At 59.2% G+C, this 93,236-nt stretch carries 83 protein-coding genes and 2 pseudogenes; 47 read left to right on the top strand and 38 right to left on the bottom strand.

All coding sequences use genetic code 11. The annotated features are described in order from the left end of the window. Positions 1-7,284, bottom strand: a 7,284-nt coding sequence (locus AC1DIS_RS15725) for a two-partner secretion domain-containing protein (protein ID WP_477780962.1), incomplete at its 3' end; no start/stop codon positions are given. Positions 7,285-7,308: 24 nt separating this feature from the next. After that, a complete protein-coding gene (locus AC1DIS_RS15730) occupies positions 7,309-9,015 on the bottom strand; it encodes a ShlB/FhaC/HecB family hemolysin secretion/activation protein (protein WP_477780963.1) in 1,707 nt (568 codons plus the stop codon). A 387-nt stretch (positions 9,016-9,402) separates the two neighbouring features. Between AC1DIS_RS15730 and AC1DIS_RS15735 the strand changes: the two genes are divergently transcribed. Beyond that, positions 9,403-11,223 (top strand): di-heme-cytochrome C peroxidase, encoded by a 1,821-nt coding sequence (locus AC1DIS_RS15735; protein WP_477744455.1) that lies wholly within the window; start codon positions 9,403-9,405, stop codon positions 11,221-11,223. Positions 11,224-11,338: 115 nt separating this feature from the next. Here the strand turns inward: AC1DIS_RS15735 and AC1DIS_RS15740 are convergent, their stop codons facing one another. The 4 genes from AC1DIS_RS15740 to AC1DIS_RS15755 form a co-directional block, all read right to left on the bottom strand. Continuing rightward, positions 11,339-11,887, bottom strand: coding sequence for a cupin domain-containing protein (locus AC1DIS_RS15740; RefSeq protein WP_008011722.1), 549 nt, complete (start codon positions 11,885-11,887; stop codon positions 11,339-11,341). A gap of 381 nt (positions 11,888-12,268) precedes the next feature. After that, a complete protein-coding gene (locus AC1DIS_RS15745) occupies positions 12,269-13,552 on the bottom strand; it encodes an NAD(P)/FAD-dependent oxidoreductase (RefSeq protein WP_477744456.1) in 1,284 nt (427 codons plus the stop codon). A 52-nt stretch (positions 13,553-13,604) separates the two neighbouring features. Beyond that, a complete protein-coding gene (locus tag AC1DIS_RS15750) occupies positions 13,605-15,095 on the bottom strand; it encodes an aldehyde dehydrogenase (RefSeq protein ID WP_477744457.1) in 1,491 nt (496 codons plus the stop codon). Between the two features lie 187 nt (positions 15,096-15,282). Then, positions 15,283-16,659, bottom strand: a complete 1,377-nt coding sequence (locus tag AC1DIS_RS15755; protein WP_018930106.1) for a glutamine synthetase family protein — start codon at positions 16,657-16,659, stop codon at positions 15,283-15,285. Positions 16,660-16,938: 279 nt separating this feature from the next. Here AC1DIS_RS15755 and AC1DIS_RS15760 point away from each other — a divergent pair, with 279 nt between their 5' ends. The 5 genes from AC1DIS_RS15760 (at position 16,939) to AC1DIS_RS15780 (ending at position 22,195) form a co-directional block, all read left to right on the top strand. Further along, complete coding sequence (locus AC1DIS_RS15760; protein WP_477744458.1) at positions 16,939-17,700, top strand: gamma-glutamyl-gamma-aminobutyrate hydrolase family protein; 762 nt, start codon at positions 16,939-16,941, stop codon at positions 17,698-17,700. A 244-nt stretch (positions 17,701-17,944) separates the two neighbouring features. After that, positions 17,945-19,087: a polyamine ABC transporter ATP-binding protein gene (gene potA / locus AC1DIS_RS15765; RefSeq protein ID WP_477744459.1), complete on the top strand. Its 1,143-nt coding sequence runs from the start codon at positions 17,945-17,947 to the stop codon at positions 19,085-19,087. 29 nt (positions 19,088-19,116) lie between these two features. Next, positions 19,117-19,998 carry an ABC transporter permease subunit gene (locus tag AC1DIS_RS15770; protein ID WP_167331203.1) on the top strand — a complete coding sequence of 294 codons (882 nt, stop codon included), beginning with the start codon at positions 19,117-19,119 and terminating at the stop codon, positions 19,996-19,998. Beyond that, the gene (locus AC1DIS_RS15775) at positions 19,995-20,879 is read left to right on the top strand and encodes an ABC transporter permease subunit (protein WP_477744460.1); all 885 of its coding nucleotides are present in this window, start codon (positions 19,995-19,997) and stop codon (positions 20,877-20,879) included. Before AC1DIS_RS15770 ends, AC1DIS_RS15775 begins: the two co-directional genes overlap by 4 nt. A 218-nt stretch (positions 20,880-21,097) precedes the next feature. Further along, on the top strand, positions 21,098-22,195 hold the full coding sequence (locus tag AC1DIS_RS15780) for a polyamine ABC transporter substrate-binding protein (protein ID WP_018930101.1): 1,098 nt from the start codon (positions 21,098-21,100) through the stop codon (positions 22,193-22,195). Positions 22,196-22,370: 175 nt separating this feature from the next. Here AC1DIS_RS15780 and thpR read toward each other — a convergent pair whose 3' ends face one another. After that, positions 22,371-22,910: an RNA 2',3'-cyclic phosphodiesterase gene (gene thpR / locus AC1DIS_RS15785; RefSeq protein WP_477744461.1), complete on the bottom strand. Its 540-nt coding sequence runs from the start codon at positions 22,908-22,910 to the stop codon at positions 22,371-22,373. 125 nt (positions 22,911-23,035) lie between these two features. Here thpR and AC1DIS_RS15790 point away from each other — a divergent pair, with 125 nt between their 5' ends. Next, complete coding sequence (locus AC1DIS_RS15790; RefSeq protein ID WP_018930099.1) at positions 23,036-23,230, top strand: hypothetical protein; 195 nt, start codon at positions 23,036-23,038, stop codon at positions 23,228-23,230. A 13-nt stretch (positions 23,231-23,243) separates the two neighbouring features. On the opposite strand, the gene AC1DIS_RS15795 is transcribed toward AC1DIS_RS15790, so the two are convergent. Together AC1DIS_RS15795 and AC1DIS_RS15800 are read right to left on the bottom strand one after the other, a co-directional pair. Next, positions 23,244-23,597, bottom strand: a complete 354-nt coding sequence (locus AC1DIS_RS15795; protein ID WP_018930098.1) for a DUF1428 domain-containing protein — start codon at positions 23,595-23,597, stop codon at positions 23,244-23,246. 16 nt (positions 23,598-23,613) lie between these two features. Beyond that, complete coding sequence (locus tag AC1DIS_RS15800; RefSeq protein ID WP_018930097.1) at positions 23,614-24,714, bottom strand: hypothetical protein; 1,101 nt, start codon at positions 24,712-24,714, stop codon at positions 23,614-23,616. Positions 24,715-25,084: 370 nt separating this feature from the next. Between AC1DIS_RS15800 and AC1DIS_RS15805 the strand changes: the two genes are divergently transcribed. Then, positions 25,085-25,354, top strand: coding sequence for a hypothetical protein (locus AC1DIS_RS15805; protein ID WP_064618498.1), 270 nt, complete (start codon positions 25,085-25,087; stop codon positions 25,352-25,354). A gap of 18 nt (positions 25,355-25,372) precedes the next feature. On the opposite strand, the gene AC1DIS_RS15810 is transcribed toward AC1DIS_RS15805, so the two are convergent. The 4 genes from AC1DIS_RS15810 to AC1DIS_RS15825 form a co-directional block, all read right to left on the bottom strand. Next, positions 25,373-26,005 (bottom strand): Vgb family protein, encoded by a 633-nt coding sequence (locus tag AC1DIS_RS15810; protein ID WP_477780964.1) that lies wholly within the window; start codon positions 26,003-26,005, stop codon positions 25,373-25,375. Positions 26,006-26,055: 50 nt separating this feature from the next. Next, positions 26,056-27,276: a helix-turn-helix domain-containing protein gene (locus tag AC1DIS_RS15815; protein ID WP_477744462.1), complete on the bottom strand. Its 1,221-nt coding sequence runs from the start codon at positions 27,274-27,276 to the stop codon at positions 26,056-26,058. Between the two features lie 100 nt (positions 27,277-27,376). Further along, the gene (locus AC1DIS_RS15820; protein WP_138867827.1) at positions 27,377-28,546 is read right to left on the bottom strand and encodes a Gfo/Idh/MocA family protein; all 1,170 of its coding nucleotides are present in this window, start codon (positions 28,544-28,546) and stop codon (positions 27,377-27,379) included. A 25-nt stretch (positions 28,547-28,571) separates the two neighbouring features. Further along, positions 28,572-29,495 (bottom strand): TIM barrel protein, encoded by a 924-nt coding sequence (locus AC1DIS_RS15825; protein ID WP_477780965.1) that lies wholly within the window; start codon positions 29,493-29,495, stop codon positions 28,572-28,574. Positions 29,496-29,633: 138 nt separating this feature from the next. Here AC1DIS_RS15825 and AC1DIS_RS15830 point away from each other — a divergent pair, with 138 nt between their 5' ends. From AC1DIS_RS15830 to AC1DIS_RS15885, 12 genes are all read left to right on the top strand, one after another. Then, the gene (locus AC1DIS_RS15830) at positions 29,634-30,707 is read left to right on the top strand and encodes a LacI family DNA-binding transcriptional regulator (RefSeq protein ID WP_477744463.1); all 1,074 of its coding nucleotides are present in this window, start codon (positions 29,634-29,636) and stop codon (positions 30,705-30,707) included. A 56-nt stretch (positions 30,708-30,763) separates the two neighbouring features. Next, positions 30,764-31,063: a hypothetical protein gene (locus AC1DIS_RS15835; RefSeq protein ID WP_064618510.1), complete on the top strand. Its 300-nt coding sequence runs from the start codon at positions 30,764-30,766 to the stop codon at positions 31,061-31,063. Positions 31,064-31,127: 64 nt separating this feature from the next. Continuing rightward, positions 31,128-31,454, top strand: coding sequence for a hypothetical protein (locus AC1DIS_RS15840; RefSeq protein ID WP_477744464.1), 327 nt, complete (start codon positions 31,128-31,130; stop codon positions 31,452-31,454). Between the two features lie 171 nt (positions 31,455-31,625). Next, on the top strand, positions 31,626-32,006 hold the full coding sequence (locus AC1DIS_RS15845) for a RidA family protein (RefSeq protein ID WP_019580252.1): 381 nt from the start codon (positions 31,626-31,628) through the stop codon (positions 32,004-32,006). Positions 32,007-32,234: 228 nt separating this feature from the next. Further along, positions 32,235-33,911, top strand: coding sequence for an MFS transporter (locus AC1DIS_RS15850; protein ID WP_064618514.1), 1,677 nt, complete (start codon positions 32,235-32,237; stop codon positions 33,909-33,911). Positions 33,912-34,365: 454 nt separating this feature from the next. Then, entirely contained in the window at positions 34,366-34,728 is a 363-nt protein-coding gene (locus AC1DIS_RS15855) for a DUF6124 family protein (RefSeq protein ID WP_477744465.1), read from the top strand. A 448-nt stretch (positions 34,729-35,176) separates the two neighbouring features. Beyond that, positions 35,177-36,550, top strand: a complete 1,374-nt coding sequence (locus AC1DIS_RS15860) for a glutamine synthetase family protein (RefSeq protein WP_018930083.1) — start codon at positions 35,177-35,179, stop codon at positions 36,548-36,550. 7 nt (positions 36,551-36,557) lie between these two features. Then, on the top strand, positions 36,558-37,949 hold the full coding sequence (locus AC1DIS_RS15865) for an aldehyde dehydrogenase family protein (protein ID WP_477744466.1): 1,392 nt from the start codon (positions 36,558-36,560) through the stop codon (positions 37,947-37,949). 3 nt (positions 37,950-37,952) lie between these two features. Then, positions 37,953-39,113, top strand: coding sequence for an iron-containing alcohol dehydrogenase (locus AC1DIS_RS15870; RefSeq protein ID WP_111455096.1), 1,161 nt, complete (start codon positions 37,953-37,955; stop codon positions 39,111-39,113). A 158-nt stretch (positions 39,114-39,271) separates the two neighbouring features. Continuing rightward, the gene (locus tag AC1DIS_RS15875; RefSeq protein ID WP_018930080.1) at positions 39,272-39,487 is read left to right on the top strand and encodes a hypothetical protein; all 216 of its coding nucleotides are present in this window, start codon (positions 39,272-39,274) and stop codon (positions 39,485-39,487) included. A gap of 198 nt (positions 39,488-39,685) precedes the next feature. Next, positions 39,686-41,401, top strand: coding sequence for an amidase (locus AC1DIS_RS15880; protein WP_258612293.1), 1,716 nt, complete (start codon positions 39,686-39,688; stop codon positions 41,399-41,401). A gap of 270 nt (positions 41,402-41,671) precedes the next feature. Next, positions 41,672-41,944: a DUF2790 domain-containing protein gene (locus AC1DIS_RS15885; RefSeq protein ID WP_258612294.1), complete on the top strand. Its 273-nt coding sequence runs from the start codon at positions 41,672-41,674 to the stop codon at positions 41,942-41,944. Positions 41,945-41,992: 48 nt separating this feature from the next. Here AC1DIS_RS15885 and AC1DIS_RS15890 read toward each other — a convergent pair whose 3' ends face one another. From AC1DIS_RS15890 to AC1DIS_RS15910, 5 genes are all read right to left on the bottom strand, one after another. After that, positions 41,993-42,940, bottom strand: a complete 948-nt coding sequence (locus AC1DIS_RS15890) for a LysR family transcriptional regulator (protein ID WP_019020948.1) — start codon at positions 42,938-42,940, stop codon at positions 41,993-41,995. Positions 42,941-43,006: 66 nt separating this feature from the next. Further along, complete coding sequence (locus AC1DIS_RS15895) at positions 43,007-43,957, bottom strand: aldo/keto reductase (RefSeq protein ID WP_138867833.1); 951 nt, start codon at positions 43,955-43,957, stop codon at positions 43,007-43,009. A gap of 31 nt (positions 43,958-43,988) precedes the next feature. Then, positions 43,989-45,479 (bottom strand): efflux transporter outer membrane subunit, encoded by a 1,491-nt coding sequence (locus AC1DIS_RS15900; protein WP_477744467.1) that lies wholly within the window; start codon positions 45,477-45,479, stop codon positions 43,989-43,991. Between the two features lie 19 nt (positions 45,480-45,498). Next, positions 45,499-46,983, bottom strand: a complete 1,485-nt coding sequence (locus AC1DIS_RS15905; RefSeq protein ID WP_477744468.1) for a DHA2 family efflux MFS transporter permease subunit — start codon at positions 46,981-46,983, stop codon at positions 45,499-45,501. Continuing rightward, on the bottom strand, positions 46,983-48,110 hold the full coding sequence (locus AC1DIS_RS15910) for an HlyD family secretion protein (protein ID WP_018930073.1): 1,128 nt from the start codon (positions 48,108-48,110) through the stop codon (positions 46,983-46,985). Before AC1DIS_RS15910 ends, AC1DIS_RS15905 begins: the two co-directional genes overlap by 1 nt. A 260-nt stretch (positions 48,111-48,370) precedes the next feature. Between AC1DIS_RS15910 and AC1DIS_RS15915 the strand changes: the two genes are divergently transcribed. Further along, positions 48,371-48,997 (top strand): TetR/AcrR family transcriptional regulator, encoded by a 627-nt coding sequence (locus AC1DIS_RS15915; protein ID WP_018930072.1) that lies wholly within the window; start codon positions 48,371-48,373, stop codon positions 48,995-48,997. Between the two features lie 8 nt (positions 48,998-49,005). Next, the gene (gene mug / locus AC1DIS_RS15920) at positions 49,006-49,545 is read left to right on the top strand and encodes a G/U mismatch-specific DNA glycosylase (RefSeq protein WP_477744469.1); all 540 of its coding nucleotides are present in this window, start codon (positions 49,006-49,008) and stop codon (positions 49,543-49,545) included. Here the strand turns inward: mug and AC1DIS_RS15925 are convergent. Together AC1DIS_RS15925 and AC1DIS_RS15930 are read right to left on the bottom strand one after the other, a co-directional pair. Then, positions 49,457-50,488: a bifunctional helix-turn-helix transcriptional regulator/GNAT family N-acetyltransferase gene (locus AC1DIS_RS15925; RefSeq protein ID WP_086944893.1), complete on the bottom strand. Its 1,032-nt coding sequence runs from the start codon at positions 50,486-50,488 to the stop codon at positions 49,457-49,459. The genes mug and AC1DIS_RS15925 overlap by 89 nt on opposite strands. Positions 50,489-50,535: 47 nt before the next feature. Continuing rightward, entirely contained in the window at positions 50,536-51,441 is a 906-nt protein-coding gene (locus AC1DIS_RS15930) for a LysR family transcriptional regulator (protein WP_064618530.1), read from the bottom strand. A gap of 111 nt (positions 51,442-51,552) precedes the next feature. Here AC1DIS_RS15930 and AC1DIS_RS15935 point away from each other — a divergent pair, with 111 nt between their 5' ends. Both AC1DIS_RS15935 and AC1DIS_RS15940 read left to right on the top strand, forming a co-directional pair. Further along, the gene (locus AC1DIS_RS15935; RefSeq protein ID WP_477744470.1) at positions 51,553-52,791 is read left to right on the top strand and encodes an SGNH/GDSL hydrolase family protein; all 1,239 of its coding nucleotides are present in this window, start codon (positions 51,553-51,555) and stop codon (positions 52,789-52,791) included. Between the two features lie 125 nt (positions 52,792-52,916). Then, entirely contained in the window at positions 52,917-54,458 is a 1,542-nt protein-coding gene (locus AC1DIS_RS15940; protein ID WP_477780966.1) for a sensor domain-containing diguanylate cyclase, read from the top strand. Positions 54,459-54,500: 42 nt separating this feature from the next. Here AC1DIS_RS15940 and AC1DIS_RS15945 read toward each other — a convergent pair whose 3' ends face one another. From AC1DIS_RS15945 to AC1DIS_RS15960, 4 genes are read right to left on the bottom strand one after another with little or no spacing between them, the layout of a single operon-like run. Further along, the gene (locus AC1DIS_RS15945) at positions 54,501-55,340 is read right to left on the bottom strand and encodes a sugar phosphate isomerase/epimerase family protein (RefSeq protein ID WP_477780967.1); all 840 of its coding nucleotides are present in this window, start codon (positions 55,338-55,340) and stop codon (positions 54,501-54,503) included. A gap of 1 nt (position 55,341) precedes the next feature. After that, a complete protein-coding gene (locus AC1DIS_RS15950; RefSeq protein ID WP_477780968.1) occupies positions 55,342-56,583 on the bottom strand; it encodes an NAD(P)/FAD-dependent oxidoreductase in 1,242 nt (413 codons plus the stop codon). An 18-nt stretch (positions 56,584-56,601) separates the two neighbouring features. Continuing rightward, complete coding sequence (locus AC1DIS_RS15955) at positions 56,602-56,922, bottom strand: MocE family 2Fe-2S type ferredoxin (protein WP_477748907.1); 321 nt, start codon at positions 56,920-56,922, stop codon at positions 56,602-56,604. Positions 56,923-56,958: 36 nt separating this feature from the next. Next, positions 56,959-58,071 carry a fatty acid desaturase family protein gene (locus AC1DIS_RS15960; protein ID WP_477744472.1) on the bottom strand — a complete coding sequence of 371 codons (1,113 nt, stop codon included), beginning with the start codon at positions 58,069-58,071 and terminating at the stop codon, positions 56,959-56,961. A gap of 182 nt (positions 58,072-58,253) precedes the next feature. Here AC1DIS_RS15960 and AC1DIS_RS15965 point away from each other — a divergent pair, with 182 nt between their 5' ends. Further along, positions 58,254-59,303, top strand: coding sequence for a substrate-binding domain-containing protein (locus AC1DIS_RS15965; RefSeq protein ID WP_430953719.1), 1,050 nt, complete (start codon positions 58,254-58,256; stop codon positions 59,301-59,303). Between the two features lie 28 nt (positions 59,304-59,331). Here AC1DIS_RS15965 and AC1DIS_RS15970 read toward each other — a convergent pair whose 3' ends face one another. After that, the gene (locus AC1DIS_RS15970; protein ID WP_477780969.1) at positions 59,332-61,347 is read right to left on the bottom strand and encodes a sigma-54 interaction domain-containing protein; all 2,016 of its coding nucleotides are present in this window, start codon (positions 61,345-61,347) and stop codon (positions 59,332-59,334) included. 193 nt (positions 61,348-61,540) lie between these two features. On the opposite strand from AC1DIS_RS15970, the gene AC1DIS_RS15975 reads away from it, so the two are divergent. The 3 genes from AC1DIS_RS15975 to AC1DIS_RS15985 all read left to right on the top strand — a co-directional run bounded on the left by AC1DIS_RS15975 (position 61,541) and on the right by AC1DIS_RS15985 (position 64,374). After that, the gene (locus AC1DIS_RS15975; RefSeq protein WP_477780970.1) at positions 61,541-62,563 is read left to right on the top strand and encodes a Gfo/Idh/MocA family oxidoreductase; all 1,023 of its coding nucleotides are present in this window, start codon (positions 61,541-61,543) and stop codon (positions 62,561-62,563) included. Then, a complete protein-coding gene (locus AC1DIS_RS15980; RefSeq protein ID WP_477744473.1) occupies positions 62,560-63,348 on the top strand; it encodes a TIM barrel protein in 789 nt (262 codons plus the stop codon). Before AC1DIS_RS15975 ends, AC1DIS_RS15980 begins: the two co-directional genes overlap by 4 nt. Positions 63,349-63,447: 99 nt before the next feature. Then, entirely contained in the window at positions 63,448-64,374 is a 927-nt protein-coding gene (locus AC1DIS_RS15985) for a sugar ABC transporter substrate-binding protein (protein WP_477744474.1), read from the top strand. An 84-nt stretch (positions 64,375-64,458) separates the two neighbouring features. Here AC1DIS_RS15985 and AC1DIS_RS15990 read toward each other — a convergent pair whose 3' ends face one another. The 4 genes and pseudogenes from AC1DIS_RS15990 to AC1DIS_RS16005 form a co-directional block, all read right to left on the bottom strand. Further along, entirely contained in the window at positions 64,459-65,442 is a 984-nt protein-coding gene (locus AC1DIS_RS15990; protein WP_026331794.1) for a GlxA family transcriptional regulator, read from the bottom strand. Between the two features lie 165 nt (positions 65,443-65,607). Beyond that, positions 65,608-65,769, bottom strand: a pseudogene (locus AC1DIS_RS15995) (Lrp/AsnC ligand binding domain-containing protein); the annotation flags it as partial. Positions 65,770-65,875: 106 nt separating this feature from the next. Then, complete coding sequence (locus AC1DIS_RS16000) at positions 65,876-66,544, bottom strand: hypothetical protein (RefSeq protein WP_086944902.1); 669 nt, start codon at positions 66,542-66,544, stop codon at positions 65,876-65,878. A 116-nt stretch (positions 66,545-66,660) separates the two neighbouring features. Further along, positions 66,661-67,836 (bottom strand): XylR family transcriptional regulator, encoded by a 1,176-nt coding sequence (locus tag AC1DIS_RS16005; RefSeq protein WP_477744475.1) that lies wholly within the window; start codon positions 67,834-67,836, stop codon positions 66,661-66,663. 175 nt (positions 67,837-68,011) lie between these two features. Between AC1DIS_RS16005 and xylA the strand changes: the two genes are divergently transcribed. The 4 genes from xylA (at position 68,012) to AC1DIS_RS16025 (ending at position 73,250) form a co-directional block, all read left to right on the top strand. Next, positions 68,012-69,328, top strand: coding sequence for a xylose isomerase (gene xylA, locus AC1DIS_RS16010; RefSeq protein WP_477744476.1), 1,317 nt, complete (start codon positions 68,012-68,014; stop codon positions 69,326-69,328). A gap of 148 nt (positions 69,329-69,476) precedes the next feature. Beyond that, the gene (gene xylF / locus AC1DIS_RS16015) at positions 69,477-70,478 is read left to right on the top strand and encodes a D-xylose ABC transporter substrate-binding protein (protein ID WP_018930054.1); all 1,002 of its coding nucleotides are present in this window, start codon (positions 69,477-69,479) and stop codon (positions 70,476-70,478) included. Between the two features lie 78 nt (positions 70,479-70,556). After that, positions 70,557-72,113 carry a D-xylose ABC transporter ATP-binding protein gene (xylG, locus tag AC1DIS_RS16020; protein ID WP_477744477.1) on the top strand — a complete coding sequence of 519 codons (1,557 nt, stop codon included), beginning with the start codon at positions 70,557-70,559 and terminating at the stop codon, positions 72,111-72,113. After that, positions 72,114-73,250 (top strand): sugar ABC transporter permease, encoded by a 1,137-nt coding sequence (locus tag AC1DIS_RS16025; RefSeq protein ID WP_018930052.1) that lies wholly within the window; start codon positions 72,114-72,116, stop codon positions 73,248-73,250. A gap of 87 nt (positions 73,251-73,337) precedes the next feature. Here AC1DIS_RS16025 and AC1DIS_RS16030 read toward each other — a convergent pair whose 3' ends face one another. Together AC1DIS_RS16030 and AC1DIS_RS16035 are read right to left on the bottom strand one after the other, a co-directional pair. Next, a complete protein-coding gene (locus AC1DIS_RS16030; protein ID WP_477744478.1) occupies positions 73,338-74,237 on the bottom strand; it encodes a DMT family transporter in 900 nt (299 codons plus the stop codon). Between the two features lie 147 nt (positions 74,238-74,384). After that, a complete protein-coding gene (locus AC1DIS_RS16035) occupies positions 74,385-75,464 on the bottom strand; it encodes an SDR family oxidoreductase (RefSeq protein WP_436275557.1) in 1,080 nt (359 codons plus the stop codon). Between the two features lie 74 nt (positions 75,465-75,538). Between AC1DIS_RS16035 and AC1DIS_RS16040 the strand changes: the two genes are divergently transcribed. Beyond that, the gene (locus AC1DIS_RS16040; protein WP_018930049.1) at positions 75,539-75,928 is read left to right on the top strand and encodes a MerR family transcriptional regulator; all 390 of its coding nucleotides are present in this window, start codon (positions 75,539-75,541) and stop codon (positions 75,926-75,928) included. Positions 75,929-76,211: 283 nt separating this feature from the next. On the opposite strand, the gene AC1DIS_RS16045 is transcribed toward AC1DIS_RS16040, so the two are convergent. Continuing rightward, on the bottom strand, positions 76,212-76,823 hold the full coding sequence (locus tag AC1DIS_RS16045) for a TetR/AcrR family transcriptional regulator (protein WP_477780971.1): 612 nt from the start codon (positions 76,821-76,823) through the stop codon (positions 76,212-76,214). A gap of 85 nt (positions 76,824-76,908) precedes the next feature. Here AC1DIS_RS16045 and AC1DIS_RS16050 point away from each other — a divergent pair, with 85 nt between their 5' ends. The 3 genes and pseudogenes from AC1DIS_RS16050 to AC1DIS_RS16060 form a co-directional block, all read left to right on the top strand. Beyond that, positions 76,909-77,256, top strand: coding sequence for a darcynin family protein (locus tag AC1DIS_RS16050; RefSeq protein WP_026286721.1), 348 nt, complete (start codon positions 76,909-76,911; stop codon positions 77,254-77,256). Continuing rightward, positions 77,256-77,399, top strand: a complete 144-nt coding sequence (locus AC1DIS_RS16055; protein WP_156523295.1) for a hypothetical protein — start codon at positions 77,256-77,258, stop codon at positions 77,397-77,399. Before AC1DIS_RS16050 ends, AC1DIS_RS16055 begins: the two co-directional genes overlap by 1 nt. After that, positions 77,360-77,452 (top strand): annotated as a pseudogene (locus AC1DIS_RS16060) (VOC family protein); the annotation flags it as partial. The gene AC1DIS_RS16055 and the pseudogene AC1DIS_RS16060, both read left to right, overlap by 40 nt. A gap of 87 nt (positions 77,453-77,539) precedes the next feature. On the opposite strand, the gene AC1DIS_RS16065 reads toward AC1DIS_RS16060, so the two are convergent. Then, a complete protein-coding gene (locus AC1DIS_RS16065; RefSeq protein ID WP_477744479.1) occupies positions 77,540-79,114 on the bottom strand; it encodes a winged helix-turn-helix domain-containing tetratricopeptide repeat protein in 1,575 nt (524 codons plus the stop codon). Positions 79,115-79,340: 226 nt separating this feature from the next. On the opposite strand from AC1DIS_RS16065, the gene AC1DIS_RS16070 reads away from it, so the two are divergent. From AC1DIS_RS16070 to AC1DIS_RS16100, 7 genes are all read left to right on the top strand, one after another. After that, positions 79,341-80,090 carry an SDR family oxidoreductase gene (locus tag AC1DIS_RS16070; RefSeq protein WP_026286720.1) on the top strand — a complete coding sequence of 250 codons (750 nt, stop codon included), beginning with the start codon at positions 79,341-79,343 and terminating at the stop codon, positions 80,088-80,090. 72 nt (positions 80,091-80,162) lie between these two features. Continuing rightward, positions 80,163-80,642 carry a carboxymuconolactone decarboxylase family protein gene (locus AC1DIS_RS16075; protein WP_018930043.1) on the top strand — a complete coding sequence of 160 codons (480 nt, stop codon included), beginning with the start codon at positions 80,163-80,165 and terminating at the stop codon, positions 80,640-80,642. 73 nt (positions 80,643-80,715) lie between these two features. Then, positions 80,716-81,117 carry a cupin domain-containing protein gene (locus AC1DIS_RS16080; RefSeq protein ID WP_018930042.1) on the top strand — a complete coding sequence of 134 codons (402 nt, stop codon included), beginning with the start codon at positions 80,716-80,718 and terminating at the stop codon, positions 81,115-81,117. Between the two features lie 113 nt (positions 81,118-81,230). Continuing rightward, on the top strand, positions 81,231-82,757 hold the full coding sequence (locus AC1DIS_RS16085; RefSeq protein WP_477744480.1) for an efflux transporter outer membrane subunit: 1,527 nt from the start codon (positions 81,231-81,233) through the stop codon (positions 82,755-82,757). A 71-nt stretch (positions 82,758-82,828) separates the two neighbouring features. Next, the gene (locus AC1DIS_RS16090) at positions 82,829-84,325 is read left to right on the top strand and encodes an MFS transporter (RefSeq protein ID WP_477744481.1); all 1,497 of its coding nucleotides are present in this window, start codon (positions 82,829-82,831) and stop codon (positions 84,323-84,325) included. Positions 84,326-84,331: 6 nt separating this feature from the next. Then, on the top strand, positions 84,332-85,363 hold the full coding sequence (locus tag AC1DIS_RS16095) for an HlyD family secretion protein (RefSeq protein ID WP_111455118.1): 1,032 nt from the start codon (positions 84,332-84,334) through the stop codon (positions 85,361-85,363). A 55-nt stretch (positions 85,364-85,418) separates the two neighbouring features. Next, entirely contained in the window at positions 85,419-85,730 is a 312-nt protein-coding gene (locus AC1DIS_RS16100; RefSeq protein WP_081626570.1) for a DUF7693 family protein, read from the top strand. A gap of 5 nt (positions 85,731-85,735) precedes the next feature. Here the strand turns inward: AC1DIS_RS16100 and AC1DIS_RS16105 are convergent, their stop codons facing one another. Further along, a complete protein-coding gene (locus AC1DIS_RS16105; protein WP_477744482.1) occupies positions 85,736-86,269 on the bottom strand; it encodes a hypothetical protein in 534 nt (177 codons plus the stop codon). A 144-nt stretch (positions 86,270-86,413) separates the two neighbouring features. On the opposite strand from AC1DIS_RS16105, the gene AC1DIS_RS16110 reads away from it, so the two are divergent. Together AC1DIS_RS16110 and AC1DIS_RS16115 are read left to right on the top strand one after the other, a co-directional pair. After that, positions 86,414-86,854, top strand: a complete 441-nt coding sequence (locus AC1DIS_RS16110; protein ID WP_086944913.1) for a hypothetical protein — start codon at positions 86,414-86,416, stop codon at positions 86,852-86,854. A gap of 37 nt (positions 86,855-86,891) precedes the next feature. Next, on the top strand, positions 86,892-87,155 hold the full coding sequence (locus AC1DIS_RS16115; protein ID WP_156523297.1) for a hypothetical protein: 264 nt from the start codon (positions 86,892-86,894) through the stop codon (positions 87,153-87,155). Positions 87,156-87,241: 86 nt separating this feature from the next. Here the strand turns inward: AC1DIS_RS16115 and AC1DIS_RS16120 are convergent, their stop codons facing one another. Then, positions 87,242-87,871, bottom strand: coding sequence for a hypothetical protein (locus AC1DIS_RS16120; protein WP_477744483.1), 630 nt, complete (start codon positions 87,869-87,871; stop codon positions 87,242-87,244). Between the two features lie 470 nt (positions 87,872-88,341). Continuing rightward, positions 88,342-88,470, bottom strand: coding sequence for a hypothetical protein (locus tag AC1DIS_RS16125; RefSeq protein WP_256663592.1), 129 nt, complete (start codon positions 88,468-88,470; stop codon positions 88,342-88,344). Positions 88,471-88,743: 273 nt separating this feature from the next. Between AC1DIS_RS16125 and AC1DIS_RS16130 the strand changes: the two genes are divergently transcribed. After that, a complete protein-coding gene (locus tag AC1DIS_RS16130) occupies positions 88,744-89,163 on the top strand; it encodes a hypothetical protein (protein WP_138867853.1) in 420 nt (139 codons plus the stop codon). A gap of 338 nt (positions 89,164-89,501) precedes the next feature. On the opposite strand, the gene AC1DIS_RS16135 is transcribed toward AC1DIS_RS16130, so the two are convergent. Continuing rightward, positions 89,502-90,782 (bottom strand): haloacid dehalogenase-like hydrolase, encoded by a 1,281-nt coding sequence (locus AC1DIS_RS16135; RefSeq protein ID WP_018925648.1) that lies wholly within the window; start codon positions 90,780-90,782, stop codon positions 89,502-89,504. Positions 90,783-91,046: 264 nt separating this feature from the next. Here AC1DIS_RS16135 and AC1DIS_RS16140 point away from each other — a divergent pair, with 264 nt between their 5' ends. Beyond that, a complete protein-coding gene (locus tag AC1DIS_RS16140) occupies positions 91,047-91,817 on the top strand; it encodes a DeoR/GlpR family DNA-binding transcription regulator (protein WP_477744484.1) in 771 nt (256 codons plus the stop codon). Positions 91,818-92,286: 469 nt separating this feature from the next. Here AC1DIS_RS16140 and AC1DIS_RS16145 read toward each other — a convergent pair whose 3' ends face one another. Continuing rightward, on the bottom strand, positions 92,287-92,622 hold the full coding sequence (locus tag AC1DIS_RS16145; RefSeq protein WP_477744485.1) for a c-type cytochrome: 336 nt from the start codon (positions 92,620-92,622) through the stop codon (positions 92,287-92,289). Positions 92,623-93,236 lie beyond the last annotated feature (614 nt).

Raw genomic sequence — 93,236 nt, forward strand, 5'->3', positions numbered from 1 at the left:
GGCGGCAAGGCCTGCGGCTCCGATAGTCCCCATGCTGGCAAAAGCGCTCAGCGCGGCGGGGCCGACAATAGCGGCCATGACAATCGCAATGATGAGCTGAGAAGCCGGCCCAAGCCCTGAGGTTTCATACTTGAACGACTCATGAATCTCCTTGACCTGCCTCCAGTCCACATCGCCCCGTGCTTCGGCTTGCTTCAGCCAGGCCAGTTGCGGGTCTGCTTTGACCATCGCATCAATGGTCTGGCTAACGCTTTGCTGATTCACCTCTTTGAGGTCGATTCGCAGACCTTCGACGGCCTTGATCGTGATGTTGCCTTTGGCAATCATCTGGGTCTGGCGCAATGTCTCGTCRGTGTTGCCCTTGCCTTTCGATGAGGTCCAGAAGGCGTCGCCATCACTCTTGGTATGGCTCTCGTCATGCAGGTCCTTCACACCTTCAAACGTGATGTTTCCACCACTGTCGAGAATGATGTCCTGATCACTATTGAGCTTCGCCACCTGATACCGCTGATCCCCACCACTGGACAACGTCAGGTCACCACCGGACTTGATCTGCGTACCAATGTGGGTGATCTGCGTCACTTCATCGTGCTGGGTCTTTTTACTGCCCCAGCTGCCGCTTTTTTTCATGTCGTACAGCGTGTAGTCGCGATCCTGCGCGGCCAGCAGTTGCAGGTCGCCGTCGGCGTGCAGGTAGGCTTCTTTGCCGGCGCTGATGTCGCTGGCGATCAGGGTCATGTCCTTGCCGGACTTGAGGGTGAGTTTGCCGCCGGCCTCCAGCGTGGTGCCGATCTGGCTGACGTGGTCTTCCTGCCGGGTTTCTTTTTTGTCCTTGAAGTAGCTGTGTTGTTCGTCGGCGGCGGTGGCGAACAGCAGGTCGCCCTTGGCGTCTATCGTCACGTCGCCCTTGGCGTCGAGCTTGCTCGCCACCACGGTCACGTCGCCGCCGGAATTGACCGTCAGGCCACCGCCCGCGCTGACGCTGGCGCCGTGCTGGGTGAGGGTTGAGTCGAGGAAGTCGGTACGGCTGTCGGAGTGGCGCTCTTCCACAGCAGTGATGCTGACGTCGCGCGTGGCATCGATGGTCATGTCGCCACCGCTTTTCAATACACCACCGGTATTCAGGACGTCGCGCCCGGCGTTGATCACCAGTTTGTTGGCGGCCTCGATGCGGGCGGCGCTGTCCACGAAGTCGCGCGCATGGCTGTAGTCGCCGACGCTGCTGTCGTGGGAGGTCACCGTGCGTTCGTTGACGACGTCGCCGTTCGTGGCCTTGAGCGTCACGTCCCGCCCGGCAATGATCCCCCCCGCCTTGTTGGTCAAATTATTGGTGGCGAGCAAGTCCAACCGCTCTCCCGCCTCCACCAACCCGCTGCTGACCAGGTCTTTTTTGGCCGTCGCCTCCAGGTTCTGGCTGGCGCGCAGGGTGCCGGCGTTGTTCAGGTCTTTGCCCGCGATCAGGGTCACGTCGCTGCCCTGGATCAACGCGCCGTTGGCGGCGAGGCGGTTGTTGGCGTTGGCCAGGTACAGCACCGGCACCAGGACTTTTTCGCCGTTCACTTCGTGTTCTTCGAGCCAGACGATGTCGTGGGTCAGGGCCGCGACTTGCTGTGCGGTGAGGGTGACGCCGAGGCTGAGGTTCAACGCATCCTTGCTGGCGATGGCGTTGTTCATCAGGTACTTGAAAACCGCCTCGTCCGAGGTCTGGCCGTCGATGAAGCGCTGGCCGGTGCGGGCGACCACGGCTTGCTGGATCAGTTTCTGCTCGTAGAGGCCGTCGCCCAGGCGCTTGGCGCTCTGGTCGGGGTTGTAGCCCAGGCCGGACAGCAGGTAGTCCGAACTCATGAATTGCTTGAGGTCGGTGAGTACCGGGTTGGTTTCGATCAGGTATTTGTGCGGTTGGGATTTGCCGGCGTTGCTTGGCAGACCTTGGACACGGTTGAGGGTGACCGGCGTAGACGATGCACCGGCGGTGACTTTGCCGCCGCTAAGCGTCCAGCTCTGCGGGCCGGTCGAGGTCGGGGCGCTGCTGCCTTCCTGGCTCAGACGGAACAGACCGTTCTGGCTGGTGGGCAGGTTGAAGCCGGGAAGCGTGAGCGGGTTGACTTGTTGCTGGGCCAGATCCGGCGACAGTTGCGCGTTGATAGTTACCGGCGTGGAGTAGCCGTTGCCGGCCCCCGTGTCAGTGTTGGTCTTTCCACCAGCGACGTAGCTGTAATAAGGACGCACCACACTGTTGTCGATGGTTTGCGTCGCGTTGAGTGAAATGTTGCCGCCGGCCTGGATCACCGCATCATAGGAACTGCCGGAGCCCGCTACCGTGGTGGTGCTTTCGGTCAGCATGCCGCCGCCCAGCAGGCTGATGAAATAGCTCAGATCCGACTCGACAGTGGCCGAGGGTGTCGGACTGTTTTTATCGTTGAAAGCCGCCGCCGCGGGCACCGTGGCGAAGATTTGGTCGACGTAGTTCCAGAATGTGCGCTTGGTGATGATGTCCTGCTCTTGCAGGCCGGTGTTATTGATCGTGTCGGCAGTGACGGTGATGTTGCCTGTGGACGCGATGGTGCTGCTGGTGTTGTTCAACGCCTGAGCGTTGATCGTCATGTCGCCGCCGCTGGTCAGACTCGCAGCCTCGCTGCTGTCAGAGACCTTTAGGCGGTCGGTCTCGGCAATCTCCCAATGGCCGTTACGACGCGAACCGCTGCGGAAGTCGCACCCCGCAATCGGGATCAGATTGCAATCCAGCTCGGTGATAACCACCGAGCTTTTCTCATGCGCGGTGTATTCCAGAATGTCCCGTACGTTGTTCACGGTCAGGGCATTGATGGTCAGGTCCTGCGCGCTGTAGATATCGCCGGAACGGTTGTCCAGCAAGTCGGCCTTGCCGCTGTCGCGGTCCCGGCCGATATGCACGTTGCTCAGGCCATAGACCTGGCCATAGGCGTTGGTGAAGCTGGACAGCAGCAGCCGCATATCGCCGCCGCTGGAAATCAGGCCGCGGCTGTTGAGCAGTGCGCCGGTGGTGAGGGTCAGGTCTTTACCGGAACCGATCGTGCCGTAGTTGTTAAGGTTGGCGGCGCTGATGATCAGGTCGCCGCTGGAGGTCAAACGGCCCTGGTTGTTCAACTCGCCATTGATGTTAACCGTGGTGTTGCCACCACCGGCGATGCTGGTCGCCGCGTTGAGGGTCAGTTGATTGGCTTTGAGTGTCAGATCACCGAGGCTGCTGGTGCGACCATTGCCGCTGTAGTTGCCCCAGAGGGTCAGATTGAGTTTGCCATCGCTGGCGATCAAGCCATCGTTATTCCAATTGCCGCCGTTGCCGGTCAATTGGCTGACCGCCAACAATTGGCCGCCGGATGTCTGATTGAGGCTGTTGACGTTGACGGTCAGGCGATCGGCCTGGATCACGCTGCTGTTGGTCCAGCTGTCGGCGTTGAGCGTCAGGCTGCCACGGGTGACGAAGGTGCCGCCGGCGCTGCCGAGTTGACCGGTGGCGATGTCGAAAATACCGGTACCGACGTGCAGCACGTTGCCGCTGACGTTCAGCAAACTACCGGCAGTGAGGGTCAGGTTGGTGTTGGCGGATTCCACGGTGCCATTGCGGTTGTCGAACAGGCCCCCGATGGAGAACGCGGTTTTACCATTGTCGCCCAGTGCGCGAAGTTGACCGGTCTGGTTGTCGAGGCTGGCGRCGGTGATGGTCAGCGTGCTTTCACTTTCGATGATGCCCAGGCGGTTGTTCAATGCACCGCGCAGGCTCAGGTCGATCTGTTGCCCGCCGATCTGCCCGTCGTTGTCGCCGCTGTTGTCGAAGTTATTGCCGGTGACGCTGACCCGACCCTTGGCGTAGAGGCCGCCATTGCGGTTGTCGAAGTTGCCGTTGGTGCCGGTGTCGACGATGGCGTCACCGGTTTGCGCGGTGATACGCCCGCCATAGTTGTCGAGGCCGGCCAGTGCCTTGAGGTTCATGCTCTGGGCCTGAATGACCCCGCCCTGACGGTTATTGTTCAGGTCATAGCCGTTGCGCAGTACGCCAGTGATATGGCTGCTGAAGGCGCCTTGCAGGCTGGAGAGCACACCGCCACGGCTGTCGAGGCTGGCGGCGGTGATGTCGAGGTTGCCGCCCTTGGCAACGATGCGCCCGCTCTGGTTATCGATGGCGCCGCCGGTTTTCACCGTCAGGTCGCCCTGGCTTTGCAGGGTGCCCTTGGCGTTGTCGATGCTGGCGGCGTTGAGTGTCAGGCCGGCGTTGCTGCTGAAGATCTGACCGTTGGCGCTGTTCTGTACGACGCCACTGGCCGTGATCGTCAACAATTCACTGGCCGCGACAGTGCCGCCATTGCGGTTATCGAGGCCACCGGTCAACAGGCTCAGCAAAGCCTGGCTTGCAAGCTGGCCGCCCTGGTTGTCGACCTGCTGCGTGCGCTGAATCACCAGCGGGCCGTTGCTCGCCAGTTTGCCGCTGGTATTGGTCAGGGTGCCGAGCAGATCGAGGGTGATCGCGCCCTTGCCCGCGAAGGTACCGGCGCTGTTGTTCAGATCGGTACCGGTGAAGCTGATGTCCTGCTGGGCATTGATGGTTGCATTGGCGTTGCTGAGGGTTTGGGCCTGGATATCCAGAGCGGCGCCGCTGTCGATCAAACCACCCTGGGCGTTATTCAGTGTTCCGGCAATGACGAAAGTTTGCGCACCGGCACTGGAAAGAATGCCGTTGTCGCTGTTGTCGAGGCTGGCCGCCGTGACCTTCAACGTGCCGTTACTGACCAGAGCGCCTGCGTTGCTGTTACGCACAGCGCCGGTGAGGTCCACCAGCACGTCACCGTCGCGGCTCGACAAGGTGCCCTCATTACGGTTGTCGAGGCTGCCGCCTAGAAGTCTCAGGCTTTGCCAACCGGAAATCAGTCCATGGAGGTTAGTGGTGGTATCGGCGGTGAGGTCCAGTTGCTGACGGCTGATGAGTTTGCCGTCGCTGTTGTCCAGGTTGCGACCCTTCAGCGTGTAGCTTTGGCTGCTGGAGAGTTCACCGCTGCGGTTGTTCAAGTCCCGCAGGTTGCGGATGCTCAGTTGACCGGTGGTGGTGATCAGGCCGTTGGCGTTGTTCAGGTCGCCCATGGCGCCGCTGAAGTCGATGGTAATGGCGCTGCCGAGCAACGAGCCGCCGTTCTGATTGTTCAAACTCGCCGCGTTGATGTTCAGGTTTTGGGTGGCGTTGATCAGCCCCTTGTCCTGGTTATCGAGCTGGCCGGTAACCCGAAGATCGAGATTGGTGCGGCTGGTAAGGGTGCCCTCGTTGTTGTTCAGGCTTCCGGCCTGTACATCGACGCTTTGCGCCGCGACCACGCCTTTGACGTTGGTCAGGGACTGCTGCACGCGCAGGGTCACGGCCTGGTTGCCGAGCAGTTTGCCGTTGCTGTTGTCGAGGCTGTCGGCCGCCAGCGTGAACGCTTGGGCACTGGAAATTTCGCCGTTGCGGTTGTCCACTTGCGCGAGGTTTTTTAGCACCAGCAACGGGGCGTTAATCAAACCGTTCTGGTTGTTCAGCTCGCCGTGATTCAGATCCAGCGCCAACGACGTAGCGCTGGTGAGCTGCCCACCATCATGCTGATCGAGACTGGCGACACTGGCGGTCAGCGCTTTGTTGCTGGCAATCCGGCCCCCGCTGCTGTTATCGACCTTGCCGGCATTGAGGCTCAGGGCGTCGAGGCTGGTGAGTTTGCCGCCCTGATTATTCACCGTCGCCGTGGCGGTGATGCTCAAGGCCTGACCGGCGTTCACCAGCCCTGCCACGTTATCCAGAGTCGCCATGCGCAACGTCGCGGCGGCCAGGCTCGAGAGTTCGCCAGCGCGATTGTTCAGATAACCAAGGGTGGCGTTGAGATTACCGGTACTGGTAATCAGACCATTGCCATTGAGGACCTGATTGGCCGCGAGATTGAGACTGCCGTTACTCAACACCCGACCTTTGTTCTGGTTATCCAGGGTCCCGGCGGTGATGTTGGCGGTTTGCCCGGCGCTCAGCGTACCGCCCTGGTTAGTCAGGGTCTGCGCGGTATTCGCGGTGAGATTGCGACTGGCAACCACGCTTTTGCCGCTGTTGTTGAGATTCTGCGCGCTCAGGCTCACATCACCCGTGGCGTTACGGCTGGTGTCAGCATTGACCCCGGCTTCGATGATGCTGTTGTTGGTCAGCACACCACCGGCACTCAGAACGATGCTGTCTCGCGCCGCAAGGGTTTGCTGGTTTGTCAGGTTGCCTTGGGTTTGTACGTTGACGGAGGTGCCGGCATAAACCGGGCCTTGGGCATCAAGGCTGGCGGCTTTGACATTCACCGCACCGGCAGCAGAAGTCTGCGCCAGGCTCAGATGGCCATTGGCATCGATCTGAATATCGCCACCACTGGCCGCGAGGTTGCCATCGAGTTTCACCCCGACCCCGGCCTCGGTGCCGACCAGTTTGATCGCCCCGGCGTACATCCCGCCCAAGGCCGATGAGTCGATGGCCAGTTGCGGCTTGGCGCTGCCGTCATCGGCGCGGGCGGTGGCGTTGAGGTTGTCGGCATTGACGTCGTTGCGACCGGCGACGATGGTCAGGTTTTTCGCCTGAATCTCGGCGTTGATCTTCGCGCTGCGGGTGATGATTTCGAAGCTGTCGACGTTGTTGGCATTGAGCCCGGCGCCATCAATCGTGACGCTGCCCTGATCGACCTGAAAGCGATCCAGTCGACCGTTGTCGAGCACCGGTTTGCCGGTGGTCAACGTCACGCGTGGCGTGTTGATGAAACCGCAACCGTTGCAGCTGATGCCGTAGGGGTTGGCGACGATGACCCGCGCCGATTGCCCCGCCACTTCGGTGTAACCGCGCAACTGGCTCGGGCTGCCACCGACGACTTCGTTGAGGATGGTTTGCGCCGCGGCCCGGTTGGTCAGGTTGGGGTTGCCGACGATGATGCCGCCCAGTTGCGTCGCGCCGGTCTGCGCGGCGACGTTGTTGAGGATGACGCCTTGGGTGCCGACGTTGTAATCCTGAAACTGGTTATGCGACAGACCGGTGCCGTTGGGGGTGGCGATCTGGATGATCGGCACGCCATTGCCCGCCTGACCGAGGCTGGTGCCCGGTGTAGCCACGACGATGCCATCGGCCTGCGCCCACATCGGTTGCCAGAACATCACGTTGGCCAACAGGAACGCCAGTCCGCGCTTGGGCATGCCCAGGAAGTGCTCGCGGGTTTTCACGGCGGCAGAAGGTTGGCGAGCGAGAAAAGCGTAGTGGCGAACGTCCATGTGAAAGGTCCCGATGCAGCGAAATTAGAGGAAGATATCCAGGCGGAAATAGATCGGCGCTTCGCGCTCGGTCAGGGTGTCCGGACGTTCCAGGGAATGGGCAAAGGTCACGCTGGCGGCCAGGTGCTGACCTCGGGCGAACAACTCGACCGAGTTGCTGGACATGCGCCCGTGCTGATCGCCGTTATAGCGGTCGCCACGGATCACGCCCTGGTCGTAACCGAGGCTGGTGCCGTACTCGGCGAACACCGGGCGCAGCCATTCCAAAGTGATCGGATGGCTCCAGCGCAGTTCGTTGCGCCAGTAGCCGCCGCTGTCACCGGACAACGACTGGTCCTTATAGCCACGGATCGACGACTGCCCGCCGAGGCTGGTGCGTTGCGGGCTGAACAGCACGTCTTCACTGCGCTGGCCGGTCATCAGGCTGCTGAAACTGAAGGACTCGCCCCACAGCTTGAACGGCTGCAGATAACTCGCGGTGGCGGTGTATTTGCGGTAACGCGCGTTCGGCTCGCCGGGGCCCGGATCGCCGTTACCCTGGGCGTCGAACGCGCCGATGCCTTGTTGCATGCCCAGGTCGAGGTTGACGAAGGCACTGCCGACCCGCCGACCGTGGTTGATGCCGAACTGCGCTTCGCTGATGCGGTTGCTGCTCAGCTTGAGCTTGCTGTCTTCGATGAAGTTGTTGGTGCGCAGGTACGACAGGCCGGTGCTGAGGGAGGTCTTGCTCAGGGCGTCGCGATGGATCACCCGCTCGGCGCGCAACTGATGGTTTTCGCTGTCGCCGGTCTGCTTGAAATTGAAACCGTTGGCCTGGGCTTGCGAGCGGTACTCGCTCTGGCTGTAGGTGTAACTGAAGTTCCACCAGCCCCACGGCACGCTGTAATTGAGCAGCGCGTTGTTGGAGGTGTGCAGGTGATCGCTCACCGCATCATGACCGCCGCGCAGCATCAACTGATCGGCCAGGCCCAGCGGGCTGTCCCAGTCAAACGTCGTGCCCCACTGCTGTTCGCCGGTGCTGCGCTGGCCGTCGTTACTGCGCGACAACCCGACACGCCACGGCTTCTGCGGGGTGTTCTTGACCAGCACCTCGCTGCCACCGACGTTCTTGCCCGGGGACAACTCCATCTGCGCCTGATTCGACGGCAAGCGGTTGAGCTGATCCACCATCTGCTCGATTTCCCGCAGATTGACCAGCTCCCCGCTCTGGCCGGGGAAAGCCATCCCCAGTTCGCGCTCCGACAGCTGGCTGCCCTCCGCGCCCTTCAACCCTTCGAGCCGGCCCTCGACCACCAGCACCTTCAAATGCCCGCCGGACAAGTCCTGCTGCGGCAAGTAGGCACGGCTGGTGACCAGGCCTTTTTCGATGTAGTGATCGGTGATGACTTTCAGCAACTCGTTGAGCTGTGTAACGCCCAGGCACTGACCGATGTAAGGCTTGAGCAGGCGATTTTTCTCGCCGTCCGAAAGACTGTCGGCGCCTTTGAGCTCGATGTCCTTGATGGGGAAACAACGGGCGTCGGCCGGGGCCGTCGCAGGCGCGGGTTTGGCTGCCTTGCCGGGTAATTCCTTGAGCTCCTCGAGACGCCGACGCTGCTCGTCGAGCAAGCGATCCTGACGTTCGCGGATCAGATCGGTTTCACCGGGGGTGGGGGCAGYGTGAGCAAGATTCAGCGGAGAAAGGCACAGCAAAGCCAGGCACAACCTCGCCACGAGGGCGGGTGGATACATGTTCGATCCCTCGAATGGAGACTGATAGCACAATAGTGGCGCGATATTAGATGGCCACTATTTTGACGTCAATGAATGGATTCATTCGAGGAGGTTAAGGGATGACTTGTAATGGCTAAATCGGGCGCTTCCGATGAGAGCGCAGGACGTTTCCTGATGTGGTGTAGAAAAATGCTCACAACACCAAGGCGCTGTAGTCCGCAGAGAAAAAGCCGAGTGCCAAACGGCAAGGTCTTTTTTACGTAATGAACAACCCGGGCTCTGTCCGGGTACGGGACATGGAACAAAATTAAAGAGCCGTATTTTTTGTGGCTACACTCATGGCTGGTAGCTATTGGCTACCAACGTGATGGGTCTCAACAGGAATTACAAATAGAAGGGAATCTGATGAACACGTTAAAAGCCCCCCCGTTTGCCTGCGCTGCATTGTTGTTTTTCGGCGCTCATTCCATGGCTCAGGCTGCCGACATTCTGGATCAGGGATGGAGTGACACCACCCAGTCCAATTGGCTTGAACTTTCACAAGGATCGAGAATTCTCCCTCTCTCCTGGGCGCTTGCATTGGAAGAGCCTGGTTCAGAGGAGAAGTTCATGAGTGACAAAACGATCTCCGCCTACGGTTACACGCCTTATCGTCCGTCTTATAACGGTAAGCGCTTTACGTTGCCGATGGGTTTCGTTTTGGATGACAGTCACGACAGCAAGTTGTCTTTCACGAAACTCCGCTGGTTTTTTGGACAAGGGTCGAGAGAACCGTGGGTGGGGATGAACTGTTCTGCTTGTCACACGGCTCAGATCAAATTTGAAGAGCAGAATCTTGTGATCAATGGCGGGCCAACGAACGCCGACTTTCAAAATTTCTTTAAATATTTTAGAGAGGCCTTGAGCAAAACGGCTTCCGACCCTGAAAAATTTGAACGCTTTGCAAAGAGCGTCCTGGGTGATGATCTGTCGAAAGGGAATCGCCAACGGTTGAAAAAATCCCTGGATAGCTTGAATGCGTTTTATGCCCAAAACGAGACACTGAATGCCACAGATCTGCAATATGGCCCAGGTCGCCTTGATGCCGTGGGCCACATTCTCAACAAAATCAGTCAAGTCACCCAAGCGAAACCGCCTACCCCTAACCCCTCTGATGCGCCGGTGAGTTATCCATTTCTCTGGAATACGCATCAACACAACGTCCTCCAATGGAACGGAATGGTCAGTAAAGACCAACTCCCTTCGATTAAAAATGACGGCGGCCTGGATGCTGGAGGTCTGGGGCGTAATGCTGGAGAGGCCATCGGTGTGTTCGCCGACGTTCGACCGGTTAAAGAATCTGCGGCCAAGGCAGGGTTTGTCTCCAGTGTGAATGTGAAAAATCTGGATGTTCTAGAGCGTTCTCTTTATAGCCTGAAGCCTCCGCGGTGGCCTGGGCAGTTGCCAAACGACCTTGCGCTTGGCGCCAAATTGTTTAAGGACAATTGTTCCGGCTGCCATACCCATATTGTTAGAGACGATCTCACCACGGCCATCACAGCGGTCATGATTCCAATCTCTGCGAATGACAATTTCAATGCCCAGAGCCCACAAGACTCGACCATTGGCACGGATCCCTGGATGGCGTGCAATGCCTATCAATTTAAAGCGGATGCGGGAGTGTTGACGGGTTATTCCAAAGTCGATAAATCAGGAACCATCAAGTCAAATGACCTGCTCTACAACATGCTGGGTGTGACCGTCCTGGAGACATTACTGGGTAAAGGACGCGATGTCGCCGAACTGGCTTTCGATGGATTGCTTGGTATAGATACCAAACCTCAAAAAGTCCCTGGCTTCAAGGACCGTGCCCTGTTCAGTCGTTTGGATGAGAAAGCGCTACGGCTATACAACTGCTACCGTGCCAGCTCTACCGTTCCTCTTCTCGCCTATAAAGCAAGACCCCTGACCGGCATCTGGGCCACCGCTCCCTATTTGCATAACGGCTCTGTACCGACCCTCAACGACCTTCTCCTGCCACCCCACCAGCGCCCCTCGACTTTTTATACAGGGACCAATGAGTTCGATGACAAAAAAGTTGGATTCAAGACCGAGAAATCGGACAAGAACTGGTTTCTTTTCGACACCAAGCTTGAGGGCAATAGCAACGCAGGCCATGACTATGGCGTGGGCAAGCTCAATGACATCCAACGGTCACAGCTTCTCGACTACTTGAAGTCACTTTGAACGGCGTCGCGGACGCCCTCACCTGAGGCATGGAGTGGTAATCGCTGGTAGGGGCGACCGAAAGTAGTGGTCGCCCCGCCGGAGGTAGTTACAGGTTTAATGTCTGCTTCAGGTATCAGAAGTTAGCCGGGGTGTTGGCGCTGATGATTTCAGCCTCATCCGCCCCAATATTGCGAAACCGATGCGGCAACGTCGTCGGGAAGTAATACCCATCCCCGGCATTCAACACACTAATCTGCCCATCCACCGTCAACTCAACCGTGCCACGGGTAACCAGCCCACACTCCTCCCCTTCAGCGTGCACAATCGGCTCTTCCCCCGAACTCGCCCCAGGCGCGTACTGCTCGCGCAACAGCCGCATCTGCCGACTCGGCACCGAAGCGCCAATCAGCAACAACCGCAGCCCATGACGCCCGAGATCTGGCTGTTCATTGGCGCGAAACACGTACTGATGCTCGCGTGGCGGCTGATCAAAGGTAAAGAAGTCCGCCAAGGACATGGGGATGCCTTCGAGCAGTTTTTTGAGGGAGCTGACGGAGGGACTGACGCGATTCTGTTCGATCAGGGAGATGGTGGCATTGGTGACGCCGCTACGCCGGGCCAGCTCGCGCTGGGACAGTTTGTAGCTTTCGCGTACTAATTTGAGTCGTGAGCCCGTGTCCATGACAGCCTTATGTGAGAACTACTTAAGGGGTAATGGGGGTGGGTGGCGGGCGACTGGTGGCCGCGGATTACGCCGTTTCCCGTCCCGGAACCGTGGAAGGCGGGTATTAAATCACGTTTGTGGGTGTTGCTCAGCAGGTTCGATAAACGGCTGGCAAAAAAGCTGTCGGCTTCTGATGTCAGTCAGTTCTGGTTTAGAAACTGTGGCGAGGGGGCTTGCCCCTGTTGGGTCGCGAAGCGGCCYCAAAACCTGCCCACGCGGCGTATCAGATACACCGAATGGGCTGATTTTACGACTGCTTCGCAGCCGAACGGGGGCAAGCCCCCTCGCCACAGGAGTGATGCGTAGCCTTGGCCGGCGGAGACCRCCGGCAGGTTCAACCTAGATGCCGAAGCGGTCTCGCAAGGCGTAATACGCCGCGCCCATGGCGGTGAGTGGGGCCTGGAAAGTGCGGCCGCCGAGCATCGGCATGTGTGGCAGGGAGGCGAAGGCGTCGAAGCGTTCGGCGTCGCCGCGAATCATTTCCGAGATCAGTTTGCCGGCCAGGTGCGAGCAGGTGACGCCGTGGCCGCTGTAGCCTTGCATGTAGTAGGCGTTTTTCTCGATGCGGCCGAATTGCGGCATGCGCGACATGGTCAGCAGGAAGTTGCCGGTCCAGCGGTAGTCGATTTTCACGTCCTTCAATTGCGGGAAGGTCTTGAGGATCTTCGGGCGGATCAGTTGTTCGATGTCGTCCGGCTCGCGGGCGCCGTAGACCACGCCGCCGCCGTACAGCAGGCGGTTGTCGGCGGTGAGGCGGTAGTAGTCGAGCAGGTAATTGCAGTCTTCGACGCAGTAGTTATTGGTGATCAGGCTGCGGGCGACCTTCTCCGACAACGGCTCGGTGACGACGATTTGCGAACCGCAGGGCATGCTTTTGCGGGTCACGCGGTTGTCGAGGTCTTGCGGCAGGTAGGCGTTGCCGGCGATCAGCAGGTACTTGGCCCGCACCACGCCTTTGGCGGTGCGCACGGTGATTGGCTCGCCGTAGGAGATGTCCACGGCGGCGGATTGTTCGTAGATTTTGCCGCCCAGGCGAATGATCGCAGCGGCTTCGCCRAGGGCCAGGTTCAGCGGGTGGATGTGGCCGCCCTGCATGTCCAGCAAGCCGCCGACGTAGTTGTCGCAACCGACTTCGCGCTGGATGTCCGAGGCGTCGAGCATTTTCAGGTTGTTGTTGCCGTAGCGTTCCCAGTTACGCTTCTGCTCGGCCAGGCCGTTGAGTTGCTTCTTGTTCAGCGCTGCGAAGATGCCGCCGGGGCGGTAATCGCATTTGATGTCGTACTCCTTGATGCGCGAACGGATGATGTCGGCGCCTTCGAAGATCATGCTACCAAGGACTTCGGCGGTCTTGTCGCCGTAGCGCTCTTCGATCACATCGACGTCGCGGCTGTAGGAGTTGACCAGTTGGCCGCCGTTGCGACCGCTGGCGCCGAAGCCGACTTTGGCGGCTTCCAGTACCGTTACGCTATAGCCCGCTTCGCTGAGGAACAGCGCCGAGGACAGGCCGGTGTAGCCAGCGCCGATCACGCAGACGTCGCATTCCACCAATTCTTCAAGAATCGGGTAATCGCCGGTCTGGTTGCGGGTTGCGGCGTAGTAGCTGTTTACATGGGTGTGCTTCATACATTTCTCCGAGGGCCGCCGGCATGTGCCGGCGACCGCCGCTGTAAAGGTGTCAGAGCTTGATCCAGGTCGCTTTGAGTTCGGTGTACTTGTCGAACGCGTGCAGCGATTTGTCCCGACCGTTACCCGACTGCTTGAACCCGCCGAACGGCGCGGTCATGTCGCCGCCGTCGTACTGGTTGACCCAGACACTGCCGGCGCGCAAGCCGCGAGCGAAGGTGTGCGCCTTGCTGAGGTTGCTGGTCCAGACGCCGGCGGCGAGGCCGAAGATGCTGTCGTTGGCGATCTGCAGCGCTTCTTCAGCGGTGTCAAAGGTGATCAGCGACAGCACCGGGCCGAAGATTTCTTCCCGGGCGATGGTCATGGCGTTGGTCACGCCGTCGAATATCGCTGGCTCCACATACAGGCCACCGGTGCCTTCGAGGGTGCGACTGCCGCCAGCAATCAGTTGCGCGCCCTGGTCTTTGCCGACCTGGATGTAGCGCAGCACATTGTCCAATTGGCGCTGATCGACGACGGCGCCGACGGTGGTTTCAGGGTCGAGCGCATGCCCCGGTTTCCAGGCTTGCAGCGCTTCCACCAGCAACGGAATGAACTGCTCGCGGATCGAGCGCTCCACCAGCAGGCGCGAGCCGGCGGTGCAGACTTCGCCCTGGTTGAAGGCAATCGCACTGGCCGCTGCCCGAGCCGCTGCGCGCAAGTCCGGCGCGTCGGCGAACACCACGTTCGGGCTCTTGCCGCCCGCCTCCAGCCACACGCGCTTCATGTTGCTTTGCCCGGCGTAGATCATCAGTTGCATGGCAATCGCGGTGGAGCCAGTGAAGGCCAGCACGTCGACGTCCATGTGCAACGCCAGCGCCTTGCCGACGGTGTGACCGAAGCCCGGCAACACGTTGAACACGCCTTTGGGGATGCCGGCGTCGAGGGCCAGTTGCGCGATGCGGATCGCCGTCAGTGGTGATTTTTCCGAGGGCTTGAGGATGAACGAGTTGCCTGCCGCCAAGGCTGGGGCGAACTTCCAGCTGGCCATGATCAGCGGGAAGTTCCACGGCACGATCGCGGCGACCACACCTGCGGGTTCACGGGTGATGAGGCCCAATTGGTCGTGCGGCGTGGCGGCGACTTCGTCGTAGATCTTGTCGATGGCTTCGGCGCTCCAGCGGATCGCGTTGGCGGCCGCTGGAATGTCGATGGCCATGGAATCGCTGATCGGTTTACCCATGTCGAGGGTTTCCAGCAGCGCCAGTTCTTCCTGGTTGGCCAGGATCAAGTCCGCGAAGCGAATCAAGATGCGCTTGCGTTCTGCGGGTGCCAACCGCGCCCAGATGCCGGATTCAAATGCACGACGCGCGACGGTGACTGCCGCATTGGCGTCGGCTTCGTCGGTGCTGGCGATGTTCGCCAGAAAGCGGCCGTCGACCGGGCTGATGCATTCGAAGGTATCGCCACTGACTGCCGGGCAGTATTGGCCGTCGATGAATGCGCGGCCTTCTAGTGTCAAGGACTGGAAGCGTTGCTCCCAGTCGCTGCGAGTGTTTGTCATGGTTGTGACTCTACGCAGAGGAATAAGTGATCGTGTTAACCGATGGGCAAGCGATGAGAACTTGTGGCGAGGGAGCTTGCTCCCGCTGGACTGCGCAGCAGKCCCCTTCTTTTCAGGTAGAAGGAGGGGTCGCTTCGCGACCTAGCGGGAGCAAGCTCCCTCGCCACAGGTTTAGTGTCAGCCCCCGTTAAACCGTGTGCAGGTACCAGTTGTACTCAAGGTCTGAAATGGAGTTCTCGAACTCGGCCAGCTCGCTTTCCTTGCACGCCACGAACACGTCGATGTACAGCGGGTCGATGTAGCGCGCCATGACTTCGCTGTCGTCCAGTTCACGCAATGCGTCGCGCAGGTTGTTCGGCAGGCTTTGCTCGTTCTGCTCGTAGCTATTGCCTTCAACCGGGGCGCCCGGCTCGATTTCGTTGGTCAAGCCGTGGTGAATGCCGGCCAGTACCGAGGCCATCAGCAGGTACGGGTTGGCATCGGCACCGGCGACACGATGCTCGATGCGCACGGCATCCGCCGAACCGGTGGGTACGCGCACCGCCACGGTACGGTTGTCGATGCCCCAGCTTGGCGAGTTCGGTACGTAGAACTGCGCGCCGAAACGTCGGTAGGAGTTGACGTTCGGGCAGAGGAACGCCATCTGCGCCGGCAGGGTCTCGAGCACACCGCCGATCGCATGTCGCAGCGCGGCGTTCTGCTCGGGATCCTCGCTGGCGAAGATGTTGTTGCCTTGCTTGTCGAGAATCGAAATGTGCACGTGCAACCCGTTGCCCGCCTGACCCGGATATGGCTTGGCCATAAACGTGGTGTCCATCTCGTGGTCGTAGGCGATGTTCTTCACCAGACGCTTGAGCAGCACCGCGTAGTCGCAAGCCTTTATAGGGTCGGAGACGTGATGCAGGTTGACTTCGAATTGCGCCGGGGCGCTTTCCTTGACGATCGCGTCAGCCGGGATGCCCTGCTCTTTCGCGCCCTCGAGGATGTCTTGCAGGCAGTCGACGTATTCGTCCAGATCGTCGATCAGGTACACCTGCGTCGAGTGCGGACGCTTGCCCGACACCGGCGAGCGTGGCGACTGCGGACGACCGTTCACGTTGTCCTGGTCGATCAGGTAGAACTCCAGTTCGAACGCCGCGCAAATGGTCAGGCCCATGTCATCGAACTTGCTCACCACCTGACGCAGCACTTCGCGCGGGTCAGCAAAGAACGGCTGGCCTTCGAGCTCGTGCATGGTCATCAGCAACTGCGCGGTCGGGCGCTTCTGCCAGGGTTCGATGCTGAGGGTATCGGGGATGGGATAGCAGATGCGATCCGAGTCGCCGATGTCCAGACCCAGGCCGGTGCTTTCCACCGTGGAACCGTTGATGTCCAGGGCAAACAGCGACGCCGGCAGGTTGATGCCTTTTTCGTAGACCTTGTGGAGACTGGTGCGCTCGATGCGCTTGCCGCGCACCACGCCGTTCATATCCGCAATCAGAAGGTCGACGTACAAAACCTCAGGATGTTGCTTAAGGAATGCGTTTGCTTCGTTGAGTTGAACGGCACGCAGAGGGACCGACATGATGCACCTATTAGCTGTTAATTATTATGTTCACTTCACTTGCGAGAGCCAGTCAACCCGAACGGCAAAGTGAAGTCAATAGCGAACACATGGCCTTTCAGCCTTTATTTTCTGGCCTTTTTTGGGCGCCAGAGTGCCATATCAGGCTTGCACACCGCGCAGACCCTCAGCATCGGACGTTCGGCGTTTAGAATTTTTTACATGAGAGTTGTTAATTAAAATCAACAAGGCTAAGCTCCGGAAAAGCTCGTTCAAGTGTGAAACTTCGAGGTGATAAAAATGGCATTCAAGCCATTGATCGGCGTTACTGCGTGCGTCAAACAGATTGGCCTGCACCCCTACCACGTCAGCGGCGACAAGTACTTGCGTGCTGTCAGCGTCGCGGCATTGGGGCTGCCAGTGGTCATTCCTTCCTTAGGCGACCTGACCGAAACCGATGCGCTGCTCGCGCAGCTCGACGGTCTGTTGCTGACCGGCTCGCCGTCGAATGTGGAGCCTTTCCACTATCAAGGCCCGGCCAGTGCTCCCGGTACGGATCACGATCCGCAACGGGACGCCACCACCCTGCCCTTATTGCGCGCAGCCATCGCCGCCGGTGTTCCGGTGCTCGGCCTCTGCCGGGGCTTTCAGGAAATGAACGTGGCGTTCGGCGGCAGCCTGCATCAGAAGGTGCACGAACTGCCCGGCATGCTCGATCACCGGGAAGCGGACAGTCCCGATCTGGCCGTGCAGTACGCAGCGGCCCATGCAGTGAATGTGCAACCGGGCGGTGTGTTCGAAGCACTGGACCTGCCACAGGTATTCCAGGTCAATTCGATTCACAGCCAGGGCATCGACCGACTCGCACCGGGCCTGCGCGCTGAGGCGATCGCGCCGGATGGTTTGATCGAGGCGATCTCCGTCGAGCACAGCAAGACCTTCGCCGTCGGCGTGCAATGGCACCCGGAATGGCAGGTGCTTTCGAATCCCCCTTACTTGAGTATTTTCCAGGCGTTTGGCGAGGCGTGCCGACAACGGGCGGCGCTGCGCAATACGCGCTGACTTCAGACATTACCAATCGATTGACTGCCCCCGTGAGTCTGGCGGGCGTGCCTTTGCGCGCCGGTGGCTCACGTAATAGATGAACCGCAATAACAACAAGTACGACCAGGCAGCCAGGACGGCGGTGCCGAATAAGCCCGAGCGGTAAGCGTTGAATTCAATGGCATCGCCCGGCCCGGGTTTGCAATCCACTCTTAAGTCAGGCCGTGTTGGCCCGACGACTGAAACCTGTTGGGAGTTTCATATGGCAAACGCCTCCAGCATCTACAGGAAGGCTCTTGATAGTCACCAGGCACCGAAAAAGGTGCTGGTGAAAGTCGACCGCGTCACCAAGAAATTCGACGAAACCACCGCCGTGGACGATGTGTCCCTGGAAATCCATCAAGGCGAAATCTTCGCCTTGCTCGGTGGTTCCGGCTCGGGCAAATCGACGCTGCTGCGCATGCTCGCCGGCTTCGAGCGCCCGACCGAAGGGCGGATTCTGCTCGACGGTGTCGACATCACTGACATGCCGCCCTACGAACGGCCGATCAACATGATGTTCCAGTCCTATGCGCTGTTCCCGCACATGACGGTGGCGCAGAACATCGCCTTCGGCCTCAAGCAGGACCGTTTGCCCGCCAGCGAAATCGACGCCCGTGTCGAAGAAATGCTGCGCCTGGTGCACATGACCCAATACGCCAAACGCAAGCCGCATCAGTTGTCCGGCGGTCAGCGTCAGCGTGTGGCACTGGCGCGTTCGTTGGCCAAGCGACCGAAGCTGTTGCTGCTCGATGAACCGATGGGCGCACTGGATAAAAAGCTGCGTTCGCAGATGCAACTGGAGCTGGTGGAAATCATCGAGCGGGTCGGCGTGACCTGCGTGATGGTGACCCACGACCAGGAAGAAGCCATGACCATGGCCGAGCGCATCGCGATCATGCACCTGGGCTGGATCGCCCAGATCGGCAGCCCGGTCGACATCTATGAAGCACCGGTCAGCCGCATGGTCTGCGAGTTCATCGGCAACGTGAACGCCTTCGACGGCACCGTTGTGGAAGACCTGGAAGGTCACGCGATCATCCACAGCCCGGACCTTGCGCAGAAGATTTACGTCGGCCACGGCGTGAGTACCTCGGTGCAGGACAAGTCGATCACCTACGCTATCCGCCCGGAAAAAATGCTGGTCAGCACCCTCAAGCCCGAGACCCGCTACAACTGGTCCGAAGGCAAGGTGCATGACATCGCCTACCTCGGTGGCCACTCGGTGTTTTATGTGGAGCTGCCTGGCGGCAAGATCGTCCAGTCGTTCATGGCCAACGCCGAACGCCGTGGCGCACGCCCGACATGGGACGATCAGGTCTACGTGTGGTGGGAAGACGACAGCGGCGTGGTACTGCGCTCATGAGAACCTTCAATCAGCAGTTCCTGCGCCTGGTGCCCAGTGGCCGCAAAATGGTCATCGGCATTCCATTCCTGTGGCTGTGCCTGTTTTTCCTGTTGCCGTTCTTCCTGGTGATGAAGATCAGCTTCTCGGAAGCAGCCCTGGCCATTCCGCCCTACTCCGAGATTTACACCTTCGCCGAACAGAAATTCCAGCTGCTGCTGAACCTCGGCAACTACTCGCTGCTGACCGAGGATGAGCTGTACATCTCGGCTTACTTCGGCTCGTTGAAGGTCGCATTCTTAAGCACGCTGATGTGCCTGGTGATCGGTTTCCCGATGGCTTATGCGATCACCAAGGCCAGCAAGGAAGCGCAAAACGTCTTGCTGCTGTTGATCATGATGCCGACCTGGACCGCGATCCTGATCCGCGTGTATGCGTGGATGGGCATCCTCAGCAACAACGGATTGCTCAATGCCTTCCTGATGTGGACCGGGCTCACATCGCAGCCTATCGAGATCCTCAACACCAACACCGCCGTGTACATCGGGGTGGTCTACGCGTACCTGCCGTTCATGGTGCTGCCGCTGTACGCCAACCTGGTGAAGCACGATGGCAGCCTGCTGGAAGCCGCGTCGGACCTGGGCTCAAGCAACTTCAACAACTTCTGGAAAATCACGGTTCCGCTGGCCAAGAACGGGATCATCGCAGGCTGCATGCTGGTGTTCATTCCGGTGGTCGGTGAGTTCGTGATTCCGGAACTGTTGGGTGGCCCGGAAACCCTGATGATCGGCCGCGTGCTGTGGCAGGAGTTCTTCAACAACCGCGACTGGCCGGTGGCGTCCGCCCTGGCGGTGGTGATGCTGGCGATCCTGATTGTGCCGATTCTGCTGTTCAACCGTAGCCAGGCCAAAGAGATGGAGGGACGGGGATGAACCGTTTCGGATTTTCACGATTGATGCTGGTGCTCGGCCTGTCGTTTATCTACCTGCCGATGCTGATTCTGGTGATCTACTCGTTCAACGCCTCGAAGCTGGTGACGGTGTGGGGCGGCTGGTCGGTGAAGTGGTATGTCGGCCTGCTCGACAACACGCAACTGATGGGCTCGGTGGTGCGCTCGCTGGAAATCGCCTGCTACACGGCGATTGCCGCGGTGGCGCTCGGTACATTGGCGGCGTTCGTGCTGACACGTGTGACGCGCTTCAAGGGCCGTACGCTGTTCGGTGGCTTGGTGACGGCGCCGCTGGTGATGCCGGAAGTGATCACCGGTCTATCGCTGTTGCTGCTGTTCGTGGCCATGGCGCAGTTGATCGGCTGGCCGCAGGAACGCGGCATCGTCACCATCTGGATCGCTCACACCACATTCTGTGCAGCCTATGTGGCGGTGGTGGTGTCGGCGCGCTTGCGTGAGCTGGATTTGTCGATCGAAGAAGCGGCCATGGACCTCGGTGCACGGCCGCTCAAGGTGTTCTTCCTGATCACCATTCCGATGATCGCGCCATCACTGGCGGCCGGCGGCATGATGTCGTTTGCCTTGTCGCTGGATGATTTGGTGTTGGCGAGCTTTGTGTCGGGGCCAGGGTCGACGACCCTGCCGATGGAAGTGTTCTCGGCGGTGCGCCTGGGCGTGAAGCCTGAGATCAATGCCGTGGCCAGCCTGATTCTGCTGGCGGTGTCGATTGTCACGTTCATGGTCTGGTATTTCAGCCGCAGGGCCGAAGCCACCCGCAAACGAGCGATTCAGGAAGCGATGGACCAGACTGCCAGCGAGTCCTGGCAACAACCGAAAAAGCAAATGCTAGAAGCGACGGTCTAGTGCCACTGTCAAGTGAGCACTGACCTGTGGCGAGCGAGCTTGCTCGCGCTTGAGTGCGCAGCACTCACAAATAGGTATGGGTTGCCAGAATTTTGGGGCCGCTACGCAGCCCAGCGGGAGCAAGCTCCCTCGCCACAGGTAAGTCCGCTAGCCACAGGTTTCGTGTTCACCGCATTTTTGTTTTATGCGATTTGAATAAAAAGAATGGAGTTGTACCGATGAAAATGTTTGGCAGGACTCTGCTGACACTGTCCTTATTGGGCGCAATCACCGCTGGCGCCCAGGCCAATGACAAGGTACTGCGCGTCTACAACTGGTCGGATTACATCGCCCCGGACACCGTCAAGAAGTTCGAAGACGAGACCGGTATCCGCGTGACCTACGATGTGTTCGACAGTAACGAAACCCTTGAGGCACGGCTGCTGGCGGGAAAATCGGGCTATGACATCGTGGTGCCGTCCAACAGTTTCCTGGCCAAGCAGATCAAGGCCGGGGTCTATCAGGAACTGGACAAATCGAAGCTGCCGAACTGGAAGAATCTCAACCCGGTGCTGCTGAAAAATGCCTCGGCCAGCGACCCGGATAACGGCCACGCCTTCCCGTACATGTGGGGTTCGATCGGCATCGGTTACAACCCGGCCAAGGTCAAGGAAGTGCTCGGCACTGATGCCCCGGTGAACTCCTGGGACTTGCTGTTCAAACCGGAAAACGCCGCCAAGCTCAAAGCCTGTGGCATCAGCTTTCTTGATTCACCGACGGAAATGCTTCCGGCTGCCCTGCACTATCTGGGCTATCCGGTGAACTCCCGGGACAAGGCGCAAATCACCGAAGCCGAGGCGCTGTTCATGAAGATCCGGCCATCGGTGGCCTACTTTCATTCGTCGAAATACATCTCCGACCTGGCCAACGGCAACATCTGCGTCGCCGTCGGTTACTCCGGCGACGTACTGCAAGCCAAGGCCCGCGCCCAGGAAGCCGGCGACAAGGTCAAGATCGAGTACAGCATCCCGAAAGAAGGCGCCGGCAGCTTTTACGACATGGTCGCCATCCCTCGGGACGCCGCCAACGTCGACAACGCCTACCTGTTCATGAACTTCCTGATGCGCCCGGACATCATCGCCGAAGTCACCAACAGCATCGGCTACAGCAATGCCAACGCGGCGGCCACGCCGTTGGTGGATGAAGCGATTCGCGACGACCCAGGGTCGTATCCGCCGCAAGCGGTGATGGCGACGTTGTATGCCATTCCTGACATGCCAATCGCCACCCAGCGGATCATGACCCGGGGCTGGACGCGGGTGAAGCTGGGCAAGTAATCCCGCCTCACTGATCGTCCCCATGCTCCGCGTGGGAACGATCATCCATTACAGCTTTCTCTTTTCCGTTCACGCAGCGCCTTACCACCGCTGCACTCCTCTCTGCAGAACGGCTTCACCTGGCTTCCTCGGTTTAGGTGAATTCAGGCGCCCTCGGGCGCCTTTTTTTGTGGGCTTATGAAGCGACCAGCGGCCACTCGGCCAACGCTATGTATCGGCCTTTATGGGACTCGAACAGGCTGAATCGATCGGCGCGCAGGTAAAACTCGGGCGGCGTCGCGGATTCGGGGACCGGCGCCCGGTAGTCGCGCATCAGGGTCAAATGCGGGCGGAATTCCCGATGGGTGTCTTCAAAACCGAACGGCAGCATGGCCTGCTCCAGCGCATACACCAGGCGCAGCAGCTCCGGTGCCGCCTGCGCGGGCGCCAGCAGCAACACCCCGGAGCGACGCCAGACGTCCAGCCGATCCAGCACCACCGTCAACGGCACGCCGGACGTGCGGATATTGGCGGCGGCCTTGCAGACACCGGCTATTTGCGCCATGCCCACCGTGCCGAGAAACAGCAGGGTCAGATGAAAGTTTTCCGCCGGCACCGGGCGCCCGACGTTGAGCCCCAGCGCGCTGCGCCATTGGGCGATGGCCCGGCGTTGTTCGGGAGCGCAGTTCAGGGCGAAAAACAGCCGTTTGAACGGCTCGCGGGTTTCATCGCTCATGTCTGGCACCTCAATGCTCGGGGACCCTTTGATTTTACAAAGGGATACCCCGCCAGCAAGCCCATTTCTGGCACCTGCCGGCATGCGCGTTATAGTTGAAGCAACCGAATCGACGGGAGGACGCCATGCGTCAGGTCATCAGCAAAGAGCCATGGTGGGCCGTACCACCGAAGCCCGGCCAGGATGAGTCCGAGCTGGAATGGGGCTGGCTGGTTCATTACAACGAAGGCGAGCCGCGCTTCGAGTTCATCAAGGAGCGGCCGTCGGACAGCGAGATTCGCAATCGCAAAAGCTGCAGGATCACCCCGACGCCGGAGTGATCCTGCCGCCTCTTCAGGCTTTGACGAGCATTTCGAAACCGCCAAAAATCGCCCGCTGGCCGTCGAACGGCATCGGATTGACGTCCGGTTGCATCCGCGGATCGCTCATCAGTTTCGCCATGCCGGCGTCACGGGTGGCCTTGTCCGGCCAGACGATCCAGGAAAACACCACGGTCTCGTCTTCCTTGAGTTTGACCGCCATGGGAAACGACGTCACTTTGCCATCAGGCACGTCGTCGCCCCAGCATTCAGCGAGGCTGAGCGCGCCGTTTTCCTTGAAAATCGCGGCGGCGGACTCCGCGTGTTTCTTGAACTTTTCGCGGTTGGCCTTGGGCACCGCTGCGACGAAGCCATCAACGTAAGCCATGATCATTCTCCTCGGGTTATGGGTTGATCTGCTGGGTAGTCGATCCAGCGTGGCTCCAATCGACAGTTCCCGCACCCAAGCCGACCGACGGTTCGACGGGCTGAGCAACAGGTTGTGCAACAGGCTGGGCCAGGGACTGGGCCAAGCCGCCTTCGATTTGCCCGGCCATGTACAGCGTTCCGGCCATGACACCGGTGGTAGGGTTTTGCACCAGCTTCAGCCACGCCTTGTCGAATGAGTCGCCCAGGCTGCTGCGGATCAGCGCCTCGCTATCGGGTCGGTCGTTGGCTTGAATAACCGCACGCACCCCCGCCACTCCCAGGGAAATCACCGCCCCGGCCAGTTTCCCCGCCGCTGCCGCCACGGCACCAGCCGCGCCTCGTGGGGCCATTTCGGCTTCCATTCGTTTACTCGCGCGCTTGGCCACTGGCGTCATGCCGGCGTCCGTCGAGGCAATGCCCTTCTCACCGCCTGCCGTGTGGATCTTGTCGATCAACGCCGCGTAGGCCGGCAACTTAGTCAGCGGTTCACTGTGCACCACCTGATACAGCGACGCGTCACGGGCGGGCGGCGGTCCCAGCGAAATCGCCGGAATTTTCTGGATACGGTCGTTGAGCTGCGCCATCGGCACGCCATGACGCTGGGAGATGACCTGAAGTTGCTGGCCGAGAGCTTGCACGTAATACGCTGTCGCCTGCCCGAGGATCTCGTCGGGATCGATCTCCACCGCTACCGGGTCCAGCACTTTGTGGTGATATTGCTCCAACAGATAGGCCGCCAGGCGTTTGGCCGAGGCATCCTGCTCACCCCCGGCACTGAGGGTGTACCAGCTGACCTTCATCGACAGCCATTCCTGGGTCCAATAGCTGCTGAACCACGGAATGAAGACTTCTTCGGTCTGTTCGTAAACCCGCGTGCGCCAATGCTCCATGGATCCGCGGGCATAGACCCTGGCCTGTTCGGTGGCCTGCTGCGAAGCCGCGACAATTTCCTGGTCAACCTGCTGCCAGGTGCTCTGGGAAACCACTACCGGCGCCACGACTACCGGGGCACGCGCAGTCGTTACGCATCCCGCCAGTACCACCAACACAGCGACGATCAGCGAACGCAGGTTCAAGATCGCAGTGTCCTACAGTCTGCGTCGAACGGAGCGTTCGACGCGTAAAAGCATGTTGATTTGAGTATAGGTCGGGGCTGGGGGCCGTCCGTCAGGAAGTGTGATAGCGCCCTCAAAAATACCTGCGCGAGCAGACCCGCAAGTCCATCGAGGAACGCCACCATCATCCACGTCGATATTCACCATCGCCGCGAATGCCTTCCGCAAAAAAACCGTCAGGTGCAGGATCAACTCATCGCCACTCAAACCCCGCATCGGAGGGGCAGACCATGTTGATCCACCTTCTGACCTGCCTGGCCCTGACGGCCATCACCCTGACCCTGTTTTCCCGCCTGGTGCTGGATATCGGTCAAACCGAGGAGCCGACATCATGATCTATTCCGTCAACCTCGCCGTGAGCTTTCCGGTGTTCGGCAGCAACTACTATTCGCAACAGGTCGTCTCTCGCAAAGCCGTCGCGCTGGTGTTCGACAAGCAATTCGAAACCTTGCTGATGCCGGCGGCCACCCACCACTTCAGTAACGAAGTGGTGGGGCTTAACGATCAGTTCCGCTTTTTGAATGATGTGCTGGTTGAGCATCTGCTGGAAATCGAGATGACTCAGCGTCCTTCACGCTCGGCGCAAGCGTTCACCTTCTGACGGGCTGGGTGCAGCCTGTCATTCTGGCCGGCGCAYGGCTCTCACCTTCCCGCTGTTGCCGCCGCCACAGAAAAACCGGTCGTGGCCATCGAACTCAAGCCCCGACACGCCGACGCCAGCTGGCATCTGGACACTCTCCAGCACCTCGCCCGTGGCCGGATCGACTCGTCGCAGCTCGCTCTCGTCACCTTCCCAGGTGCCATGCCACAGATCACCCTCGACCCAGGTCACCCCGGTAACAAAGCGGTTGGATTCGAGGGTGCGCAGCACCGCTCCGGTCTGGGGATCGACCTGATGGATCTTGCGCTCGCGATACTCACCGACCCAGAGCGTGCCTTCGGCCCACGCCAGCCCCGAGTCGCCACCGCCACCGGGTGCGGGGATGGTGGAGAGCACGCGGCCGGTCTGCGGGTCGATCTTCTGGATGCGATCCTCGGCGATCTGAAACAGATGCTGGCCATCGAAGGCGGTGCCGGCATGGGCGGCGACATCGATCGATTTCAGGGTTTTGCCGCTGGCCGGGTCCAGGGCGTTGAGTTTGTCGCCGGAGGCAAACCAGACACGCTGACCGTCATGGGTGACGCCGTGCACATGGTCGATGCCCGGAAAAGGCCCGTATTCGCGGATGATTTCAGCCGTTGAATGTTTCATGTCTTGCTCCTCGTTTACTGACTGCGTTCACTGGGGTAGTGAAGAGGATGCTAATCACTGGGCAGCAACGCCGTGAGTAACAATCCCGTCGCGAATCCAGGTACCGGCGGGAGCATCCAGCGACGAGCCCGACCGTGACCGAACGACTGCACCTTGCCGGTCGCCGCCAGTGTGTCGAGGGCTCGTTGCACGGTGCGCTGACTGGCGCCGAGCACCAACGCCAGGGCCGAACTCGACCACGACTCACCGTCGGCGAGAAAAGCGAGCAGCGTCGCATGCTGTTCTTCGACAGGCCGCGCCAGCACCACGACGTCAGGCGCAACCCGTGGCACCAGTGCAAACCCTCGTGGGGTCGCGATCACGTCGGCAATCAAGTGCAGCGCCCCGCGCAGCCGCCCGAGTTCGACGCGCAACCGTGCGCGATGGGACTCATCCGCGTGCTTCATCCGAAAGGCTCGCGCAATCAACGTTTCCCTCGGCACGTCGGCCGGCCACGCTTCGCCCAGCGCCCGGGCGAGCGCGAACAACACCGGACGCCGGGCGAGCGAAACCGACGCGTCTGCGTCGCGCACCACATACCGGCAAGCGTCCACCACCAGCGTGGGGGATGCCAATAACGCTTCAATCTCATCGAGCAGCAGCGGCTGTTCCTGCCCACCGATAATCAGCCGCGCCGCTGGTGTATCGAGGATATGCCTGGCGCTTTCGACCTCGGCGGTGAGTGCCGCAATGCCCGCGTGCTGCGCAGCATGCCCGGCCCGCTCAAGTGCCGCGCGCGCCGCTTTCGTTTGCAGACGACGCATGGCGATGCCCGCCAGAACCAGTTCGTAAGCAGCCCTCGACGCGGGCAGTAATGGCGTCGGGTCGAGTTCGGCGAGACGGCCCTCGGCCTCGTCGAGATGCCCGATCAGCAGCAAGCGGCGAATCTCGAGATAGCGCGCATGGGCGGCGTTGACCCAATCGCCGTGTGCCTGAAGCGTCGTCCGTGCGGTGTCGAGCGCCTTCACCGGCCAGTTCAGGTCACGGGAGGCGAGCGCGATCTCGGCCTCGGCAACAACACACCGCGCGCGGGCCAAGGCCTCCTTCGCACCGAACGCCCGCGCGGCACTTCGCACCAGCGCCTTCGCCCGCACAAGGTCACCCAGTTGCGCCATCGCGATGCCTCGAAGCGCGAGTGCAGGCGCGTCGTTGCGCAAGGCGATGCGGTTCAGCGCGCCGAGCGGATCACCCGCCGCGAGCGCACGCGCTGCTGCGGTGATCAGCGAATCCATGTGAATTGCGCCACTTGTGACCCCCACCGTCCGATGTCCGCTGATCAGTCTATCTCACGACTGCTCAGCCGCACGCCGATCCGCCAGGGGCACCCGTGACTCAGTAATCGACCCACACCCCACCCAGGTCCGCAGAATGGACGCAGCGCTCGACCCAGCGCACGCCTTCGACACCGGCATTGATGTCTGGATAACGCAGCGTTGCCAGTTGTTCATGATCACCACGGTTGGCGGCGTCCATGGCCAAGGCGAAACGGTAATAGAGGTTGGCCCAGGCATCGAACAGCCCTTCCGGGTGCCCGGCACCGATCCGGTCATCAAGCAACGCATGGGGATGCAGATAACCCATCCCGCGCTCCAGCACCTGGGCAGGTTTACCCTGGACTTCGAATGACAGCTGGTTCGGCCGCTCATCCCACCATTCAAGGCTGGCCCTGGAGCCGATCACCCGAATTTTCTGGCCATGCATGGATCCGGCGTTCACCGCGCTCGACCACACACTGCCCATGGCCCCGCCTTCGTATTCCATCAGTGTGTAGGCGTTGTCCTCGAGTGGTGCGCGGCTTTTGACAAAGCTCTGGCGTGTGCACAACAGCCGTTTGATCTTGAGCTCGGGCAGCATGACTTCCGACAGGTACAGCGGATGAGTGCCAACGTCTCCCAGCACATAACTGGGGCCAGCGAGGCGCGGATCGACCCGCCATTTGGTCGCCTCGCTCTGCGCCTCGACCGCCTCACAGTGGAAGCCATGGGCAAACTGCATGTGCACCATGCGCACCTCACCCAACTCACCCTGGGCGATCATTTCCCGCGCCTGCTCGATCAACTGGTGCCCGGCATAGCCGTAGGTCACCCCCACCACCCGGTTTCGCGACAACGCGATTTCACGCAGGGTTTGCGCCTCCTCGAGGGTGAAGCACAGCGGCTTTTCACAGACCACATGCAGCCCCGCTTCCAGAGCGGCCTTGGTGATTTCAAAGTGAGTGCCATTGGGCGTCGCCACGGAAATGGCCTGGATACCATCCGCCCGCCCGGCTTCGCCCTCAATCAGGCTGCGATAGTCGCCGTAGCAACGCTCGGGGTCGACCCCCAGTTGCACACCGAAGTCGCGACCGCGTTGCGGGTCCAGGTCGAAGGCACCGGCCACCAGTGCAAACGACTGGTCACGCAGGGCCGCCGAACGATGGATGTAGCCGATCTGACTGTCACACCCGCCGCCCACCATCGCCCAGCGGATTGGTTGAGGAATTCGCTTGCTGCCATTGATCATCGAAAAGTCCTTCGCATGAGAGAAATCAGAAACCCGCCCGGGACAGGTAGTCACGGCTGGCAGCCACGTCGCGCAGACTGCCGTGGGCGTTACGTGGATCACGTTCTTGCTCGACCGTGATGTAACCCTGGTAACCGATCTCGGTGATCAGCTCGCGCAAGGCGCCGTAGTCGATGACACCCTGGCCGATCGGGCACATCACGCCTCTTGCGCACGCGGCGAAGAAGGTGATGTGTTCGCCCAGCACTTGATCGAACACGGCCTGATCGATGTCTTTGAAATGCAGGTAATCCACGCGGTCCGCGTACTGGCGCAGGGTCTGCACCGGGTCCATACCGGCGTAGTACAGATGGCCGGTGTCCAGACACAGGCCAGCCACTTCGTAGGGGATGTCTTCGACCAGTCGGGCCAGCTCATCGGCGAACTCGATGTAGCCCCCGGCGTGCGGATGAATCACCGTGCGCACACCGAATTCCGTCCACGCCAACTCGGCGATGGCGCGGATATGGGCCATCATGCCCCGCCAGGCATCGGGCGCCAGGCGCGGCGCGCGGTCAGAGTGGCCAGCGGCGTAGTCACGCTCCTCATGCCCCCAATCGATGACCACCAGACACGGCATGGCGAAACGTTGCCCCGGCTCCAGGGGAATTGCCGGCAACTGCTTGAGCAATGCGCAGATATTACGGGTTTGATGCAGCAGGCTGGGCAGGTTGGCGGGATCGACCAGATTGTCGAACACCGTGCCGGYCACCACGTGCAGGCCGTGTTTGACCAGCACCGAGCCCACCGCATCGGCGTCCAGTGGCAGGTAACCGTATGGCCCCAATTCGATGCCGCGATACCCCGCTTGCGCCGCTTCGCCAAGAACCTGTTGCCACGCCGGCAGATGAGGATTGTTGACGTCGTCGACGCCCCAGCAACAAGGCGCGGTGGAGATGTGGAGGGTCATGTCAGGCTCCGGAAATTATTGTTATGGGTAGCGATGTTTCGCTGGAAGAAATCCTAAGGTGGGCAGATGCACGGCTGCTATAGTCCCTGAGCGATACCTGTCAAAACCCGTCAAAAGTTTCAGATAGGCTTTCATTTCATGTCAGAACATTCTTTGTCAGAAGCCGGCAACCCGCTCGGTCGTCGTGCAACCATGGAAGACGTGGCCTTGGCCGCCGGGGTGAGCCTGTCCACCGTGGACCGGGTGATGAATCTGCGGGCCAACGTGCGCGCCGATACCGCGCAACGCATTGCCGAGGCCGCCGCCCGACTGGGCTTCTACGGGCGTAATGTGATCGAACAACGAGTGCTGCAGCAGCGCCCGACCGTGCGCTTGGGGTTTCTGCTGCAAAAGCGTGGCGTGGCGTTTTATCAAGGGCTGGCCAAGGCCTTGGCTGAGGCGGCGACGGCCAGCGTGCGGGCCCAGGTTCGGGTGCTGATCCACTACATCGACGACCTGGCCCCGGCCGCCACCGCAGAACGCATTCTCAAGTTGCAGGGCGAAGTCGATGCCCTGGGCGTGGTGGCCGCCGACCATCCGGCTGTGCGCGAGGCCATGGCGCAATTGCGAGCGGCCGGTATTCCTGTGGTCGCACTGGTATCCGAGCTGAGCGCCTCGGCCGGCGCCGGTTATGTCGGCGTCGACAACCGTGCCATGGGCCGCACCGCCGGCTGGTTCATCAAGCACCTGGCAGCGCAACCGGGGCCAGCGGCCGTGATGGTCGGCACCCAGCGCTTTCAGTGCCAGGAACTGTGTGAAATGAGTTTTCGCTCCTTCCTGTCGGAACAACCCCAGGACTGGGAATTGCTGGCTACGCGCCTGACTCTGGAGGACGAGGAATTCGCCTATGCCGGCACGCTCGACCTGCTCACCAGCCAACCCGACCTTGTCGGCCTGTATGTGGCAGGTGGCGGTATCGAGGGGGTCATCAACGCMTTGCGCGAACTGAAAGCCCAGCACATCGCGCTACCCGTCGTGGTGTGCCACGACCTGACCCCCATCACCCGGGCAGCCCTGCGTGACGGCATCGTTCAAGCCGTGCTGTCACACCCTGTCGAGGCGCTGGCGCAAATGGCGGTCAGGGCCATGGTGGATGCCGCGATAGATCCAGCGTCGGACAGCGCAGCGAAGTGCATGCTTTCGTTGCAGATTGATGTGGCTGAAAGTGTTTAGTGGTCGGCAGCAGGCCTAGAACATTCCGAGGTGCTTTGTCAGGAGAAAAACAAAAAATGAGCATGACAAAAAACAGCATTATTTCGGCAATAAAAATTATTGTCATATTCACCACCCTGATAAGCGGATCGTATGCAGTTGTCATCCCGGCATTTGCACCCACCTATAAGACCTACTACATTCTAGTCATCGGAATCGCCACCTCAGCATTGCTTGGAGGTTTTATCGGCTATAAAGCCCTGGCAGATGAAATACGCCTCATCAAAATCGGCTTTGGTCTTTGCTATGCCACAGTCACAGCTATTTTTGTATTAGCACTTTCACTATTTATAATTTTAAACACTCGTGGAGCATGACTTGCAGCCATGCGCTATTTATCAGGCGACCGTGTTTATTGAAGCAATAAGATGAGCGTGCATCATGAGCGATCCAGATGAAATCGTTCGTACATTTGCCTTACAGAGAATTGCGAGCCTCTTCAACATTTCCGTGGACCTTCTTAATGAAGAAGACGTATTTGGGGAAGACTTGAAAGCCACCCGTTCTTCCGGTCTATTCACTAGAAATGAATATGATGCAATTGAAGGCGACATTCTTGATGTATGCGACAGAGAGACGTACAAGATCATAAGCTCTGGCAACCTGACCATTTACACCGTCGGCGATTATTGTGACCACATGGTTCGTTGTTATAAACGCAAGCCAAAAGACGTTATTGCGACATTGAAAATAACCTCGCTCAGCTGACTACGTTGGGCGGCTGCCATGCCGCGGGGAGCACCCGCCTGCTTGCCTTCCGAGTTTTCGAGCTGATTCACGAACGGTCCGACGACGAGGCTGTAAACTGGCCGCGCAAAAAAAGGCGCTGCATCATTGAATACCCCGGCGCCCCTTCACCCCCACAAACAAGAGATCCCCATGGCAAACCACGACATCACGTTCCTCCCCGATCCCGACGCGGAATCCATCTCCTCCGACGTCGCCGGTTTCGGCGGCCTGCTGGTCTCCACTCAAATTCCTACCCGCGCCGACGGCAGCCTGGAGCTGGGCGACATCACCCTGCAAAGCGAGTGCACTCTGCAGGCGCTCAAGGTAGCGCTGGAGAACGCCGGCAGTTCCATGGACCGGGTGCTGCATCTGACCATCTACCTCACCGACATGGCCGACCGCGCCGCGTTCAACGAGGTCTACCAGCGCTTCTTCGCCAAGCCCTGGCCGGTTCGCGCCGCCGTTGGCGTGGCCGCGTTGGCGGTCGAAGGCATGCGTGTGGAAGTCACTGCGATGGCGGCCAAGGGCTAAATCCGCGAACGTGCCCGGTGGGAGTGGCCATCGCCGGGCACGTTGGCGAGTGGATATCTGCGCGAAGGTGATTATGCTTTAAGAAACCATGCAGCAATGCGAGGCCGTCTGCCTGTTCCTCTGCTTCGCGCAATTGGTAATCCGACGACATCAGCCCTAGGGCCTGGGTGCGGTAATAAAGTTGGTGAGGTACTCCGGCCTTCAACAAGAGCAAGACGGAGAAGACTCATGGCCACGATTGACACTACAGCCACGGGCAGCATGCCCAACCGAGGGATCACCAAGGAGGAACGCAAGGTCATTTTCGCCTCGTCCCTGGGCACGGTTTTCGAGTGGTACGACTTCTATCTTTACGGCTCCCTCGCGGCGATCATCGCCAAGCACTTCTTCGCGGGCGTCAATGAAACAACCTCCTTCATCTTTGCGCTGCTCGCGTTCGCCGCGGGTTTCGCCGTGCGGCCCTTCGGCGCCATCGTGTTCGGCCGACTGGGCGACATGATCGGGCGCAAGCACACATTCCTCATCACCATTGTGATCATGGGTGTCTCCACCGCTGTCGTGGGTTTTCTGCCCGGCTACGAGACCATCGGCGTGGCGGCACCGGTCATCCTGATCAGCCTGCGCCTGATGCAAGGCCTGGCCCTGGGTGGTGAGTACGGCGGCGCGGCGACTTACGTGGCCGAGCATGCGCCCAAAGGCAAGCGCGGCTACTTCACTTCGTGGATCCAGACCACCGCGACCCTCGGCCTGTTTCTGTCGTTGCTGGTGATCCTCGCCTGCCGCACCCTCCTCGGCACCGAAGCCTTCGAGGCCTGGGGCTGGCGGATTCCCTTCCTGGTGTCGATCCTGCTGCTGATCGTCTCGGTCTACATTCGCTTGCAACTCGCCGAGTCGCCGGTGTTCAAGAAGATGAAAGAAGAAGGCAAGTCTTCCAAGGCACCGCTGACCGAATCCTTCGCCCGCTGGGACAACCTCAAGATAGTGATCATGGCCTTGCTCGGCGGCACGGCTGGCCAGGCCGTCGTCTGGTACACCGGGCAGTTCTATGCGCTGTTCTTCCTGCTGCAGACGCTGAAGATTGACCCGCAAACCGCCAACTTTTTGATTGCCGGCTCGCTGCTGATCGGCACGCCGTTCTTCATCCTGTTCGGCAGCCTGTCCGACCGCATCGGCCGCAAGGGCATCATCATGGCCGGGTGCATCCTCGCCGCCGTGACCTACTTCCCGATCTTCCATGCGTTGACCGAGTTCGGTAACCCCGACGTGTTTGCCGCGCAGGCGAAGAATCCGGTCACGGTGGTCGCCGATCCCGGCCAGTGCTCGTTCCAGTTCGACCCGGTGGGCAAGGCCAAATTCACCAGTTCCTGTGACCTCGCCAAGACTGTGCTGGCGAAGAAGGCCATCCCCTACAAAAACGAGAAAGCCGCGCCTGGCGCCGTCGCGCAGGTGCGCATCGGTGACAAGGTCATCCCGAGTTTCGAAGGCACCGGCATGCCGGCCGCTGACTTCAAGACCCACAATGATGCCTTCGTCGCCACCCTCGGCACCGCCCTCAAGGACGCCGGCTACCCCGAGAAGGCCGACCCGGCCAAGACCAACTACCCGATGGTGTTGCTGCTCCTGACCATCCTGGTGATCTACGTGACCATGGTCTACGGCCCGATCGCTGCCTGGCTGGTGGAGCTCTTCCCGGCGCGCATCCGCTACACCTCGATGTCGCTGCCCTACCACATCGGCAATGGCTGGTTCGGCGGCTTCCTGCCCACGGTGGCGTTCGCCATGGTCGCGGCCACGGGTGATATCTACTACGGGCTGTGGTACCCGATCGTGATCGCGGTGATGACGGCCATCCTTGGTACTTTCTTCCTGCCGGAAACCAAGGATCGGGAGATTCATCACACATAAGCGTTCAGTATCGAGCAGCGATAGATTTGCACCCCACGCAATAAAAACGCCCCGTCAGTCTGTTCCTGACGGGGCGAATCACCACATACACCCACGGTGTTTAAGCTGCGTGTTTAAAGACACCCGGTGTTACTTCATCAAGGCTACAACGCCTTGCGTCGCTGCCTACGCCTGCGCCAGAATCCGCCGGCTTGTGCGCTTTGGGCTCGGGTTTTATCGTTTCCCGGTCACTGAAAAACAGTGATCGGGTTTGGTAGCCCGGTATTTCCAGGCGCATAGCGCCGCCTTTTGCAGAGGTTGTTTTTTCATCTCTGTTTTTATGGTGGCCATGCGTAGGGCTCCTTCGGGYGCGCCGGGTTCCTGGACCGGTCTACCAACCTGTGCATGGCCGCCACCCTTCGTTTGGTAGCAAAGGGTGATGGCTCCTCAAATAGTTTTCCCAGGAGTTTCATCCATGTTCAAACCTACACCCAATCCGCCGATCACAGACCCGACATCCTCCTACGAATCCCTCGATTCAAAAAAACTCCACGAAGCCGCCGAGCGCGCCCTCGACCACTACCTCAACCCCGCCGCCCAAATCATGGCCACGGCCAACGAACCCGAGCCTATGTACTTCGCCAACCCGAAGTACAACACCGAATCCCTGCTGGCCAACGCCAGCGAAACACTCGGCTCCGCCACCCTCATGCTCAACAATTTCGCAGCGTTGCTGGAGACCTCACATCGCAAGACCCTGCTGGGCATTGCGCAAGTGGTCATGCTCGGTGAACTGGCGGTGAACCAGGCACTGGATCACGTCGAACCAAAGGAGTAACTAACGCAACCAGTGGCGAGGGGATTTGCTCCTCGCCACACCAGATTGGGGAAACGAACGTCCCAAGCGGTGGAGCAAACCACCGCCAAACAGGCCAATGCCGCGATCTGTAGCAGCTGGCGAAGCCTGCGTTCGGCTGCGCAGCAGTCGTGAATCCGGCTGACGCGGCCTGCCTGACGTACCGAAATGTCTGGTTTGACGACTGCTTCGCAGCCGAACGCAGCCTTCGGCAGCTGCTACAAAGAACGCGTCGCGACCAAAATTGCCTAAGTGAACAGCATTGAATCATCAAGCCCCACTCACCGAAACGTGCGCACAGCAACTGTAGGCTAAGCTTTCAGCAGCTTATTGCTCACGATGCTCGCGTCTGCAGGTTTGGTTTTTTTCTGGAGAGCGTCTGCAACAGCTATTTCAGACAGGTCCAGATCATTCACGCAGGACTGACGCGATGACCGAGCCCCTTCTCAGTTTCGAAGCACTTAAACGCGCCGCTGCCGCCGGCGAGATCGATACCGTGCTGGTGTGCATGGTCGATATGCAGGGGCGACTGGTCGGCAAGCGCTTCCAGGTCGAGTTTTTCATCGACAGCGGCCACGAAGAAACCCACTGCTGCAATTACCTGCTGGCCGACGACATCGACATGGAGCCGGTGCCGGGTTACGCCGCTGCCAGTTGGAGCAAAGGCTATGGCGACTTTGTGCTCAAACCCGACATGTCTACGTTGCGGCGCGTGCCGTGGCTGGAATGCACGGCGCTGGTGCTCTGCGATGTGCTCGATCATCACCATAGAAAAGACCTGCCCCACAGCCCGCGAGCGATCCTGAAAAAACAGGTCGAGCGCCTGCGCGAGCGCGGCTATACCGGCATGTTCGCCTCTGAGCTGGAGTTCTATCTGTTCGATGAGAGCTATGAGGCGATCCACGAGCGCAATTACCACCAGCCGAAGACCGCCGGCCATTACATCGAGGACTACAACATCCTGCAGACCACCCGCGAGGAACCGGTGTTGCGGGCGATTCGCAAGCACCTGCAGGCATCCGGCATTCCCGTGGAAAACTCCAAGGGCGAATGGGGGCCGGGGCAGGAAGAAATCAACATCCGTTATGCCGATGCCATGACCATGGCCGACCACCACGTCATCATCAAGCACGCCTGCAAAGAGATCGCGCAACTACAAGGCAAGGCGATCACCTTCATGGCCAAGTGGCGCTATGACGCCGCCGGTTCCAGCAGCCACATCCATAATTCGTTGTGGGACAAGCATGCGAAAAAGCCGCTGTTCTTCGACCCCAAGGCCGAGTTCGGCATGTCGAAACTGATGCGCTCGTGGGTGGCCGGGCAGCTCAAATACGCTAACGACATCACCTGTTTTCTGGCGCCCTACATCAATTCGTACAAGCGCTTTCAGGCCGGCACCTTCGCGCCAACGCGGGCGGTCTGGAGCAGGGACAATCGCACCGCCGGCTTTCGTTTGTGCGCCGAGGGCAGCAAATCCATCCGCATCGAATGCCGCATCGGCGGGGCCGACCTCAACCCCTATCTAGCCTTCGCCGCGTTGATCGCCGCAGGCCTGGCCGGGATCGACGAAAAGCTCGAACTCGCGGCGCCGTTCGAGGGCGATGCCTATGTCGATGAGCATTTGCCTGAAGTGTCGAAAACCCTGCGCGAGGCCTGCGCCGCCCTCAAGGCGTCGAGCATGTTGCGCGAGGCGTTCGGTGATGAAGTGATCGACCACTACGTGCACACCGCCGACTGGGAACAGAAAGAGTACGACCGACGGATAACCGACTGGGAACTGCAGCGCGGCTTCGAGCGCTATTGAGCACGCCATGACTGAGACCGTTCAACTTATCTCCCCGGTCGATGGCCGGGTCTATGCCGAACGCCGCCATGCCGATGCGGTACAGATCGAGCAAGCCCTGACGGCGGCCGAAACCGCCCAGGCGCAATGGAAACGCCGACCTCTGAGCGAGCGTGCCGCGTTTTGCAGCGCTGCCGTGGACGCGATGCTGGCGATGAAGGATGAGATCGTGCCGGAATTGGCCTGGCAGATGGGCCGCCCGATACGCTTCGGCGCTGGCGAACTGCGCGGTTTCGAAGAACGTGCCCGACATATGATCGCCATTGCGCCTGAAGCGTTGGCAGCGATAGAGCCCACGCCTGTCGCGGGTTTTCGGCGCTATATCAAACGCGAGCCGCTGGGTACGGTGCTGGTCGTCGCGCCGTGGAATTATCCGTATTTGACGGCGGTGAATACGATCATCCCGGCGCTGATGGCGGGCAACAGCGTGATCCTCAAACACGCCACGCAAACGCTGCTGGTCGGGGAGCGTTTCGCCGAAGCCTTTCGCCGCGCCCAGCTGCCCGAAGGGCTGTTCCATAACCTGCTGCTCAGTCATGTCTATGCGGCGGCGATCATTACCTCTGGACGGGTGCAGCAGGTGAACTTCACCGGTTCTGTCAGCGGCGGCGAGGCCATGGAGCACGCGGCCGTCGGAGGTTTCCTCAGCGTGGGGCTGGAGCTTGGCGGCAAAGACCCGGCCTACGTCCGGGCAGACGCCAACCTTGAGCATGCGGTAGAAAACCTGGTGGACGGCAGCTTCTTCAACTCCGGGCAGAGCTGCTGCGCCGTCGAACGTATTTATGTCGATGAAAAAATCTACCCGGCCTTTGTCGAGCGCTTCGCTGCCCTGACCCGCCAATACGTGCTGGGCAACCCGCTGGACGAAGCCACCACCCTCGGGCCAATGGTCACACCGGGCGCCGCTGAGTTCGTTCGCAAGCAGATCGCCGATGCCCTGGCACAAGGGGCCAGGGCGCTGATCGATCCAAAGGACTTCGCTGCCGGCCCGCCGGGCAGCGCCTACCTCGCGCCGCAGGTGTTGGTGGACGTCACCCATCAAATGGCGGTGATGCGCGAGGAAAGCTTCGGCCCGGTGGTGGGCATCATGCCGGTGGCCAGCGACGACGAAGCCATCGCCTTGATGAACGACAGCGAGTTCGGGCTCAGCGCCTCGATCTGGACGCAAGACCTGGCCGCCGCCGAACGCATCGGCAACGAGATTGCCACCGGCACCGTGTTCATGAACCGCTGCGATTACCTGGACCCGGCCCTGGCCTGGACCGGGGTGAAGAACAGCGGGCGCGGCGTAACGCTGTCGCGCCTGGGCTATGAGCACCTGACCCGAGCCAAATCCTTCCACTTGCGCCACGAGATTTGAGCCATGAGCCTGACCGCGAACTGGAACTACCCCACGAGCATCCGCTTCGGTGTCGGCCGTATCGCCGAACTGGCGGAAGTATGCCGCAGCCAAGGTATCCAGCGACCGTTGCTGGTCACCGACAGCGGCCTGGCACGTGCCCCGATCACCACGGCGGCGCTGGAATCCTTGCGCGCCGCCGGCCTCGGTGTCGCGTTGTTCTGCGACCTCAAGCCCAACCCCGTTGAAGCCAACCTGGCCGGTGGGCTCGACGCCTGGCGTGCCGGCAACCATGACGGCGTGGTGGCGTTCGGCGGTGGCAGCGGCCTGGACATGGGCAAGCTCATCGCGTTCATGAGCGGCCAGACCCGACCGGTGTGGGATTTCGAAGACATCGGCGACTACTGGACACGCGCCGACGAAAGCCGCATCGCCCCGATCATCGCGGTGCCGACCACGGCGGGCACCGGTTCCGAGGTCGGTCGTGCGGCGGTGATCATTGACGAGCGCACGCACACCAAACGCATCATTTTCCATCCGAAGATGATGCCGCGGGTGGTCATCAGCGACCCCGCCCTTACCGTCGGCATGCCGGCCAAGGTCACCGCCGGCACCGGCATGGACGCGTTTTCCCATTGCCTGGAATCGTACTGCGCTCCCGGCTTTCATCCCATGGCCGAAGGCATTGCGGTGGAAGGCATGCGCCTGGTGGCCAATGCCCTGGTGCGGGCAGTGCACACGCCTTCCGACCTCGACGCGCGCGCACAAATGCTCGCGGCGGCGGCGATGGGCGCCACCGCGTTCCAGAAAGGTCTGGGAGGTATGCACGCGCTCTCGCATCCGGTGGGCGCCCTGTACGACACCCATCACGGCATGACCAATGCCACGTTCATGCCCTATGTGCTGAAGTTCAATCGCCCGGCCATTGAGGAGCGCATCACCCGTCTGGCGGCGTATCTGCGCCTGCCCTCCCCGGGCTTCGACAGTTTTATGGCCTTCGTCCTCAAACTGCGCAAGGACATCGGCGTGCCGCATACGCTGGTGGAGCTGGGGGTGGATGATCAGCAGGCCGACCTGATCGCGGATATGGCGATTGTCGACCCCTGCGCCGGTGGTAATCCGCTGCCATTGACACGAAATGGCGCGGCCGAAATTTTCGAAGCGGCTTATCACGGCCGTCTTTAGAGCTCAGCAATCTGCCTTTTTGGGTACACATCACACTTATGTGATTTTGATATCAGCGCCATCAAGCTTCTGGTATCCATTGGGCTGGCATACCGGAAAAATCTCGAACTCAGACCGTATCGCTGAATCCAATGTGTAGGCCAACGGAGGTAAGCGAAATGAACAATGATGACCGTGTCAACGACGTCGAATCAGAAACAACCTCGAACACCCCACCCACCGATCCGTCTGATGAACCCATCGATGTGGTCGACACAGAGCTTGAGGACAGCAACGTTGAAGATGCCACTGCGACTCGAACCCAGAAGCAGGAAGCTGAAGAGCGCAGCCGAAAAATAGCCGAGATCGAACGCAAGGTGGCGGATGGCAATTAGAAAAAAACACGCGCCTCATCAGGTTCAGGGCACAGGCGAATGACAGAGGGCAATGAGTTCTCCGATACTGTCGCGCAAATGCAGTGCAATGAGAACCGAAATGAAAACCCATTGTGAAATAAGTGATGTCCCTGAGCCGAAAACCCGGCGTAACAGCAACCTTCACCACGCTACCCGTCTGCAGCAGGCGGTAACAGCATGATCGAGGTCACCGAGGTTTCCATTGCCGAGCTGCGTGCCGCGCTCGAATCCGGCCGGACCACGGCGGTTGAGCTTGTGCAGGCCTATCTCGCCCGGATCGACGCCTACGATGGCGCTGACACGCCCACCGCCCTCAACGCGGTGGTGGTGCGCAACCCCGATGCGCTCAAAGACGCGCAGGCGTCCGATGCCCGTCGGGCCAAGGGCGAAACGCTAGGCCCGCTCGACGGTATCCCCTACACGGCCAAGGACAGTTATCTGGTGAAGGGGCTGACCGCCGCCTCTGGAAGTCCCGCCTTCGCCAACCTGATCGCTTATCGCGATGCGTTCACCATCGAACGGCTTCGCGCCGCCGGGGCGATCTGCCTGGGCAAGACCAATATGCCGCCAATGGCCAACGGCGGGATGCAGCGCGGGGTGTATGGCCGTGCCGAGAGTCCGTACAACGCCGACTACCTCACCGCCCCTTTCGCTTCGGGCTCTTCGAACGGCGCCGGTACCGCAACCGCCGCCAGTTTCTCGGCATTTGGCTTGGCGGAAGAAACCTGGTCGAGCGGACGTGGCCCTGCCTCGAACAATGGCCTGTGCGCCTATACGCCTTCGCGTGGGGTGATCTCGGTGCGCGGCAACTGGCCGTTGACGCCGACGATGGACGTGGTCGTGCCGTTCGCCCGGACGATGGCGGACCTGCTCGAGGTGCTCGATGTGGTGGTGGCCGATGATCCCGACACACGCGGTGATCTATGGCGGATGCAACCTTGGGTGCCAATTCCGAGTGTCGCTTCGGTGCGCCCCGCTTCCTACGGATCGCTGGCCGCGAAAAGCGATGCGCTGAAAGGAAAGCGCTTCGGCGTGCCTCGTATGTACATCAACGCCGATCCCGACGCGGGCACCAGCGATGCGCCTGGCATCGGTGGGCCGACGGGCCAGCGCATCAACACCCGCCCTTCCGTGATCGGGCTCTGGGAGCAGGCGCGCAAGGCACTCGAAGCGGCCGGTGCTGAAGTGCTCGAGGTCGATTTCCCGCTGGTTTCCAATTGCGAGGGTGATCGTCCTGGGGCGCCAACGGTGTTTAACCGGGGCCTGGTGTCCAAAGAGTTCCTGCACCATGAGTTGTGGGATCTGACGGCCTGGGCGTTCGATGATTTTCTGCGAGCCAACGGCGATCCAAAACTCAATCGCCTGGTCGACGTGAACGGGCCGCTGATTTTCCCCCACGACCCGGGGACGCTGCCCAACCGCGAGGGCGATCTTGCCGCGGGCATGGACGAGTATGTACGGATGGCCGAACGCGGTATTACGCCGTGGGATCAGATCGACACGCTGCCGGATGGATTGCGCGGGCTGGAACAGACCCGTCGAATCGATCTGGAGGAATGGATGGATCGGCTGGGGCTCGACGCGGTGATCTTTCCGACGGTAGCCGACGTTGGGCCGGCGAATGCCGATGTCGATCCGAAGTCTGCGGACATCGCGTGGAGTAACGGGGTATGGGTTGCCAACGGCAATCTCGCCATCCGCCACCTGGGCGTTCCCACGGTTACGGTGCCGATGGGCGTCATGCCGGACATCGGCATGCCCGTCGGGCTGACATTTGCCGGTCGCGCCTATGACGACTCGACGCTGCTTCGCCTGGCTTCGGCGTTCGAGTCGACGGGGACGAAACGCTTGATCCCACCGCGCACCCCGCCCTTGTCGGGTAGCCAAAAATAGAAAGGTCGCAGGTTCCTGCAGAGGTTGAGTACACCCGTACCCATGCCCTGTAGGAGCCTGCGATCTTTGGGCCATTCATGCGAATTCCGGCAACAGTGTTTGTCCAGTCGGCTGCTATTTGAAAGAAGTTCAAACACCTAACATCGTCTCTACCCAGTGAGCCAATAGCGTCAGTATCCATTAGCTCACGAGGTAGCCACTCGAAAAACCGAGATGAGTTTTACGATCATCTCGGCCCCAGAGTAAACCTTGGACGATACGGTGAAGATAATGAAAACTTTAAAAATTGCGGTTCTTCTGGCACTTGCCGGTATAGGCGCACACGCCTTTGCAGACGATGGCCATTCAACTAACGCGACCAGCAAAACACCTGTTGAAATCTACACGTACGAAACGAAGCTCGACATTAAGAAAGTCATTTACCTCTCAGAGATTCCGGACGAGTGCAAACCGGTTCCGGTGCAAATGACCTATGAAGACTCTCACAATCAACGGCATATCATGCAATATCAAGTGATGGGCACTGGATGTTCAAACGGTTGAGTACCGTGCGGACGATGGAGGGTCGACACTCCTTGCCTGCGGTGCAACTCACTCAAAAACTGATGTTTTGCCTGAGCCTACGATTTTTTCATCGGATGCCAACATGCCCGGGATGTGATGTTTAAGAAACTCCACCCAAGTCTTTGTCTTCGCATCCACGAATTTTCGTGATGGGTATATTGCAAATAGATTCAACTCTTCAAGCCGATACTCCGGCAACACGCGCACTAACGTGCCGGCCCTGAGGCCATTGACCGCAGAAGCAATCGGCTGAATACCGATGCCCATCCCGTTTGTTATCGCGACAGTCATTCCATCAGCCGTATTGATATGAAAAGGAGACAATGGGACGTTGATTGACTCCACGCCTTCAGGCCCCTCAAATGCCCAGTGTTCAACCGGCATTACCGTATTAACAATCCTCAAACAATCATGTGTACCAAGAGAACCCGGAGAGTCCGGGATTCCGCGTTTCTTCAGATAAGCAGGCGAAGCGCAGAGAATGCTGTAAGTGATGCCAAGCCGCTGAGCGACAAACCCTGAATCGGGCAGATCCCGCGCTAAAACAATCGACATGTCATACCCTTCCTCAAGCAAGTCAGGTAGCCGATTGGTCAGCGTCAAATCAAACATGACCGAGGGATGAGTCTCTCTGTATTTGGCAATGGTATCGATCACATAGTGATTACCGATGGCTGACATGGCATGAATTTTCAGCCTGCCCACGGGCCGGGTGTGAGCGCTCCCGGCTTCCTCATCGGCTTCACGTACCTCGTCAAGAATCCTCTCGCATCGTTGCAAATAGCGCGCACCGGCTTCGGTCAGCGCCAGGCGTCGGGTGGTGCGGTTAATCAGACGGGTTTGAAGCCTGGTCTCGAGGCTGGAAACGGCTTTGGAGACGTTGGTTGTCGTGGTGTCCAATAGCTCGGCTGCCGCGGTAAAACTGCCGCTCTGGGCAACAGCCATGAAAAACCGCATGGTTTGGAAAACGTCCATCGTTTTCACCTCAAGGCCGTGGATAACAGGGGCGGCCTTACAGCAGGCCGCCCTCCTCGTCACGTGTCACTTTTTCCGTGGAATAAATCCAGGCACACCGGTTTCCACGACCGAGTTGAATCGTACCCTGGTCGTAATATCTTCCTTGATCTCAAGCATCGCCCTATGCGGCAGGGTGGAAATATCCAGGTTTTCCTTGATATGACTTGGTGTAGCGGACGTGGTCAAAAAAGCAACGCCCCGTTGTACAGACCAGGCCAATGCCACTTGAGCCGGAGTCTTCTGCAAGCGCTTGGCGATCCCTGTAATCACCGAATCTTCCAACACTTTCGGCTCCATGCCATGGCCCAGTGGCGCGAACGCCAGGAGGACGATTCCATGCTGTTTGCAGAACTCAAGCAGTTCCCATTCCGGCAGATAAGGGTGGGATTCAACCTGCACCACGGCAGGTTTGATCCGGGCCACTGCCACAATCTCTTTTAACGCTTCCAACGTGATATCAGACAAGCCGATGGACTTGCAGCGGCCTTCATCCACCAGGCGTTCGAGTGCTCTCCAGGTCTCGATCAGTGTCACGCCGGAGTCGTAGATGACGCGACCCTGTTCGTCTCTCGGGTCCTGATTCTCACCGGGTTGAAAGGCAAACGGCGTATGGATCAGGTAGCAGTCGATAGAGTCCACTTGGAGGCGGCGGCAGCTGGCCTCGAAGGCAGGTTTGACTCGCTCGGGACGATGGTTGGTGTTCCACAGTTTAGTGGTAATGAACACGTCCTCCCGGCGGATCTTGCCCGCCTCCAGCATCTCTTTTATCGCAGCGCCGACACTCTCCTCATTGCGATAGCGCTCTGCACAATCGAAATGGCGAAAGCCCGCTTCCAAGGCGTCCTTGACCGCTTGTGTGGTGACGCTGAGATCACTGAACAGCGTGCCAAACCCAACGGCCGGCATTTCACCTGAGCCGTGGTTCAGCGCAAACCGGGTATCGCGAAGTGCATCGTGAAAAGCTTCGTAAGACATCTCTTGACTCCAATGTTCGGGGCCGTAGCCGTTATTGATACGAAGGGTTATGTGCTTCGCGACTGGCAATCCGTTGCTCAAACGCGCCGACGGAATTACCGCCGAGGGCTACATACAGCTGCACCGTGTCGAGATACTGCGCGGTCTTCACCCGGATTTTCCCCAGCAACGCTTGCTCGTAGGCTCGTTCCGCTTCCAGTACCTGGAGAATGCTGTTCTCGCCTTGCGCATAGGCTTGCTGGTTCAACCGAAAACTGGTTTCTGCAGCGCGTAACGCGTCTTCCTGCGCCAGGTTTTGCTCGGCGTCATGGTTGATCGCCTGCAACGAGTCCGCGACCTGACCGAACGACTGAATGACCGTCTGCTGATAACCGGCGAGCGTCGCCTTGTAACCGTCGACGGCAGCCTGACGTTCAGCCTTGAGCGTTCCGCCGTCAAAGATCGGCCCCGCCAACCCTGCAGCCAAACCCCAGAGCGCGGCACCACCATTGCCGGAAGCGGCCTGTACCAGCGAGGCGGACAGCGTTACATGGGGATAGAGGTTCGCAGTCGCGACACCGACTGCCGCGCTGGCCATGTGCAGTTCCGCCTCTACTTGCAGGACGTCCGGTCGGCCGTGGGCCATTTCCGAGGGCACACTCACTGGCACGTTGGCCGGCAATACGAACTCGGCAAAATCGAAGTCCGGCGCGATCCAGTCGCCAGGGCCTTTGCCGGTGAGAATCGACAGCGCATGGCGCGCGGCATCACGCTGCTGGGCGAGGGGCGGCAACAGTGTGCGGTCCTGGGCGAGCCGGGTCTCGGCCAGCGAAACGTCGATCTGCGTGGTGACGCCGCTGGCGTGTGCCCTGCGCACCAGGTCGAGGTTCTTGGCGTCATTGGCGAGCAGCTTTTCAACGGCTGCCATCTGCGCATTGGCAGACGCCACCAACAATGCCTGGCTGGCGACATTCCCCGTCAGGGTCAGGTACGCCGCTTCGTATCGATGCTTCTGAAGATCGGCAAACGCTTGCTGCTGCTCGACCCGCCGCTTGTTACCGCCGAACGCATCAAGGTCGAAACCGACCCGCGGCCCGATCGCGTAGAAATTGGAGATCGAAGGTTCTTTCGCGTTGTGTACCCGCTGACGACCCGCCTGGGCGCCAAAGTCGACCTGCGGATAAAGCGCACCCTCCGCCGCCGCGACGGACGACGCCGCTTGCCGGATCGTTGCATCCGCCGCCACGAGCTCAAGATTGCCCTCGATGGCGCGACGCACAACCTGGTCGAGCTTCTGCGAATGGAAGGCCGTCCACCAGTCACCGCTGACCTTTTGGCCAAGGTTGATGTGTTGCCCGCCAGGCTGGTTGCCGCCCTGGCCGAGACGCTGCTCGGCCTGTCGGTCGTAGTGCTGCGACAGGCTCGGCGGCTGCATTTGATAGTCGGGGCCGACGGTGCAAGCCGTCAGGAACGCAAGAACCGACACCGCACCGAACGTGGTTTTTAACGTCTGTCTGTTGATGAAGCGCGCATTGGATTTCATTGGGCAAACTCCACGAAAACTAGTTGGTCGGAACGGGCTTGCGAAGAAAGACAACCAGTGGACTGACCACCAGCATCGCCACCATCAACAGCTTGAATTGGTCGATCACCGCGATAAAAGCCGCCTGGCCGGTGATCATTTCGTTGAGCCCCGCCAGTGCTTGCAGGGACATCCCCGCGGTATGCGCAGCGGCGCGATAAGGCGTCAGATGGCTGACCAGTGCCAGGTGCATCGCTTGCGTATTGTTGAAGAAAAAAATCTGCACGATCGCAACGCCGAGGGTGCTCCCGTAAACACGCGACAGATTGAAAAAGCCGGTGCCTTCCGGGCGTAACTTGGGATCGAGCGTGCTGAACGCGATCTTGGTGAGCGACGGCATCAAGATGCCGATGCCAATCCCCTGGATTGCCCCGGCGATCGCCACCGGAGACCAGTCCATCAAAGGCGAATAACCGAGCATCAGCCAGTTGGCGTAAATCACCACGGCCACGCCAATCGCCACGAACCACCGACGGTCGAAACGCTCGGGAACACGACCCATCAGCAGGAACGCCCCTACCAGCCCCACACCGCGCGGTATCGTCAGCGAACCTGTCGTATCAGGCGGATAGCCGAGGATCTCGTCCAGCATCGGCGACGTCAGTGCCATGGTCGACAACAGCACGAAACCCACGGCGAAAAAGATAATCGTCGACAGTACGAAGTTGCGGTCCTTGAACAGACGCTTGTTGAGGAAATGCACCTTCTTGCTCAACAGATGCACGGCGAACAGGTACAGCCCCAACGCGCAGCCCACCGCTTCCAGCCAGATTTCGGTCGAGGCAAACCAGTCCAGGCGTTCGCCGCGGTCGAGCAACATTTGCAGGCTGATCAACGCCAGCGTGAAGCTGCCGAAGCCGAAGAAATCGAACGACGGACGTTGCTCGGCCTTCTTCTCGGCAAGCAAAAGCGCCATCACCAGGAAGATGAATGCCGACAACGGAAGGCTGATGTAGAAGATCGGCCGCCAGCCGAAATGCTCGCTGACCCAACCACCGATGCTCGGGCCGCTGACGATGCCCAAGAGCACGATTGCCGTCCATGTCGCGCCAAATTTCGCACGCTTCTCCAGTGGCAACGTCTCCATTGAAATCGCCATCGACAGCGGCGCCAGCACGCCACTCGCCAGGCCTTGGATAATTCGCGCACCGACGAACTCCAGCGGAGTCGTCGCAACTGTGGCGAGCAGCAAGCCAAGAACGAAGAAGGCCAGCGCGGCCTGATAAACCCGCTTCAAGCCATAACGCCCGGCCAGCCACTGCGCAACCGGCATGGTGATGGCGCTCGCCGCGAGGTATGAGGTGAATACCCAGCCTGCCTGGTCGTCAGTCATCGACAGGCCGCCTTGGATAAACCTGAGTACTGCATTGGGCAACGGCAGGTTCGCCGACTGCATATAGGTCGCGAGCAGCGCGGCGAACCTCAATGTTCCCGCACCTTGAGGCCCGATAGAATTGGCGTTCATCAGAAGTTACCTGCGGTTAACAGCGCCTTGAGCGGATGCCACCATGGCGTGTGATACCCGGTATCGACCTTGACCGTGGCGCTGGTGCCCGAAAAAAGCGGAAACGCAGGGTCGGCCTCGTCGAGTTCAAGGCGCACCGGTACCCGCTGGACAACCTTGACCCAGTTGCCGGTGGCATTTTCAGGCGGCAGCAAGGCGAAGTCCGATCCGGCACCGGGGCTCATGCTGGTCACGTGGGCTTTGAAAACGTGATCGGGATAGGTATCGATGCTGATGGTTGCTTCCTGGCCTGGACGCATGTGGGTCACCTGCGTCTCGCGGAAGTTGGCCTCGACCCAAATCTGCCGATCGGACAGCAGCGCAAAGGCCGGCGCACCGTTGCTGACGTAGTTGCCAACCTGCAGATCGTCGACCTTGGCCACGATGCCATCGTCCGGCGCATATACCGTCGTGTACGAGAGGTAGAGTTGCGCCTCGTCCAGCTGCGCCCTCGCTTCACGAACCGTCGGGTGGTTATCGGCTTCGATGTCTGGATTACCGTTCAACGCGACAACCGTGCTGGCGATCTGTTGTTCGATCGACGCGATGCGTTGCCGGGCAACTTTGAGGTCGGTGTCGGCGCGCTCGTAAATCGCCCGCGAGACGAACTCGGTAGCGACCAGCGCTTTCTTGCGGGCAAACTCGCGCTGATCGAAATCGGCCGACTCTTTGGCCGATTGCAGTTCAGCCTGCTGCTGGCGGTAACCGGCCTTGAGCCCATCGATGCGCAGCCGCGCCACGCTCAGCTGTGCTTGCGCACGGTCAACCGCGATCTGGAACGGTTTCGGGTCGATCCGAAACAGCATCTGGCCTTTGTGAACCGGTTGGTTGTCCTCGACGGCGATTTCGACGACTTGTCCGGAAATACGCGCGTTGATCGACGCCTTCGCCACTCGAGCGTAGGCGTTATCGGTCGAAATGAACGCCTCGCCTGCTTGATAGCGGGCATAGCCCAGCGCTGCGAAGAGCACCGGCAAACCGACAATCAACAAGGGCCGAAATTTCTGCTTGAACGGTTTTTTGATGGGCGCGTCAGGCCTTGCGTGCTCGAAGGTCTGCGTAGCCGGGATGTCGAACTGTTTAGTCATGATCGAATACACCTTTAACCGGGAAATCGGGCCAGCACCTGCGAGAATCGCCTGCGGCCCTGATGGCAAAAATTGCTGTGAGAAAGCAAACCCGTGCACGGTCAGGGAGGATCGCTCCACCGCACCGGTTTCGTCGCCGCAACACCCAGTTCGAGCTCAGCTACAACAAACCTGACGTTCAGGAACTTCTGGTTCCTTAATTTTGTGCGATGGTGTAAGAATATAGAGCAGTCCATCCCCACACAAGGATTTTGTACGACATGGCACAAAAAAAGATTACAGAGGGCAAAGGCCGAGGCCGCCCCCGCGCATATGACCCGCAGACAGCGCTGCAACAGGCACTTGGGGTTTTCTGGAGCACTGGATATTCCGGCGCTTCCCTGGACAGCATCGCCACCGCCGCCGGCATGAATCGCCCAAGCCTCTATGCGGCATTCGGTGACAAGCACGCGCTCTACATCAAGGCGCTTGAGCAGTATTGGGAGTCTGCCTCCGCTGCCATGCAGGAGGCGCTTATGGACAAAGACCTGACTTTGGAGCAGGCGCTAATGGGCTTCTATGAGGGACAGTTGTCGATCTACTTCTCGGGCGAGGGGCAACCGCGTGGCTGCTTTGCGATCGGCACGGCGACGACCGAAGCCGTCGAGGATTCTGCAATACGAGAGGTTCTTGCGGACCGGCTCAGCCGGCTCGATGCCGATCTCGAAACACGTCTGCGCGCGGCAGTCAGCGCCGGTGAGTTGAAAGACGATGTCGACCCAGCCGCCCTCGCCGTACTCGCCTCATCCCTGTTGCATAGCATTTCGATACGGGCGCGGGCGGGCAAATCCCGCGCGGAATTGACGGAGCTTGCCCGCAATGCGGTCAACGTGATTTGCGGTGTGTGAGGTGTAGGGTGAGTGAAGGACTCGAAGACATTCTCACCGAACGGCTTGCGGTGATTTTTTGTGGCATTAATCCGGGCGTGACTGCCGCCGCCCTGAGCCATCATTTTGCGGGTCGAGGCAATCGCTTCTGGCGCACACTCCATCTCGCCGGTTTTACGCCTACAGAGGTGCCCCCGGAAAACGACCGGACGATTTTGCAGTATCAATGTGGATTAACCGCAGTGGTTGAACGGCCTACGGCGCGAGCGGATCAGCTGTCCGTGAATGAATTCACCGCTGCCGCTGCGGATTTTGAACAAAAGATCGCACACTATGCGCCACGCTTTGTGGCGTTTCTCGGCAAAGCTGCGTACAGCGCGTTGTCCGGTCAACGGGACATCGCGTGGGGGCTTCAGTCAAAAACTTTTGGTGATGCCTCGGTCTGGGTCCTGCCCAATCCCAGCGGGCGAAATCGCGCGTTCACGCAAGATCAATTGGTGGATGCGTATCGCCAACTCCATTTAGCGGCCCAGCAACCGGGCCAGGTCGCACAAAACACTGTTCGATAACCGTCGCCCCCCACTGCTGGCCCTCTTGCTCCTGTTCCAACTTGAAGCCAAAGTCTTCATACAGTTTACGAGCCACATCCAGGCCTTTGAACGTCCACAACCGCGTCGCGCAAAAGCCCTGTTCGTCACAGAATTTCATGGCTTCAGCCAACAAGCGTTTGCCTGCGCCTTTGCCTCGCGCCGAGTCATCCAGAATGAAACAGCGCAGAATCGCTTCGCCGCCCTCGCCTTCACCGTCTATGGCGATGGAACCGACAATTCGCTGGCCATCCAACGCCACCCAAACTTCGTTGCGTGGATTGTGCAAACGCCCCATCAACTCCGCCATGTCCGATGCAACCAGGCTTTCGAACGGCTGGCCGAAATTCGAATGCCGTGCGTAGTAGTCGGCATGCATTTGCACCATGCGGCCGATGATTCCGGGCCGGTAGCCCCGAGCGATCTCCAGCTGCGCGGGTGGCTGCGGCGCTGTACCGAGTCGATGAGCTTGCAGTGCGCCGGCATAGTTGGCGATGCCCTCACTCACCGCTTGTTGTTGCTCATTCGTCAGATAAACCAAGGCAGCGTCCACCTGTTGCCTGGCGAACGAATCAATGGCTCGCAGGGTTTTCTTGCCCTGTGCCGTGAGTCGCAGTTTCTTGGAGCGCGCATCCTCCTCGTGTGGAATTTCTTCGATCTCGCCGGCCTCAATGAGCTTGCGCACCATCCGGCTCACAGTGGATTTTTCCAGGCCGAGCAGCTCCACAAGTTCCCCTGCTGTCAGCGCCCCCCGATCTCCAATCTCCACGATCGTGTGAACAAACGAAGGCGAATAGTCCGTCGCCGCCAGCGTGGTTTGCATGAACCCCAATTCGCGCACCATGAGGCGCGATGCTGAACGGACTTGGTTGATCAGGTCTGACTGGGTACGGGTCACGGCAAGCACCTCGAACAGAATGTGCATTTAGTTGTATAGCACAACCAAATACCCGTCAAATCAAGGGTGCTCCGTCAAGGCAAGAAACCAGGCAACTGCCCTACCCGTTCGGCCAGATACTGCATCAATAAACGCGTGCGCAGCGGGCGGTAGCGGCGTTCGGGATAGATCAGAAAAGCGTCGTTCGGTGGGCCGCTCCAGTCGGGCAGCACCCGGACCAACTGCCCGTTTTCAAGCAGGTCGCTGACCAGCCAGGCCGGCGTGATACACAGCCCCGCACCCTGCAGAAGACCGTCGCGAATGGCCAATGAGCTGTTGGTTCGATAGCGCCCCTGAGTCGTGACACTGATTTGCTCACCATGGGGGCCGTTGAGCTCCAGACGGTCGCCCGCGGTCAACCACGCAAAACGCAGGAAGTTGTGCTCGCTCAAGTCCGCCGGGCTGTTCAATGGGGAATGGTTGCGCAGGTATTCCGGTGCGGCCACCAGATAGCGCGGTGAAGTCGCTATGCGTCGGGCAACGGCGTTCGGCGGCAGGCTGCCCCCCAGGCGCAGGGCCAGGTCGACGTTTTCCTCAGTGAGATCGACGAAACGATCATTGAGGATCAGCTCCACTTCAATAGCCGGGTACTGCTCCATGAACGACAACAGCAACACATTCAACCGCAACACACCGAGGCTGACCGGAGCGTTGACGCGCAGAAAACCTTCGGGGCGTTCGGTCAGACCACGCACATCCGCAACGGCCTCGCCGTACTCTTCCAGCACGCCTTTGGCACGCTCGTAGAAACGCTTTCCCTGTTCGGTAGGCGTCAACCCGGTGGTGCCACGAATCAACAAACGGGCTCCCAATTGCTTTTCCAGGGCCGCGACCAGTTTGCTGACGGTGGGCTGAGTGCTGCCTAACTCACGCGCGGCAGATGACAGGCTTCCGAGCTCAATGGCGCGGACAAAACAATGCATCGCTCTAAGACTGTCCATGGGCATTCGATTCTGGAATGGGCTGTATGCAGTTTCCCCTTCTACCACACGCATTTTGAATAGACCAATCTGGCCTTCTTGATCCATTCCCCCCCCCAAGGAGATACCTGGATGAAAGCCTTTCACTCGAGAATAACGTTGCCTCTCGCCTTGACCGTCCTGCTTGCCGCAAGCCCTGTCATGGCGGCGGAAAACTGGGTCACCACCTGGATGGCCAGCCCTCAACCCACCTGGGGCAACGAACTGCCACTGCCCACGCGAATTCCGGAAGCGCTGACCGATAGCACCCTTCACCAGAGGGTGCGCATCAGCAGCGGCGGAAGCCGGGTACGGGTGGTGGTTTCCAACGAATATGGCAAGCGACCGCTGGTCATCGGTGCCGCGCGTATCGCCTTCGCTGAGGGCGTCGATCAGATTCGCGCAGGCTCCGGGCACACGCTGAAGTTCAGTGATCAGGAACAGGTCACCCTCGCCGCGGGTGAAACGCGGATCAGTGATCCGATAGAACTGGCAGTGCCGGCGCTCAGTGAGCTGGCGATCTCTCTTTATCTGCCGCAGCACACGCCGTTGACGACCTTCCACTGGGATGGCAAACAAACCGCATTTATCACCCCTGGCAAACATGTCGACGCTCAGCGACTGGAAGGCAGCGAGCAGGTGGAGGCGCGGCTGTTTCTCAGCGACATCCTGGTGGATGCACCGCTCGACACCCGTGCCCTTGTGGTGCTCGGCGACTCGATTACCGATGGCAATGGCTCGACCCTGGACAGCAATCGACGCTGGCCGGACTTCCTCGCTCAACGCTTGGCCGCGCAGAGGCTCGCGGTGCTCAACGCTGGGATATCCGGGGCTCGCCTGCTCGAAGATGGCATGGGTGTCAGTGCACTGGCGCGTTTCAAGCGCGATGTGCTGGGCAAGCCCGGAGTAAAAACGGTGATTGTGATGCTCGGCATCAATGACATCAGTTGGCCGGGCTCCTCCTTCGCTCCGAACGAACGCCTGCCAGCCAAGGAACAGTTGATTGCGGGCTATCGGCAACTGATCGATCAAGCGCGCCTGAGCAACATTCGCATCATTGGAACAACCCTGATGCCGGTCGAAGGCGCCCTGGATGGAACGATCGTGAAGAACTATCACAGCGCCGAGAAAGAACAACTGCGCCAGGCAGTTAATGACTGGATACGTACTAGTCACGCATTCGATGCCGTGATCGACTTCGATCTAATGACCCGCGACCCTGAACACCCAAGTCGCTTACTGCCGACTATCGACTCCGGCGACCACTTGCATCCCGGCGATACCGGCAACAAGGCGATGGCCGAGAATATCGACCTGAAAACGCTGATCTAGTCGTTTGAAACAAAACGCGAAAAACCATATGGATCTTGAATTGCCCAAGTTCGAGAATGACATGAACTGTTGGCACCGATGGAGATCAGCAGATAATGTAGTCGAAATTCATCCTAGGGGGTTTTGTGGAAAACCGCTCCGAAGACAATACCCGCCACTCCCCTTTGCAGCCGAGAAGACTGCCGGCAACAGCGATCTCCGTCGTGTTCATGGCTTTAGTCACCCTCTCGATACTGAGTATTTACTGGCTTCAAGCCGCCCAAAGTAAAGCCTATGAACTCTCACAAGCAAAACTGGTATCAGGCAATTTGACGTGGTCGATGGCCCAACAAGCGACTGACACGTTTGATGAAGCCAACCTGATCCTGGATGAACTGATCGACAGAATAAAAGACAACCCAAGTGCCCAACAGCTCGATAAAACGCAAAAACTGCTTAAGCGCAGAGTCTTTACCACCGAACAGTTGCACGGCCTTTTTTACTATGATGAAAACGGCAACTGGATCCTGACTTCGTTCGATTCGAAACCTGAAGCGCCCAACAATGCCGATCGTGATTACTTCATCTTTCACAAAAACAACGTAACCTTGTCGCCTCGCATCGGCCGGGCCATCCGCAGCCGCACGACCGGCGAATGGATTATTCCTCTTTCCCGACGAATCAACGATAGCGAGGGCCATTTTAAGGGTGTCGTGCTGGCCACGATCAAAATGGCCTACTTTGACAAGTTCTTCTCAACGTTCTCCATTGACCGCAAAGGCGCCATTTTCCTGGCCCTTCCCGACGGAACGATAATCGCCAGGCGGCCATTTGCTGAAGAGTTCATCGGTGCGTCGCTAGCCAAAGGGGAAATATTTTCCATCTATTTACCCAAGTCTCCGGCTGATACCGTCATGATCAAATCGATTATCGACGGCGTTGATCGACTCTTCGGCTACAGGTTGCTTCAAAAATATCCGCTGGTCGTCGCTGCCGCCAATTCACGGGAAGCCATTTTTGCCGAGTGGAAAACCGGAACAATCAAGATGGCATTGATGATTGGCGCAGTGCTGCTGGTCAACCTTCTTGTCGGCCTCTTGCTCATCAAGAAAATACGTTACGGCGTCTCGGTAGAGAATCATTTGAAGCAGACCCGGGCAGCCCTGGAAAAACTGGTATTGCAAGATGCCCTCACCGGACTTGCAAACCGACGCCACCTCGAAAACAGCTTGCAGCAGGAATGGCTTCGCGCGGTAAGACATCACTCTCCGATCAGTTTGATAATGCTCGACATTGATTATTTCAAAAGCTTCAACGATCAATACGGGCACATTGCCGGCGACCATTGCATCGCTTCCGTAGCGCAGGCAATCGCACAATGCATTCACAGGCCATCGGATTTAGCCGCGCGGTACGGTGGCGAAGAGTTTGCGGTATTACTACCCGATACAGATGCCGAAGGTGCCTACTCCATTGCCGAAGACATCAGGCTCGCGGTGCTGAACCTTGCTATTGCACACGATGGCAACCCGGCCAAGAGTGTGACCGTCAGTTTAGGGGTTTATACCTGCGTGCCGGAGGCTGCCGAATATAAGCAGCTGCTGACACAGGCGGACTCGGCACTGTACCGGGCGAAACGCTCAGGCCGGAATCAGACTGCCTGCTTGTCTTTGATCGAGGCCGGATAAGGCTGTAGGAGCGAGCACCGCTCGCTCCAGGGTTTTCGTCGCTCAGCAAGACCGTTCCCGACACTCATCCCAGACCTCACGCATCAATTCCTTAAGCATCAACGCCTCGGCCCAGCGGTCGGTGATGTCGCGTCCGTCGGCCCCGGTGATGGCATAGGGTGGCGGGCCGAGTTCACAGGTGAAGGACAGGCTGCTGGGCGTGTCCGGTCGGGCCAGCCAGTTCTCGATCCCATAGCGCCACCAGCCCAGGAAACGCTCCAGCCAAGGTCGATGCTGGGCGAAACTCAAAGGCACCTGGACCTGTTCGCTGTTGGCGACACGGCCGTGAAACCCCCAACTATTGCGCAGAATGGTCTGGATCTGTTCGTCGTCTTCGGCCGCGGCCGGCTCCGGCAGTTCGCGGCCCACGACATAGTGGGACAAGTCGGCCAACAGTTTGAGATCGGGCATTTGCGCGAGAATGTCGAGGGTGAACAACAGGTCACTGGTGAGGCGATAACGGTGGGTTTCCAGCAGGATCGGAAAGTCCACCTGCTCGGCCAGTCGCTGCCACCCCTCGATCAACTGGATGGCTTGCGCCAGCGTGCGTGGCCGGACGTCGGCTTGCAGCGTGAGATGGTGGCAGCCGTAGCGGGACGCGACGTCGATCGCTGCCGCCAGATCATCCATGGTGCGGGGGAACACCTGACCTTCGATTTGCAGGCCCTGCGCCTTGGCGGCGGCATGCAAGCGTGCGGCATGGTTCGCCACCCAGAAATGGTCAGTGATTCCGTCGAAACCGGCGGCAGCGATTTTCTCCAGTTGCGCTTCCAACGCAAGTTCGCATTGGCCATGGTGATCTTGCATGGCCCAAAGGGACTGGAAGACCAGGAATTCACGCATGTCAGTTCCTCAGCAGTTGTTTGAGCGATACTTCGGCGTCGGCCAGAGCCTCTACCGAGAGGGGGTTATGCGAAGCGATCAGTCGTTCGCACAACTTGATGTCCYTGGCGACGCTATTGCCCCGGCCCCAGCCGCAAGCACCTTGCAAACGCTGCTCAGCATCGAGGTAGAACAGCAGGAAACCGCCGCCCGGGGTTGTCCGGCTCGCCGTGGGTTCTGTGTTTGCGATCTCACCCACGGTCTGCAATCCCCAGTCGTACTGGTCGGACCAGAAACCGGGAATGACCTCGTAAGGAAACTCGCCGCCCAACAGATTCCGGGCGGCATGGCGGCCCTGGGTTTCGGCRTTGCGCCAGGTTTCCTGACGCTGGAAACCGCCTTGCGGGTGCAGCCGAAATTCACAGACATCCCCCGCCGCAAAGATGTCCGGCGCGCTGGTGCGCAATTGGGCATCGACGCGAATGCCTTGGCCGACCTCAAGCCCGGCAGCCATGGCCAACTCGGTGTTGGGTTGCATGCCGATGCCTACCACCACCAGATCACAGGGCAGCAGTTGGCCGTCGACCAGTTGCACGGATTCAACATGAGTAGTGCCCTGCACTGCTTCAATGGCCACGTTCAGTCGGACATCCACGCCCTGGCTGCGATGCAATTCCAACAGAACGCTGGACAACCGTCCCGGCAACACCCGTCCCGCCAGGCGCGGCCCGGCTTCGAGCAAGGTCACCGCGCAACCCAAGGCTCGGGCGGTGGCTGCGACTTCGAGGCCGATGAAGCCACCGCCGATGATCACCAGTCGGGTGTCGGGCCGCAACGAAGCGCGCAGTGCCAGTGCCTCGTCATGGCTACGCAGATAAAGCACATTGCGCAGATGCTCGGGCACACAGGCAAGCTTGCGCGAGCCCCCTCCCGTCGCCAGCAACAGCCGGGCGTAATGCAGCCAGCTGCCGTCGGCCAATTGCAGACGATGCCGTTGCGGGTCCAGGCCTTTTACCGGGTTACCGGCCAGGTGTTCGATGCCCAGTTCAGCGAGCCGAGCGCTATTGCACAGGCTGTAGCCCGCCAGATCGACCGTGCCCTGCAGCAACCCTTTGGACAGCGGCGGACGTTCATAAGGCGGGTGAAACTCGTCGCCTATCAGGATCAAGCGACCGCTATAACCTTCGTCGCGCAGGGTCAGGGCCGCGCGGCCACCGGCATGCCCGGCGCCAACAATGACCAGTGGAGCATTGGCAGGACTCATGGCACAGACTCCGTGCAGTTAAACCGTGATGGCGAGCAACACACGCCCCGCCTCGACCCGGACTTCATAGGTCTTGAGGTTGACGCACACCGGTGCGCCGAGGGCTTTGCCGGAGCGGTAGTCGAAACGCCCGTTGTGTTTGGGGCACTCGATGACGTGCTCCATCACCAGGCCATCGGCGAGGTGAATGGACTCGTGGGTGCATAGGCCCGCCGTGGCGAAAAACTCGCTGTTGGCAGAGCGGTAGACGGCATAGGTGTGCGGGCCATGGTCGAAACGAATGACGTCTTCTTCGTTGATATCGCCCAGGGCACATACATCGATCCATTGATCGGTCATGGCGTTTTCTCTGGTAGTGGTACAGACAGGAAGGTGTCAGGCCGGCGTTACTTCAGGCTCTGCCTGGACGGTGGCGGCCGATGCTGCGCGTTGTGGCAAAGGACGACAGACGAAATGGCTCGGGTCTTTGCGCTGCCTCCAGATAGTCGGGATGATTTCCTTGAAGGCCTCGGACAGGCTGCCGTAAGGCGGCGGGCAGTCGCGGCGGATCTCTTCGTGAAGCTGCGCCAGCGCATGAAAAGGCACCATCGGATATATGTGATGTTCCAGGTGATAGTTCATGTCGAGGTACAGGAAACGCAGCAGTCGGTTCATGTAAATCGTGCGGCAGTTGCTGCGGTGATCGAGTACGTCTTCCGCCAGGCCGACGTGCTGCGAAAGGCCGAACAGGTAGGACAACCAACCGCCATAGAGGGTCGGCAGACCGATAAACATCAGCGGCAACCAGCTCTGCAGAAAAAGCGCCGTGCCCACGGTAAGCCCATAGATAGCCAGCCAGACGCGCGCGTCTCGCGCCACTTTGGGCCATTCGGATTCGGGGATGAAGGTCTGCTCTTCTTCACCCATCCGCCCGACTGCATGCCGGCATACTGACCCCATCGTCTTCAACGCGTAAGGCATTCTGAACAGACTCAGCGCCATCATGATCAGACTCGGTGGACGCGGCTCGACGATTTCCGGATCGCGACCAACGATGATGGTGTCGGTGTGATGCCGCGCATGGCTCCAGCGCCAGACCTGGGGTTCAAACATGAACATGAAGCTCGACAGCTGGTAGACCGCATCATTCATCCAGCGGGTCTTGAATGCCGTACCGTGACCCGTTTCGTGCCAACGGGCATTGGACGCGGTGCCATAGAGCAGCCCATAGACGAAGAAGAACGGAACGCAGGCCCAGGAGCCCCAGAACCAGTAGCCACCGAAGCCGGTCACAGCCATCGCCGACAGCCAGATGGCGGTATCACGCAGGGCCGGGCCATCGCGACGCTGCATCAATTCTTTCATGCGTTTGCGGGAGATGGGCGATTGGTACCACGTTGCCGATACCAAACCTTTTTGCGCCGCTCGGGCGGCTTCGGGACCGGTCAATCGATAATCCCTTGGCACGGGTTTATCGGTTTTTTCAAAGGCTGCGTTGTGTTCGGGCATTTTATTGTTCTCCGCAAGCTTGATGGTTTAAGCACTTGCTTTCGATGCGGGATGGCATCGCTGGAGAAAATATAGAGAGCGCACAAACCACCCTCAATCCCTTGAATACATTCCCTATCAAGCTATCATCCAGGCCCATTGCAGCTTGATAGTTTTCTATCAAAGCGACTCAAGGGCCCACCATGAACAACAAAAAACGCCCCACCATCGCCACCGTTGCCGAGCACGCTCGCTTGAGTGTCGCCACCGTGGACCGGGTGCTCAACGCCCGGGCTCCGGTCAGCCCAGCCACCGCCGAGCAGGTGTTCCAGGCCGCCGAAGCCGTCGGTTATTTCGCCGCCCGGCTGATCGGCCAACGCATTCGCGAACGTCGTCCCAGCTATCGATTCGGCATCCTGTTACTCGGTACCGCCCAGGCGTTCTATGCCAACGTTGCCGCCGCCATCACCGAGGCAGCGCAGCGTCAGGCCGGGGCCAATCTGAGCTGCCAGTTCGAATACGTCTTCGATCGCACACCCAGCGCGATCATTGCCCAGATCGAACAACTGGCCGTGCAGTGTGATGGCCTGGCGGTGGTCAGCTTCGCTCACCCGCTGATCAATGCCGCCATCGCGCAGATCAGAGCCGCAGGCGTGCCGGTGATCGCCCTGCTGTCGGACATCCATGAGGCGGCAGAAGAACCTTACATCGGTCAGGATAATCATGAGGTCGGGCGCACCATGGGTTGGCTGCTGGCTCACACCTGCGGCGCACGCAAGGGCAGCGTCGGCGTATTGCTCGGCGGCCATCGTTTTCTTGGTCATCAGGCTCGGGTCGAGGGGCTGCGCAGTTACCTGGCGGAGCGCGCACCGGGGTTGCGCCTACTCGAAGCGGTGATCAACCTGGACAACTGCGATGTCACCGAAGAGGCGACGCTGGAACTCATCGCGCGCCATGCCGATTTGCGGGGGCTGTGCGTGGTCGGCGGTGGCGGCGACGGCATCATCCGGGCCCTGTCACAGCTGCCGAAACGGCCGTCGCTGTGTTGCATCCTGCAGGAGTCGACCGAGCTGTCTCGACAAGCCCTGGATCAAGGGTTGATCGACCTGGTCATCGACTCCCAGCCGCGATTGCTGGCGGCCGCGCTGGTCGACTTGCTGGTCGAGTTGCAGACCACGCCGGACTTCGATCCGCTCCGGCATCGGGTGCATATCCCGTTGCAGATCATTACCTCAGAGAACGCTAGAAGCTGACAGTGAAACACTGAACCTGTGGCGCCTGTCAGAGGTCGGTGCTCGCACGAAAAGCATCGGCACTCAGCCCGAATCGATTCATCTTGTTGTACAGCCCACCACGAGAAACGTTCAGTTGCCGGGCGGCCAGGCGGATGTTGCCTCGGGCATCCCTGAGGGCGGYGATGATCGCGTTCATTTCATGGGTGCCAAGGTCCAGCGCAGCCCGGGGTTCGGGCACACTTCCCGGCACCGATGGCCGCAGCCTTTGCTTGATTTCAAGTGGCAGATCACCCGGCTGAATCATCTCGGTCATCGCCAGATTCGTTGCGCGCTCGATGGTGTTTTCAAGTTCGCGAACATTACCCGGCCAGCTGTAGGCCGAAAGAATATCCAGCGCCTCTGGCGAGATGCCCTGCACCGATTTGCGCAATGATCGCGCGCAACGACCGAGAAAATGTCGCGCCAGCAAGGGCACATCTTCCCGGCGCATCCGCAGCGGCGGAACCGTCAGATTCAGGACGTTGAGCCGGTAGTAAAGATCCTCACGGAAAGCGCCATCGGCCACCGCCTGGCTCAGGTTGCGGTGGGTGGCGGCGATGATGCGCACATCCACCTGCTGCGATTTTTTCGCCCCCACGCGCGTCACCTCGCCTTCCTGCAAGACCCGTAGCAGACTGACCTGGGCATCGAAAGACATGTCACCGATTTCGTCGAGGAAGATCGTTCCGCCATCGGCCAACTCAAACTTCCCGGCAGATCCGCCACGGGCCGACCCGGTGAAGGCACCCTCGACATGACCAAACAGTTCGCTTTGCACCAGATCGCGCGGAATGGCTCCGCAATTGACCGCCACGAAAGGACCGTCGCAACGCTCGCTGGCGTTATGGATCGCCTGGGCGAACAGCTCCTTGCCGGTACCGCTCTCACCCAGAATCAGCGTGGTCGATTCACTGCGACTGGCGATCCGTCCCAGGCGCAAGGCGTCTTGTATCGCTCGCGAATTACCTTGAATGGTCTCGAAGGTGTAGCTGGCTTGAGTGCCGATGACCCGGCGCGTAATTTCGCGGATGCGCCGGTTCTCACGCAACGAAACAATCCGCCCACCCTGCTCCAGCGGGCACACCGACACCAGACACGCCAAATGGCTGCGATCATGCAGTTCAAACGTGCAATCCAGATCTCGTAGCCCTTCCCCGCCATGCAGCAGAATCTTATCGGTCAGTTCGCTTTGCCCCAGACGACGGAACGGGCTGCCGAGCAGATCCTGGCCCACGCGGAACAATTGCCGGGCATAACGGTTGAGCGCCTTGATGCAGCCCTGCTCATCCAGCACCACCAGTCCCTCGTTGAGCACTTCAAGCACGGTTTGTTGTTCTTCCAGCAGGCTCTGCAGCGCCATCTGCCGCGAGACCGCTTCGGCCGCGGCCTGGACGGTGCCCAGCGTATGAAAATGAAACCAGCCCGGCTCAGCGGTCAGGGTCAGCATGGCGAGCGTCCTGCCCTGCGCATCCCTGATCGGCGCGGCGGCGCAGTGCATGCGCCGTCGACGCAAGCCGCTGGCGAAGTTTTCCTCGGCCAGCACATACACCAAGCGATCTTCGGCAAGCGCCAGCCCCGTGCAGTTGGTGCCCTGCACCGACTCCAGCAATCGGCTGCCCACCGGTGTGAGGTCCAGACCACAGAAATACAGGGTCGTGCCTTGAGCATCGGTCAGGTTGATATGGCCCCTGGGGTTGTAGGCCAGCAATCCCCCCATGACCTGCGCCGCCGCTGCAATCAACGTGCGATTGGCCGCCAGCGTCGCGGCCAGAACGGCAGGAGCAACAAATCGATATTCGCCATCCTCAGGATCGAGGCCGGTGCCGACGCTGCGCCGCCAGGAATCCCAAATCACCTGCCTGACCCCGGCAGGTCGATCGGTGCGCCCGTTCAGACACGCCAGCCAGGCCTGTTCCAGCGCGGCGATCGAGCCTTCGTTCAACGACGCGGGGCCGAGAGCGGTGATGTAATCGAGGTCTTGCGCGCTGAAGGCTGTTACCTGTGGGTTGACCATCATCGACATCCGCTTCCATGTTCATGTTTTAGACATGTCAGTGTAGACATGTCCTGCGAATGAACACTTCTTTCAAAAAATATTGATTAACCCTTTGAATATCAATGACTTAAATACTGGCACAGCACTTGCTCAAAGGGTTATGCCAGCGAGGACATTCCTGCGGCCAAGTCATTGAACAACAATAAAAGGGAGTCAATTCATGAGTACGTCCAAGATCATCCGCCTGGGCCTCATCGGCGCCGGCCGCATGGGCAGTTTTCACGGCCAGACGGCCGCCCGGCACATCCCCGGCGCCTGCCTGGCCGCCATCGCCGACCCTACCCCCGGCCAGGCCGCTCGGTTGGCGGCAGAGTTGGGGGTGCAGAAGGTCTATACCGATCCACAGCAACTGCTCGATGACCCGGAAATTGACGGCGTCCTGATCGCCGCCCCCGCCCGCAGCCATGCCGAACTGGTGATCAGTGCGGCCCGGGCCGGCAAAGGGGTGTTCTGTGAAAAACCCATGGCCATCACCCTCGACGAGGCCGACCGCGCTATCGCCGCAGCCGCCGATGCCCGCGTGCCGCTGCAGGTTGGCTTCAATCGTCGTTTTGCCAAAAGCTTCCGCGCCGCCCATCTGGACGTGGTCGCCGGCCGTATCGGTACGCCGCAACTGCTGCGCTCACTGACCCGCGATCCGGCGCTGAACAATCCGGCCGCTTCGCCGCAGTGGGTGATTTTTCTCGAAACCCTGATCCATGACTTCGATACCCTGCGCTACCTCAATCCCGGCGCCGAAGCGGTCGAGGTTTATGTCATGGCCGATGCGCTGATTGCACCGGACTACAAGAGCAAAGGGTTTCTGGACACCGCCGTGGTCACGATCCGTTTCGACAACGGCGCCATCGCCACCGCCGAGGCCAATTTCCAGGCCGTTTATGGCTACGATGTTCGGGGGGAAGTGTTCGGCAGCGCCGGCATGCTGACCATGGGCAGCGTCAATGACTCAGACCTGGTGCGCTACTTGGCTAATGGCATCCAGGCCGACACCCAACGCATGGACACCGACCTGTTGCGGGATGCCTATGTGGCCGAGCTCAATCACTTTGTCGACTGCCTGCGCACCGGTGAAAAACCACTGGCCAGCGGTGAAGATGCCCGAGYGGCACTGACCATTGCCCGCGCGTGTATCGAGTCCGTCCAACAGGGCAAAGCAGTGCGCGTGCAAGGAGCCCGTTCATGAGTTTTATCCCGTTCAAACTGGCGATCAGCGCCGAGATGGTATTCCTCGACCTGCCGTTCACCGAACGCGTCAAACGGATTCACGCGCTGGGTTTCAGCGCCGAAATTTGGGACTGGACCCAGAAAGACATTCCGGCCCTGGTCGCCACCGGTGCCGACTTCACCTCCATGACCGGCTACATCTCAGGCAACCTGACCGACGCCGAAGGCATCCAGCATCTGCTCGACAGCGCACGGGAATCGCTGGCCGTCGCCGCACAACTGAATTGCCCGAGCCTCAACCTGCATGGCACAGGCTTGGGCGATAAAGGCTTGCCGGTCAAACCCGTGGCCCACACCACCGGACGCATGTGGTTGAGCGCCTGCAAGACCCTGGAAAAAATCGCTCGCCTGGGCGAAGACGCGGGCCGAGTGTTCCTGCTGGAAAACCTCAATACCGAAGTGGACCACCCTGGCACACCCTTCGCTCGCGCCGACGATACCCTGGCGCTGATCGAAGCCGTGGGCAGCCCGCATTTGAAGATGAACCTGGACCTTTACCATGCGCAGATCGGCGAAGGAAACCTGATCGAACTGATCCAGCGCGCCGGCAGCGCCATCGGCGAAATCCAGGTGGCCGATGTCCCCGGCCGCATGGAGCCCGGCACCGGTGAAATCCATTATCCGGCCATTGCCAAGGCCTTGTTCCGCATGGGATACACCGGGGTCGTCGGGCTCGAGGGCTGGGCCAGCGGCGACAGCGAAGTGGCACTTGAGCGTTTTCGGCAAGCCTTCTCGCTTGATTGAGGACGCTGGCGCTCTCGGCGAATCTGATTCAGAGAGCGCCACAAACCTCACGTTTGATCTTGATGAATTTCAACTCATAACAACAAAAGGAAAACCATCATGCGTCGCTGCACACTGCTATTCGCCACGCTGTTATTACTCGTCAGCCAATGGGCCGCCGCCGACTATCGCATCGGCGTCAGCATTGCCAGGGTTGACGACAACTTCATGACCTATGTGCGCAACGGCCTGGAAAATGCCGCCAGGAAGGAGAACGTCCAGATCCAGTTCGAGGACGCCCAGGGCGATGTGGTTCGCCAACTCAACCAGATTCAGGGTTTTCTCGGTCAGAAGGTGGATGCCGTCATCGTCCTGCCCGTGGACACCGCCGCCACCGCCAACATGACCCGCGCCGCCGTCGAGGCGAAGATTCCGCTGGTCTACGTCAACCGTCACCCGGACGAGCGCGTGCTGCCCAAAGGCGTGGTCACGGTGGCGTCCAATGACATCGAGGCCGGGCAACTGCAAATGCGCTACCTGGCCGACAAGCTGGGGGGCAAAGGCAACATCGCGATCATCATGGGCGACCTGGCACAGAACTCCACGCACGACCGCACCGAAGGGGTCAAACAGGTGCTCAAGGACTACCCCGGGATCAAGATCATCGAACAACAAAGTGCCGAGTGGCAGCGCAACAAAGGGATGGACTTGACCAGCAATTGGCTGCTGGCTGGCACTGGCTTCGATGCCATCGTCGCCAACAACGACGAGATGGCCATCGGCGCGGCCATGGCCCTGCAGCAAGCCGGCAAAGCCAAGGGCGAGATTGCGATTGTCGGCATCGATGGCCTGCCCGACGGCCTGGCGGCGATCAAGCGCGGGATGTTGGTCGCCTCCGTCTTTCAAGACCCCAAGGCCCAGGCGACCAGCGCGGTACAAGCGGCCATCAAGATGATCAAGGGCGAGCCGGTCGAAGCGGATGTCTGGGTACCCTTTCAGCTGATCACGCCGGATCAGGTGGCGATGTTTGAGCAGCATTACAAATAGCGTCAAAAGCCGATCGATGGCTCCCCTGCGGGACGGGGCAGCAATCGGGCCGGAAGTCAGGTGCGCAGAGGTGAAGGAAAGCCTTTATTTAACGAGCCGCTTTTCCTTGGAAGGTCTGTACCCGAAGTACGAGCTATAGCACTTGCTGAAATGGCTCGGCGACACAAAACCACAGGCCACCAACACGTCGACCTGGGACAGTTCTGTGTGCTGGAGCAGTCGCCGCGCTTCGGTGATCCGCAGTTCCATGTAATACCGCTGCGGCGTTGTACCGAGTTGCTCCTTGAACAAGCGTTCCAGTTGCCGCCGGGAACGGCCGGCATAGGCCGCCAGTTGCTCCAGCTCCAGAGGCTCTTCGAGGTTGGCGTCCATCAGCTTGACCACCTCGCGCAAGGGCGCGCTCACACAGATATTTTCAGCCGGTTTGATGCGCCGATAGCGAGACTCCTCGAACGCCAGAATGTCCTCGATCCCCTCGACGAGGGCTTTATCGTGCAGGCCCTTGATCCAGTCCAGCGCCATATGAAATGCCCCCGAGGGGCTGGACGCGGTGAGGCGGTCGCGATCAATGACGTAGGGTTCACTGGTGACTTGCGTCGCCTTGGAGATTTCCGCGAGTGCGGGGCGATGTTCGGGGTGAATGGCGCAACGATACCCATCGAGCAAACCTGCGCTGCCCAGAAACCATGCGCCATTCCACAACCCGGCCAGGCAGACACCCTGGTTCGCCGCCATACGCAACAGGCTGATGAACTCGTCATCAGCCTTGAGCTCTGTCCTGTAGCCGCCACAAATCACCAGCAGATCCAGGTCGTGAATGGCTGAAGCATCCAGACGTGCATCCGGCCGGATGACCAGCCCCAAATCGCTGATGACCTCGCCGTCGTTCAAACCGAACGTTCGCGAAGAGAACAACCTGGGTCGTAGAAGATTCGCGGTGACAATGGTGTCCAGTGCCTGGGTGAACGCGGGCAGCGAGAAATGCTCGAGCAGCACAAAGCCTGCCCGGGTCATACGAGCAGGCTCATCAGGGTTTTCATTCAGATAGCGGAGATTTTTTCCCTTCATGCCTCCGCTGAATTGGCGTCGTTCGATCAATGTTCGACCCACTCGGTTACTGCGTAGATAAAGCCTAATGCTAACTGTAGAAGCGCAAAAAGCCCTAGCACCATTATGCGACCGATCAAACCAGTTGAAAGCCGTGACGAAGCGGGTCTTTGCCAGGCGCTGGACGTTAGGCAGCGTGGAGAGGCGTTCATCATAAAGCTGCTGGAAAGACGGCAGATCCCGAGAGACGACGTGGAGCAGGTAATCGGGCTTTCCAAAAAGCCTTTGCGTCTCTGCACACATCACCGCCGCCGTTGCCATTCCTACCGTCGGCATCGGTGCTGGCATCACCCCAATGCCGTCCCCTATTCCGAAATAGGACTTCCCACATCATCCTGCGAACACCGTCGCAAGAGTAGCCACCAGGAGAGAGCCGAGACGGTACAATTCCGTCCTATCTGATTTTCGTTTGCAATGTTTTTGTCAAACTGGAAAAGTTTCTCAGCATCCCTGAAAAAGAAAACACCCCCCCATTCGTAAGCTTTACCACCACGCGTGGGCTACCTTTATCTCGGCGTAACTGAACGTCTAAAACATCCCTCAACAGGAAGGTTTTTTTCGTGAATCCGTAAATCTCCACACGTGTCTCATCAACGCGAACTGAAAACTTGAAAAGATAGGCGGCGTATATGATTACAATCGTGGCAAAACCAAAGCACATCAGGTACCCGACCGACGAAATCGGTTTCGCAGGATTATCTGAAATGGCTGGAACGATTATGAAAATCACAGAAACGGCAACTGCCAGAAATACAACATGGAAGGGATATCGGTAAACAGCCTTCCCTTCATTTGGGGCGCGAACCGGCATATCACCGACAGATGCTAGTCGCTCTTGTTGCCCCATCGATTCAGCCCGCAGTTCATTAAGCAGCTTTGCTGTCGCTATCCACACTACGAAGGCTATGAATAGATAAGCCATGCAAAAGTAAAGCCCCGGCGAAATTCGTATACCCCACCATTCAAAAAGCCAATCTCCGCCTTTCACTGCCACGAAACAGCCAATGACGACCAAAACTAATGCTCTGACAATATCCGGAAAGTACTTTGGTTTTTTCCTCATTTGCCACGCTCCTTCTGCTTACACAGAATTTAGTCGTGTTGCATCGACCAGTTGAATCCACAGTCGAAACCATCCCTTCGCACCACACAACAATCGACCAATTACACCCCGCATCGCTATCTGACGCCCTGCTGGTATTCACGGGGCGTACATCCAAACTCGCGACGGAACACCGTGTGTAGATATTGTGCGGATTTGAAACCGCAATTACGGGCAACGTCCGCAATCGCTGTGTCGGTATTTTCCAGCCCGCTGGTGGCGGCCGCCAGTTTGAAACGCAGAATCTCGTCGTGCACGCTGCAGCCTCGCACAGTGCGAAAGTGCGACTCCAGCGATGAGCGCGACACGCCGACATAAGCCGCCACTTGCGCCGTTTTGATGCCCTGGCAGGCATATTGGCGGATAAACAGCAGCGCTTGCATGACGTAGGGGTTGCCCAAAGGTTGGTGCAAACTCGACACCTGCACGTTGATTGCATCAGGCGGGATCAGGATGTGCGTGCCCGTGGACGGCTTGCCGTGCAGCATCTGGTGCAGCAGTTGCGCGGCGGTGCGGCCCATGGTTTCGGTGCCCTGGATGACCGAGCTCAGGGGGACCCGGGTCAGGCTGCGTGTCAGGGGGTCGTTGTCGATGCCGATCAACGCCACCTGCTCCGGTACGGCGATTCCAGCGGTCAGGCAGGCTTGCAGCAACTGCCGGGCGCGGGCGTCACTGACGGCGATGATGCCAATGGGCTTGGGCAGGCTCTGGAGCCAGGCGATCAGTTGTTCGACGGCGCTGTCCCAGAGCGGTGCGCTGGTGCCCATGCCGCGATAGACCTCGGCGTGCAAGCCGTCACGTTGCATCAGTCGTCGAAAGGATTTTTCCCGCTCCTGAGCCCAACGATTTGCCTGCGCTTCAGGCAGGCTGAAGCAGGCAAAACGCTGCAGCCCTGCCTCGATCAAGTGCGCGTAAGCCAGCGTTATCAGAGCGTTATTGTCGGTAGCGACGTACGGGATCCCTTTCGGATAGGCCCGCTCATCCTGATAAGAACCACCCACCGCCACCACGGGCAACTTGATATCGGCCAGCGCCTCGCCAATCAGCGGATCGTCGAAGTCGGCAATGATTCCGTCACCTTGCCAGCGCTCGATCCCTTTCAACCGGCAGAGAAAATCCTCTTCCAGGAACAGGTCCCAGGACGCGCGGGTGCTGCTCAGGTAGTTGCCGATGCCGCTGATGATGCCGCGGTCATAGATCTTGCTCCCGTTGAACAACAGTGCGATGCGGTGAACAGGCGGTACGGTTTTCATTGTTTTCAGGCTTGTTCCGGGCCCCTTGTCACGGAGGCGGTTTGCACAGACTAGGCGCGCAGACGACGAATCTCAATACGCAAAATCGCACCCGCTGTTGGTGATTTTCATAATCAGCAGGCACGGGGCCGTTGTTAGTATCGAGACACGCCCAAGAACAACAAGGACATTGCCAATGCCGTACTTCCCCGATGTCGACCGGATCCGCTACGAAGGCCCTGCCAGTGATTCTCCCCTCGCCTTCCGTCACTACGACGCCGACAAAATCATCCTCGGCAAACCCATGCGCGAACACCTGCGCATGGCCGCCTGTTATTGGCACACCTTCGTCTGGCCGGGTTCGGATGTGTTCGGTGCAGGTACTTTCAAGCGCCCGTGGCAACACGCCGGCGACCCGATGGAGCTGGCCATTGGCAAGGCGGCAGCCGCGTTCGAGTTCTTCTCCAAACTGGGTATCGACTATTACTGCTTTCACGACACGGATGTCGCCCCGGAAGGCAAATCGCTAAAGGAGTACCGCAACCACTTCGCGCAAATGATTGATCACCTGGAGCGACACCAGGAAGAAAGCGGGATCAAGCTGCTGTGGGGAACCGCCAACTGCTTCAGCAACCCGCGCTTTGCCGCAGGCGCCGCCAGCAACCCTGACCCCGAAGTGTTCGCCTGCGCTGCTGCCCAGGTATTCAGCGCCATGAACGCGACCCAACGCCTGAAAGGGTCCAACTACGTGTTGTGGGGCGGTCGCGAAGGCTACGAAACCCTGCTCAACACCGACTTGAAACGTGAACGCGAACAACTGGGCCGCTTCATGCGCATGGTGGTCGAGCACAAGCACAAGATCGGTTTCAAAGGCGACTTGCTGATTGAACCCAAGCCGCAGGAGCCGACCAAGCACCAATACGATTACGACAGCGCCACCGTGTTTGGCTTTCTCCAGCAGTTCGGCCTGGAAAAGGAAATCAAGGTCAACATCGAGGCCAACCACGCGACCCTGGCCGGTCATAGCTTTCATCACGAGGTTGCGACGGCCGTCTCGCTGGGGATTTTCGGCAGCATCGACGCCAACCGCGGTGATCCGCAAAACGGCTGGGACACCGATCAATTCCCCAACAGCGTCGAAGAAATGACCCTGGTCACCTATGAAATTCTCAAGGCCGGCGGGTTCAAGAATGGCGGGTTCAACTTCGACTCCAAGGTTCGCCGCCAGAGCCTCGATGAGATCGATCTGTTCCATGGTCACGTCGGCGCAATGGACGTCTTAGCCCTGTCCTTGGAGCGGGCAGCCGCCATGGTGCAGAACGACCAGCTCCAGCTGCTCAAGGATCAACGCTACGCCGGCTGGCAGCAGCCGTTCGGGCAGGCGGTGCTGGCGGGTGAGTTCAACCTCCAGTCATTGGCCGAACACGCATTCGCCAACGAGCTGAATCCGCAGGCCGTCAGCGGCAGGCAGGAGATGCTCGAAAACCTCGTCAACCGGTTTATCTATCGCTGATCGCCAACGGGTCTGCGGGCGCAACAACGCTGTGACATTCGCACGACAAATCTGTGTCCGCTGCGTCTGCAGATTCTCTACAGTTCTACCAGCCCGATACTCATCGTCAGGCCGTGTCTTTCAAACAAAAATAAAAGGACGCACCACCATGAAGAAAGTAAAACGCGCGCTATTGGCCAGCGCCCTGGCTCTGCTGTCGCTGCCGGTGATGGCCGATGCCGCCCACCCGAAAATCGGTTTCTCCATTGATGATCTGCGGCTGGAACGCTGGTCACGTGACCGCGATTACTTCGTTGCGGCGGCGGAAAAAATGGACGCCAAGGTCTTCGTACAGTCGGCCGATGCCAACGAGCAAAAGCAGATTTCGCAAATCGAAAATCTCATTTCTCGTGGCGTCGATGTGATCGTCATCGTGCCGTTCAACGCTACCGTCCTGACCAACGCAGTGGCCGAAGCGAAGAAAGCCGGAATCAAGGTCGTGTCCTATGACCGTCTGATACTCAACGCCGATATCGACGCCTACATTTCCTTCGATAACGAAAAGGTCGGCGAGATGCAGGCCAGCGGCGTGCTGCACGCAGCGCCCAAGGGCAATTACTTCCTGCTCGGTGGTGCGCCCACCGACAACAACGCAAAAGTCCTGCGCGAAGGTCAGATGAAAGTGCTGCAACCGGCCATCGACAAGGGTGATATCAAGATCGTCGGCCAACAATGGGTGAAGGAATGGAACCCTACCGAAGCGCTGAGCATTGTTGAAAACGCCTTGACCCGCAACGCCAACAAAATCGACGGCATCGTCGCCTCCAACGACGCCACGGCAGGCGGCGCCATCCAGGCCCTGGCCGCTCAGCAACTGGCCGGCAAGGTGCCGATTTCGGGGCAGGACGCGGACCTCGCAGCGGTCAAGCGAGTGATCGCCGGCACTCAAACCATGACCGTGTACAAGCCGCTGAAACTCATCGCCTCCGAAGCCGCCAAGCTCTCGGTGCAACTGGCGCGTAACGAGAAACCCGCCTACAGCTCGCAGTACGACAACGGCAGCAAAAAAGTCGACACCATCCTGCTCACTCCGACTCCGTTGACCAAGGACAACATCGACCTGCTGGAACAGGACGGGTTCTACACCAAGGCGCAGATTGCCGGAAAGTGATCATCACCCCGTAATGCCCCCTGCAGGAGCTCGCTCCTGCGGGACCAGCCTCGTACCTGCCGCTTATGAGTCTCTGCCATGTCCGACTATCTGCTGCAAATGAACGGTATCGTCAAAACCTTCGGCGGTGTCAAAGCGCTCAATGGCATCGACATCAAGGTCAAGCCAGGTGAGTGCGTCGGGCTGTGCGGCGAGAATGGCGCCGGCAAGTCCACGCTGATGAAGATCCTTTCCGCGGTGTACCCCCATGGCACCTGGGATGGTGAGATCCTCTGGGACGGTCAACCGCTCAAGGCGCAATCGATCAGCGAAACGGAAGCCGCCGGTATCGTCATCATTCACCAGGAACTGACGCTGGTTCCCGACCTGTCGGTGGCCGAGAACATTTTCATGGGCCATGAACTGACGCTGCCTGGTGGGCGGATGAATTACCCGGCGATGATCCACCGCGCCGAAGCCCTGATGCGTGAACTGAAAGTGCCGGACATGAACGTATCGCTGCCGGTTTCGCAATACGGCGGCGGCTATCAGCAACTGGTGGAAATCGCCAAGGCACTGAACAAGCAGGCACGCCTGCTGATCCTCGACGAGCCTTCATCGGCCCTGACCCGTTCGGAAATCGAGGTGTTGCTGGACATCATCCGCGACCTCAAGGCCAAGGGTGTTGCCTGTGTCTACATCTCCCACAAGCTCGATGAAGTGGCCGCCGTGTGCGACACCATTTCGGTGATCCGAGACGGCAAACACATCGCCACGACCGCCATGGCGGAGATGGATATTCCACAGATCATCACCCAGATGGTCGGACGGGAAATGAGCAACCTCTACCCCACCGAGCCACACGACATTGGCGAGGTGATTTTCGAGGCCCGCCACATCACCTGCTACGACGTCGACAATCCCAGGCGCAAACGGGTCGACGATATTTCGTTCACCCTCAAACGCGGGGAAATCCTCGGCATCGCCGGGCTGGTCGGTGCAGGCCGCACCGAACTGGTGACCGCGCTGTTCGGCGCCTACCCTGGTCGTCACGAAGGCGAAGTCTGGCTGGATGGCCAACTCATCGACACCCGCACGCCGCTCAAGTCAATCCGTGCCGGCCTGTGCCTGGTGCCCGAGGACCGCAAGCGCCAGGGCATCATTCCAGACCTGGGAGTCGGCCAGAACATCACCCTGGCCGTGCTGGACAGTTACTCGAAACTGACCCGCATCGATGCCGAAGCCGAACTGGGCAGCATCGATCGAGAAATTTCGCGCCTGCACCTCAAGACCGCGAGCCCGTTCCTGCCGATCACCAGTCTATCCGGCGGCAATCAACAAAAAGCCGTATTGGCGAAGATGCTGCTGACCAAACCCCGGGTCCTGATTCTCGATGAGCCCACCCGAGGTGTCGATGTCGGCGCCAAGTACGAGATCTACAAGCTGATGGGGGCGCTGGCGGCCGAAGGCGTGTCGATCATCATGGTGTCTTCGGAGCTGGCCGAAGTGCTCGGCGTTTCAGACCGCGTACTGGTGATCGGCGAAGGCCGGTTGCAGGGCGACTTCATCAACCATGAACTCACTCAGGAACAGGTGCTCGCCGCCGCACTCAGCCAGCCTGACAGCCATAACAATAAAGATCGGAAATCCGCGTAAATGAATCAGGTCAAACAACTCTTCACCCGCTACAAGATGCTCGCGCTGGTGTTTGCCGTGGCGTTTATCTGGCTGTTCTTCAGCTGGCAGACCGAGGGCGGATTCCTGACACCGCGCAACCTCTCCAATCTGCTGCGCCAGATGTCCATTACCGGGATTCTCGCCTGCGGCATGGTGCTGGTCATCATCAGCGGCGAGATCGATTTGTCGGTCGGCTCATTGCTGGGCCTGCTCGGTGGCGTCGCGGCCATTCTCGACGTTATCTACCACATACCGCTGCTGGCGAACCTGAGCCTTGTCGTCCTGTGCGGACTGCTGATCGGCCTCGCCAACGGCTACATGGCCGCCTACCTGCGCATTCCGTCTTTCATCGTGGGGCTGGGGGGCATGCTGGCTTTCCGCGGCATTTTGCTGGGGATTACCGGCGGCACGACCATTGCCCCGGTGTCGCCGGAGCTCGTCTACATTGGCCAGGGTTATTTGCCACACACGATCGGCACAGGCCTGGGCGTTCTGCTGTTCGCACTGACGTTGTTCCTGACCTGGAAACAACGGCGCAATCGCGCCCTTCACGGCCTGGCGGCACATTCACTGGTGCGTGACGTAGCACGCGTGCTGTTGATCGGCGCGGTGCTGGCCGGCTTCGTCCAGACCCTCAACAGCTATGACGGCATTCCCGTGCCGGTCCTGCTTCTGCTGATCCTGCTGGGCGGGTTCAGCTACGTGACCAGTCAGACCGTCTTCGGCCGACGCGTCTATTCCGTGGGCAGCAACATGGAAGCGACGCGCCTGTCCGGTATCAATGTACAGGCCGTGAAGCTCTGGATTTTCGGGATCATGGGCGTGATGTGCGCCCTCGCCGGGGTGGTCAACACCGCGCGCCTGGCTGCCGGTTCGCCCTCGGCCGGCAGCATGGGCGAACTCGACGCCATCGCCGCCTGCTTCATCGGCGGCACCTCCATGCGCGGCGGCTCCGGCACTGTCTACGGCGCCCTCCTCGGCGCGCTGGTCATCACCAGCCTGGACAACGGCATGTCCATGCTCGACGTCGACAGTTATTGGCAGATGATCGTCAAGGGCAGCATTCTGGTGTTGGCCGTGTGGGTAGATGTGAGCACCCGGACCGGACGACGCTGATCCGCTGCGAATGAGGCCAGAAGCGGTCAGTCGCTCAAAACACTTAAAAGCCACTGATTGCTAAAGCAATCGGGATCCGAGAATAGCTCACTCGGTCGAAGGGACGGATGCTTTGCTGCCCAAGCGGATCAGCTCATTGGAAAAACACAGGCCGACGATGATCAGTACTGCCCCTGCGTACAGGCTTTCGCGCGGTACTTCATTGAGCACCACAAACGCCAGCAGCGCGGCGAACAACGGCTCGGTCAGCTCCAGCGCCTGCACTTGGGATGGCTTGAGATACTCGATGGCCTTGGTGGTGCAGAAGAAGCCCAGGATTGTCGGCAGCGCGGCCAGCGCCAGCAGTGCGGCGATCGCCAGCGGCGACAGCTCGCCGATCGCGAAACCATCGGCCGCAGCCGGCATCAGCAGGTACAGGCTGCCAAAGAACAACAATTGCCGGGTGAAGTGCAGCCCCCCTGACACACCCATCCGCTTCATGGCAACCGAAAAGGCCCCGTAGCCGCAGCCGGCCATGGAGGCTAGCGCAGCACCTTGCAGGGTAAAGCCCTGCTGCAGGTCGGCGCCGAAGATCACCGCGATCCCAGCGATAGCCAGTGCGGCACCCACGGTCGCGTTCGCGGTGATGGCATCCTTGAGGAAAATGCGCCCCAGAATGATCGAGGAAATTGAGGCGCTGGCCATCAGCACAACCACCACACCTGCCGCAGCGTAGTGCCGATAGGCGGACGTTTCGAAGTGGAACAGCACAAAGATGCCAAGGAATGCGCAGATAGCCGCCTGAGTCCATTTGGTCGTCGACGCCGGACGCTTGAGGAAAAGCAGCAAGATCGAGAGAAGCATGCAACCCAGTACGGTCTTGATGACAGCGACACTGCTGGCGGTGAAGCCATTACTCATGAGTACTTTGCTGAGTACACCGATCGTTGCGTTCAGTGCCGCGGCGGAGAGGGCAAATATGATGCCTTTGCTGAAAATAGATTGCATTGATGACGATCCCTGTCGCTGAATTGTCGTTCGATAGAATGCCGCCCTACATCGACGGCGCAAAGGTTGAGGATACGAAGATTCCGCCAACCCCACTATTTATTGTGACATAAGGGGCTAACGATTTTGTCGCCCCCAAGGGCGAAGTCAGAGAGCCTCGCCCTTGGCTATGCAATATGAGTTGACGAACGTTGCAGTGTGCTGCAAAGACTGACGTATATCCGGTTTGGCTATTCCATGTCTGTTGGCAAATTGCTCGACCGCTGCTGTATCAAAACGAGTGGTCTGGATAAAGTCCAAGGCTTCGGGTTTTGTATTCAAAAACCGCGCCACGGGAGGAATACTCAGTAGCAACTTCAGCAAACGGAGTGGAATGTAATGCTTGGGAGACTTTAAGCCCAAAGGTTGTGCCACCTGTACCAGGAGTTCTCGCAAGTTGGGAGTTTGGTCATCCAGCGCCAGCAGTTCCTGGCCCACCATGGCAGGATCAAAAGCACAAACCGCCACCAGCTCAACCAGGTAATCCACGGTGACCAGTGGCAGCCAGTGCTCGGCGGTACCGGGCACTGCAGTCAGCTTTCCCTGCACAAGGTTGCGTATCAGCTCCACCAGCGGCTGACCTTCAAGGATATACCCCGTGCGGCTGTGGCCACAAACCGTCGCGGGGTGGACAACGGTCATCTCCCCGCCCTTGGCGGACATGACCTCCAGGGTCGCAAAATGCGCCTCCAGCTTGCTCCCCTCGTAACCACCGACATGTCGGTAGACGGCAGGCCAATTCGTCAGCTCCGGATAACGAGGATCAATTCCGATGCGCTGCAGATGTTCATGATTTTTCAGCATGTAGCCGCCGATCATCACTAACCGGCTTTTTTGCTCAGCCGCCAACAGCGCCACGCGCTTTGCCCCTTCCACATTCACCGCACGAGAATGCTCCACTGAAAGCCCCCATGCGAAGTGGGCGCCCAGGTGGAATATGACTCTGGCACGCCTTAGCACTTCTCGGTCAGCAAGACTCAGCCCGAGGTTGTCCCGTTCCAGATCGCCAGCTACGGCAAATACCCGGGTTGCGCACCCTCCCAAATTATCGACTTGCTCCCGCAGTGCAGCTAGTCGCTCCGGGCGACGCATCAACACCCGAATGGTGTGACCTTTTGCACTCAGGTACGCCACCAAATGTTGACCGATGAAGCCGGTACCCCCCGTGACAAAGCACTCCACGCTCATTTCCCTGTTCCTTGTTTAAGGTGAGAAATCAAGCGTAAACTATCGACCCAACTCTACAGTCAAGAGGTGTTTTCATGAAAATCGGTGAACTCGAAACCCGCAGCGGCGCCAGCCGCCATACGCTGCGTTACTACGAGCAAATCGGCCTGATCTCRTCGCTGCGGCAAACTAACAACTATCGCGTTTACACAGCGCAAACTCTGCAGGATCTGGACTTTATCCAGCGCGCGCAAAGCATGGGGTTTTCCCTGGGGGAAATAGGCGAGATTCTGGATGCGCAGCGGAACAAGCTGATCGATTGTGCTGACGGCGCTAAGCTAATTGAAAAAAAGATGGCAGAAATCAAACAGAAAATCGCCAGCTTCCAAAGCATTTATCGATATCTGGATGAAGAGCGTGCAAACCTCGAAGCCAGTGCTGCCAAGCAACTTGAGCTTCAGCAGCGGAACAACGCTTCCAACTGAACTGTCAGCTTCTGGGAAACGGAAGCTGCAGCCTGCTTACCGTTTCAAGCCCATCGCTTACGCATGTTCTAAAACCTTGTGGCCAGGCCCTAGGGAAATTCTGAAAAAGACTTCCTGATTTTGGCAAAATTTCCGGACTTCCCCCGCCAAGCTTCCAGAGAGTTCCGATAGCGCTACCTCTTGCCCACCGTTCCAGTCAGAGGTTCGCCGAGCACAATCGATCACCACCCTTACACCATCCGGTCTTGTCTCCTGGCCGCCAAGAGCTGGCCCAGACAGCCCACTACCCGCACAAAAACCCCAGCAACGCTCGCATCACCCGTCCTTCCAAACTCACCGCATCCGTCYCCCCCCGCTCCCCCGCCGCATCGATCATGCCGTGGGCCATCGCCAGCAGGTCTTGCGCGGTCTGCAGTACATCGGCGCAGACCCACGGGGCTGACGGAAGGGTCAGCGCCGCTATCAGTTCGGTAAGRATGACGTTGGCCACGCGCTCATGGCGCTCTTGCAGCGGTAAGCGGCGCTCTTCGAAGTCGATGATTCTGGCCAGTTCCGGGCGCCGTAGCTGGTGGGCGACGGAGGCCTGGACCAGTGCGCGGATGCGTGCGAGGGCGTCGTCGTGTTGATGGACGTGCTGGACGTCATCGAGCAACTGAGTGGTTTCGCGTTCGATCAAGGCGACGGTCAGGGCGTCGCGGTTGGGGAAGTACTGGTACAGCGAGCCGATGCTTACGCCGGCGCGCTGCGCCACGGCGTTGGTGGAGCAGGCGGCGAGGCCGTCGGTTTCGAGAATGCGAGCAGCGGCTTCGAGAATGGTGTCGACGGTGTTGGCCGAACGGCGCTGGGTCGGGAGTTTGCGGGGGTTTAAGGGCGGTATTTCGCGGTGTTTGGTCATGATCGGGATGCGAGTTTTAAATATGAGTTATGACTCGTATTCTGGATTGGCTTTCCCCACTCTTCAACTACCAGGAATCATTATCATGGCTACGACATCACTGAGTGTTTTCATGTTGGTCAAGACCACCCAGGAATGGCTGGGGTTTTCAGTCGAGCATCGCTTTGAGCTGATGCGCACGCAGATGGAGCCGATTTTGCAAAAGCATGCGGCGCAGGTCTCGATGCGGTTTTTCGACATCGAGTTCTATTCGGCGCGGGTCACCGATCTGTGGTTGTGGGAAACCGACAGTCATCATGCGTATGAACTGCTGGTGGAGGATCTGCGGGAGACGCCGTTCTGGGATCGGTATTTCACCATCGTCGAGATTTTGCCGGGGGTGGAGAATGCCTATGCCAAGAATTATGATCAGGCACCGTTGTTGAGTGCGTAATGAAAATACCCCGACTCTACCCGCCAAGTTTTCCGATGAAGCAAATGACTTTCGCCGATGCCGAGTACGCCGGAAAACGCAAGCAGACCCGTAAAGAGTTGTTCCTGATCGAGCGGCGGCCAAGCGCGCGTTCGACGCCATGATGGGGATGAGCAAGATCGACATCGCAGCGATCGAAGCGGCGCTGGGGCGTTAGCCAACGCTGCTTGGGGCTGGGCGTTTGGATATGTCGATTCTGGCTGCTCCAGACGCCTCTCCCCGCGCAGTGAACAGGCGGTGCCCCTTATTCCGGCAGTCCCGCTTTGCGTAGACCGTCCACCAGCGTGGCGAGATTCTCCGGCCGGTGGATCGGTAGCCAATCAGAGATAGTGCTGAGGCATAACGTAGGATCGAGCTTGCGCAAATGGTCCATCGCACGCTGCGCTTCGGCCATCCGTCCGGCAAGCGCATGGCTCGCTGCAAGGATGGCGACAGCCAACAGAAAATCGGGCAAATCCCGAAGTGCTTTCTCTGCCCATGACGACGCCGTATCAAAGCGCCCCACGAAGAGATTCGCGACTGCCATTCCGGCTTGCATTCTATACAGCTCCGGGTCGAGGGGGCTGAACCGCATGGCGTGCGTAAAGTACTCGATGGCTGCATCGGTTTCGCCGTGCCAGAGCCTGAGGAACGCGCCGAGGAACCATGCGGCGGCGAGGTTCGGATTGAGCACGAGTGCCTTGTCCAGCAATGCAATGCCACCCCGCAGGTCGCCGGCAAGATAGCCAAGCGTATGGCCGCTTCGGGTGAGAGCGACCGCATCGCCCTTGTCCAACTCCACTGCCCGGCGAGCGAGTCGGATACCCTCCGCGACCTCCCGTGGGTGATCAGTCATCCAGCGATTGGCTTTGCGCCAACTATGACACCAGGCCGCCATCGCATAGGCCGATGCAAAATCCGGGTCGCACGCTATGGCCCTATGGAAGAGCGGCAGCGCCTGGTCGATAGCCTCCCGGGTGCCATGATGAAGCTTGGCCATTGCGCGCAGATAGTAATCGTAGGCGTCGAGGCTTTCGGTGGGCGTGTGCCTCGCACGTTCGATCTCTGCCCGCTCAAGCTGTGGTGCGATTGCGCCGACCACGCTTTCGGTGATCTGGTCCTGCAGTTCGAAAATGTCCCCCAGCACACCTTCGAAACGGCCTGCCCAATGGTGAGCCCCGGTTGTCGCATCGATCAGCTGGGCCGTGATGCGCACGCGATTGTTGGCTTTGCGCCAACTGCCCTCCAGCACATAGCGAACGCCCAATTCGCGACCGACTTGTTTCACGTCCACCGTACGGGTCTTGTAGGTAAAGCTCGAGTTGCGCGCGACGACAAACAGCCAGCGATACTGCGACAGCGCCGCGATGATGTCCCCTACCACGCCGTCGGCCAGGTAATCCTGCTCTTCGTCCCCGCTCAAGTTCACGAACGGCAAGACGGCGATGGACGGTTTGGCCGGCAGCGCCGGCTCGGATGCAGAGGCTTGAACCGAGGGGGCGGATTCGGTACCTGGAAGGCCAACGCAATCCAGCGACGTGACGTCGGCGACGAACCGGAATCCTTTGCGGGCCACCGTTCGAATCACACGCTGCTGCTGACCGTTGTCACCGACTGCCTTGCGCACCGCATTGATGTGGCTGGCCAGGGTCGACTCGGAGACGATTCGGCCGGTCCATATCGCATTGATCAGGTCGTCCCGGCTGACGACGTGCTCGCGGTTCTGCGCCAGGTAAACCAGCAGGTCGAAAACCTGGGGCGCAGTGGCAACGACCTGGGAGGCCCGAAGGAGTTCTCGCCGGTCCAGGTCGAGCACGCAGTCATCAAACACCAATAGCATTCAGGGCTCCTGTCCCGTACTCACGCGCCGGGCACATGCCCGTGGTTACCGGCCGACGATTGGCGGCCGGGCGACGTGATTTATAACACGGGTTCCTGGACAAATAGCCAAGCCAAATTCAATGGAAACCCAAGGCTTCGACAAAGTATCGCGCCCGGCTGGCGAGCATGCTCCCTACATCGATCACTGCAACGAATTTGATCGACACCCAACCGAGGAGCGGGACATGAAAATTGTCGTTATTGGCGGTAGCGGACTGATCGGGTCGAACATTGTCAGCAGGCTACGTCTCTATGGACACGAGACGGTGGCGGCCTCGCCACGCACGGGTGTGAACACCCTCACTGGCGAGGGGCTGGCCGAAGCGCTTGCCGGTGCTCAGGTCGTCGTCGATGTGGCGAACTCTCCCTCATTTGAAGACCGGGCCGTCATGGAGTTCTTTCAAACGTCCGGTCGAAACCTGCTTGCAGCCGAAGCGGCCGCTGGGGTGGAGCACCATGTCGCGCTCTCTGTCGTAGGCCCCGATCGTCTTCCGCAAAGTGGTTACTTCCGGGCAAAAGTCGCCCAGGAAGAGCTGATCAAGGCGTCGAAGATCCCCTACACCATCCTGCGTTCGACGCAGTTCTTCGAGTTCATCGAAGGCATTGTCAATTCGGGTGCCGACGGCGACACGATTCGCCTCTCGCCTGCCCTTATCCAGCCCATCGCATCGGATGACGTCTCGGCGGTGCTGGCCGATCTTGCGGTCGGGGCACCGGTCAATGGCATCGTCGAAGTGGGCGGACCGGATCGTTTCCCTCTCGATGAACTGGCGCGCAAGTTTCTTGCCGCGCACCACGACAAACGGCAGGTCATCGCCGACGTGCATGCGCGCTACTTCGGCGATGAGTTGAATGATCGATCCTTGGTCGCGGGCGACGACGCGCACATCGGTCCGACACGCTTCCTGAACTGGCTCAGCCGCACATCGGCTTAAAGACCGCGCCAGTCAGCCAGGCAGGACGCTATCGAATCTCCACCTACGTATTTCTCACACAGAGGATTCACCATGACCCAGCGCATCGATTACCAGAAGCAATCCCCCGAGCTGTTCAAGAAGTTCGTCGAGTTCAGCCTTGCCTTCAAGCAATGCGCCATCGAGGAGTCGCTGCGCGATCTCGTGGATATCAGGGCATCGCAACTCAACGGCTGCGCCTTCTGCGTGGACATGCACGTGAAGGAAGCCACGATCCATGGCGAGCGGCCGCTCAGGATCCACCATGTCGCCATCTGGCGTGAGTCAACGCTGTTCAGCCCACGCGAACGCGCGGCCTTGGCATGGACCGAAATCCTCACCCAGATTCCCGCCCATGGCGTGCCTGATGAGCTCTATGAGCGTGTTCGTATACAACTGTCCGAGAAAGAGCTATCGGACCTGACCTTCCTGATCATGTCGATCAATGCCTGGAATCGCATCAACGTGGGCTTCCAGGTCGTGCCCGGCTCGTACGACAAGGCATTCGGCGTAGACAAGTCCGGCCTGTCCTGATCAGGCATCGGCACACAGGCGCAGTCCCGCCAGGGTGCTGCGCCATCTACTAATCGACAACGAGGAACACGCCATGTCCATTTTCAGAACCTTCGCCATAGGACTCCTATTGACCACCGGCACCGCCGGCGCACAGGAGGCATTGCCACCGGCGCAGGTAACACCGCTGATGACCAAAGCACTGGCGGACTATCCCGATAAGGAGGCGGTGATGATCACGGTGGAGTTTCCACCGGGTGGAGGCGATCCCGTGCATCGGCACAATGCACACGGATTCATCTATGTGCTGGAGGGTTCGATTGTGATGGGCGTGCGCGGCGGCGAATCCGTCACGCTGACACCGGGCCAGACCTTCTACGAAGGCCCGGACGACGTCCACACGGTCGGGCGCAACGCCAGCCTCACCAAACCCGCCAAGTTTCTGGTCGTCCTGTTGAAGGACAAGAGCAAGCCCATTTTTACTCCGGTGCACTGACAGCACCGCCCGCACACGCGGCCAGCTGCGTGCTCGGTGACGCCCTACTCGGCCGACATCATCCGTTCAACGATATCGGCCTGGGGCGCTCCCTTCCTCGACAGGACGCTGCAATGACTTCTCAACGGCTGCTTTCACAATTACGGCAGTGCGCAATCGCAACCCTAGGGGCAGTTTCGCTGGCCGGCTGCATGGTCGGCCCCGACTTCGTGAAGCCTGAAAACGGTCTTCACCAAACGGTGCTAGCGCCCAGACAGGACTACCCAAGCGCCGCCCTGACTTCCGACGCCGCAGTGCCCTCCCAGTGGTGGTTGTTGTTCAACGACGCMGTGCTCGCCGAGCTGCAATCACGTGCGCAGGCTGACAACCTTGATCTGCTCATAGCCTCCGAACGCATTGAACAAAGCCGGGCGCAACTGGGCATCGCCTCCTCGCAGTTGCTGCCCAGCGTGGCGGCCAATGCCAGCTACACGCGTGAGGGGCTCAGCGAACATGGCAAGTTCGCCGCCCTGGGAGCGCCTACTGCCCCCGATAATTTCTGGCAGCTTGGATTCGATGCCAGTTGGGAGCTCGATCTGTGGGGCCGTGCCCAGCGCACGCGCGAAGGTGCTGCAGCGACCCTGGAAGCCACGGTGTATGACCGCGAAGCGGCACGGGTGGCTTTGTCCGCCGAAGTGGCGCGCACCTATTTGCAGTTGCGCGGAACGCAGGCACAACTGGACATTGCACAGCAAAATCTGAGGATTGCCGAACGCACCCTCGGCCTGGCCGAAAGCCGCGAGCGTAACGGCGTCGCGACGCGCTTCGAAACCTCGTCCGCTCGCGCGCAATTGGCGACGATCAAAGCCTTGGTTCCCGAACTGACCCAGCGCCGCAATGCCCTGATGAATGCCCTGGCGTTGTTAATGGGAGAACAGCCACGCACACTCGATGCGCAACTGCGTCAAGCCATGCCCTTGCCTTCGCTGCCGACCCGCGTACCGGTCGGCGTCCCTTCGGAATTGGCTCACCGGCGACCCGACATCCTGCGCGCCGAAGCCCAGCTGCATGCCGCGACAGCCGCCATCGGTGTGGCCAAGGCTGATTTCTACCCGCGTATCGGCTTGAAAGGAAAAGTCGGCGTGGAAGCTTTTGAAAGCGGCGATCTCGCGAGTTGGGACTCGCGCTTCTTTTCCGTCGGCCCGACGGTTTACCTCCCGATCTTCCAGGGAGGGCGGTTGACGCAACGCCTGGCCCTGAACGAATCACGGCAAAAAACCGCCGCGCTGGCTTATCGGCAAACGGTATTGCGAGCCTGGCATGAAGTGGACAATGCCCTGGATGCCTGGGCGGCCCAACAACGCCGGCACGCTGAATTGCTGGATTCGTACGAACAGAACAAGCAAGCACTGCAGTCTGCCGAACGCGGCTATCAGCAAGGCGCTACGGACTATCTGAGCGTACTGACGGCGCAGCTCAATGTGCTTGCCAGCCAAACCAGTCTCAACGACAGCGCGACCAACGCCACGCTCACCGTGGTCAACCTCTACAAGTCGCTGGGTGGCGGTTGGGACCCGCAGGCTGGCATCGATCATTCGACGGCACCTCCATCGGTTGCCCTCGCGTCTCCGGTCGCTGCACCCTCGAAGGCCGACCAATGAACGGAGTCGCACTGTCGCCAGCGCACGTCCCTGCTACCACAACGCCCGTGGCCAAGCCCTCGATACGCCCAATGGCAGGTCTCGTCGGGATTTTTCTCGCGGCCATGATGGCGGGTTTGAACACCCGCGTCGGCGCATTGGCGTTGGCCGATGTACGCGGTGCACTCGGTTTTGGCCTCGACGACGCCTCCTGGCTGACCACCGCGTACAGCGCCGGGGAATTGATTGCCATGCCCTTTGCGGCGTGGTTTGCCATTACCCTTTCGCTGCGGCGCTTCGAACTGTGGATGCTCGGCAGTTGTGCACTGCTGGCGGTGATCCTGCCCTTCATCCACGATCTGAACCTGCTGCTGACCTTGCGCTTTGTGCAAGGCATTGCCTGCGGCACGACGATTCCGTTGCTGATGATGGCGGCGCTGAAATTCCTGCCAGCGCCCATACGGCTGTATGGGCTGGCGCTGTATGCGATGACCGCGACCTTCGCGCCCAATCTCTCGATCTGGCTGGCCGGGTACTGGACGGATGGGCTGTTCGACTGGCGCTGGGTGTACTGGCAGATCATTCCCCTGACCCTCATCGCCGGATTGTTGGTCGGATGGGGATTGCCACGAGAGCCCATCCAGATCCCACGCTTTGGGCAGGCCAATTGGTCCGGCATGGCCTGCGGTGTGCCCGCGCTCGGCTTGATCACCGTCGCACTGGATCAAGGCGTACGGCTGGACTGGTTTCATTCGCCCTTGATCACCTTATCGCTGGCGGCCGGACTGGCACTGCTGGCCGTCTACCTGCTGACCGAGTGGTATCACCCCTCACCGTTCATCAAATTGCAGATTCTCGGCCGCCGCAACCTGGGGCTGGGCTGCATTCTGTTCGTCTGCCTGTTGGTGGTGCTGATGTCCAGCTCACTCTTGCCGGCCAGCTATCTGGGCCCGTTGCAGAACTACCGACCCCTGCAAATGGCATCGATCGGTTTGATCGTCGCCTTACCGCAACTGGTCCTGGGGCCTGTCGTGGCGCTGCTGCTGTATCAGAAGCGGGTCGATGCGCGCATCGTGTTCGCGTTGGGGCTGTTGTTGATCGCGCTGGCTTGTTTTTGCGGGGCGCAATTGACTTCCGACTGGAACCGCGAGCAGTTCGTCGTGGTGCAAACGCTGCAAGCGTTCGGCCAGCCAATGGCGGTGGTATCGATGCTGTTTCTGGTCACCAGCGTTGTGCAGCCCCCCGAAGGACCTTATGTGTCCGGCACCATCAACACCCTGCGCGCCTTCGGTTCACTGGCCGGTGCGGCAGTGGTCGGACAGCTGATGACCGTGCGCAGTCGTTTCCATGGGGAAATGCTGCTGGACCATGCAGCCCTGACAGATAACGCCCTGGCGCTTGAGCCGTCCCAATTGATGGACCTCATCGGGCAGCAGTCGCAGGTGCTGTCGATCGCCGACGCCTATCGCGTGCTGGGCATTCTGGCGCTGGTGTTGATTCCTCTGGTGCTGCGGCTGACCTACATCCCCGCACCCGACGTGCATGTGGCCTCGCCCTCTTCCTCTCCTTCATCTTCCTCACACGGATAACCCATCATGGCCTTRCCAAAGAAAGCCAGGATCATCAGCGCGGTGCTACTGCTTGCAGTGGCGATCGGCGGTGTTCTCTATCTCAATCGCCCCGAATCCAGCGCATCGACCCAGTCCACGGACGATGCCTACGTCCTCGCCGACTTCACCACGGTTGCACCGCAGGTGTCGGGAACGGTCGACTCAGTGATGGTCGAAGACAACCAGCTGGTCAAGAAAGGCGATCTACTCGCGATCATTGACGACCGTGATTTCGTTGCGACCCTGAACGCGGCGAAGGCCGAGGTCGCCAGTGCCCGGGCCGGCATCGCCAGCCTGCAAGCACACCTGATTCAGCAGGAAACCGCCATCCGCCAGGCCCAAGCGGCCGTTGCCGCAGACGACGCTGCGCTCAAGCTGGCCAGCGTCAATCAGACCCGTTATCGCAACCTGGCCACCGACGGCTCGGGAACCGTGCAAGCGCGGCAACAGGCCGAAGCGCAACTGAGCATTCAACAGGCCCGTGGGGAAACGAGCCAGGCGGGTTTACAGGCCGCTCGGCAGCAAGTGGATATCCTGAAAGCTGATCTGGAGAAAGCCAGGGCGGCTCTTGCCCACGCGCAAGCCGCACAAGCCACCGCAGAGCTGAAACTTTCCTATACCCGCATCACTGCGCCGATCGGCGGCACGATCGGGCAGAAATCGGTACGTATCGGCGCCTTCGTCAATGCAGGGAAACCCTTGCTGGCGATTGTTCCGCTCGATGCCGTCTATGTCACGGCCAACTACAGGGAGACGCAACTGGCGCGCGTACAAAAGGGTCAAGCCGTGGATATCGAGGTGGATGCCTTGCCGGGCGAGACGCTGCAAGGAACGGTGGACAGCCTGGGACCGGCCAGCGGAGTCACCTACTCCGCCGTCGCGCCACACAACGCCACTGGCAACTTCACGAAAATCGTCCAGCGCTTGCCTGTACGCATTCGCATCGATCCCGATCAGCCCGCGGCGGCGAAGCTGCGAGTCGGCATGTCCGTGACGCCGAAAATCCGTATCCGGTGATATGACGCCGGCGTGTCTCGTTACAATGCTCCAAAAGCTACTCCCAAGAATGAGAATGACCTTGCAGAGCCTAACCCCGACACCCGCCCTCACCGCCCGCGAAGTCTGCCAACGCCTGCGAGACGCCGCCCTGGAAGTCCTCCCGTTGCGGCGCCTCCACGAACCGTGTGAACCCGGTCAGGTACAGGTCGATATCGAAGGCTGGCATCTGACCCTCGACTTCGACGGCAACCGCTTGCACCACTGCCAACACTGCCGGAGTCCGGACGGTCGCGAGGGAACACTCCAGGCCTGGCGTTACGGCACTGACCCGGTCAGTTTACTGAGCACCTGGGAGTTGGCGCAGGTTGAGCGACTGTTGAGATAGCGCGATCAGCCCTGCTTCACGTAATGGATCACCTCTTCAAGCGTGTCTATGTCTGGAGCATTGCTCACTAACGCTTGCGGGCGGCACCATGGGTAATCCAGATGCGATAGCCACTCCATGATGCAGTGCAGATCAGTCGCTGGCAGGGTTTTCATGTGCTCGATGGTGATAGTGAGCCTCTGGACAAGTCCCGACTCGGGGCTGAACTGCCATTCATACAGACCGCAACCGACCCGGGCTTCACCGGAGTGCTTGTCGGACATGCCGACCAGCCATTTGCACTGGAAGGTTTTGGCCTGCGGTTCAGGTGGGTGTCCCAGGCAGAAGGTATAGACGTTTTCGAAGGTCTGGCCGAACCGCCTGACCAGCACATCACCGATAGGCCCAAGGCCTTCGACGTGGGGTGGAAACGAGATGGATCCGGTGTGCACGACCATGTCCAGGATCGCGTCCGGCGCAAAGGCCTGGTCTAACAAATGTGGACGGTTGCCGTCCTTGGCTTTGATGTACTGTCGAATCGATAGTTGAGCAGTGTTCATTGTGTGTCCGTCGCATCCATTCTTGGTTGAGAGCCGCCTCATGCGCGGCTCACATGACTCGCCTTTACAAAGCACTATTCCATAAGTCCCCCACAATAGGAAAAAGGCAGCGATGGTTACTTTCTGGCAAAGGGACTCAGCCTCATGATGCGTCGTGTCGGCTTTTTGCTCATCGGGACTCTCGGACTGGCACTGATCCTGCCTTGGGCTGCCTATTGGGTCGGTCTGAGCAGAATTTCGCAGTATCCTTCGCCCCCCTCTCAAGCTATATCCACTGCGCAACGTGAGTGGGTATGGAGCCTGGCCAAAGGCTCAGGCGAGCCGGTAATAGTGCAGTTGAGCCCGTACTCATATCTGTACGACCTTTTCATTTTGAAAGGTAACAACGATAGGAAAATGCAGGTCGCCTGGTGGGTGGCCTCTGAACACTTGATCAAACAGGACTCAACACAGCGAATGCTGTGGTGGCACCTGTCCGGCGCGGCTCTGACTATATGGTTAACCAGAAACTGGACAGATCAGCAGATAACAGCAGCGGCTTTCGTCGCCCTTCAGCAGCGGGGCGAGGTATATGGTGGTCACTAGCCAACAAAGCATTGGGGAAGCGCAACGGGAGGCATAAATGCTCAGGCTGTTCCTGTTATTGACTATTTTGTGGTGTGTATTCATATCGACTGCAATGGCGTTTGCACCGGAACGCGTGCTCGCTTATGTACAACAAAGTCGTATCTGGATGTGGTACATGAAAACCATATTCAGTATTACAAGCGAATCCCTTGGTAGTAAAACGGCTGTTCGATGGGTACGCATTCAAGGAGGAATCGGTTTGATTGCGGCACTGCTTGCGCAATATGTCTGGCTTATTCATCCTGCCTCTAGCTCATAGGCGGCCGTTCAAGGTGGCCATATCCGTTGTCTGACTGCCTCACTACGTGAAGCTGCCTCTGATCAGAAGCGGTATCAAAAGTGCGACTAGCAGCTGGTTATTTGACCCGCATCAATCCTGTTGATGCGCCCATTGTCCGACCGGGTCCACAGCCAGTTATACACGTCGTATCCGCCTTCGCACTTGCCTTGCTTTCTGCCCTGGAAGTCGAAAGTCCGCCATGCGCCATTCTGATGTGAAGGCATCCCGAGCACTCTTTGAATATCTATATCTGTAGAACCTGGCCATAGGTGATTGGCAAATGACACAGGATGCAACTGTGCCGGTAACGCAGGACAGTCACTGCTCGGCCGTGCAGTCTTGAGTTTTTCGGCGACAACACTGGTCACATAGTGGCTGTCCCCGCCCATCTCGGCATTCGAGATGATCCATATCCGCACGCCGACACTTGGCTGGCTGAAGCACAACCAATACACACTTGCACCTGCATCGCCTCGATGTGCGAGGGTGCCAACGGAAGCTTCGCTCATCACCTGCGCTAGCGTTGTTTTCTCGAATTGAATGACGAACGCCCCAAGCGTAGCGCCTTGCGAAGGGGCCTCCTTCAGAGTGGCCGGCCATTCGATCACATCGAATGGGCCCATGGGCGGTGGAACAGCGGCTGTCGCGCTACAGGCGATGCTGAACGATCCGAAAAATAGCGATGACCGATTCATTGCGCGCCTCCGTTTGACTACCAACACCTCAGATCTTAGTCAACGCGATGAATTTCTGCCCTTCGCGACCGGCTGCAAACGGCCCAGAGTGTGTAAAAACGCTTCACCAAAATTGAAGTGCTCGCGTCTACGTTAAATCTGAAATTTATCGGCACGTCAGCCAGATGTGGATTTTGCGTAGAAGCGCGATTTTCAGTCCGGTTCTGAGTACCTGTCGCGCTCAAAAACGTTTTTACACAGCCTCGGCCAAAAGCAGCCCTTCACTTCGCTATTCAACTATCTCCAGAGCGTGAGAAATTACCAGTCCTTCATTTCCTATCAAAGGCATGTCATGACCGACACCTGACTCTCTCGAATCTTCTAGGCGCATGGAATGGGAATGGCGATACAGGGCTAATGCAGCGTTGCATGGAGGCCTGGGACACTCATCTACAGAGTTTGAATGATCTTGTGGTCGCTATTTTTTCGAATCAGAACATCGCGATCTGCTTATCGAGGTACAGCGCCGCCTGAAAGGACAGGAACGAGATGGAGCCGAGTACTTCGACGGCCAGCTTCTTGAAGCTATCGAATGCGTGCAATTCCGGGAGTAGTTTCATCCGGCGGGTTATTGTGCCCGACACTGCATTTCAGGCTTGGGGCACTTTCTATCCTCCGTGGCAGGCAGAAAAAGCCACTCGGAACAGCATTGACTCTCAAGAAACCCCCATGCCTGCCGAAAATAGGTACTGACATAGCTGACCTCCAGCACAATTTTTCGTGATCCACAGTGTTCGCGACTGCTTGCTGCCTCAACGGCTTTATCCGAGGCTGTGCCAGGGGCTGGTACTGTAGTGCTTTTCCAGTACTTATTAATTACATATGCGGAAATTATGCAGAACACCATCTTAGCTTGGCCTTACAACTTGATGGCGCTAATTTTTGGTGGCGTTATCATTTATTCATTGCTGCATTTTGGCACTAATAAAGAAATCGATATTTCCTTGTTAAAGGACGGCAAGTATTTTGCTTTTCGCGAAAAAGCCGGGAAGGAAAAATACAATACGACTATTTATGTAAAATCCTCCAAAAAAGTTGTAGAGATCAACGGCGTGGTGGATGGACTGGGGATAAACCAGCCTGGTCAACTTGTAGAATTTAAGTCAACCGACAAGGATTGTTTGGGTATAAAATTCAATATGATTTACATGCAATCGGTCGCCCAAATTATGGTGGTAGAGCCGTTACCGGCTGCATGTCGGATGTACGGAAATTTAAAGGATGCAGATTCGTTGGCCAAAATAGACCAGTAATCGCCGCGATTAAACTCAATCTGACATAGGCCCAAAACGATCAAAAGGGGGGGCTGAATGGAACTGCCCCTTCTCCGTGGCCGTTTCTCCACCTTTTTCTTAGGCGTACRGTTGTCGTCATCATTCATGACAGGCAGCATTCGGCCAAAAAGCGGTCTGTGGAGCGCGCCTCGTAATTCCAGGGCCACTCACAATTTTGACTCGATACGACTGACTCACTCGGGCCGGTAGCGGTAACGACTTTCCGACGCAGAATCATCATTCCCGCAGGTACAAGGCGAGTTGCACTGCGGCTCGCGGCTCGCGGATGGCCGCCGGCCACCCGCGAGCCAGTGCCATCAAGCCAGCAGCTTAAGCTCGTCTTTACCGTACTTGAGCGATTTCTCGTCTGGAATCATCAGGCCAGTGTGCTCGTTGCGCCCCTGCAGGATGAAGCGGGCGTTCGGGGTGCCCAACTGGGTAGCGGCCTGCTGGCTGTCGGCGCCGATCTCACCCTTCTTCATGCGGTTGACGATCACCCCCACCGCCGTATCGTTGAAGTCGCGCAGCATCCAGGCATCGCCATCGCTGTCGCCAGCCACCAACACCGGGCCATAGCCCTTCTGTTTAACCAGCACGTTCTTGATGCCAACGGTCTTGCCCGGCCCGTAGTTGAAGTGCCAGTCCGGCTGATAGCGAGTGGTGTACTTGCCGCCTTCCATCGCCATGCGCAGGCCGATCACGTTCTCAGGCGGAACGTCGTATCCGTAATGAGGATTGCCCGCGAACACGCGTACCACATCGTCGATGGAGGCGGTGCTGACATAGACGTCGATGCCGTTGGCGCGCAGCGTGTGCATCAGGCCGCGGATTTCCTCATGGATGCGGATGCCATGAAAGTGCGTATCCGCCACCACCCCGGCCTTGCCCGGCAACGTGCGTGAGCTCTCGTACTTGACCTTGCGCAGTGCGTCGCCGATGGCGTAGTTGTTGGAAGCCTCGGCCATCGCCTGCAACTCAGCCGTGGTCATGTTCTTGTAGAAATACAGAATCCACTTATAGCCGATCTCCACCGGGTAACTGTCGCAGATCGCGTCGTACATAAAGTAGAGCTTGGCGAGAAAATCCTTGTACTGCTCGCTGGCCTGAATCTCTTCCAGGCTCTTGTCGCCGGCGAGCCCCTTGTAGTTGGCGTGCAACCAGCGGTAATCCGCTTCTACGTCGCTGGCGATGTCTTCCATCTTGACCGGCTTGCCGTCCACCGTGGTGTAGTCCTTCATGAACGCGCCGTTCGGCACGTCCTGACGCACCACCTCAGCGAACTCATCGGGCGTCAGCTTGTACTGCAGATGATTGATCTGGTAGACCAGCAGCGCTTCTTCGCAGTCGTTCATGATGCAGGTGTTGTCCCAGTCGAACACTGCGTACGGGCGCTGGTCAGGGCGGTAGGACGCGCTCTTGACGCCGTGCTCATCGATCACCGCCTGCAGACGCTTTTGGTTGAGCGGCGACCAGCGCGCCGGGTCCAGCGCACTTGGTGTGGCCGGGGGCGTGGCGGCTTGCGTTATGCGGGACGACAACAACAGCGGACTGACAACGGAAACGGTGGCGAGGGTGTTCAGAAACTGGCGACGCTGCATGGCATAGCTCCTACTTCTAAATGAGAGGTTACAACCGAGGCGATGGCGAAAGCGTGTTTCGAAATGCGGACGAGGGGAAGAAACCGTCCGGCCACGAGGCTAGCTCCAAATACACAAAAAAACAATAATGCCTCAATATCACACAAACATGACGCGCAGGCTGCGCCAGCCCAATGATCATGAGGCCGCGCCAAACTTGACAGCGACTGACGCCTCTCCACAATGCGTGCTCGGACAGCGACTCGAACAGCAGGGACACCCGGTATGTGGCAAGAAGAGCGTTACCAGCGGATCCGCGCACTACTATCGACTTTGCAGCGCGTCACCACCGACCGCATCGTCACGGAGCTGAACGTTTCACGCGAGACGGTGCGACGCGACCTGGTCGCTCTGGAGGAACAGGGAGAGTTGAAGCGGATACACGGCGGCGCCATCCGCGTTGAGGACGAAGCGCCCATCGCCGAGCGGGCGAACATCAACGTCAAATTCAAGCGTGACCTCGCGCGCGCAGCGGTCAGTCTGCTGTCGCACGGACAGACTGTGTTTATCGACGCGGGCACCACCACCGTCATCCTCGCCGAAGAGCTGGCCAAGCTGGGAGGGCTGACCGTGATCACCAACTCGTTCAACGTGGCGCTGCAATTGCGTAATCCCGCTGTGCCAGGCGGCCAGCACAACGAGGTGATCGTACTGGGCGGTTCGCTCGGCGACCGTGCTCCCGCTACGATTGGCGGCACCACGGTGGCGGAAATTGGCCGCTATCGGGCCGACCTCGCGCTGTTATCGCCCGTCGGCATCGACGCCCAGCGCGGTGCCAGCAACTACGACCACCGCGAAGCCGAAGTGGCGCGCGCCATGGCCGACAATGCCGAAGGCGTGGTCATCCTCGCCGACTACAGCAAGATCGGCGTGGAGAGCCGCGTCGCTTTCTGCCCGCCAGAACGCATCGACGTGCTCATCACCAACCACAAGGCCAGTACCGAAGCGGCGTTCGCCGCACTGAACGCCAAGCTCAAACGTATTGTCCTGGTGTAGCAGTGGCTCGGCGGTTGCAACAGGCATTGACGCAGCGTGATGCTCCAGTGCGGCGCAACCGGGTAGATCTTGCACGACGCGACTCCGGAGCCCTCCATAACAGCCTCCCGACCTAACGTAGCCGCCAATGCTAACAGTGCTAAATGACTTCTTACGATAGCCCGCAGCCTAGATCTGGCCGCCAGCTCCATCCGTACTGCTAGATGCCTTTGGCGCGTTTAGGTTTGTGGGATGCTAACCACTCTTTCTGCTCAGCGTCTATGAAGCTGCCGAAGACGCGAAACATAGACGTCAGGTATGGCCACTTCTCCTTTGAATCAGGAACGCGTAGCAGCCAAAAAAATGGCCCGCATGCGGGCGGGCCAAATGGGAATTCTTCAAAGGAGCAGGGGTAATCTGCGCTCCATTATGTGAGCACTGCGTGAAAAGCATGTCGCCGAAACGAAAGCATTCGGTCGAAGCAAACACACTACTTTTGCTGATGCAGGTATTTCTGAATTGCATCAATTTCAAGTTTGCTTGGCTTTACACCGCTGTCAGATTTGAAGCTAGCGCTAGCCCAATGCGGCATTGGCGCCTTCAGAGGCTTCCCATGGTCGTCGATACCGCTCAGCACTGCTCGCTCAAATACTTTTGATTTCCATTCACTGGCATCTCCGGCCAGCTTAGGTGCCGATCCTCCCGTGCCTCGAGGCCCGTGACAAACAACGCAGTTATCTTGAAAAAGTGTTTCTCCATCTGGCGGTGATGCTATTGCCGATGAGCAGGTGAGTAGGGTTATGAACGTCAGAAATGCGCATTTCATTTTAGGCTCCTGGCGACCCAACGATGCCGTGAGCTGCTTAGGGGCGCTAAGTGAGAGCGTAGCAGGAGGCGAATGGCGATGGGCGAGAGGACTTCAGGTAGCGAATCCCGACACTGGGCCGGACTGCTTTCTCATGCGTGCTGGATCAGCTTGATCCGCCGCTGGACTGCGGTAAGCGACTCGCCAGCCTCCTTGACGGCTGATCTTATCTCATTCTTGGAATCCACAATTTTTTTGTGCCCAGTACTTAAGCTCGCTACCGTCCTTAACGTGAACTCTGATCTTGTCTGTGCCGCAAATGTGTTTGCGCTGCTCCATAGGGCTCTCCGTGTCTTGTTCATGATGTGAGGCGATTAAAGGATTTTAGGTATTCGGCGCGAGTACGCGCCGCTTAGCTATCCAGTCGTGCAGATATGCAGAAAAAGCGGCCCGTTTGGGGCGCTGGAGTTTTAGCGATTGACTGCTTCTGGCCGATTCTGTTGAAAAAGTCGGCCATGGTTTGCGTATCAGAAAAGTACGCGTCCGAGATTGAAATCTTTACTTTTTGCAGTGGCTTCCGGACTCAGATTTCACGTAGCAGCGTGCAAAAAAGGTGTTTTCACCAGTCAATGATC

It is taken from the genome of Pseudomonas sp. 05N433, assembly GCF_056396925.1.

Bases quoted from the DNA above. Each gene is read 5' to 3' on its own strand.
- AC1DIS_RS16065 (WP_477744479.1), bottom strand. From the start codon at position 79,114: ATGCTATTGGTGTTTGATGACTGCGTGCTCGACCTGGACCGGCGAGAA.
- AC1DIS_RS15985 (WP_477744474.1), top strand. From the start codon at position 63,448: ATGCGTCGCTGCACACTGCTATTCGCCACGCTGTTATTACTCGTCAGC.
- AC1DIS_RS15840 (WP_477744464.1), top strand. From the start codon at position 31,128: ATGAGCGATCCAGATGAAATCGTTCGTACATTTGCCTTACAGAGAATT.
- AC1DIS_RS16030 (WP_477744478.1), bottom strand. From the start codon at position 74,237: ATGCAATCTATTTTCAGCAAAGGCATCATATTTGCCCTCTCCGCCGCG.
- AC1DIS_RS15980 (WP_477744473.1), top strand. From the start codon at position 62,560: ATGAGTTTTATCCCGTTCAAACTGGCGATCAGCGCCGAGATGGTATTC.
- AC1DIS_RS16025 (WP_018930052.1), top strand. From the start codon at position 72,114: ATGAATCAGGTCAAACAACTCTTCACCCGCTACAAGATGCTCGCGCTG.
- AC1DIS_RS15860 (WP_018930083.1), top strand. From the start codon at position 35,177: ATGACCGAGCCCCTTCTCAGTTTCGAAGCACTTAAACGCGCCGCTGCC.
- AC1DIS_RS15805 (WP_064618498.1), top strand. From the start codon at position 25,085: ATGATCTATTCCGTCAACCTCGCCGTGAGCTTTCCGGTGTTCGGCAGC.
- AC1DIS_RS15885 (WP_258612294.1), top strand. From the start codon at position 41,672: ATGAAAACTTTAAAAATTGCGGTTCTTCTGGCACTTGCCGGTATAGGC.
- AC1DIS_RS16120 (WP_477744483.1), bottom strand. From the start codon at position 87,871: ATGAATCGGTCATCGCTATTTTTCGGATCGTTCAGCATCGCCTGTAGC.
- AC1DIS_RS16000 (WP_086944902.1), bottom strand. From the start codon at position 66,544: ATGAGGAAAAAACCAAAGTACTTTCCGGATATTGTCAGAGCATTAGTT.
- AC1DIS_RS15960 (WP_477744472.1), bottom strand. From the start codon at position 58,071: ATGCCCGAACACAACGCAGCCTTTGAAAAAACCGATAAACCCGTGCCA.
- AC1DIS_RS16080 (WP_018930042.1), top strand. From the start codon at position 80,716: ATGTCCATTTTCAGAACCTTCGCCATAGGACTCCTATTGACCACCGGC.
- AC1DIS_RS16140 (WP_477744484.1), top strand. From the start codon at position 91,047: ATGTGGCAAGAAGAGCGTTACCAGCGGATCCGCGCACTACTATCGACT.
- AC1DIS_RS16105 (WP_477744482.1), bottom strand. From the start codon at position 86,269: ATGAACACTGCTCAACTATCGATTCGACAGTACATCAAAGCCAAGGAC.
- AC1DIS_RS15835 (WP_064618510.1), top strand. From the start codon at position 30,764: ATGAGCATGACAAAAAACAGCATTATTTCGGCAATAAAAATTATTGTC.
- AC1DIS_RS15870 (WP_111455096.1), top strand. From the start codon at position 37,953: ATGAGCCTGACCGCGAACTGGAACTACCCCACGAGCATCCGCTTCGGT.
- AC1DIS_RS16070 (WP_026286720.1), top strand. From the start codon at position 79,341: ATGAAAATTGTCGTTATTGGCGGTAGCGGACTGATCGGGTCGAACATT.
- AC1DIS_RS16075 (WP_018930043.1), top strand. From the start codon at position 80,163: ATGACCCAGCGCATCGATTACCAGAAGCAATCCCCCGAGCTGTTCAAG.
- AC1DIS_RS15925 (WP_086944893.1), bottom strand. From the start codon at position 50,488: ATGCACATTCTGTTCGAGGTGCTTGCCGTGACCCGTACCCAGTCAGAC.
- AC1DIS_RS16090 (WP_477744481.1), top strand. From the start codon at position 82,829: ATGGCAGGTCTCGTCGGGATTTTTCTCGCGGCCATGATGGCGGGTTTG.
- AC1DIS_RS15775 (WP_477744460.1), top strand. From the start codon at position 19,995: ATGAACCGTTTCGGATTTTCACGATTGATGCTGGTGCTCGGCCTGTCG.
- xylA (WP_477744476.1), top strand. From the start codon at position 68,012: ATGCCGTACTTCCCCGATGTCGACCGGATCCGCTACGAAGGCCCTGCC.
- AC1DIS_RS15965 (WP_430953719.1), top strand. From the start codon at position 58,254: ATGAACAACAAAAAACGCCCCACCATCGCCACCGTTGCCGAGCACGCT.
- AC1DIS_RS15880 (WP_258612293.1), top strand. From the start codon at position 39,686: ATGATCGAGGTCACCGAGGTTTCCATTGCCGAGCTGCGTGCCGCGCTC.
- AC1DIS_RS16100 (WP_081626570.1), top strand. From the start codon at position 85,419: ATGACCTTGCAGAGCCTAACCCCGACACCCGCCCTCACCGCCCGCGAA.
- xylG (WP_477744477.1), top strand. From the start codon at position 70,557: ATGTCCGACTATCTGCTGCAAATGAACGGTATCGTCAAAACCTTCGGC.
- AC1DIS_RS15780 (WP_018930101.1), top strand. From the start codon at position 21,098: ATGAAAATGTTTGGCAGGACTCTGCTGACACTGTCCTTATTGGGCGCA.
- AC1DIS_RS15935 (WP_477744470.1), top strand. From the start codon at position 51,553: ATGAAAGCCTTTCACTCGAGAATAACGTTGCCTCTCGCCTTGACCGTC.
- AC1DIS_RS16115 (WP_156523297.1), top strand. From the start codon at position 86,892: ATGCTCAGGCTGTTCCTGTTATTGACTATTTTGTGGTGTGTATTCATA.
- thpR (WP_477744461.1), bottom strand. From the start codon at position 22,910: ATGAGCGATGAAACCCGCGAGCCGTTCAAACGGCTGTTTTTCGCCCTG.
- AC1DIS_RS15815 (WP_477744462.1), bottom strand. From the start codon at position 27,276: ATGGATTCGCTGATCACCGCAGCAGCGCGTGCGCTCGCGGCGGGTGAT.
- AC1DIS_RS16055 (WP_156523295.1), top strand. From the start codon at position 77,256: ATGAAAATACCCCGACTCTACCCGCCAAGTTTTCCGATGAAGCAAATG.
- AC1DIS_RS15790 (WP_018930099.1), top strand. From the start codon at position 23,036: ATGCGTCAGGTCATCAGCAAAGAGCCATGGTGGGCCGTACCACCGAAG.
- AC1DIS_RS15945 (WP_477780967.1), bottom strand. From the start codon at position 55,340: ATGCGTGAATTCCTGGTCTTCCAGTCCCTTTGGGCCATGCAAGATCAC.
- AC1DIS_RS15895 (WP_138867833.1), bottom strand. From the start codon at position 43,957: ATGTCTTACGAAGCTTTTCACGATGCACTTCGCGATACCCGGTTTGCG.
- AC1DIS_RS16145 (WP_477744485.1), bottom strand. From the start codon at position 92,622: ATGAAATGCGCATTTCTGACGTTCATAACCCTACTCACCTGCTCATCG.
- AC1DIS_RS15910 (WP_018930073.1), bottom strand. From the start codon at position 48,110: ATGACTAAACAGTTCGACATCCCGGCTACGCAGACCTTCGAGCACGCA.
- AC1DIS_RS15850 (WP_064618514.1), top strand. From the start codon at position 32,235: ATGGCCACGATTGACACTACAGCCACGGGCAGCATGCCCAACCGAGGG.
- AC1DIS_RS15740 (WP_008011722.1), bottom strand. From the start codon at position 11,887: ATGGACACGGGCTCACGACTCAAATTAGTACGCGAAAGCTACAAACTG.
- AC1DIS_RS15955 (WP_477748907.1), bottom strand. From the start codon at position 56,922: ATGACCGATCAATGGATCGATGTATGTGCCCTGGGCGATATCAACGAA.
- potA (WP_477744459.1), top strand. From the start codon at position 17,945: ATGGCAAACGCCTCCAGCATCTACAGGAAGGCTCTTGATAGTCACCAG.
- AC1DIS_RS16050 (WP_026286721.1), top strand. From the start codon at position 76,909: ATGGCTACGACATCACTGAGTGTTTTCATGTTGGTCAAGACCACCCAG.
- AC1DIS_RS15900 (WP_477744467.1), bottom strand. From the start codon at position 45,479: ATGAAATCCAATGCGCGCTTCATCAACAGACAGACGTTAAAAACCACG.
- AC1DIS_RS15795 (WP_018930098.1), bottom strand. From the start codon at position 23,597: ATGGCTTACGTTGATGGCTTCGTCGCAGCGGTGCCCAAGGCCAACCGC.
- AC1DIS_RS15930 (WP_064618530.1), bottom strand. From the start codon at position 51,441: ATGGACAGTCTTAGAGCGATGCATTGTTTTGTCCGCGCCATTGAGCTC.
- xylF (WP_018930054.1), top strand. From the start codon at position 69,477: ATGAAGAAAGTAAAACGCGCGCTATTGGCCAGCGCCCTGGCTCTGCTG.
- AC1DIS_RS15845 (WP_019580252.1), top strand. From the start codon at position 31,626: ATGGCAAACCACGACATCACGTTCCTCCCCGATCCCGACGCGGAATCC.
- AC1DIS_RS15905 (WP_477744468.1), bottom strand. From the start codon at position 46,983: ATGAACGCCAATTCTATCGGGCCTCAAGGTGCGGGAACATTGAGGTTC.
- AC1DIS_RS15735 (WP_477744455.1), top strand. From the start codon at position 9,403: ATGAACACGTTAAAAGCCCCCCCGTTTGCCTGCGCTGCATTGTTGTTT.
- AC1DIS_RS15750 (WP_477744457.1), bottom strand. From the start codon at position 15,095: ATGACAAACACTCGCAGCGACTGGGAGCAACGCTTCCAGTCCTTGACA.
- AC1DIS_RS15990 (WP_026331794.1), bottom strand. From the start codon at position 65,442: ATGAAGGGAAAAAATCTCCGCTATCTGAATGAAAACCCTGATGAGCCT.
- AC1DIS_RS15760 (WP_477744458.1), top strand. From the start codon at position 16,939: ATGGCATTCAAGCCATTGATCGGCGTTACTGCGTGCGTCAAACAGATT.
- AC1DIS_RS15855 (WP_477744465.1), top strand. From the start codon at position 34,366: ATGTTCAAACCTACACCCAATCCGCCGATCACAGACCCGACATCCTCC.
- AC1DIS_RS15890 (WP_019020948.1), bottom strand. From the start codon at position 42,940: ATGGACGTTTTCCAAACCATGCGGTTTTTCATGGCTGTTGCCCAGAGC.
- AC1DIS_RS15755 (WP_018930106.1), bottom strand. From the start codon at position 16,659: ATGTCGGTCCCTCTGCGTGCCGTTCAACTCAACGAAGCAAACGCATTC.
- AC1DIS_RS15820 (WP_138867827.1), bottom strand. From the start codon at position 28,546: ATGATCAATGGCAGCAAGCGAATTCCTCAACCAATCCGCTGGGCGATG.
- AC1DIS_RS16135 (WP_018925648.1), bottom strand. From the start codon at position 90,782: ATGCAGCGTCGCCAGTTTCTGAACACCCTCGCCACCGTTTCCGTTGTC.
- AC1DIS_RS16005 (WP_477744475.1), bottom strand. From the start codon at position 67,836: ATGAAAACCGTACCGCCTGTTCACCGCATCGCACTGTTGTTCAACGGG.
- AC1DIS_RS16035 (WP_436275557.1), bottom strand. From the start codon at position 75,464: ATGAGCGTGGAGTGCTTTGTCACGGGGGGTACCGGCTTCATCGGTCAA.
- AC1DIS_RS15865 (WP_477744466.1), top strand. From the start codon at position 36,558: ATGACTGAGACCGTTCAACTTATCTCCCCGGTCGATGGCCGGGTCTAT.
- AC1DIS_RS16130 (WP_138867853.1), top strand. From the start codon at position 88,744: ATGCAGAACACCATCTTAGCTTGGCCTTACAACTTGATGGCGCTAATT.
- AC1DIS_RS16125 (WP_256663592.1), bottom strand. From the start codon at position 88,470: ATGAAACTACTCCCGGAATTGCACGCATTCGATAGCTTCAAGAAGCTG.
- AC1DIS_RS15875 (WP_018930080.1), top strand. From the start codon at position 39,272: ATGAACAATGATGACCGTGTCAACGACGTCGAATCAGAAACAACCTCG.
- AC1DIS_RS15915 (WP_018930072.1), top strand. From the start codon at position 48,371: ATGGCACAAAAAAAGATTACAGAGGGCAAAGGCCGAGGCCGCCCCCGC.
- AC1DIS_RS16110 (WP_086944913.1), top strand. From the start codon at position 86,414: ATGATGCGTCGTGTCGGCTTTTTGCTCATCGGGACTCTCGGACTGGCA.